The sequence below is a fragment of the Bradyrhizobium sp. SZCCHNRI3043 genome (genome assembly GCF_032377735.1).
In the GTDB taxonomy this organism is placed as follows: Bacteria; Pseudomonadota; Alphaproteobacteria; order Rhizobiales; family Xanthobacteraceae; genus Bradyrhizobium.
Genome location: NZ_JAUHID010000014.1, coordinates 1 through 115343, shown reverse-complemented (window position 1 = coordinate 115343; position 115343 = coordinate 1). Strand labels below are relative to the sequence as shown.

General features: G+C 65.4%; 103 protein-coding genes, 1 tRNA gene and 1 pseudogene (1 of these 105 running past the window's edge). 76 read left to right on the top strand and 29 right to left on the bottom strand.

What is annotated here, in order from left to right; translation table 11 throughout:
* Positions 1-33 carry the 5' portion of a metallophosphoesterase gene (locus tag QX124_RS23910; protein ID WP_315780254.1) on the bottom strand. Its footprint begins 795 nt before the window's first position, so 33 of the gene's 828 nt are visible here — the first part of the coding sequence; its start codon is at positions 31-33; its stop codon lies beyond the left edge, outside the window.
* A gap of 206 nt (positions 34-239) precedes the next feature.
* On the opposite strand from QX124_RS23910, the gene QX124_RS23905 reads away from it, so the two are divergent.
* Positions 240-842, top strand: a complete 603-nt coding sequence (locus tag QX124_RS23905) for a hypothetical protein (protein WP_315798457.1) — start codon at positions 240-242, stop codon at positions 840-842.
* Between the two features lie 64 nt (positions 843-906).
* Positions 907-1764 (top strand): class I SAM-dependent methyltransferase, encoded by an 858-nt coding sequence (locus QX124_RS23900; protein WP_315798456.1) that lies wholly within the window; start codon positions 907-909, stop codon positions 1762-1764.
* A gap of 6 nt (positions 1765-1770) precedes the next feature.
* Here the strand turns inward: QX124_RS23900 and pepT are convergent, their stop codons facing one another.
* Entirely contained in the window at positions 1771-3027 is a 1257-nt protein-coding gene (gene pepT / locus QX124_RS23895; protein WP_315780250.1) for a peptidase T, read from the bottom strand.
* 473 nt (positions 3028-3500) lie between these two features.
* Between pepT and QX124_RS23890 the strand changes: the two genes are divergently transcribed.
* Positions 3501-3577, top strand: a tRNA-Asp gene (locus QX124_RS23890).
* A 190-nt stretch (positions 3578-3767) separates the two neighbouring features.
* Here QX124_RS23890 and QX124_RS23885 read toward each other — a convergent pair.
* Complete coding sequence (locus QX124_RS23885) at positions 3768-3965, bottom strand: hypothetical protein (protein WP_315738273.1); 198 nt, start codon at positions 3963-3965, stop codon at positions 3768-3770.
* Between the two features lie 601 nt (positions 3966-4566).
* Between QX124_RS23885 and QX124_RS23880 the strand changes: the two genes are divergently transcribed.
* The 21 genes from QX124_RS23880 to mtnK all read left to right on the top strand — a co-directional run bounded on the left by QX124_RS23880 (position 4567) and on the right by mtnK (position 24911).
* Positions 4567-4932 (top strand): NADH-quinone oxidoreductase subunit A, encoded by a 366-nt coding sequence (locus tag QX124_RS23880; protein WP_008964559.1) that lies wholly within the window; start codon positions 4567-4569, stop codon positions 4930-4932.
* On the top strand, positions 4929-5513 hold the full coding sequence (locus QX124_RS23875) for a NuoB/complex I 20 kDa subunit family protein (protein ID WP_284418856.1): 585 nt from the start codon (positions 4929-4931) through the stop codon (positions 5511-5513). Before QX124_RS23880 ends, QX124_RS23875 begins: the two co-directional genes overlap by 4 nt.
* Before the next feature lie 13 nt (positions 5514-5526).
* Positions 5527-6132, top strand: coding sequence for an NADH-quinone oxidoreductase subunit C (locus tag QX124_RS23870; RefSeq protein WP_315756759.1), 606 nt, complete (start codon positions 5527-5529; stop codon positions 6130-6132).
* A gap of 14 nt (positions 6133-6146) precedes the next feature.
* Positions 6147-7343 carry an NADH-quinone oxidoreductase subunit D gene (locus QX124_RS23865; RefSeq protein WP_315798455.1) on the top strand — a complete coding sequence of 399 codons (1197 nt, stop codon included), beginning with the start codon at positions 6147-6149 and terminating at the stop codon, positions 7341-7343.
* Positions 7343-8302: an FkbM family methyltransferase gene (locus QX124_RS23860; protein ID WP_315798454.1), complete on the top strand. Its 960-nt coding sequence runs from the start codon at positions 7343-7345 to the stop codon at positions 8300-8302. Before QX124_RS23865 ends, QX124_RS23860 begins: the two co-directional genes overlap by 1 nt.
* 14 nt (positions 8303-8316) lie before the next feature.
* A complete protein-coding gene (gene nuoE, locus QX124_RS23855; protein WP_172236403.1) occupies positions 8317-8928 on the top strand; it encodes an NADH-quinone oxidoreductase subunit NuoE in 612 nt (203 codons plus the stop codon).
* The gene (locus tag QX124_RS23850) at positions 8925-9140 is read left to right on the top strand and encodes a hypothetical protein (protein ID WP_315756756.1); all 216 of its coding nucleotides are present in this window, start codon (positions 8925-8927) and stop codon (positions 9138-9140) included. Before nuoE ends, QX124_RS23850 begins: the two co-directional genes overlap by 4 nt.
* A gap of 22 nt (positions 9141-9162) precedes the next feature.
* Positions 9163-10488, top strand: a complete 1326-nt coding sequence (nuoF, locus tag QX124_RS23845) for an NADH-quinone oxidoreductase subunit NuoF (RefSeq protein WP_315738269.1) — start codon at positions 9163-9165, stop codon at positions 10486-10488.
* A gap of 103 nt (positions 10489-10591) precedes the next feature.
* On the top strand, positions 10592-12661 hold the full coding sequence (nuoG, locus tag QX124_RS23840) for an NADH-quinone oxidoreductase subunit NuoG (protein WP_315798453.1): 2070 nt from the start codon (positions 10592-10594) through the stop codon (positions 12659-12661).
* A 10-nt stretch (positions 12662-12671) separates the two neighbouring features.
* Positions 12672-13742 (top strand): NADH-quinone oxidoreductase subunit NuoH, encoded by a 1071-nt coding sequence (nuoH, locus tag QX124_RS23835; RefSeq protein ID WP_315738267.1) that lies wholly within the window; start codon positions 12672-12674, stop codon positions 13740-13742.
* A gap of 7 nt (positions 13743-13749) precedes the next feature.
* Positions 13750-14238, top strand: coding sequence for an NADH-quinone oxidoreductase subunit NuoI (nuoI, locus tag QX124_RS23830; RefSeq protein WP_006611003.1), 489 nt, complete (start codon positions 13750-13752; stop codon positions 14236-14238).
* A gap of 9 nt (positions 14239-14247) precedes the next feature.
* Positions 14248-14886, top strand: a complete 639-nt coding sequence (locus QX124_RS23825) for an NADH-quinone oxidoreductase subunit J (RefSeq protein ID WP_315738266.1) — start codon at positions 14248-14250, stop codon at positions 14884-14886.
* Positions 14883-15191, top strand: coding sequence for an NADH-quinone oxidoreductase subunit NuoK (gene nuoK / locus QX124_RS23820; RefSeq protein ID WP_284418728.1), 309 nt, complete (start codon positions 14883-14885; stop codon positions 15189-15191). The genes QX124_RS23825 and nuoK overlap by 4 nt, the downstream gene beginning before the upstream one ends.
* A 65-nt stretch (positions 15192-15256) precedes the next feature.
* Positions 15257-17329 (top strand): NADH-quinone oxidoreductase subunit L, encoded by a 2073-nt coding sequence (gene nuoL, locus QX124_RS23815; RefSeq protein ID WP_315798452.1) that lies wholly within the window; start codon positions 15257-15259, stop codon positions 17327-17329.
* Positions 17326-18834, top strand: a complete 1509-nt coding sequence (locus QX124_RS23810) for an NADH-quinone oxidoreductase subunit M (protein ID WP_315798451.1) — start codon at positions 17326-17328, stop codon at positions 18832-18834. Before nuoL ends, QX124_RS23810 begins: the two co-directional genes overlap by 4 nt.
* A 29-nt stretch (positions 18835-18863) precedes the next feature.
* Positions 18864-20291, top strand: a complete 1428-nt coding sequence (gene nuoN / locus QX124_RS23805; RefSeq protein WP_315798450.1) for an NADH-quinone oxidoreductase subunit NuoN — start codon at positions 18864-18866, stop codon at positions 20289-20291.
* Complete coding sequence (locus tag QX124_RS23800; RefSeq protein ID WP_315798449.1) at positions 20292-21095, top strand: biotin--[acetyl-CoA-carboxylase] ligase; 804 nt, start codon at positions 20292-20294, stop codon at positions 21093-21095.
* A complete protein-coding gene (locus QX124_RS23795) occupies positions 21096-22766 on the top strand; it encodes a ribonuclease J (protein WP_315738261.1) in 1671 nt (556 codons plus the stop codon).
* Between the two features lie 45 nt (positions 22767-22811).
* A complete protein-coding gene (mce, locus tag QX124_RS23790) occupies positions 22812-23216 on the top strand; it encodes a methylmalonyl-CoA epimerase (protein WP_315798448.1) in 405 nt (134 codons plus the stop codon).
* 15 nt (positions 23217-23231) lie between these two features.
* On the top strand, positions 23232-23507 hold the full coding sequence (locus QX124_RS23785) for a DUF1467 family protein (protein WP_315738259.1): 276 nt from the start codon (positions 23232-23234) through the stop codon (positions 23505-23507).
* A 102-nt stretch (positions 23508-23609) separates the two neighbouring features.
* Positions 23610-24911: an S-methyl-5-thioribose kinase gene (gene mtnK, locus QX124_RS23780; protein ID WP_315798447.1), complete on the top strand. Its 1302-nt coding sequence runs from the start codon at positions 23610-23612 to the stop codon at positions 24909-24911.
* Between the two features lie 231 nt (positions 24912-25142).
* Here the strand turns inward: mtnK and QX124_RS23775 are convergent, their stop codons facing one another.
* From QX124_RS23775 to QX124_RS23765, 3 genes are read right to left on the bottom strand one after another with little or no spacing between them, the layout of a single operon-like run.
* Entirely contained in the window at positions 25143-26180 is a 1038-nt protein-coding gene (locus tag QX124_RS23775; protein ID WP_315775060.1) for an ABC transporter permease, read from the bottom strand.
* Between the two features lie 10 nt (positions 26181-26190).
* Complete coding sequence (locus QX124_RS23770) at positions 26191-27696, bottom strand: sugar ABC transporter ATP-binding protein (RefSeq protein WP_315798446.1); 1506 nt, start codon at positions 27694-27696, stop codon at positions 26191-26193.
* Positions 27697-27707: 11 nt separating this feature from the next.
* Positions 27708-28730, bottom strand: coding sequence for a sugar ABC transporter substrate-binding protein (locus QX124_RS23765; protein ID WP_315798445.1), 1023 nt, complete (start codon positions 28728-28730; stop codon positions 27708-27710).
* A 197-nt stretch (positions 28731-28927) separates the two neighbouring features.
* On the opposite strand from QX124_RS23765, the gene QX124_RS23760 reads away from it, so the two are divergent.
* The 10 genes from QX124_RS23760 to QX124_RS23715 all read left to right on the top strand — a co-directional run bounded on the left by QX124_RS23760 (position 28928) and on the right by QX124_RS23715 (position 39678).
* The gene (locus tag QX124_RS23760) at positions 28928-29773 is read left to right on the top strand and encodes a metallophosphoesterase family protein (RefSeq protein ID WP_315798444.1); all 846 of its coding nucleotides are present in this window, start codon (positions 28928-28930) and stop codon (positions 29771-29773) included.
* 566 nt (positions 29774-30339) lie between these two features.
* Positions 30340-30672 (top strand): DUF2946 family protein, encoded by a 333-nt coding sequence (locus tag QX124_RS23755; protein ID WP_315798443.1) that lies wholly within the window; start codon positions 30340-30342, stop codon positions 30670-30672.
* 138 nt (positions 30673-30810) lie between these two features.
* Entirely contained in the window at positions 30811-31329 is a 519-nt protein-coding gene (locus tag QX124_RS23750) for a copper chaperone PCu(A)C (RefSeq protein ID WP_315738252.1), read from the top strand.
* 63 nt (positions 31330-31392) lie between these two features.
* Complete coding sequence (locus QX124_RS23745; protein ID WP_315775055.1) at positions 31393-31836, top strand: DUF2946 family protein; 444 nt, start codon at positions 31393-31395, stop codon at positions 31834-31836.
* 91 nt (positions 31837-31927) lie between these two features.
* Positions 31928-34318 (top strand): TonB-dependent receptor family protein, encoded by a 2391-nt coding sequence (locus QX124_RS23740; protein ID WP_315798442.1) that lies wholly within the window; start codon positions 31928-31930, stop codon positions 34316-34318.
* An 8-nt stretch (positions 34319-34326) separates the two neighbouring features.
* Positions 34327-35553, top strand: a complete 1227-nt coding sequence (locus QX124_RS23735; RefSeq protein WP_315738249.1) for a sialidase family protein — start codon at positions 34327-34329, stop codon at positions 35551-35553.
* Positions 35550-36047 carry a TlpA disulfide reductase family protein gene (locus QX124_RS23730; RefSeq protein WP_315798441.1) on the top strand — a complete coding sequence of 166 codons (498 nt, stop codon included), beginning with the start codon at positions 35550-35552 and terminating at the stop codon, positions 36045-36047. The genes QX124_RS23735 and QX124_RS23730 overlap by 4 nt, the downstream gene beginning before the upstream one ends.
* A 209-nt stretch (positions 36048-36256) precedes the next feature.
* Positions 36257-37591, top strand: a complete 1335-nt coding sequence (gene proS / locus QX124_RS23725) for a proline--tRNA ligase (RefSeq protein ID WP_315798440.1) — start codon at positions 36257-36259, stop codon at positions 37589-37591.
* A gap of 94 nt (positions 37592-37685) precedes the next feature.
* On the top strand, positions 37686-38969 hold the full coding sequence (locus tag QX124_RS23720) for a lipoprotein-releasing ABC transporter permease subunit (protein ID WP_315711581.1): 1284 nt from the start codon (positions 37686-37688) through the stop codon (positions 38967-38969).
* A 7-nt stretch (positions 38970-38976) separates the two neighbouring features.
* Positions 38977-39678 carry an ABC transporter ATP-binding protein gene (locus tag QX124_RS23715; RefSeq protein ID WP_315738246.1) on the top strand — a complete coding sequence of 234 codons (702 nt, stop codon included), beginning with the start codon at positions 38977-38979 and terminating at the stop codon, positions 39676-39678.
* 12 nt (positions 39679-39690) lie between these two features.
* On the opposite strand, the gene QX124_RS23710 is transcribed toward QX124_RS23715, so the two are convergent.
* Positions 39691-40770, bottom strand: a complete 1080-nt coding sequence (locus QX124_RS23710; RefSeq protein WP_315780223.1) for a zinc-binding alcohol dehydrogenase family protein — start codon at positions 40768-40770, stop codon at positions 39691-39693.
* A gap of 141 nt (positions 40771-40911) precedes the next feature.
* Here QX124_RS23710 and QX124_RS23705 point away from each other — a divergent pair, with 141 nt between their 5' ends.
* Entirely contained in the window at positions 40912-41682 is a 771-nt protein-coding gene (locus QX124_RS23705) for a helix-turn-helix transcriptional regulator (protein WP_315738244.1), read from the top strand.
* 444 nt (positions 41683-42126) lie between these two features.
* Entirely contained in the window at positions 42127-42900 is a 774-nt protein-coding gene (locus tag QX124_RS23700) for an outer membrane protein (RefSeq protein WP_315711586.1), read from the top strand.
* A gap of 107 nt (positions 42901-43007) precedes the next feature.
* Here the strand turns inward: QX124_RS23700 and QX124_RS23695 are convergent, their stop codons facing one another.
* Positions 43008-43343 (bottom strand): DUF3551 domain-containing protein, encoded by a 336-nt coding sequence (locus QX124_RS23695; RefSeq protein WP_315738242.1) that lies wholly within the window; start codon positions 43341-43343, stop codon positions 43008-43010.
* A 269-nt stretch (positions 43344-43612) separates the two neighbouring features.
* On the opposite strand from QX124_RS23695, the gene QX124_RS23690 reads away from it, so the two are divergent.
* The 20 genes from QX124_RS23690 (at position 43613) to lpxB (ending at position 68891) form a co-directional block, all read left to right on the top strand.
* Positions 43613-44326: an outer membrane protein gene (locus QX124_RS23690; RefSeq protein WP_315770845.1), complete on the top strand. Its 714-nt coding sequence runs from the start codon at positions 43613-43615 to the stop codon at positions 44324-44326.
* Positions 44327-44791: 465 nt separating this feature from the next.
* Positions 44792-48322 (top strand): DNA polymerase III subunit alpha, encoded by a 3531-nt coding sequence (gene dnaE / locus QX124_RS23685; protein ID WP_315798439.1) that lies wholly within the window; start codon positions 44792-44794, stop codon positions 48320-48322.
* Between the two features lie 170 nt (positions 48323-48492).
* The gene (locus QX124_RS23680; protein ID WP_315798438.1) at positions 48493-50802 is read left to right on the top strand and encodes a caspase domain-containing protein; all 2310 of its coding nucleotides are present in this window, start codon (positions 48493-48495) and stop codon (positions 50800-50802) included.
* Between the two features lie 180 nt (positions 50803-50982).
* Positions 50983-52275: a S1C family serine protease gene (locus QX124_RS23675; RefSeq protein ID WP_409997741.1), complete on the top strand. Its 1293-nt coding sequence runs from the start codon at positions 50983-50985 to the stop codon at positions 52273-52275.
* Positions 52272-53234 carry an FHA domain-containing protein gene (locus QX124_RS23670; RefSeq protein WP_315798436.1) on the top strand — a complete coding sequence of 321 codons (963 nt, stop codon included), beginning with the start codon at positions 52272-52274 and terminating at the stop codon, positions 53232-53234. The genes QX124_RS23675 and QX124_RS23670 overlap by 4 nt, the downstream gene beginning before the upstream one ends.
* 227 nt (positions 53235-53461) lie before the next feature.
* Positions 53462-53845: a hypothetical protein gene (locus tag QX124_RS23665; protein WP_315738236.1), complete on the top strand. Its 384-nt coding sequence runs from the start codon at positions 53462-53464 to the stop codon at positions 53843-53845.
* Between the two features lie 154 nt (positions 53846-53999).
* The gene (locus QX124_RS23660; RefSeq protein WP_315738235.1) at positions 54000-54992 is read left to right on the top strand and encodes a 30S ribosomal protein S2; all 993 of its coding nucleotides are present in this window, start codon (positions 54000-54002) and stop codon (positions 54990-54992) included.
* A 128-nt stretch (positions 54993-55120) separates the two neighbouring features.
* The gene (gene tsf / locus QX124_RS23655; protein ID WP_315711597.1) at positions 55121-56044 is read left to right on the top strand and encodes a translation elongation factor Ts; all 924 of its coding nucleotides are present in this window, start codon (positions 55121-55123) and stop codon (positions 56042-56044) included.
* Positions 56045-56116: 72 nt separating this feature from the next.
* On the top strand, positions 56117-56833 hold the full coding sequence (gene pyrH / locus QX124_RS23650) for a UMP kinase (RefSeq protein ID WP_315738234.1): 717 nt from the start codon (positions 56117-56119) through the stop codon (positions 56831-56833).
* Between the two features lie 159 nt (positions 56834-56992).
* Positions 56993-57556, top strand: coding sequence for a ribosome recycling factor (gene frr / locus QX124_RS23645; protein WP_315798435.1), 564 nt, complete (start codon positions 56993-56995; stop codon positions 57554-57556).
* 12 nt (positions 57557-57568) lie between these two features.
* A complete protein-coding gene (locus QX124_RS23640; RefSeq protein WP_315775043.1) occupies positions 57569-58327 on the top strand; it encodes an isoprenyl transferase in 759 nt (252 codons plus the stop codon).
* A complete protein-coding gene (locus QX124_RS23635; RefSeq protein ID WP_315798434.1) occupies positions 58324-59190 on the top strand; it encodes a phosphatidate cytidylyltransferase in 867 nt (288 codons plus the stop codon). Before QX124_RS23640 ends, QX124_RS23635 begins: the two co-directional genes overlap by 4 nt.
* 42 nt (positions 59191-59232) lie before the next feature.
* Complete coding sequence (gene dxr, locus QX124_RS23630) at positions 59233-60456, top strand: 1-deoxy-D-xylulose-5-phosphate reductoisomerase (RefSeq protein ID WP_315798433.1); 1224 nt, start codon at positions 59233-59235, stop codon at positions 60454-60456.
* A gap of 39 nt (positions 60457-60495) precedes the next feature.
* Positions 60496-61647, top strand: coding sequence for an RIP metalloprotease RseP (gene rseP / locus QX124_RS23625; RefSeq protein WP_315798432.1), 1152 nt, complete (start codon positions 60496-60498; stop codon positions 61645-61647).
* A gap of 174 nt (positions 61648-61821) precedes the next feature.
* Positions 61822-64362 carry an outer membrane protein assembly factor BamA gene (gene bamA, locus QX124_RS23620; protein WP_315798431.1) on the top strand — a complete coding sequence of 847 codons (2541 nt, stop codon included), beginning with the start codon at positions 61822-61824 and terminating at the stop codon, positions 64360-64362.
* A gap of 117 nt (positions 64363-64479) precedes the next feature.
* Complete coding sequence (gene lpxD / locus QX124_RS23615) at positions 64480-65547, top strand: UDP-3-O-(3-hydroxymyristoyl)glucosamine N-acyltransferase (protein WP_315798430.1); 1068 nt, start codon at positions 64480-64482, stop codon at positions 65545-65547.
* On the top strand, positions 65547-66005 hold the full coding sequence (gene fabZ, locus QX124_RS23610; protein ID WP_315775037.1) for a 3-hydroxyacyl-ACP dehydratase FabZ: 459 nt from the start codon (positions 65547-65549) through the stop codon (positions 66003-66005). Before lpxD ends, fabZ begins: the two co-directional genes overlap by 1 nt.
* A gap of 29 nt (positions 66006-66034) precedes the next feature.
* Positions 66035-66844 (top strand): acyl-ACP--UDP-N-acetylglucosamine O-acyltransferase, encoded by an 810-nt coding sequence (gene lpxA / locus QX124_RS23605; protein WP_315798429.1) that lies wholly within the window; start codon positions 66035-66037, stop codon positions 66842-66844.
* 5 nt (positions 66845-66849) lie between these two features.
* Positions 66850-67707: an LpxI family protein gene (locus QX124_RS23600; protein ID WP_315738319.1), complete on the top strand. Its 858-nt coding sequence runs from the start codon at positions 66850-66852 to the stop codon at positions 67705-67707.
* On the top strand, positions 67704-68891 hold the full coding sequence (lpxB, locus tag QX124_RS23595; RefSeq protein ID WP_315798428.1) for a lipid-A-disaccharide synthase: 1188 nt from the start codon (positions 67704-67706) through the stop codon (positions 68889-68891). The genes QX124_RS23600 and lpxB overlap by 4 nt, the downstream gene beginning before the upstream one ends.
* Here lpxB and QX124_RS23590 read toward each other — a convergent pair whose 3' ends face one another.
* Complete coding sequence (locus tag QX124_RS23590; RefSeq protein ID WP_315798427.1) at positions 68892-70130, bottom strand: GAF domain-containing sensor histidine kinase; 1239 nt, start codon at positions 70128-70130, stop codon at positions 68892-68894.
* Between the two features lie 136 nt (positions 70131-70266).
* Between QX124_RS23590 and QX124_RS23585 the strand changes: the two genes are divergently transcribed.
* Positions 70267-70632, top strand: a complete 366-nt coding sequence (locus tag QX124_RS23585) for a response regulator (RefSeq protein WP_315798426.1) — start codon at positions 70267-70269, stop codon at positions 70630-70632.
* A gap of 120 nt (positions 70633-70752) precedes the next feature.
* Here QX124_RS23585 and gltA read toward each other — a convergent pair whose 3' ends face one another.
* Positions 70753-72057, bottom strand: a complete 1305-nt coding sequence (gene gltA / locus QX124_RS23580; RefSeq protein WP_315738222.1) for a citrate synthase — start codon at positions 72055-72057, stop codon at positions 70753-70755.
* 303 nt (positions 72058-72360) lie between these two features.
* Complete coding sequence (gltX, locus tag QX124_RS23575) at positions 72361-73785, bottom strand: glutamate--tRNA ligase (protein WP_315780191.1); 1425 nt, start codon at positions 73783-73785, stop codon at positions 72361-72363.
* 136 nt (positions 73786-73921) lie between these two features.
* Here gltX and QX124_RS23570 point away from each other — a divergent pair, with 136 nt between their 5' ends.
* Entirely contained in the window at positions 73922-75610 is a 1689-nt protein-coding gene (locus tag QX124_RS23570) for a glutamine--tRNA ligase/YqeY domain fusion protein (protein ID WP_315798425.1), read from the top strand.
* Between the two features lie 21 nt (positions 75611-75631).
* Here the strand turns inward: QX124_RS23570 and QX124_RS23565 are convergent, their stop codons facing one another.
* The gene (locus QX124_RS23565; RefSeq protein WP_315738219.1) at positions 75632-75844 is read right to left on the bottom strand and encodes a hypothetical protein; all 213 of its coding nucleotides are present in this window, start codon (positions 75842-75844) and stop codon (positions 75632-75634) included.
* A 139-nt stretch (positions 75845-75983) separates the two neighbouring features.
* Here QX124_RS23565 and QX124_RS23560 point away from each other — a divergent pair, with 139 nt between their 5' ends.
* Positions 75984-78275: a ComEC/Rec2 family competence protein gene (locus QX124_RS23560; protein ID WP_315798424.1), complete on the top strand. Its 2292-nt coding sequence runs from the start codon at positions 75984-75986 to the stop codon at positions 78273-78275.
* Here the strand turns inward: QX124_RS23560 and QX124_RS23555 are convergent.
* The 5 genes from QX124_RS23555 to QX124_RS23535 all read right to left on the bottom strand — a co-directional run bounded on the left by QX124_RS23555 (position 78230) and on the right by QX124_RS23535 (position 82674).
* Positions 78230-78448, bottom strand: coding sequence for a hypothetical protein (locus QX124_RS23555; protein WP_315798482.1), 219 nt, complete (start codon positions 78446-78448; stop codon positions 78230-78232). The genes QX124_RS23560 and QX124_RS23555 overlap by 46 nt on opposite strands.
* A 223-nt stretch (positions 78449-78671) precedes the next feature.
* A complete protein-coding gene (locus QX124_RS23550) occupies positions 78672-79112 on the bottom strand; it encodes a hypothetical protein (RefSeq protein ID WP_315798423.1) in 441 nt (146 codons plus the stop codon).
* A 259-nt stretch (positions 79113-79371) separates the two neighbouring features.
* Positions 79372-80070: a transcriptional repressor LexA gene (gene lexA / locus QX124_RS23545; protein ID WP_172109545.1), complete on the bottom strand. Its 699-nt coding sequence runs from the start codon at positions 80068-80070 to the stop codon at positions 79372-79374.
* Positions 80071-80276: 206 nt separating this feature from the next.
* Entirely contained in the window at positions 80277-81488 is a 1212-nt protein-coding gene (gene glp, locus QX124_RS23540; RefSeq protein ID WP_315798422.1) for a gephyrin-like molybdotransferase Glp, read from the bottom strand.
* A 232-nt stretch (positions 81489-81720) separates the two neighbouring features.
* Positions 81721-82674: a LysR family transcriptional regulator gene (locus tag QX124_RS23535; RefSeq protein ID WP_315798421.1), complete on the bottom strand. Its 954-nt coding sequence runs from the start codon at positions 82672-82674 to the stop codon at positions 81721-81723.
* Between the two features lie 84 nt (positions 82675-82758).
* On the opposite strand from QX124_RS23535, the gene QX124_RS23530 reads away from it, so the two are divergent.
* Together QX124_RS23530 and QX124_RS23525 are read left to right on the top strand one after the other, a co-directional pair.
* Positions 82759-83691, top strand: a complete 933-nt coding sequence (locus tag QX124_RS23530) for an MBL fold metallo-hydrolase (protein WP_315798420.1) — start codon at positions 82759-82761, stop codon at positions 83689-83691.
* Positions 83692-83703: 12 nt separating this feature from the next.
* Positions 83704-84693, top strand: a complete 990-nt coding sequence (locus QX124_RS23525; RefSeq protein WP_315798419.1) for an alpha/beta hydrolase — start codon at positions 83704-83706, stop codon at positions 84691-84693.
* Between the two features lie 26 nt (positions 84694-84719).
* Here the strand turns inward: QX124_RS23525 and QX124_RS23520 are convergent, their stop codons facing one another.
* From QX124_RS23520 to QX124_RS23510, 3 genes are all read right to left on the bottom strand, one after another.
* Complete coding sequence (locus tag QX124_RS23520; RefSeq protein ID WP_315798418.1) at positions 84720-85205, bottom strand: hypothetical protein; 486 nt, start codon at positions 85203-85205, stop codon at positions 84720-84722.
* A gap of 916 nt (positions 85206-86121) precedes the next feature.
* Complete coding sequence (locus QX124_RS23515) at positions 86122-86751, bottom strand: HAD family phosphatase (protein ID WP_315780179.1); 630 nt, start codon at positions 86749-86751, stop codon at positions 86122-86124.
* Positions 86752-86796: 45 nt separating this feature from the next.
* A complete protein-coding gene (locus QX124_RS23510; protein ID WP_315798417.1) occupies positions 86797-87933 on the bottom strand; it encodes an alpha-hydroxy acid oxidase in 1137 nt (378 codons plus the stop codon).
* Positions 87934-88353: 420 nt separating this feature from the next.
* Here QX124_RS23510 and QX124_RS23505 point away from each other — a divergent pair, with 420 nt between their 5' ends.
* A complete protein-coding gene (locus tag QX124_RS23505) occupies positions 88354-89688 on the top strand; it encodes a S41 family peptidase (protein ID WP_315738209.1) in 1335 nt (444 codons plus the stop codon).
* Between the two features lie 241 nt (positions 89689-89929).
* On the opposite strand, the gene QX124_RS23500 is transcribed toward QX124_RS23505, so the two are convergent.
* The 5 genes from QX124_RS23500 to QX124_RS23480 form a co-directional block, all read right to left on the bottom strand.
* On the bottom strand, positions 89930-92641 hold the full coding sequence (locus QX124_RS23500; protein WP_315775018.1) for an EAL domain-containing protein: 2712 nt from the start codon (positions 92639-92641) through the stop codon (positions 89930-89932).
* Between the two features lie 152 nt (positions 92642-92793).
* A complete protein-coding gene (gene moaC, locus QX124_RS23495) occupies positions 92794-93288 on the bottom strand; it encodes a cyclic pyranopterin monophosphate synthase MoaC (RefSeq protein WP_315775016.1) in 495 nt (164 codons plus the stop codon).
* 2 nt (positions 93289-93290) lie between these two features.
* The gene (gene trpC / locus QX124_RS23490; RefSeq protein WP_315738206.1) at positions 93291-94109 is read right to left on the bottom strand and encodes an indole-3-glycerol phosphate synthase TrpC; all 819 of its coding nucleotides are present in this window, start codon (positions 94107-94109) and stop codon (positions 93291-93293) included.
* Positions 94110-94124: 15 nt separating this feature from the next.
* Positions 94125-95138, bottom strand: coding sequence for an anthranilate phosphoribosyltransferase (trpD, locus tag QX124_RS23485; RefSeq protein ID WP_315775015.1), 1014 nt, complete (start codon positions 95136-95138; stop codon positions 94125-94127).
* 20 nt (positions 95139-95158) lie between these two features.
* Positions 95159-97072 (bottom strand): peptidylprolyl isomerase, encoded by a 1914-nt coding sequence (locus QX124_RS23480; RefSeq protein ID WP_315775014.1) that lies wholly within the window; start codon positions 97070-97072, stop codon positions 95159-95161.
* Positions 97073-97294: 222 nt separating this feature from the next.
* On the opposite strand from QX124_RS23480, the gene tpiA reads away from it, so the two are divergent.
* Entirely contained in the window at positions 97295-98050 is a 756-nt protein-coding gene (gene tpiA, locus QX124_RS23475; protein WP_315798416.1) for a triose-phosphate isomerase, read from the top strand.
* Between the two features lie 27 nt (positions 98051-98077).
* Here tpiA and QX124_RS23470 read toward each other — a convergent pair whose 3' ends face one another.
* Both QX124_RS23470 and QX124_RS23465 read right to left on the bottom strand, forming a co-directional pair.
* The gene (locus QX124_RS23470; protein ID WP_315798415.1) at positions 98078-98605 is read right to left on the bottom strand and encodes a GNAT family N-acetyltransferase; all 528 of its coding nucleotides are present in this window, start codon (positions 98603-98605) and stop codon (positions 98078-98080) included.
* A 2-nt stretch (positions 98606-98607) separates the two neighbouring features.
* Complete coding sequence (locus tag QX124_RS23465) at positions 98608-99174, bottom strand: XRE family transcriptional regulator (RefSeq protein ID WP_315798414.1); 567 nt, start codon at positions 99172-99174, stop codon at positions 98608-98610.
* A 210-nt stretch (positions 99175-99384) separates the two neighbouring features.
* Here QX124_RS23465 and secG point away from each other — a divergent pair, with 210 nt between their 5' ends.
* The 6 genes from secG to QX124_RS23435 all read left to right on the top strand — a co-directional run bounded on the left by secG (position 99385) and on the right by QX124_RS23435 (position 105669).
* The gene (secG, locus tag QX124_RS23460; protein WP_315798413.1) at positions 99385-99768 is read left to right on the top strand and encodes a preprotein translocase subunit SecG; all 384 of its coding nucleotides are present in this window, start codon (positions 99385-99387) and stop codon (positions 99766-99768) included.
* A gap of 167 nt (positions 99769-99935) precedes the next feature.
* Positions 99936-101567 carry a CTP synthase gene (locus QX124_RS23455; protein WP_315798412.1) on the top strand — a complete coding sequence of 544 codons (1632 nt, stop codon included), beginning with the start codon at positions 99936-99938 and terminating at the stop codon, positions 101565-101567.
* Between the two features lie 195 nt (positions 101568-101762).
* The gene (locus QX124_RS23450; protein WP_315798411.1) at positions 101763-102089 is read left to right on the top strand and encodes an NIPSNAP family protein; all 327 of its coding nucleotides are present in this window, start codon (positions 101763-101765) and stop codon (positions 102087-102089) included.
* Positions 102090-102218: 129 nt separating this feature from the next.
* A complete protein-coding gene (gene kdsA, locus QX124_RS23445) occupies positions 102219-103085 on the top strand; it encodes a 3-deoxy-8-phosphooctulonate synthase (RefSeq protein WP_315798410.1) in 867 nt (288 codons plus the stop codon).
* Positions 103085-104296, top strand: coding sequence for an MFS transporter (locus QX124_RS23440; RefSeq protein ID WP_315798409.1), 1212 nt, complete (start codon positions 103085-103087; stop codon positions 104294-104296). Before kdsA ends, QX124_RS23440 begins: the two co-directional genes overlap by 1 nt.
* Positions 104297-105408: 1112 nt before the next feature.
* Complete coding sequence (locus tag QX124_RS23435; protein ID WP_315798408.1) at positions 105409-105669, top strand: hypothetical protein; 261 nt, start codon at positions 105409-105411, stop codon at positions 105667-105669.
* Positions 105670-105693: 24 nt separating this feature from the next.
* On the opposite strand, the gene QX124_RS23430 is transcribed toward QX124_RS23435, so the two are convergent.
* Positions 105694-107382: a DUF262 domain-containing protein gene (locus tag QX124_RS23430; RefSeq protein WP_315798407.1), complete on the bottom strand. Its 1689-nt coding sequence runs from the start codon at positions 107380-107382 to the stop codon at positions 105694-105696.
* Positions 107383-107779: 397 nt separating this feature from the next.
* Positions 107780-108256, bottom strand: coding sequence for a preQ(1) synthase (queF, locus tag QX124_RS23425; RefSeq protein ID WP_315711649.1), 477 nt, complete (start codon positions 108254-108256; stop codon positions 107780-107782).
* A gap of 175 nt (positions 108257-108431) precedes the next feature.
* Here queF and eno point away from each other — a divergent pair, with 175 nt between their 5' ends.
* The 7 genes and pseudogenes from eno to QX124_RS23390 form a co-directional block, all read left to right on the top strand.
* On the top strand, positions 108432-109715 hold the full coding sequence (eno, locus tag QX124_RS23420) for a phosphopyruvate hydratase (RefSeq protein WP_315798406.1): 1284 nt from the start codon (positions 108432-108434) through the stop codon (positions 109713-109715).
* 36 nt (positions 109716-109751) lie between these two features.
* Positions 109752-110891, top strand: a complete 1140-nt coding sequence (locus tag QX124_RS23415) for a zinc-binding dehydrogenase (RefSeq protein ID WP_315798405.1) — start codon at positions 109752-109754, stop codon at positions 110889-110891.
* Positions 110892-111010: 119 nt separating this feature from the next.
* Positions 111011-112018: an MBL fold metallo-hydrolase gene (locus QX124_RS23410; RefSeq protein ID WP_315798404.1), complete on the top strand. Its 1008-nt coding sequence runs from the start codon at positions 111011-111013 to the stop codon at positions 112016-112018.
* 264 nt (positions 112019-112282) lie between these two features.
* Positions 112283-113452, top strand: a complete 1170-nt coding sequence (locus QX124_RS23405; RefSeq protein ID WP_315798403.1) for a serine hydrolase — start codon at positions 112283-112285, stop codon at positions 113450-113452.
* Between the two features lie 148 nt (positions 113453-113600).
* Positions 113601-114158, top strand: coding sequence for an NADPH-dependent FMN reductase (locus tag QX124_RS23400; protein WP_315798402.1), 558 nt, complete (start codon positions 113601-113603; stop codon positions 114156-114158).
* Positions 114159-114304: 146 nt separating this feature from the next.
* Positions 114305-115096, top strand: a complete 792-nt coding sequence (locus QX124_RS23395; protein ID WP_315798401.1) for an aldolase — start codon at positions 114305-114307, stop codon at positions 115094-115096.
* Positions 115097-115161: 65 nt separating this feature from the next.
* A pseudogene (locus tag QX124_RS23390) lies at positions 115162-115343 on the top strand (septum formation initiator family protein); the annotation flags it as partial.

Below are 115343 nucleotides of genomic sequence, written 5' to 3'. Positions count from 1 at the left end.
GTAATGAAGATCGGCAACGATGAGAGTGCGCATGTGGCTCCTGACGCGCCTGATCGAAGCAAGAGCGAGACCAGAACCAGCGAGACCAGAGGCTGTCCCGCTATTGCATTGCGCTGCTGCGCTCGCCAGCAGGTCCGCGCGCATCTATCGATCCCTCGCCCGCGGCGGTATGATGGGGCCGTTTTTCAGCCGCGGCTGCCAATTGCGAGTGTCCCATGTCTCGTCGTCCGCGACCGCCCATGACTGTTTCCTTCGTCCGCACCGGCGAGCGCCGCTACGCGGTGCGCGCGATGCTCGGTGATGGACGCACCCTCGAAATGAGCCCGGCTCCTGGCTTCGATCCCTGGATGCCGCATGATCTGCAACACTTCATCGTCGAGAAGCATCTCGGGATTGACGGCGCCGTGTTCGGGCGGCTCGCGGCCGGCGGCACGGCCGGGACTTTTCATTTGGTCCCGCATGCGACCTCGTCCCGCGAGGCCGCGCGGCTGCGTCGCAGGCATGAGACCAGGGACCAGCGCCTGATGCCGGAACGCAGCGAGGACTATGCCCGCTCCGAGCGCGCCACCTATGTGTGCTGGCAGGACTGGCTGCAGCAGGCTGACGATCCGGCGCTGCGGGCGCGCGGGGCCGAGATGGCGCCGTCGGTGCGCAGCCTGCTAAATGGGATGTCAGCGGAGGAGCGCGCGGCCTACACGCCGATGCGGCGCGACGCCATCCGACAGGAGTTCGCGCGGCTGAGCCGATGTTGGAGCGCTCTCGCCGTCGGCGAAAGTCTCTCCGAACCGTGGTCAGAACCGGCCCACTTTCTTCCTCGAGCGCATCGCGGCCTCGTGCCTTGACAGGACAGGCGGCTGCATGCGCCATGCCGGCTCTTGCGATGACCTCAATCAGACAGGGCACATCATGCAATTGCCGGCAGGGGACGAGCGTAACGCCGACCAGATCGCCTATTGGAACGGGCCGGGCGGCCAGCGCTGGTCCGATCGCCAGGAGGCGCAGGACATCCTGCTCGCACCGGTGTCGCAGATCCTGATCGACCGCATCGCGGCCAAGCCGGGTGATCGTGTGCTCGATATCGGCTGCGGTTGTGGCGGCCTGTCGATCGCGCTGGCCGGGCAGGTGGCGCCTGGCGGGCATGTGCTCGGGGTCGACATTTCCGCCCCAATGCTGGAGCGGGCGCGCGCGGTGGCGCCGGCCGGGCTTCCCGCCGAGTTCGTGCTGGCCGACGCGACCGTGCATCCGTTCGCGCCGGCGAGCTTCGATCTGCTGGTGTCGCGGTTCGGCGTGATGTTCTTCGCCGATCCGGTGGCGTCGTTCGCCAACATCCGCCGCGCGCTGAAGCCGGGCGGCCGGGTCGTATTCGCCTGCTGGCGCGAGCCGAAGGCCAATCCCTGGATGATCGCGCCGCTGCAGGCGGTCTATCGCCACGTCCCGAAGCTGCCGGAGATGGCGCCCGACGATCCCGGTCCATTTGCCTTCGCATCGGAAGCGCGGGTGACGCGCATCCTGGGCGAGGCCGGCTTCAGCGACGTCGCGCTGGAGACACATGCGCTGTCGCTCGACGTCGCGATCGGCAAGGGGCTCGATGCGGCCGTACAATCGGCCTTCGAGATCGGCCCCGCCAGCCGCGCGCTGGAGGGGCATCCCCAGGAGACGCGCGATGCGGCGCGGCAGTCGGTCCGCGAGCTGCTGACGCAGTATGTACGCGGCGACAGCGTGACGCTCGCCGGCTCGATCTGGCTGGTGACGGCGCGCGCCTGACGCCGCTCAGGACTGCTCTTCCCAGATCATCGCCAGATGGACGATGGTCTGCACCGCCTTCTCCATGTCCTGGACGCTGACCCATTCGAGACGCGAGTGGAAGGCATGCTCGCCGGCGAAGATGTTGGGGCAGGGCAGGCCCATGAACGACAGCCGCGAACCATCGGTCCCGCCGCGGATCGATGTCCTGACCGGCGTCAGGCCGGCGCGGCGGATCGCCTCCTCGGCATAGGTCACGATCTCCGGATGCAGATCGATGACCTCCTTCATGTTGCGGTATTGCTGCCGAACCTCCATCCGGTAGCTCGAGCGCGGATAGTCCTTCAGGACGTCCCTGACGATGTCCTCGAGCAGCGCTTCCTTCTGCCGCAAGCCCTGCTCGCTGAAATCGCGCACGATGAAATCGAGCCGCGCCTGTTCGAGCGCGCCGGAGATCCCGACCGGATGCAGGAAGCCTTCCTTGCCCTCCGTCGTTTCCGGCGAGCAGCTATCCTTCGGGAGCCGCTCGATGATCGCAGATGCGATCTTGATGGCATGCTCCATCTTGCCCTTGGCAAAGCCGGGATGGGCGCTGACACCGTTGATGAGGATGGTGGCACCGTCGGCGGCAAAGGTCTCGTCCTCGATGTTGCCTGCGGTCTCGCCATCCATCGTGTAGCCGAAATGGGCGCCGAGCTTCTTCAGGTCGACCCGGTCGACGCCGCGGCCGATCTCCTCGTCCGGCGTGAATAGGATCTTGATGGTGCCGTGCTTGATCTGCGGATGGCTGATCAGGAACTGCGCCGCGTCCATGATCTCGGCGATGCCGGCCTTGTTGTCGGCCCCCAGCAGCGTGGTACCGTCCGTGGTGACGATGTCGTTGCCGATCTGGTCCCTCAACGCCGGATGCTCGGCCGCACGGATGATCTGGCTCGGGTCCTTAGGCAGCACGATGTCGCCGCCCTGGTAGTTGCGCACGATCTGCGGCTTCACGTCGGCTCCGGAGCAGTCGGGCGACGTGTCCATGTGCGAGCAGAAGCAGATCACCGGCACGGCCTTGTCGGTGGTGGCCGGGATGGTCGCATAGACGTAGCCGTGGTCGTCCAGATGGGCGTCCGAGAGGCCCATCGCCTGCAGCTCGGCTGCGAGCAACCGGCCGAGATTCTTCTGTTTGAGCGTCGAAGGGCAGGTCGGCGATGTCGGGTCCGACTGGGTGTCGATCACGACATAACGGAGCAGACGCTCGGTGACGGAGTGGGTGTAGCTGCGAAGCGGATCGGACATGTGCACCACAAGGACAGGAGAGGGAACAATATGTTACCGTATGCATCGGTATATTAATATATCAGTTATTGCATGCCAGATACCAGGGTTCATCAGGCTATCAGTGGTTCCCCCGATCAAAGCGCATCCGCCGGCTCCTTTGCTGCGGAATGCGACGTCGCGACCCGCTGTGATCGGTACCGCCCGCCGGCGGCTGAATTGCGCGCTCCTGCGCGCGCATGGGACCTAAAGGATACCCAGTCCGGCGATTCGAAACTCATCTTCCTTTGCGGTCGTCGCCGTTGCGGTCCTGAAGAAAGACGGATCATCGACTTGGCCCATCATCATGCGCGATTTACGGCGGATGCCCGACGTCACCCAGAGAGACCGCGATTGACCGCTCATCAAGGACTTCGCACAGCTATCGGTTCATTGTCCTTGACTTCGAAACATCGCCCCTTTAAGTCGCACTCCTCCGCGGATTTCGCGATCACGCGGGAGTAGCTCAGTTGGTTAGAGCGCCGGCCTGTCACGCCGGAGGTCGCGGGTTCGAGCCCCGTCTCTCGCGCCATGTTTTCAATGGCTTAGCTTTCGATTTGATCCTTTGGCCGCCGCAAGCCGTGCGACCGCGTGATCTCTCCCCGGCCACCACCTGACGCTTCGCCGAACTGCAGGCGCTCCGTCGCTAATCTTTCCGATCGGGCACGAAAAAGGCCACCCAGCGGGTGGCCTGCGACCGCTGTCAGCAGCGGACCGACGGCTCAGCGGACCATCGAGTCGCTGGAACTCGTCACGGTCACAGGCTTGCCGGCCTTCACGACGTGCGATGCCGTCTGGCTGTAATCCACATTGGCGCGGGTCGCGATACCGAAAGCGGTAACCGCGATGCCTGCGATCAGGGCAACGACGACGATCTTCAGGTGAGTCGATCGGTCTGCGGAATGCAGCGAGTGGTTCATGTCAGCCTCCCGGCGTCTCAGAGCGCCACTTTGTTGCCTGGACATGTACCTCCGCTTTGTTTCGATCCGGTTTCCTCGTTTCCTCAAAATGGTTTCATCGGTTGCAGTCGGCGCGCCGGCAATCGGGAGTATGCGGCCGGAGCCTGTGATCGGCACCCATGCCGGCATCGGCGGTGACCGCGGCCGCGCCGGCCGCCGCGGGTGATCTTGATCCGGCGGCCCTTCGTGACCATCTCATGTGATAACGGACGCCTATCGGGTGACGGTCCAGTCGCCTTGCTTGGATCGCGATCGAACGCTGATCCGTCTCCGACCCCGCCCAGCCTGCGCACGGCGGCGTGCGTGCTCGCGATCGCTGATCACCTCAGCATCCCGCGCCGGTCCGTGCGACACCGTAATGCTGCGGGTCTGCAATGCGGCTCCTGCACGCGTCATCCGTGGCGCCGTGGCCCGGTGTGTCCAGGTTTCCGCAATGTGGGGAGGGATGACACCGGCGAGACGGCTTGTCTTGCGCGGCTTGGTGCGCTGCGCTAAGGCTTCGACCAATTCCAATGCAACGAATCTGCGGTTTGCACCGAAACCGCAGAGGAAAGTGGCGCCGATGACCGGCATCCTCCAGAACTATCTCCCCCTTGTCGTGTTCATAGGTGTCGCAGCCATCATCGGGGTGGTTCTGCTGATCGCGCCCTTCCTGGTCGCCTACCAGCAGCCCGATCCCGAGAAGCTCTCCGCGTACGAATGCGGCTTCAATGCGTTCGACGACGCGCGCATGAAGTTCGACGTCCGCTTCTATCTGGTGGCCATCCTTTTCATCATCTTCGACCTCGAAGTCGCCTTCCTGTTCCCCTGGGCAGTGGCATTCGGCAAGCTCGGCGCGGCCGGCTTCTGGTCGATGCTGGTGTTCCTGGCCGTGCTGACGGTCGGGTTTGCCTACGAATGGAAGAAAGGCGCGCTTGAATGGGATTGAGCCCGACCACGTCCTCGACCGGTCCGGTAATCGCACCGGCCCCGAAGGGCATTCTCGATCCCGCGACCGGCAGGCCGATCGGTGCCAACGACCCGTATTTCCTCGAGGTCAGGCACGAACTGTCGGACAAGGGATTCTTCGTTGCCACCGCTGACGATCTCATCACCTGGGCCCGCACCGGCTCCCTGATGTGGATGACGTTCGGCCTGGCCTGCTGCGCCGTCGAGATGATGCAGGTCTCGATGCCGCGCTACGACGTCGAGCGCTTCGGCTTCGCGCCGCGCGCCTCGCCGCGCCAGTCGGACGTGATGATCGTCGCCGGCACCCTGACCAACAAGATGGCGCCGGCGCTGCGCAAGGTCTACGACCAGATGCCGGAGCCGCGTTACGTCATCTCGATGGGGTCGTGCGCCAATGGCGGCGGCTACTATCACTATTCCTATTCGGTGGTCCGCGGCTGCGACCGCATCGTTCCCATTGATATCTATGTGCCCGGCTGTCCGCCGACCGCGGAAGCGCTGCTGTACGGTGTTCTGCTGCTGCAGAAGAAGATCCGGCGCACCGGCACCATCGAACGCTGAAGGTTTTTTCGTTATGGACGACGGCAGGCTCGACGCCCTTGGGCAGACGATCGTGAGCGCGCTTCCGGGCGCGGCGATCGGCCATTCGGTCGCTTTCAATCAGCTCACGGTGAGCGTGGAGCCGGGTCGGATCGTCGAGGTTGTGAAGTATCTGCGTGATGATCCGGCTCTCCGGTTCGTCAACATCACCGACATCACCGCGGTGGACTACCCGGAGCGCGCCAAGCGCTTCGACGTCGTCTACCACTTCCTGTCTCCGACCCTGAACGCACGCATCCGGCTCAAGGCCGAGGCCGACGAGACGACGCAGGTGCCGTCGCTGATCGACGTCTTCCCGGGCGCGGATTGGTTCGAGCGCGAGGCCTACGATCTCTACGGCGTGATCTTCGTCGGTCACCCGGACATGCGCCGCCTGCTGACGGATTACGGCTTCGACGGCCACCCGCTGCGCAAGGATTTCCCCACCACCGGCTTCGTCGAGGTGCGCTACGACGACCAGGAGAAGCGGGTGATCTACGAGCCTGTCAGGCTCAACCAGGAATTCCGCAAGTTCGATTTCCTGTCGCCCTGGGAAGGCGCGGACTATCCGCTGCCCGGCGACGAGAAAGCGACGAAGTGAGTGGGAGCGCGAGCATGAACGAGCAGAGCCCGGCACTCCGCAACTTCACGATCAACTTTGGCCCGCAGCATCCGGCGGCACACGGCGTGCTGCGCCTTGTGCTGGAGCTGGACGGTGAGGTGGTCGAGCGCGTCGATCCGCATATCGGCCTTCTGCATCGCGGCACCGAGAAGCTGATCGAGACCAAGACCTACATGCAGGCGATGCCCTATTTCGATCGGCTCGATTACGTCGCGCCGATGAACCAGGAGCATGCCTTCTGCCTCGCCGCCGAGCGCCTGCTCGGTATCGAGGTGCCGCGCCGCGGCCAGCTGATCCGCGTGCTTTATTCCGAGATCGGCCGGCTGTTGTCGCATCTGCTGAACGTCACCACGCAGGCGATGGACGTCGGAGCGCTGACCCCACCGCTGTGGGGCTTCGAGGAGCGCGAGAAGCTGATGGTGTTCTATGAGCGCGCCTCCGGCTCGCGCATGCACGCCAACTACTTCCGCATCGGTGGCGTCCACCAGGACCTGCCACCGAAGCTGATCGACGACATCGACGCGTTCTGCGACCCGTTCCTGAAGGTGGTCGACGATCTCGACCGGCTCCTTACCGGCAACCGCATCTTCAAGCAGCGCAACGTCGACATCGGCGTCGTGACCCTGAAGCAGGCCTGGGAGTGGGGCTTCTCCGGCGTGATGGTGCGCGGCTCTGGCGCGGCCTGGGACCTGCGCAAGTCGCAGCCCTATGACGTCTATGCCGAGATGGAGTTCGACGTTCCCATCGGCAAGAACGGCGACTGCTACGACCGCTATCTGATCCGCATGGAAGAGATGCGCCAGTCGGTGCGTATCATGAAGCAGTGCATCCAGAAGCTGCGTGCACCGGACGGGAAGGGCCCGGTGATGATCACCGACAACAAGATCGCGCCGCCGCGCCGCGGTGAGATGAAGCGCTCGATGGAAGCGTTGATCCACCACTTCAAGCTCTATACCGAGGGCGTGCACGTCCCCGCGGGTGAGATCTATGCGGCGGTCGAGGCGCCGAAGGGCGAGTTCGGCGTCTATCTGGTGGCCGATGGCACCAACAAGCCCTACAAGTGCAAGATCCGCGCGCCGGGCTTCGCGCATCTGCAGGCGATGGACTTCATCTGCCGCGGCCATCTGCTCGCCGACGTCTCGGCCATTCTCGGCTCGCTCGACATCGTGTTCGGAGAGGTGGACCGCTGATGGGCCATGCGCCGATCCAGTTCGATCGTGCCTCCGGAGCGCTCGAAGGAGCGAACCTCTGGGAGCGCACGGCTGCATTGGCGCTGTCGACCGGCTCGAAGATCTCGTCGCATTTCTCGCATCGCGGTTACAATCGCTGCGCCAACCTGCTGCGCTTGGCGCTGCCCGAGCGGGACATCGCGGTGAAGCTCAACCCGGACGCCGTGTTCGAGTTCCCCTATGGCGACGGCTACTGGAGCAAGCTGCTCAACCGCGCCTATCACTATGAGGACGAGCTCGAGCTGCTGTTCCTCGGCACGGTCGATGTCGACTACACCTTCATCGATGGCGGGGCCAATTACGGCTACTGGTCGGTGCTGGTGTCGAGCACGCCCTACGGCTCGCACAAGGCGATCGCGATCGAGCCGTCCTCGGCGAACTTCGCCAAGCTTGCGAACAATGCGCAGATCAACGGCGGCCGCTTCGAAGTGATGAAGTGCGCCATCGGCGAACGCCGCGGCGTCGCGCATCTCACCGGTACCAAGCACGAGGCCTTCAGTATCGCTGGCGACAGCGCTGGCGGTGAGCAGGTGCCAGTGATGGCGCTCGACGATCTCATCGACGACGGCAACGTCGCCGCTTCCGGCAAGTACCTGATCAAGCTCGACGTCGAGGGCGTCGAGATCGAGGCGATCAAGGGTGGGGCGCGGCTGCTTGCGACCGACAGCATGGTCCTGTGCGAGGAGCACGGCCAGGATCGCAATCATACGGTGTCGCGCTACATCCTCGATGAAACGCCGATGCAACTGATGGTCTACGACCCCGCGAGCGGCCGCTTCGAGATCGTGACCGAGCTGTCGATCCTCGACCGCATCAAGGCGTCCGCTCACGTCGGCTATAACGTGTTCGGAACTGCAAGTGCCTTCTGGCAGAATCGCGTCGCAGCGCTCAATGCAAGTGCCGCGCGCCGCATGCAATGAAAGACTGAAGATCCATGTCCGTCCGCCGTCTTGCCCCGAAGGAAGTCCAGCCCGCGAGCTTTGCGTTCACGGAGGAAAACCTCGCCTTCGCCAAGGCTCAGATCGCGAAATACCCGGAAGGCCGGCAGGCCTCGGCGGTGATCGCGATCCTGTGGCGCGCCCAGGAGCAGAACGAGGGCTGGGTGTCCGAAGCTGCGATCCGCGTCGTCGCCGACATGCTCGGCATGCCCTATATCCGCGTGCTCGAGGTCGCGACTTTCTACACCATGTTCCAGCTGCAGCCGGTCGGCAAGAAGGCCCACGTCCAGGTCTGCGGCACGACGCCATGCCGGCTGCGCGGCGCCGAGGAGCTGATCGAGGTCTGCAAGCACCGTATTCATCACGACCCCTTCCATCTGTCGAAGGATGGCGACTTCAGCTGGGAAGAGGTCGAGTGCCTGGGCGCCTGCGTGAATGCGCCGATGGTGCAGGTCTGGAAGGACACGTATGAGGACCTGACGCCGGAGAGCTTCGGCAAGGTGCTCGACGGCTTCGCGACCGGCAACCTGCCGACGCCTGGTCCGCAGAACGGTCGCCAGTTCTCGGCGCCCGCCGGCGGTCCGACCACGTTGAAGGAAAAGACATGAGCCGCAAGCGCACCCGCGTTGCGGCCCTGAGCCAAGAGGGCGCCGCGATGAAGAACTGGCGCTACGTGGCGCTGCATACACTCGCGGCCGCCGCTTTCATTTTCGTGCTGCAGCGGTTCGCGCTCAACGCGACGCTGGAGTCCAGTCTGCTGTGGGCGCTGGTGTTCGGCGGCTGCGCCGCCTTCATCGCCACCATGCAGTCGAACCGCTGACATCCGAGGAAGCCGTCTGATCATGCTCGACGACAAGGACCGCATCTTCACCAACCTCTATGGCCTGCACGATTGGGGCCTTGAAGGCGCACGCCGGCGCGGCAGCTGGGACGGCACCAAGGCGCTGATCGAGAAGGGCCGCGACTGGATCATCAACGAGATGAAGGCGTCGGGCCTGCGCGGCCGCGGCGGCGCCGGCTTCCCGACCGGCCTGAAATGGTCGTTCATGCCGAAGGAATCGACCGACGGCCGGCCGAGCTATCTCGTGGTCAACGCCGACGAGTCCGAGCCCGGCACCTGCAAGGATCGCGAGATCATGCGGCATGATCCGCATCATCTCGTCGAGGGCTGTCTGCTCGCCAGCTTCGCGATGAATGCGCATGCCTGCTACATCTATGTGCGCGGCGAGTTCATCCGCGAGCGCGAGCGGCTGCAGGCGGCGATCGATCAGGCCTATGAGGCCAACCTGATCGGCAAGAACAACATCCATGGCTGGCCGTTCGATGTCTACGTCGCCCACGGCGCCGGCGCCTATATCTGCGGCGAGGAGACCGCGCTGCTGGAGAGCCTCGAGGGCAAGAAGGGCCAGCCGCGGCTGAAGCCGCCATTCCCGGCCAATGTCGGCCTCTATGGCTGCCCGACCACGGTCAACAACGTCGAGTCGATCGCGGTGGCGCCGACCATCCTGCGCCGCGGTGCGGCGTGGTTTGCCGGCATCGGCCGTCCGAACAATGTCGGCACAAAACTGTTCTGCATCTCCGGTCACGTCGAGCGGCCCTGCAACGTCGAAGAGGCGATGGGCATCCCGTTCCGCGAGCTGATCGAGAAGCATTGCGGCGGCATCCGTGGCGGCTGGGACAATCTGAAGGCGGTGATTCCGGGCGGCTCGTCGGTGCGCATGGTGCCGGCCGATCAGATCATCGACACGCCGATGGATTTCGACAGCCTGTCGAAGCTGCGCTCCGGCCTCGGCACCGCGGCCGTGATCGTGATGGACAAATCGACCGACCTGATCCGGGCGATCGCGCGCATCTCCTATTTCTACAAGCATGAGAGCTGCGGCCAGTGCACGCCGTGCCGCGAGGGCACCGGCTGGATGTGGCGCGTGCTGACCCGCATGGCCGAGGGCCGGGCGCACAAGCGCGAGATCGACATGCTGCTCGAGGTCACCAAGCAGATCGAAGGGCATACGATCTGCGCGCTCGGTGACGCCGCGGCGTGGCCGATCCAGGGCCTGATCACGCATTTCCGTCACGAGATCGAAGCGCGGATCGACCAGTATTCGCACAAGGCCGATGTCGACGACGTCGGCGTGCGCGATCCCGCGCACATGGTGGCGGCGGAGTAGGCGATGGCAGGCCAACCTGCCAGCAAGGTTTTCCTTCGCGCCTGTCGCGCCTTTCCGGTGCGCGACGGCGCGGTGGCTCGTGGTTTGAGAGAGATGTGAGGCAATGACCAAGATCATCATCGATGGCAAAGAGATCGATGTGCCGCCGGAGTACACGCTGCTGCAGGCGTGCGAGGCGGCCGGCGCCGAGATCCCGCGCTTCTGCTATCATGAGCGGCTGTCGATCGCCGGCAACTGCCGGATGTGCCTCGTCGAGGTGAAGGGCGGACCGAAACCGGTCGCGAGCTGCGCCTGGGGCGTGCGCGATTGCCGGCCGGGCCCGAAGGGCGAGCCGCCGGAAATTTCGACCCGGTCGCCGATGGTCAAGAAGGCACGCGAAGGCGTGATGGAATTCCTTCTGATCAACCATCCACTCGACTGCCCGATCTGCGACCAGGGCGGCGAGTGCGACCTGCAAGACCAGGCGATGGGCTATGGTGTCGACACCAGCCGCTTCGCCGAGAACAAGCGTGCGGTCGAGGACAAATATCTCGGCGCGCTGGTCAAGACCTCGATGAACCGCTGCATCCAGTGCACGCGCTGCGTCCGCTTCTCGGCGGAGGTCTGCGGCGTGCCGGAGATGGGCGCGATCGGCCGTGGCGAGGACATGGAGATTACGACCTATCTCGAGCAGGCGCTGAGCTCGGAGCTGCAGGGCAATCTGGTCGATATCTGCCCGGTCGGTGCGCTGACCTCGAAGCCCTACGCCTTCGCCGCACGCCCTTGGGAGCTCGGCAAGACGCAGTCGATCGACGTCATGGATGGGCTCGGCTCGGCGATCCGGGTCGACACCCGCGGCCGCGAGGTGATGCGCATCCTGCCGCGCATCAACGATGCCGTGAACGAGGAGTGGATCTCCGACAAGACCCGTTACGTCGTCGACGGCCTGCGCACGCAGCGGCTCGATCGTCCTTATGTCCGCGAGGATGGCAAGCTGCGCCCGGCCTCCTGGCCCGAGGCGTTCAAGACGATCGCGACCAAGCTGTCGCGCATCGATGGCAAGCGCGTCGGCGCCATCGCCGGCGATCTCGCCGCAGTCGAGGAGATGTACGCGCTCAAGGATCTGCTCGCAAAGCTCGGCTCGACCAACGTCGCGGTGCAGGGCGGTGACAGCTTCGATGCCAAGCTCGGCCGTGCGTCCTACCTGTTCAATCCGACCATCGCCGGCATCGAGCAGGCCGACGCGATCCTGATCGTCGGTGCCAATCCGCGCAAGGAAGCGGCTGTGCTCAACGCCCGCATCCGCAAGCGTTGGCGCTCCGGTCAGCTCAAGGTCGGCGTCGTCGGTCCCAAGGCCGATCTGACCTATGCGTACGAGCACATCGGCGCTGGCACCGACTCCCTGAGCGACGTCGCTGCCGGCAAGCATTCGTTCGCGACCACCTTCCGTAACGCCAAGAACCCCATCGTGCTGGTCGGCGCCGGCGCCGCAGCGCGCCACGACGGTGCGGCGATCCTGTCGCTGGCCGCCAAGATCGCGATGGACGTCAACGCCGTGCGCGACGACTGGAACGGTTTTGCCGTGCTGCACAATACGGCGTCGCGGGTCGGCGCCCTCGACATCGGCTTCAATGGCACCGGCCTCACGGCCGCGCAGATGACGACGTTCGGCACCATGGACGTGATGGTCCTGCTCGGCGCCGACGAGGTCGAGGTGCCCGAGGGCGTGTTCGTCGTCTACATCGGCACCCATGGCGACCGCGGCGCGCATCGCGCCGACGTCATCCTGCCGGGGGCGGCCTATACCGAGAAGTCGGGCCTCTACGTCAACACCGAGGGCCGAGTGCAGATGGCCGGCCGGGCGTCGTTCCCGCCGGGCGAGGCACGCGAGGACTGGGCGATCATCCGCGCGCTGTCCGACGTGCTCGGCAAGAAGCTTGGCTACGACTCGCTGGCCGCTCTGCGCGCTGCGATCATCAAGGCCGTGCCGCATCTCGGCCGCATCGACCAGATCGAGGCGGGCAAGATCGCCGACATCAAGACCCTGGCGGGCAAGGGCGGCAACCTCGAGAAGGCGCCGTTCAAGCCGCTGATCGACGACTTCTATCTCACCAACCCGATCGCGCGCGCATCGGCGGTCATGGCGGAATGCTCCCGCCTGGCTTCCGGGCAGATGCTGACGGCAGCGGAGTGAGCGTGACCTGATGGCTGATTTCTTTGCAAGCTCGTTCTGGACCGGCTTCCTCTGGCCGCTGATCGTCATGGTCGCGCAGAGCGTCCTGCTCCTCGTCGTCCTGCTGGTCGCGATTGCCTACATCCTGCTGGCCGACCGCAAGATCTGGGCGGCGGTGCAGATCCGCCGGGGTCCCAACGTGGTCGGGCCCTGGGGCCTGTTTCAGTCGTTCGCTGACCTGCTGAAGTTCGTGCTCAAGGAGCCGATCATTCCGGCCGGCGCCAACAAGGGCGTGTTCCTGCTGGCGCCGCTGGTCTCCTGCGTGCTGGCGCTGGCGGCCTGGGCGGTGATCCCGACCAATCTCGGCTGGGCGATCGCCGACATCAATGTCGGCATCCTCTTCATCTTCGCGATCTCGTCGCTGTCGATCTACGGCATCATCATGGCCGGCTGGTCGTCGAACTCGAAGTACCCGTTCCTGGCGGCGCTGCGCTCGGCGGCGCAGATGGTGTCCTACGAGGTCTCGATCGGCTTCGTGATCATCACGGTGCTGCTGTGCGCCGGCACCCTGAACCTCTCGGCGGTGGTCGAGGCGCAGCATGCCCGCGGGCTTGCGAGCCTGATCGGCCTGCCGCAGCTGACGATCCTGAACTGGTACGTCTGGCCGCTGTTCCCGATGTTCGTGGTGTTCTACGTCTCGGCGCTGGCCGAGACCAACCGTCCGCCGTTCGATCTGGTGGAGGCGGAATCGGAGCTCGTCGCCGGCTTCATGGTGGAATACGGCTCGACGCCGTACCTGCTGTTCATGCTCGGCGAGTATGTCGCGATCACCACGATGTGTGCGCTGGCGACGATCCTGTTTTTGGGCGGCTGGCTGCCGCCGATCGACCTGCCGCCGTTCAACTGGGTGCCGGGCGTCATCTGGTTCTCGCTCAAGCTGTTCTTCATGTTCTTCCTGATCGCGATGGCGAAAGCGATCGTGCCGCGTTACCGCTACGACCAGTTGATGCGTCTGGGCTGGAAAGTCTTCCTGCCGCTGTCGCTGGCCATGGTGGTGATCGTCGCGGGCGTGCTGCACTTCGCCGGCATCGCGCCGAAATGAGGCTGTCATGAACATTTCCGCCACCGCACGGTCGCTGCTGCTGCAGGAGTTCGTCTCCGCGTTCTTCCTCGCGATGCGTTACTTCTTTCAGCCCAAGCCGACCCTGAACTATCCGTTCGAGAAGGGCCCGATCTCGCCGCGCTTCCGCGGCGAGCACGCGCTGCGCCGCTATCCCAACGGCGAGGAGCGCTGCATTGCCTGCAAGCTCTGCGAGGCCGTCTGCCCTGCGCAGGCGATTACCATCGAGGCCGGCCCGCGCCGCAACGACGGCACCCGCCGCACGGTGCGCTACGACATCGATATGGTGAAGTGCATCTATTGCGGCCTGTGCCAGGAGGCCTGCCCGGTCGACGCCATCGTCGAGGGACCAAACTTCGAGTTCGCGACCGAGACCCGCGAGGAGCTGTACTATGACAAGGCCAAGCTGCTCGCGAACGGCGACCGCTGGGAGCGCGAGATCTCCAAAGCCATCGCGCTCGACGCGCCGTACCGCTGAGGCCGTCCGATGATCCTTCCTGCGCTCTTCTTCTATCTCTTCGCGGCGGTCTGCGTGGCCTCGGCCGTGATGGTGATCGTCTCGAAGAACCCCGTTCATTCGGTGCTCTACCTGATCCTCGCCTTCGTCAACGCCTCCGGCCTGTTCGTGCTGATGGGAGCCGAATTCCTGGCGATGATCCTGGTTGTCGTCTATGTCGGCGCGGTCGCGGTGCTGTTTCTGTTCGTGATCATGATGCTCGACGTCGACTTCACGGAGCTCCGCGAGGGCTTCCTGCAGTACATGCCGATTGGCCTCGTCATCGGCGGCATCTTCCTGTTCGAGCTGCTGCTGACGGTGTCGTATTGGGTCATCAACCCGACGGCGCCGAAGGCGATCACCGCGGCGATCCCGACCAACGTCACCAATACCGAGGCGCTCGGCCTCGTGCTCTATACGAAATACATCCATTACTTCCAGCTGTCGGGCATGATCCTGCTGGTGGCGATGATCGGCGCGATCGTGCTGACCCTGCGCCACAAGGCGAGCGTCAAGCGCCAGGACATCAACGTCCAGAACGCGCGCACGCCCGAGATGGCGATGGCCGTCCGCAAGGTTGCGGTCGGGCAGGGGCTGCAGGATACGGACGCCGCGGAGTGGGTGAAATGACCATCGGACTGGGACATTACCTCGCCGTCGCCGCGATGCTGTTCACGCTCGGCATCCTCGGCATCTTCCTGAACCGCAAGAACATCATCGTCATCCTGATGTCGATCGAGCTGATCCTGCTCGCGGTGAACATCAACCTGGTGGCGTTCTCCACCTTCCTCGGCGACATCGTAGGGCAGGTGTTCGCGCTGCTGGTTCTGACCGTTGCGGCGGCGGAAGCCGCGATCGGCCTCGCCGTGCTGGTGGTCTACTTCCGCAACCGCGGCTCGATTGCGGTTGAAGACGTCAATCTGATGAAGGGCTAAGGGCGCATGATCCGCACAGATGGGGGCCGGCTTGCCGGCAAGGTCATGCGTAAGGGGACGGGCGAATGATCCAGGCCATTGTCTTTCTGCCGCTGCTCGGCGCGATCCTGGCCGGCCTGATCGCGCTGCTGGGGGCGCATGGACGCCATCCGAGCGGCGATGTGGTTGAGCATCATCACGACGACGGCCATCACCACGGCGCCGCCGACGCGCAGGCACATGACGATCACGGTCATGGGCACGATGACCATCATGTCGCCGAGCCGCCCGCGGCCGGCACCTGGGCCGCGCAGGTGATCACGACGGCGCTGTTGTTCGTGTCGGCCGGCCTATCCTGGGCGATGCTGATCAGCGTCGGCTTCATGCATCATGAGGCCGGGGTCAAGGAGCTGCTGCCCTGGATCAATTCCGGCGAGCTGCAGGTCTCCTGGGCGCTGCGCGTCGATACGCTGACGGCGGTGATGCTCGTCGTCGTGACCAGCGTGTCCTCGCTCGTGCATCTCTATTCGATCGGCTACATGGATGAGGATCCGAACCGTCCGCGCTTCTTCGCCTATCTCAGCCTGTTCACCTTCGCGATGCTAATGCTGGTGACGGCGAACAACCTCGTGCAGCTGTTCTTCGGCTGGGAGGGCGTCGGTCTCGCCAGCTACCTGCTGATCGGCTTCTGGTTCCAGAAGCCGTCGGCCAACGCTGCCGCCATCAAGGCCTTCGTCGTCAACCGCGTCGGCGATTTCGGCTTCGCGCTCGGCATCTTCGCCGTGTTCCTGCTGGCGAAGTCGACCGATTTCGAGACCATCTTCGCCGCCGCGCCGAGTTTTGCCGGCAAGACCATCAACTTCCTCGGCTGGAATGCCGACGCGCTGACCCTGACCTGCCTGCTGCTGTTCATGGGCGCGATGGGCAAGTCGGCCCAGTTCCTGCTGCACACCTGGTTGCCGGACGCGATGGAAGGTCCGACCCCGGTCTCGGCGCTGATCCACGCCGCGACCATGGTCACCGCCGGCGTGTTCATGGTGGCGCGCCTGTCGCCGCTGTTCGAGCTCGCGCCCAATGCGCAGGCCGTGGTGATGTTCTTCGGCGCCACCACCGCGTTCTTCGCCGCGACCGTCGGCCTGGTGCAGAACGACATCAAGCGCATCGTCGCGTACTCGACCTGCTCACAGCTCGGCTACATGTTCGTGGCGATGGGAGCAGGGGCCTACTCGGTCGGCATGTTCCACCTGTTCACGCACGCCTTCTTCAAGGCGCTGCTGTTCTTAGGCTCTGGCTCGGTGATCTACGCGATGCATCACGAGCAGGACATCCGCAACATGGGCGGCCTGTGGCGCAAGATCCCATACACCTTCGCGGTGATGACGGTCGGCACCCTGGCGTTGACCGGCTTCCCCGGCTTCGCAGGCTTCTTCTCCAAGGATGCGATCATCGAGGCCGCGTATGCCGCGCACAATCCGTTCGCGACCTACGCGTATTTCCTCACCATTGTCGCCGCCGGCCTGACCTCGTTCTATTCCTGGCGCCTGGTGTTCAAGACCTTCTTCGGCACGCCGCACGACCAGCACCACTACGATGCCGCACATGAGAGCCCGATCTGGATGCTGATCCCGATCGGCGTGCTCGCGGCAGGCTCGATCCTGGCCGGCCTCCCGTTCAAGGGCGTGTTCACCGATCCCCATGGTGTCGAGCACTTCTTCGGCGAGTCGCTGAAGATGAACCCGCACATCCTGGAGGACATGGAGCATATGCCGTTCTGGCTCGCTCAACTGCCGTTCATCATGATGGTGCTGGGCTTTGCGGTCTCCTACTTCTTCTACATTAGTCGTCCGGACATCCCGGAGGAGCTGGCCGCCCAGCAGCCGCTGCTCTACAAGTTCCTGCTCAACAAGTGGTACTTCGACGAGCTGTATGACGTGATCTTCGTCCGTCCTGCGAAGTGGCTCGGCCGCTTCCTCTGGAAGAAGGGCGACGGCTTCGTCATCGACGGGTTCGGTCCGGATGGTGTCTCGGCGCGGGTGCTCGACATCACGCGCAACGTCGTCAAGATCCAGACCGGATATCTCTATCACTATGCCTTTGCCATGCTGATCGGCGTCGCCGGCCTGATCACCTGGTTCATGTTCATGGGGGGCCAGCAATGACCACCTGGCCAATTCTCTCTGTCGTCACCTTCCTGCCCATCGTCGGCGCGCTGCTGATCTATCTGGTGCGCGGCGACGACGAGGCGGCCCGGCGCAACGCGCGCTGGATCGCGCTGTGGACCACGCTGATCACCTTCGCGGTGTCGGTGATCCTGGTGCTGCGCTTCGATCCGGCACAGACCGACTTCCAATTCGTCGAGAAGTCGAACTGGCTGGCGGCCGGCATCAGCTATCACATGGGCGTCGACGGCATCTCGCTGCCGTTCGTGATCCTGACCACCGCTTTGATGCCGTTCTGCATCATCGCGAGCTGGAAGTCGGTCACCAACCGCCTGCGCGAATACATGATGGCGTTCCTGATCCTGGAAACGCTGATGGTTGGCACGTTCGCCGCGCTCGACCTCGTTCTGTTCTATCTGTTCTTCGAGGGCGGCCTGATTCCGATGTTCCTGATCATCGGGGTCTGGGGCGGTCCGCGCCGGGTCTACGCCTCGTTCAAGTTCTTTCTCTACACGCTGCTTGGCTCGGTGCTGATGCTGCTCGCCATCATGGCGCTGTACTGGAACGCCGGCACCACCGACATCCCGACCCTGATGCATACGGCGGTGCCGCGCTCCTTGCAGACCTGGGCATGGCTTGCCTTCTTCGCCTCCTTCGCGGTGAAGATGCCGATGTGGCCGGTTCACACCTGGCTGCCCGATGCGCACGTCGAGGCGCCCACCGCGGGCTCGGTGATTCTCGCCGCGATCCTGCTGAAGATGGGCGGCTACGGCTTCCTGCGCTTCTCGCTGCCGATGTTTCCGCTGGCGTCGCACGACTTCGCGCCGCTGGTCTTTACGCTCTCGGCGATCGCGATCATCTACACCTCGCTGGTCGCGCTGATGCAGGAGGACATCAAGAAGCTCATTGCCTATTCGTCGGTGGCGCATATGGGCTTCGTCACGATGGGCATCTTCGCCGGCACCATGCAGGGCGTGGCCGGGGGCGTGTTCCAGATGATCTCCCACGGCATCGTCTCGGGCGCGCTGTTCCTCTGCGTCGGTATCGTCTACGACCGGATGCACACCCGCGAGATCGCAGCCTATGGCGGCCTCGTTAACCGGATGCCGGTCTACGCTGTCGTGTTCATGGTGTTCACCATGGCCAATGTCGGCCTGCCCGGCACCTCCGGCTTCGTCGGCGAGTTCATGACCCTGCTCGGCACTTTCAAGGTGTCGATCCCGACCGCGTTCTTCGCGACCTTCGGCGTCATCCTCTCGGCGGCCTACGCGCTGTGGCTCTACCGCAAGGTGGTGTTCGGTGCGCTGACCAAGCCGTCGCTGGCCAGCATCAAGGATCTCACCCTGCGTGAGGGCGTGATCCTGTTTCCGCTGGTGGCGCTGACCATCCTGTTCGGCGTTTATCCGAAGCCGATCCTCGATATGTCGGCGGCGTCGGTGCAGCAGCTCGTCAACAACTACAATACCGCCGTGACGGCCGTGAAGGCCGCCGCGCTGCTCCAATGATGAGACCTTGAGGGGTCGGGACACAGACGATGATCGAGAATCTTGGGCCTCAGCTTTGGGTGGTGTTGCCGGAGCTGCTGTTGGCCGTGGGGGCCATGGCGCTGTTGATGCTGGGCGCGTTTCGCGGACAGGGGACGACGGGGCTCGTCACCTGGCTGGCGGTCGCTCTGCTGATCGTGGTCGGCATCCTGGTGCTCGGGCAGCCGGGCGGCCAGGCGTTCGGCGGCAGCTTCATCGCTGACAGCTACGCGCGCTTCCTGAAGATCCTGGCGCTGATCGGCTCGATCGCGACGCTGATCATGTCGGTCGAATTCCTGTCGGCGCCGGACCGCCGCATCTTCGAATATGCGATCCTGGTGCTGCTCTCGACCTTGGGCATGCTGGTGCTGATCTCTGCCGGCGACCTGATCACGCTCTACCTCGGTCTCGAGCTGATGTCGCTCGCGCTCTACGTTGTCGCGGCCAGCCATCGTGACAACGTCAAGTCGACAGAGGCCGGCCTGAAGTACTTCGTGCTGGGCGCGCTGTCCTCCGGCATGCTGCTCTACGGCGCCTCGCTGATCTACGGCTTCACCGGCACGGTGAGCTTTGCCGGGATCGCAGCGGCGACGAAGACCGGCAGCGTCGGCATCATTTTCGGCCTCGTCTTCCTGTTCGCCGGCATGTGCTTCAAGGTCTCGGCGGTGCCGTTCCACATGTGGACGCCGGACGTCTATGAAGGCGCGCCGACGCCGGTGACGGCGTTCTTCGCCTCCGCGCCCAAGGTGGCGGCGATGGCCGTGTTCGCGCGCGTCGCGCTGACCGCATTCCCCGCCATCACCTTCCAATGGCAGCAGATCATCGTGTTCGTCTCGATCGCCTCGATGGCGCTCGGCTCGTTCGCCGCGATCGGCCAGACCAACATCAAGCGCCTGATGGCCTATTCGTCGATCGGCCACATGGGCTTCGCGCTGGTCGGTCTCGCCGCCGGTACGGTCGAGGGCGCGCAGGGCGTGCTGACCTACATCGCGATCTACGTCGCGATGACGCTCGGCTCCTTCGCCGTGATCATGGCGATCAAGCGCAACGGCCAGTCGTTCGAGAAGATCAGCGATTTTTCGGGACTTTCGCGCACCAATCCGCTGCTCGCCTTCTTCTTCGCGATGCTGCTGTTCTCGCTGGCCGGCGTTCCTCCGCTCGCGGGCTTCTTCGCCAAATGGTACGTGTTCGTCGCCGCGATCAAGGGCGGGCTGTTCACACTGTCGGTGATCGGCGTCCTTACCAGCGTGGTCGGCGCCTACTATTATCTGCTGATCGTCAAGACGATGTATTTCGACGAGCCGCTGCCGACGCTCGATCCCGTCAGGATCGAGCTGCGCACCGTGCTCGCGATCTCCGGCATCTTCAACATCCTGTTCTTCGCCTATCCCGGCCCGCTCGTCAGCGCGGCCGCGGCCGCGGCGAAATCGCTGTTCTAGATGACGTTTGCGCTAGGGTCCCAGGCCGCCAAGGCTGGCTACGGACTCGTCACGTTCGACCAGACCGGCTCGACCAATGTCGAGGCGCTGAAGTCAGCCCGAGAGGGCGGCAGGGCGCCATGCTGGTTCGTCACATCGGAGCAGATGGCCGGGCGCGGCCGGCGCCAGCGTCCGTGGATCGCCCCGCGTGGCAATCTGGCCTCGAGCGTGCTGGAAGTGCTGAACGTGGCTCCTGCGATCGCAGCCACACTCGGCTTTGCCGCAGGCCTCTCCATCGAGAGCGCGTTGCGCCAGGTGAGCATCGAGGCTGCGCTGCGGTCCGGAGCACAGGCGTCATTTGCGCTGAAATGGCCGAACGACGTTCTCGCTGACGGCCGCAAGATCGTCGGCATGCTGCTCGAGGCGGAGCAGGTGGCTGGCGGATTGGCGGTGGTCGCCGGCATTGGAACCAACGTGGTGGCGGCGCCGCTGGATACCCCGACACCGGCGGTATCGTTGGCGGACCTCGGAATCCAGGTGACCGCCGAGGATCTGTTCTCGGCGCTGTCGGATGCCTGGGTCGAATATTTCGGCATCTGGAACGAGGGGCGGGGCTTCGGTGATATCCGCAGGCTCTGGCTGGAGCGGGCGGCAGGCCTCGGCCAGCCGGTCGCCATCAGGTCCGGACATGCTATCATCGAGGGGATTTTCGACACGATCGACGAACAGGGTTGTATGCTGGTGCGGACCGCGGAGGGACGATTGGAGCCGATCACGGCCGGTGATGTTCATTTCGGCTCGGTCGCATCCAAAGGAGCGGTCTAGATGGCACGTCCCGACGAACTGACATTTGCGCCGCTCGGAGGTGTCGGCGAGATCGGCATGAACCTGTCGATCTACGGGCTCGGCAATCGCCACCAGCGCTCGTGGCTCGCGATCGATCTTGGCGTCTCCTTCGGCGATGAGGAGCATTTGCCGGGCATCGACCTGATCATGCCCGACGTCGCCTTCCTGGAGAAGGAGCGCAACAACCTGGTCGGCCTCGTGCTGACCCACGCGCATGAGGACCATTTCGGCGCCATCATCGATCTGTGGCCGCGGCTGAAATGCCCGATCTACGCGACCAAGTTCAGCGCCGCGCTGTTCGAGGCCAAGTGCGAGGCTGAGCGCCTCCCGGCCAAGATCCCGGTCAAGGTGATCCCCTCCGGCGGCCGCGTCGACATCGGTCCTTTCAACGTCGAGTTCATTCCGGTCGCGCATTCGATCCCTGAATCGCACGCGCTGGCGATCCACACCGAGGTCGGCACCGTCCTGCACACCGGTGACTGGAAGATCGATCCGACGCCGGTGTTGGGCGCGCCGACGGATGAGAAGCGGCTGCGCGAGCTCGGCGACGCCGGACTTCTCGCCTTGATCGGGGATTCCACCAACGCGGTGCGCGAGGGACGCTCGCCGTCGGAGGCCGAGGTTGCCAAGACGATTACGACCCTGGTCAAGGAGGCGCGCGGCCGCGTGGCCGTGACCACCTTCGCCTCCAACGTCGCGCGTATCCGCGCCGTCGCCGAAGCGGCGCGCGCGGCCGAGCGCGAGGTCGTCATCGTCGGCCGCGCCATGGAGCGCGTGGTCCAGGTCGCGCGCGAGACCGGCTATCTCGATGGCGTGCAGAACTTCCGCGGCATGGACCTCTACGGCCACTTTCCGGCCGACAAGGTGCTGGCGCTGTGCACGGGCAGCCAGGGCGAGCCGCGCGCCGCGCTCTCGCGCATCGCCAATGACGATCATCCGCTGGTCACCTTGAACAAGGGCGACACTGTCATCTTCTCGTCGCGCACCATTCCCGGCAACGAGAAGGCGGTCGGCGCCGTCATCAACGGGCTGGTGCAGCAGGGTATCGAGATCATCACCGACCGCAATCATCTGGTTCATGTCTCCGGCCATCCGCGCCGCGACGAGCTGCGCGACATGATCGCGTGGACGCGGCCGCAGCTCTTGATTCCTGTCCATGGCGAGGCGCTGCATCTCCACGAGCACGCGAGGCTGGCGCGCGCCTGCGGCGTGCCCAAGGTGATCACCTGTCGCAACGGCGATCTCGTCAAGCTTGGTCCCGGCGATCCCGGAATCATCGACCAGCTGCCGGCAGGGCGCCTCTACAAGGACGGCAGCATCGTCGAGGATTCGAAGTCGCGCGCCGTGGTCGAGCGTCGCAAGATGGCCTTTGCCGGCTGCATCTTCGTGGCGCTCGCCATCACCGAGAAGGGCGAGCTGGCCGACGATCCGGAAGTCGACATGGTCGGCATCCCCGAGAAGAATGCGGCGGGCGAGGAGATGGACGACATCGTCTTCGATGCTGTCGTCTCGACCTTCGAAGGTCTGCCGCGGGCGCGCCGGCGCGATCCGGACGCGGCGGCAGAATCCGTCCGGCGGGCGGTGCGTTCGGCGGTCAATGAGCAATGGGGCAAGAAGCCGATCTGTCTGGTTCACGTCCTGGAAGTCTGACGCAGGCCGATCAAACGGCGGTTCAAAAGAAAAGTGGAGGATGTCATGCTGGGCCGGCTCAACCACGTCGCCATCGCGGTCAAGGACGCGGAAAAGGCCGCCAAGATCTACGGCGCGGCATTCGGCGCCGAGATATCCCCAGCTGTCCTGTTGCCTGAGCACGGCGTGATCACCGTGTTCGTGACCCTGCCCAATACCAAGATCGAGTTCATTCAGCCGCTGGGCGAAGCGTCGCCGATCGCGAAGTTTCTCGAGCGCAATGCGGATGGCGGCATCCATCACGTCTGCTACGAGGTGGCCGACATCATCGCCTCGCGCGACACGCTGATCAAGGAGGGCGCCCGCGTGCTCGGCGACGGCCAGCCGAAGATCGGCGCCCATGGCAAGCCGGTGCTGTTCCTGCATCCGAAGGATTTTTCCGGCGCGCTCGTCGAGATCGAGCAGGCCTGAGGCAGCGGGGCGATCATGGCCTATACGATCTCTACCTGGCTCGCGATCTACTTCGTGCTGTGGTGGGTCATGCTGTTCGTGACCCTGCCGTTCGGCGTGCGCAGCCAGCACGAGACGGGCGGCGGCTCGCCCGGCACCGATCCCGGGGCGCCGACCATCAGCCTGATGGGACGCCGCCTGATCTGGACGACGCTGCTGTCGGCGGTCGTGTTCGGCCTGGCACTCGTGGCCTATCAGGCCGGGTATCTCAGCATCGAGCGACTGTCGCGGCTGATGGGGATTCCGTTCTAGCTGCCGCTCGCATCGCACAACGTTCTCTCGAAGCCGATGCGCGGACGCGCGTCGGCTTTTTTGCTATAAGAGGTCAAAACAAGTTCGACAGGGAGGTTGCGCGTGACGACATCGGCCGAGGCCCGGAACGGGACGCCATCGGGCTATCGCATTCTGAACGAGACTGATCTTCGAAACTATCTCGCGGGGATCCCTTCAGTTGCAGGGCAACTCGGCGGACCGGCCGAGCGCTGGTCGATCACCGAGGTCGGCGATGGCAACCTCAATCTAGTCTTCATCGTCAAGGGGTCGTCCGGCGGACTCGCGGTGAAGCAGGCGCTGCCTTACGTGCGGCTGGTCGGCGAGAGCTGGCCGCTGCCGCTGTCACGCGCCCACTATGAGCATCTGGCGCTGACGCATCAGAACCGCCTTGCCCCGGGCCTCGTGCCGGCCATCGTTCATCATGATCCGGCGCTGGCGCTGACGGCGATGGAGCTGCTCGAGCCCCACATCATTATGCGCAAGGGCATGGTCGCGGGCACGATCTATCCCGCCTTCGTCGATCACATCACGACCTTCATGGCGCGGACGCTGTTCTTCTCGTCCGACCTGGCGCTCTCTGCCGCCGCGAAGAAGGAGGCGATCGCGAGCTTCGCCGGCAATCACGCGCTGTGCAAGATCACGGAGGACCTGATCTTCACCGATCCCTATCGGATCGCTGAGCAGAACCGCTGGACCTCACCATGGCTCGACGCGACCGCGGCCGACATTCGTGCCGATCTCGATCTTCATGTCGCGGTCTCCCGGCTGAAGCTGAAGTTCTTGTCGAGCGCCGAGGCGCTGATCCATGGCGACCTGCACACCGGATCGATCATGGTCACGGACACCGAGACCCGGATGATCGATCCCGAATTCGCCTTCTACGGCCCGATGGGCTTCGACGTCGGCGCCGTCCTGGCCAACTTGTTGATGGCCTATTTTGCGTCGGCCGGACACGAGCGCGCGCCCGGCGACAGGGCGGCATTCGAGGGCTGGGTGCTGATCACCGTGGACCAGGTGTGGAGCGCGTTCGCGGGCAAGTTCCTGGCGCTGTGGCGCAGCGAGGCCACCGGCGATGCCTATCCGCTCTCGCTGTTTCCCGGTGAAGCAGGAACTGCGCGGCTTGAGGCCGAACGTCAGGCCTTCATGGCGCGCCTGTTCCAGGATGCCGTCGGATTTGCAGCCGCGAAGATCATCCGCCGCATTCTCGGCCTGGCGCACAACATCGATTTCGAGCTGATCGAGGATGAGAAGCGGCGCGCGACCTGCGAGGCGCGGGCATTGCGCTTGGCCCGCACGCTGATGGTGGAGACGGCATCGTTCGCGTCGATCGAGGCCGTGACACGCGCCGCGCGCGAGCGGCGTCACTGGCAGCCTGGTTTTTGATTCACGGGGTCAACGTCATTGCGAGGAGCAAAGCGACGAAGCAATCCAGAATCTTCGCAAGCCTCTGGAGCGCTTCGCTTCGCTCGCAATGACGGAAACAGATGCGTAGGGTGGGCAAAGGCGCGCGGCGACGGTCTGTCGTCATTTGCACTATCAGATCGCGCCGTGCCCACCATGTCTCACGTGCCACGTAGCTCGATGGTGGGCACGCGACCGCCCTACGACACACGCTCAATCCGCCGCCTTGGCGCGCAGCCGCTGCGCGTAGACGTTGATCACCAGCGCGGCGAGCAGGATCAGGCCGCGGATCAGAATCTTCAGGAAGCTGTCGATGTTGACGTGGTCGAGGCCGTTGTTGAGCACGCCGAGCACGAACAGGCCGACGATGGTGTTGCCGATGCCGCCGCGGCCGCCGAACAGGCTGGTGCCGCCGACCACGACGGCGGCGATCGAATCCAGCAGGTAGGTGTCGAACTCGTTCTGCTGCGCGCTGCCGAAATGTGCCACGCCGAGCATGCCGCCAATTCCCGAGCACACCGCCGAGATCACCATGACGCTGCCGAGGATCAGCTTGACGTTCAGGCCGGAATACTCCGCTGCCTCGCGGTTGCCACCGACCATGTAGACGTAGCGGCCGAACCGCGTGTAGGTCAGCACGAGGTGCCCCAGCAGCAGCATGAGGGCGGCCACGATCACGATCCAGGGCACCCCCGCCAAGGAGCCGGAGCCGAGCGTCGTGATGATGGGCGGCACCTTGTAGGCGATCTGGCCACGCACCAGCATGGCCGAAATGCCTGCGGCGATCTGCATCATCGCGAGCGTCATAATGAACGAGGGAATGCCGATCACGGTCAGGCCGAAGGCGTTGACCACGCCAAGCAGCGCGCACAGCGCCAGCGCGAGCAGGATGGCGGCAAAGCCGGGCATCGGCAAATTGGCGATGTTGACGTAGGACTCCTGCAAGGTGAAATAGGCCACCGCGATGCCGGTCACGTTGGCGATGGCAGCGATCGACAGGTCGATCTCGGCGCACAGGATCACGAAGGTCAGTCCGACCGCGATGATGCCGGTCACCGACACCTGGGTCAGGATGTTGCCGACATTGTCGAGCGTGGCGAAGGATGGACTCGCGATTGCGAAGAACGCGGTGAGGAAGATCAGCGTCAGGAACGGCGCGATGTTGCGCATCTGCGAGCGCAGCAGCGCTGCGACCCCGCCGGCGCGTCGCGGTTGCGCCTCCGGCATCGGAACGGTCTCGCCATGCGCCATGACAATCTCCCTACGCCGCCTCGAGCAGACGGTCTTTGCTGATGGTCTCGCCGGCGAATTCGCGCACGACCTCGCCGCGCTTGAGCACGATGACGCGATCGGCCAGTGACAGGACGGTCTCCGGCTCGGTCGAGAGCACGATCACCGCAATGCCCTGGTCGCGCAGTTTCCGCACGATCTGGATCACGTCGCTCTTGGCGCCAACATCCATGCCGCGGGTCGGCTCGCACAGCACCAGGAGCCGGGGCGGGTGGCTGAGCCATTTGGCCAGCGCGACCTTCTGCTGGTTGCCGCCCGAGAGCAGGCCGAGGTCGATCTCGACGTCGGCGGGACGGATCTGCAACTGCTCGACCTGGCGCTTCGCGAGCGCGCGCTCGCGCGCCGGCTTCAGCAGTACCGCGTTGATCCGGTCGAGGATGCTGATCGAGACGTTCTTGTAGACGGGCTCCTGCAGGAACAGCATGTCGCGGCGGCTCTCGGGCACGAAGGCGATGCCGGCGCGGCGCGCATCCGCCGTGCTCTTGAAACGGTTGCGCTCGCCCGAGACGCGCAGCTCGCCGGCGTCGGGCGCGAGCTTGCCGAACAGGATCCGCGCCAGCTCGAGCTGGCCGCAACCCATGAAGCCGTAGATGCCGAGCACCTCTCCGGCATGCACCGAAAGTGAGACGCGCTTCAAGTTGCGCGCCAGCGACAAGCCCGCGGCCTCGACCACCACCGGCTTGTCGGCCGGCGGCGCGGGCAGGGTGATGTCGTGGGTGTAGCTGTCCTCCAGCGCATCGCGGCCCTTGCCGATCATGGCCTCGATCAGCGCCGCCTTGCTGGTATCGGCCGCACGTGTCTCCATGATCTTGCGACCGTTGCGGAAGACGGTCACCTCATCGGAGATGAGCAGAATGTCTTCGATGAAGTGCGAGATGAAGATGATTCCGGTGCCCTGCTCGCGTAGCGCGCGCAAGGTCGCGAACAGCCGTTCGACCTCGGGCGGTGACAGCGCCGAGGTCGGCTCGTCCAGGATGATGATGCGCGCGCCGGAGAACAGCACACGCGCGATCTCGATCAGTTGCTGCAGTCCGATCGGGAGATCGCCGAGCCGGCTCATCGGATCGGCGTCGATCCCGAGCTTCTTGAGCTGTTCGGCGGCCTCGCGCGCCATCCGGCGCCACTGCACGATACCGAGGGCATTAGTCGGCTGGTTGCCGAGAAACACGTTCTCGGCAACCGTGAGATCAGGTGCGACGCTGAGCTCCTGATGCACCATGGCGATGCCGGCCGCACGGGCGTCCCGCACGGAGTTGAAATGAACCTCGCGGCCGTCGAGCAGGAAACGGCCGGAGAAGCCGGTGTGCACGCCGGCGATGATCTTCATCAGCGTGCTCTTGCCGGCGCCGTTCTCCCCGACGAGACCATGGATCTCGCCGGGGCGGAGCGTGAAGTCGACGCCGCGCAACGCGGTGACGCCGCCGAACGACTTGGTGATGTCCTGCAATTCCAGAAGAGGCGGGCGACTGTTCGACATGGGGAGGGACTTCAGATCAGGAAGTGATCCTCCATCCATTGCATGCCGGCGGCATTGGCCTTGGTCACGACGGGCCCGTCGGTGATGACGTGCTTGGGAATGCCCTGGCCGCTCTTTTCGCCGGCGGTGACCGCGGCGACGCCTGCGACGATCGCGCCGCCATGAATACGGCAGGACGGATTGCGGACGGTCGCGAACATGCGGCCCTCGCTGACCGCCTGGATCGCCGGCGGCATGGCGTCGACGCCGCCGATCAGGATGTTGGTGCGGTTGCGCGCCTTCATGATGTTGTAGGCGGCGAGCGCCATGTCGTCATTGTGGAAGAACGCTGCGTCGATCTGCGGATATTTCGTGAGATAGGTCTCCCACAGCCGTGCCGTCTTCGACACGTCCCAGTCGGCCGGCTGCGTGTCCAGCACCTCGATGTTCGGGAACTGCTTGATCACCGAATTGAAGCCCTTGGCGCGGCCCTGCGCGCCGGTGTGGCCGAGCGCGCCCTGCGTCATGATGATCTTGCCCTTACCGCCCATCGCAGTCGCCAGAGCCTGCGTGACCGATGCGCCCATGAATTCGTTGTCGGGGGCCAGGAACGAATGGACGTTGATCTGATCCAGCGGCGCGATCAGCGTGTCCATGTCGATCACGGGAATGCCGGCATCGATCATCTTCTGCACCGGCTGCGTCAGCGTTCCGATGCCGAACGCCTGGATGGCGACGAAATCCCACTTCTGCGACGCCATGTTGTCGATCGCGGCGCGCTGCTTCACCGCATCGAGCTGACCGTCGAACCAGGTGACCTCGACATTGAGCAGCTTGCCCCACCATTCCGCAGCCTGCTTGCCCTGGGCGCACCAGGTCGCCTGCAGGCCGGCATTGGAGAAGGCCGCCTTGAGGGGCTTTTCGGAGCGGCCCATCTCGGCGGCCATCGCCGGATTGATGCCGAAGCCGGCGAGAAGGGCCGCCGCAGAGCCCGCGGCCGTCGCCGCCTGGAGAAGATCGCGCCTCGTCGTGGACGTTTTTTTAGTGCCGGACATCCCGTGCTCCCTGTCCCATCGTTGTCCGGCGGCGTCATTGATCGCGCCGCCGAGAGCAGCAGTGTTTCACAACCCCATTGATCACGCCACAGCCGGATGTTGTGCGTTGCACCGAGCGACTGTCGCGCTGCACGCGCGATGTCAGAAAACCGTGATGTGCTCGTGGTACGCGGCAGCGCAGCTTTGGGAGAGAGCCTTTGGCCACGACACGCATTGCCGTGATCGCCGACATCCATCACGGCCGGGATACACCAACGAAGCGGGGATCGGCGGCGCTGCAATTGCTCGAGCGCTTCGTCACGGAGGTGAACGCCGAAAACATCGATGCGGTCATCGATCTCGGCGACCGGATTTCTGACGAAGATCCCGAGCGCGATCGTCTGCTGCAAAGCGATGTCGCGATGTGTTTTGCAAAGCTCGCGCCGACGCATCATCACGTCAGCGGCAATCATGATGTCGCATTGCTCAGTCTCGCCGACAATGAAGCGATCATGGATCGTCCGAGCGGGTCGCGCGCCCTGATCATCGGCGATGTCAGATGCGTGTTCTGGCAACCCGACGTGACTCTCACGCCGACGCGCGGCCTTCGCCTCTCCGCGGGCGATCTCGACGCGCTGGTCCAACTGCTCGCGCAGGATGATCGTCCAACCTTGCTCGTCAGCCACGTGCCATTGTCAGGGCATGCTCAGATCGGCAACTACTACTTCGAAGCCAATCCGGGACACGCGGCCTATGCCGAGACCGACGAAATCCGCGCGGCCATCGCGGACGCGCCGTGCCCGATCGTCGCGCTCGCCGGGCATGTTCATTGGAATACCCTGACGACGGTGGATGGCACACCGCATCTGACCTTGCAGTCGCTGACCGAGACGTTCATCTCGGGCGATCCGGCCGAGGCGGCGGGCATTCTCGCGATGGATGATGGTGTGCTGCGCTGGACCGTGACCGGCCGCGAGCCGCTGTCGGTGACGCTGCCCTGGCCAGCGGCCAAGACGCGGTGGCGTGCGCCATTGGCGCGCTTTGCGACGGCTGCGGTGGCCTGATGTGATTGCGTGTTCAGGCGGCGTTCATCCGGCCCGCGATACCGTTAACGGGAAATATTGTGGCGCGCTGCGACGACTGCAAAAAAATAGAGCAGGGCAGCGGGCCCTGCTCGGAAATTGTGTCGACCCTTTAGATATCCCGCAAGTTCAGATTTGATCTTGTTAAGCGGGGTGACGCTGCTTGTTGCGCGCCAGGGCTCCTCCCGAGACTTGGACCACCAGACTTCCGCAAGCGTTAGCCTGAGGCCCAAATTCGTAGACGATCTTTTTGCGTTTGTCATCCTTTTCGGCAACGATTGTTCAAAATTCACGCACTCTCTGAAATGATCGATAAGTGCTTGCAATTGACGAGTTTTATTTTCGTGTTTTCTCGTGATGGGTGCTGAATTACCGTGAAAGCGGTCGGCCCATCGGTTGCGACGCGATTGTTCTTAATCAACGACCGCTGGCGAAATGTGCCGACTGTGCCTTGCGCGACCTCGACTCCTGGCGTTCGCTCGGGCACAAGAATTCAGTTCATTTGGCAGGCTTTCATGCGGCAGCGGCTGCAGGCGTTTCTCCCGATCATGCTGATCGCACTGATGGTGCAGATCCTGGCGCCGATCGGTGCTGCCTGGGCGGCGGCTTCAGCCGCGGCTGATCCGCTGCGCGGCCTCGAAATCTGCCACAGCCAGTCTGGTTCCCAGTCGTTGGACGATGAGTCGCCGGCGAAGCCCGCGCTCCACGGCTGTTCGCTGTGCTGCCTGGCGCAGCCGGTCACGCTGGATGGGCCGGAGCTGTCCGCCATCGCCACGCCGCAACGGGAATCGGGCGAGGTCGTGTGGCGCGCCGGTGATCCGGCCGGCCGGATCACCAAGGCCTTCTCGAACGCGCAGGCAAGGGCTCCGCCCGCAGCGTGACGCGCTGGCTGCTGTGCGGCCCTTATCTCCCAAATCGCATAACCACCGTGCGTTGTCTGCTCGGCCGTGACTGGCGCGCGGACACGTGCCAATCGATCGAGCTGCCGGCGCATTGCCGCCAAGAAAAGGATAACCGACATGACCTTCCTCGGACGCTCTCTGCTTGCATTCGCTCTCCTGTTGGGCGGATCTTCTGCCGCCTTCGCCGCGGACGTGAAGGCCGGTGACCTCGTCATCACCCAGCCATGGAGCCGCGCCACGCCGGGCGGCGCCAAGACGGGCGCCGGCTATCTGACCATCGAGAACAAGGGCAGCGCGCCGGACCGCCTCGTCGCAGTGACGGGCGACGTCGCCGGGCGAGTCGAGATTCACGAGATGGCTGTCACCAACGGCGTCATGACCATGCGTCCGCTGGATAAGGGACTCACGATCGAGCCGGGCAAGACCGTCGCGCTGGCGCCGGGCGGCTATCACCTGATGCTGATGGATCTGAAGAGCCCGCTGAAGCAGGGCGACAAGCTGCCGGTCACGCTGGAGTTCGAGAAGGCCGGCAAGGTCGCCGTGACGCTCGAGGTGCAGGCGGTCGGCGCCAAGGGGCCGGGCGGCGAGGGCGGCAGCATGATGAAGCAGCACGATCATTCCGGCATGAAGATGTAGGCCGGGCGCACTGCGACTCCGACGGAGAGGCCGGCCTCGATGCAACGGGTGGTGAACGCTGCCATGACAGCCGGTTCGCTCGCGAGCCGGCTGGTGGCGGTCGGCCGTGCTCGGGGGCCTGCCGCCCGCTTCCGTCGAAAGCTCGGCCGATATCTGCCGGTCGCTCTGCTAGCAATGCTGTTGCAGGTGCTGGCGCCAGTGGCGGCGTCCGCCATGACGGCTGTGACGATCGCGACGGCCGATCCGTTCGGCGGGGTGGTGATCTGTCATGCCGAGACGGATGCGGCGCCATCGAATGGCGATACCGACCGCACCGCCTGCGGCCTCGACTGCGTCATGTGCTGCGTGCTGCACGCCGCCGCGGCGCTCGACGCGCCGCCCGCGCCATTCGATGCGGCTCCGCTGCGTCTGACGGCATCCATTGTCTGGACTGCGCGCGAGCTCCGCCTCGTTCATTTGCTCGCCCGGGCACAGGCGCAACCAAGAGGACCTCCCTTCCTTTCCTGAGCACAGAAATCGTCATCGGCGCCGCAGCAGCGCGCCAATCCGTTCTGAACCAGGAAGACCGGCCGTGCAGCCGGCATCGGGGAAGTCAAACATGTTCCGTCGTCATGCCCTTGGTGGTGTGAGCGTGCTCGCCCTGCAGCTCATGCTGCTGCAATCGGCCACGATCGCGAGCGCCGAGACCGAGAAGGAATTGCCGTCCGTCACCGTCGACGCGCCGCGCGCCGCGCCACAACGGGCCGTGCGCAAGCCGATCGCGCAGGCAACATCCGTCCGCACTCACGTGCCGAAGCCGCCTGCCGCATCCGTGGCCAGCAGCTCCGGGCAGGGAGGAGCGGTGTCCGACCCAGCCTCGGGTGCCGGCGCCGCTCGCAGCCAGCTCAGCCAGTCGCCGTCCGGCCAGACCGCGACCACGATCGACCGCAGCCGCTACGATGACCGGCCTGCGTTTTCCGTCGGCGACATCCTGCGCGAAAGCCCCGGCGTCTCGCTCAAGCAGGGCAACGGACCGCGCGATCTCGGCATCTCGATCCGCGGCTCCAATGCCCGCAACGGCTTCGGCATCCGCAACATCGCGCTGTTCGAGGATGGCTTTCCCGTCACGCAGCCGGACGGGCTGTCGCGCAGCGACCTGATCGATCCCCACGCCTACGGTGCGGTCGACGTGATCCGCGGGCCGTCCTCGGCGCTCTACGGCAACTATGCGACCGGAGGCGCGATCAATTTCCGCACCCGTCCGGGCGGCAGCATCGACGGCGCGGAGATCGGCAGCGAAGGCGGCAGCTTCGGCTATCTCAGCAACTACATGACGTTCGGCAAGAAGGTCGGCAATTTCGAGGGCTCGCTGTTCACCAGCGACGTCCGCGGCGACGGCTATCTCGGCAACAGCTGGTTCAACACCCAGACCGTCAACTTTCTAGGCACCTACAAGGCGACGCCGGACGACCGCTTCACGGTCAAGATCATCAACAACGACCTGGTCACGCGGCTGCCAATCCGATACACGCTGAGCCAATACTATCAAAACCCGTATCAGCAGGGCTGCACCACCTGGGCCTCCAGGGCAGCCGGCTGCGCGGCTGTTGGGCTCAACAAGAACGGCCTCAATACGCTCGGCGGGGTGGACCAGGAGACCGCGCTGCAAGCCGGGCTCGGCCGCAACGACCGCCGCACCATCGTCGGGGGCCGCTGGGAGCACGACTTCGACAACGACACGAGCTGGCGCAACCAGTTCGTGTTCGACGACCGCAACATCAGCCAGCCGACAGGATCGACCAGCGCGATCGGCGACTATCCGTCCTACAACTACATGAGCGACATCACCAAAAGGGGAGAGATCTTCGGGCTGGAATCGACCGCCTTCTTCGGCGCATTCTACAACACGCTGACCGCATCCGGAGATACGCGCTTCGTCGTGCCCGGCGGCAACGCGGCGCTCGGCGGCCTCTCGGCCAACACCTGGAGCGAGACCACCAACTACGGCCTGCGGGCGCGCGAGGAGCTCAAGCTGACAGCGGCACTGACGGCGGTGGCCGGTCTCGGCTGGGAGCGTACCCATCTGCGCGGCGTGAACACCGCCTATACCTACGGCGCGACGACAACGACGACGATCACGACGGCGGACCGGCAGTTCGACAATCTCGCTCCCGAGCTGGCGCTGCTCTACCGCGTGAACAGCGACTGGCTGCTGCGCGCCCGCGTTGCCACCGGCTATGGCACGCCGCAGGTCTCGAACCTGTTCGTGTTGCCAACCGGCGATTTCGGCAACAACACCCAACTGAAGTCGCAGACCAATCTGGGCTACGACGTCGGTTTCGACTGGACGCCGAACCGGTCTCTGACCCTCAGCGCGACGGGCTTCTACGAGTTCTTCCGCAACGAGATCGTCACCCAGGCCGTCACGGGGACGCAGAACACCTCCTACACCTTCAACGCACCGCGCTCGGAGCATCGCGGCGTCGAATTGGCGGCCGATTGGCGGTTCCTGCCGGGCTGGCGGTTCACCACTGCCTACACCTACCTCGACCAAGTCTACACTGAATATACCGAGAACCTTGCGGGCGGCTCGAAGCTGTTCAGCTTCAACCGCGTTGGCAACAAGATTCCCGGCATCTCGCCGAACGAGCTGACCGCACGGATCGGATACGATCACCATAGCGGGAGGCTCGCGGGGCTTGGTGCCTTCGTCGAGGTCCAGTGGAAGGATTCCTTCTATATGGACAACGCCAATCTGCTGAAGGCACCGGGCTATGAGCTCGTCAATCTGAACGTCCACTACAAGACCGAGCTTGCCTCGGATACGTTCAAGTCGATGAACGTCTTCTTCGAGGTCCGCAATGTGTTCGACCGCACCTACGTCGCCTCCGCAAACAACCTGCAGAATACGGTGACGGGCGCCGGCGTGCAGGGACTGGCGGGCACCGGGACGATCTACGCCGGCTCACCGCGCGCCTTTTTGGCCGGCATGAAGGTGGCATTCCGATGAGGACCGAAATGACAAGGATCGCACAGCTTCGGAGCGGGCTCGTCGGGCTGGCGATCGCCATGCTTTGTCCGCTCACCGTCCAAGCCCAGATGGCGCACCAGCATGGGGCGGAGGCAGCATGCGAGGGCACTGAGCTCCGATGCGCAACCAAGGTGACGCCGTTCTTCGCTGGCGACGGCAAGCTCTGGCTCGTTTGGATGGCCGGAGGACGGATCTCGGTGGCGAGCTCGTCCGACGGCGGGAAAACGTATTCCGCCACCGTGCCGGTCACCGAGCAGCAGCTCAACCTTGACTGGGGGCCCGATGCTCGGCCGAAGCTGGTGGTCGATGGCAAGGGCGCGGTTGCGGTCGCGTTCTCGATTTTCCGCGACCAAGCCTTCAACGGGCAGGTGCTGTACTCCAGGTCGGAGGACGGCGGCAAAAGCTTCGCGGCACTCCGTCCCATCACGTCGAACAACGAAAGCCAACGCTTCGAGGCGCTGGCGCTGGACCAGGACGGCACCGTCTTCGTGGCGTGGCTCGACAAGCGCAACCGGGCGCCGGCGAAGGCCGCCGGGCGTTCCTATGAGGGCGCAGGGCTGTTCTTCTCGTCGTCGCGCGATGGCGGTGCCACCTACGCCGAAGCGACGCTCGCCCAGGACAACACCTGCGAATGTTGCCGGCTCGGGCTTGCGTTCGCGGGGCCGGGTCGTCCGGTCGTGATGTTCCGCAACATTTTCGATGGCAGCGTGCGCGACCATGCCGTGATCACGTTCAGTGATCTCGGCACGCCCGGCGAGGTCTACCGGGTCAGCACCGACGATTGGCAGATCAAGGCCTGCCCGCATCAAGGGCCGAGCCTGGCCGTGGCGCCGACCGGCACCTATCACGTCGCCTGGTTCACCAACGGCAAGGCTCGCAAGGGGCTGTTCTATGCGTATTCGCGCGACGGTGGCCGAACGTTCTCGGAGCCCATGGCCGTCGGTCGGGCCGATCGCAATCCCACGCGGCCCTACGTGCTCGCGACCCAAGACGCCACGACGCTGGTGTGGAAGGAGTTCGACGGCGAGCGGACCACGGTGATGGGAATGCAATCGCGGGACGATGGCGAGACGTGGTCGAAGCCGCGCGCCCTTGCCAGCACGGACAATGCGTCGGATCATCCGCTGCTGGTCGCCCGTGGCAAGCAGATCTTCCTGTCCTGGATGACCAAGTCGGACGGCTATCGGTTGCAGCCGATCGGAGATGAGTCATGAAACGCGCATTCGCTGCCCTTGCGATCTTTGGCCTCGTCGCCTTGACGGCGTCGAGCACCGCAGCGCCGCCATCGCTCAAGCCGTTCGAGCGCGGCACCTGGCGCGAGGTGCTGCGGGCCCATGCGGGTCGTCCGACCCTGATCCATTTCTGGGGCGTCACCTGCGGCCCCTGCAAGATCGAGCTGCCGCAGCTCGGCAAGTTCATGCTCGATCATCCCGAGATCGACGTGGTCACGGTCAGCGCCGACCTCGTGCCCAATCTGAATGCCGCGACCCAGGCCATGCTGGACAAGGCCGGTCTCTCCACGGCGGAGAACTTCATTTTCGCCGACGGCTATGTGGAGCGCCTCCGGTTCGAGATCGATCCGTCCTGGCAGGGCGACATTCCGCGCACGATGCTCGTGACCCGCGAGGGCGTCGTCTCGACCATCGAAGGCAGCGCCGAGATCAGCGATCTCGACAAATGGTCCTCGGAGCAGGGACGGTCGCGCTAGGACGGTCCGGGCGAGGGGATCAAGGCTGGCCGCGCCGCGACCAGCCTTGAGATGGCGCCGCGGCGGGGTTCATCCTCCACTTCAGGGAAACCGGTAAATTGACTGGGAATCCGGCGGCTTAGCCGCTTTTTCTCAAACCCAGCCTTGTGTTTTGCCGCCTGATCCGGTTTGACTGCGCCAGCCCGAACCGAATCTCGAAGGCCTCGCCCATGCGTCTGTCGCGGTTTTTCCTGCCCATTCTGAAAGAAAATCCGAAGGAAGCCGAGATCGTCTCGCACCGGTTGATGCTGCGCGCCGGCATGCTGCGGCAGGAGGCGGCCGGCATCTATGCCTGGCTGCCGCTGGGCTTCAAGGTGCTGAAGAAGATCGAGCAGATCGTGCGCGAGGAGCAGAACCGCGCCGGCGCGCTGGAACTGCTGATGCCGACATTGCAACTCGCCGATCTCTGGCGCGAGAGTGGCCGCTACGATGCCTACGGTCCGGAGATGCTGCGCATCAGCGACCGCCACAAGCGTGAGTTGTTGTACGGGCCGACCAACGAGGAAATGATCACGGAGATCTTCCGTGCCTATGTGAAGTCCTACCGTAACCTGCCGCTCAATCTCTATCATATCCAATGGAAATTCCGCGACGAGCAGCGTCCGCGCTTCGGCGTGATGCGCGGCCGCGAATTCCTGATGAAGGACGCCTATTCGTTCGATCTCGACGAAGCCGGCGCGCGGCGCGCCTACAACAAGATGTTCGTCGCCTATCTGCGCACCTTTGCGCGGATGGGCCTGAAGGGCATCCCGATGCGCGCCGAGACCGGTCCGATCGGCGGCGATCTCAGCCATGAATTCATCGTCCTGGCAGAGACTGGTGAGTCCGGCGTCTACTGCGACCGTGACGTGCTCGACCTGCCGATCCCGCCGGCCTCCGTCGACTATGACGGCGACCTGACCCCGATCATCAAGCAATGGACCTCGCTCTATGCGGCGACCGAGGACGTCCACGACGCCGCCCGGTTCGAAGCCGAGGTGCCCGCTGAGCGGCGGGTCCATACCCGCGGCATCGAGGTCGGCCAGATCTTCTATTTCGGCACCAAATATTCCGAGCCGATGAAGGCGCTGGTCGCGGGCCCCGATGGGGCGGAGGTGGCCATCCACGGCGGCTCCTATGGCGTCGGCGTGTCACGGCTGGCTGGTGCGATCATCGAGGCCTGCCACGACGACGCCGGCATCAGATGGCCGGAGGAGGTCGCCCCGTTCCGCGCCGTGATCCTCAACCTGAAGCAGGGCGGCTCCGACACCGATGCTGCCTGCGAGCAGCTCTATCGCGATCTCCTCGCCAAGGGGGTCGACGTGCTCTACGACGACACCGAGCAGCGCGCCGGCGGCAAGTTTGCCACGGCCGACCTCATCGGCATCCCCTGGCAGATCATGGTTGGCCCCAAGGGCCTTGCCGAGGGCAAGGTCGAGGTGAAGACCCGCAGCGACGGAGCCCGCCAGATGATGTCCCCCGCGGACGTCGTGGCACGGCTCGGCGGCGGGCCATTGGCTGGCTGAGACGCGCGTTCGATCATCGGATTATCCACCGGGGCTGCCCGTCCCTTCAGGCCAATCCGGCCACATTCGGCCCGAATCATGGGATGATCGCACAATGGATGACGCCATGACCGAACCGGTGCAGACCACCACCCCCTTCGCTCCCTTCGAGTGGATGCTGTCGGGGCGCTATTTGCGTGCGCGCCGCCGGGAGGGGTTCATCTCCGTCATCGCCGGGTTCTCCTTCCTCGGCATCATGCTCGGCGTTGCCACCCTGATCATCGTGATGGCGGTGATGAACGGCTTCCGCAAGGAGCTGCTCGACAAGATCCTCGGTCTGAACGGGCATCTGCTGGTGCAGCCGCTGGAGTCGCCGCTCACCGACTGGAAGGACGTCTCCGAGCGGATTGCGCAGGTGCAGGGCATCCGCCTTGCCGCGCCGGTGGTTGACGGACAGGGTCTGGGCTCGTCGCCATTCAATGCGTCAGGCGTGTTCATCCGCGGCATTCGCGCGCAGGACCTCACGAACCTGACGTCGATCGCCAAGAACATCAAGCAGGGCTCGCTGGAAGGTTTCGACGAGGGGCAGGGCGTGGCGATCGGGCGCCGGCTCGCGGACCAGCTGTCGCTGCATGCCGGCGACAGCATCACCCTGGTCGCCCCGAAGGGCGCCGTGACGCCGATGGGCACCACGCCGCGCATCAAGCCCTACAAGATCGCGGCGGTGTTCGAGATCGGGATGTCGGAATACGACGCCAGCTTCGTCTTCATGCCGCTGGCCGAAGCGCAGGCCTATTTCAATCGCAACAACGACGTCACCGCGATCGAGATCTTCACCAGCAATCCCGACAAGGTGGAGGAGTTTCGCAAGACGGTGACCGAGGCGGCCGGCCGACCCATCTTTCTCGTCGACTGGCGCCAGCGCAACTCGACCTTCTTCAATGCGCTGCAGGTCGAGCGTAACGTGATGTTCCTGATCCTGACCTTGATCGTCCTGGTCGCGGCGCTCAACATCGTTTCGGGACTGATCATGCTGGTCAAGGACAAGGGCCAGGACATCGCCGTGCTGCGCACCATGGGGGCTTCGCAGGGGGCGATCATGCGGATATTCCTGATCACCGGCGCCTCGATCGGGGTGGTCGGCACGCTCACCGGATTCGTCGTCGGCCTCCTGATCTCGATGAATATCGATTCGATCAGGAAGTTTCTGTCCTGGCTGACGAGCACCGATCTGTTTCCCAATGAGCTCTATTTCCTGTCGAAGCTGCCGGCTGAGATCGATGCCGGCGAGACCGCGGCCGTTCTGATCATGGCCTTGACCCTGTCTTTCCTGGCTACGCTCTATCCATCATGGCGCGCGGCCCGATTAGACCCGGTCGAAGCGCTTCGCTACGAGTGAGGCGCTGATGGAAGAGCAGGGGGCAGAGGATGTGCCGGTCGTTTATCTCCACGAGATCAAGCGGCGATACATGCAGGGCGAGCAGCAGCTGACCATCCTGGACGGCGCCAAGCTGGCGTTGTGGGCTGGGCAGTCGGTGGCGCTGGTGGCGCCCTCGGGCTCGGGCAAGTCGACATTGCTGCACATCGCGGGCCTCCTCGAGAGCCCCGACGAGGGCGAGGTCTATGTCGGCGGCGTGCCGACGTCGCAGCTCACCGACATCGAGCGCACCCAGATGCGCAGGACCGATATCGGTTTCGTCTACCAGTCGCACCGGCTGCTGCCGGAGTTCACGGCGCTGGAGAACGTGATGCTGCCGCAGATGATCCGCGGCCTCAAGCGGTCGGAGACCGTGAAGCGGGCGACCGAGATCCTGGCCTATCTCGGGCTCGGCGAGCGCATCAAGCATCGTCCGGCCGAGCTCTCCGGCGGCGAGCAGCAACGCGTGGCGATCGCGCGCGCGGTCGCCAACGCGCCGCGTGCGCTGCTGGCGGACGAGCCGACCGGCAATCTTGATCCTGGCACCGCCGATCACGTCTTTCACGCGCTGATGCAACTCGTGAAGGCAACGCGGGTCGCGATGCTGATCGCGACCCACAACATGGAGCTGGCGGGCCGCATGGACCGGCGCGTCTCCATCGTCGGCGGCAAGGTCGTCGAGCTCGACTGAGTCCGGCCGCAGTCAGGGCCTGATCACCGTCATCTTGAACGGCTCGCGATGGGCGGCGGCATGGGCGACCGCGTCGTTGGCATGATCGAGGTCGAAACAGGTCGGCTCGAACTGCGCAAGGTCGAGCAGCCCGGCCCTGATCAGCTCCACCATCCTGACCGTCGCGCTTGGCGGGTACATCCAGACGCCGTGGATCGTGACGCACTCGCGCATGATCCAGGGATAGGGCAGCTCGAGCCCGGCTCCGCCCAGCATCCCGACGCCGCCCATCAGCACCACGCGCCCATAGGGACGCACGGTCATCACGGCCGACCGCACGACCTGGGCGGTGACCGACGGCGGCATGATGTCGAGCACGCAGTCGATCGGGCGCGGCGCCGCGCGCTTCATGCGTGCGATGTCCTCGCCCTCGTCGCCCGAGAGCCTGACCGGATGGACGCGGGATCCGAACCGGCGCTTCAGCTCCGCCAGCATGACCTCGTTGCGGCCGGGCGCCACGACCGCAGCGGCGCCCATGGCAAGCGCCACCGCGACCGCGGCGCTGCCGAACCTGCCGGTGGCGCCGCTGACCAGGACGGTCTCGCCCGCGTGCAGATTGGCGGCAATAAAGCCGCCATAGGGCACGAGCAGGGTGCCGAGCGCGCACCAGCGCGCAGCGTCATCAGTGTCGATGGCCCCGATCGGCTTGGCGTTCTCCGTCGGCACGCGCATCCGTTCGGCAAACGAGCCGTGCCGGAAATATTGTTGCAGCCTCAGCCCGCCCGGTCCGCGCGCGCTCAAGCCCTGCAGGGTGATGTCGGGGGCGAAGGCTGCGTCACGCGAGCGCACGGTTGGATCGCAGAACACCCAGTCGCCGATGGCGAGATGCGTCGCGTCGGGGCCGAGGGCGCTGACCCGGCCGACCCCTCCGGTGCCGGGGATCACCGGCAGGTCCAGCAGGTACTTCCGTTCGCCGCTGAACACTTCGTTCGCATAGGACAGCACGCCGGCTGCGGCGATGTCGACGATGATTTCGCCGGTGCCGAGCACGGGGTCTTCGACATGCTCGATCTCGAGCGGCGATCCAAATCGTTTGAGCACGGCGGCCTTCATGGTCCTTCTCCATTTTCGCGGTGGCGAGGCTCCAGCCTGCCGGTCTATGCTCCGCGCAGGAAGGCCTGGTATTATCCTGGGATTAGGCAAGCCCACGCTGGCCACACCTCCCGCGGGAGCGAACCATGAGGGATCCAGCACATGAGTGATCCGCGACATGCCGAGCTCGGCAACTTCCTGCGCTCGCGGCGCGAGAAGCTGACGCCGCAAGCGGTCGGACTCGCGGCCGGGCGGCGGCGACGCACCGCAGGGCTGCGACGGGAGGAAGTGGCCGAGCTCGCTGGCATCGGCGTCGACTGGTACATCCGAATCGAGCAGGGCCGGGCCGTGAAGCCGTCCTCCTCGACCATCGATGCGCTGGCGCGCGCCCTGCGCCTGAGCCGAACCGAGCATGCTCATCTCAAGGCGCTGGTGCGCGATCCTGCGCGCAAGCCGTTCGTGCGCGAGCAGGTGCCGGTCCGGCTGCGCGAGCTCGTGCAGAGTCTGAACCAGCCGGCCTACATCTCAGGACGGCGATGGGATGTGCTGGCCTGGAATGCCGCGGCGGACGAGATCTTCGGCTTCTCTCAACTCGCCGACGATGAGCGCAACACGTTGGTGCTGATGCTGTGCAAGCCCGGCGTGCGCCGGCTGTTCGGCGCGCAATGGAAGGAGCTGGCGCAACGCATGGTCGCGCAGTTTCGCGCGACCTACGATCTGTGGGCGGGTGATCCCGCCTTCGTCGATCTGATCGCGCGGCTGCGGCGCGGCAGCCGTGAGTTCGACGGCTTGTGGGCGGCGCACGACGTCAATGCGCTTGCTGCTGGCGAGAAGCTGCTCGAGCATCCGAAGAAGGGCCGCGTGAGGCTGCGATACGCGACGTTCCAGTCCAATGACGATCCCGCGCTGAAATTGGCGATCTACTACACGTGATGACAATGCCGCTCCGGACGAGCGTGCGTTCAGCATGGGCCGGGAAGCACCACACATTCGTCCGCTTTGCGCATGATGATGCTACGCATTCGCAAGACTCGTCGTGCTGCCCTGAAGAATTCACGACTGAGACGTGACAGGGTTCGTTCCGTGACCGGGAGTTTCCCGATCACGATTTTGCCGTCGCGCGTATTGTGGCCATGGATGGACGCCGGCCACGACTCCTCCTTACATCTTATTAGTTGTTTGTTCATGTTGCGGGCAAAGCCTTGGAAAACAGGCCTTTGCGCCCAATCCCATAAAAGCCGGAAAGAATGGTTCTGATCTGCACATCGGTTGATGTCGGCGGAGCGAATGCGGGTGCAGGATCGCTTCGTCGCGCTGCATGTTTTTCGCACGAAACCAGAGGGCCTGGGGACTTTGGGACAGAAGCTACGGAGTTCGATGATGAAGACGCTTTTCGGCGCAACGGTGGGGCTCGGCGCAATCGCCGCGGCGACGTCTGCATTCGCAGCTGATCTTCCAATGAAGAAGGGGCCGTACACCAAGGCGCCGCCCGCCGTCGTGGCGACGGTGTATGACTGGAGCGGCTTCTATGTCGGCTTCAACGCCGGCGGAGGTTCCAGTCGGGATTGCTGGAATCTGGTTTCGAACGCCGGTGTGGCGGTGAACCCGGCAGCCAACCGCGAAGGCTGCTCCGGCGGCGGCGGCGCGGCCGTCGGCGGCCAGGTCGGCTACCGCTATCAGATGGCCAATTGGGTGTTCGGCGTCGAGGCGCAGGGCGACTGGGCGAATTTCAAAGGCACGAATCGCAACCTGATTCTTCCCAATGTCAGCGACCGTTCACGCACCAACGGCTTCGGCCTGTTCACCGGCCAGGTCGGCTATGCCTTCGACAACATTCTCGGCTATATCAAGGGCGGTGCCGCGGTCGTCGGCGATCGCTACGACACCTTCACCACGGGCACCAACGTGATGCTCGATCGCGCCAACACCACGCGTTGGGGTGGCACGATCGGTGCCGGCCTCGAATATGGCTTCGCGCCGAACTGGTCGGTCGGCGTCGAGTACGACCACATCTTCCTGGGTAACAAGAACCTGAACTTCGTCGCCGCGGCCGGCGCGCCCGCGATGACTCATCGCATCAAGCAGGATGTCGACATCGGGCTCGTGAAGCTGAACTACAAGTTCGGTCCGGGTTTCGGGATGATGCGCTGACGCAACGACATCATCGATTGCTTCGGTTCGTCGGAGCCACGGCTTCGACGAACCTTCGATGGTATGGCCTGAAACGATAGCTCGCTGCGTCGAAGGTGGGGGACGGGTCAGTCCTCTTCGAACACGAATGGGTTGGGGAACGGCGCGTAGGGATTTGGCGCCGGCGGACGCGGCTTGATCCGTTGCCTGTGCGGATACGGATAGGGCGTCGCGCGCGGGTCATTGCTGACGCCGGCGAAATAGGGATTCGCGATGCAGTTCAGCAGGCGTCCCGACGCCGTCGCCTGGCATTGCGCGTAAGTGTCGAAGGTACAGTGGCTCAAGCCCGGAAACTCATCACCCTGCAGACAGAACGCATGCCTGACACCGACGGCGTGAGCCGGCGCATGGGTTGCGACCACGAGGCCGGCTGCAGCCAGGGCCGCAAATAAAACCTCACGCATCAACGATCTCCCTTCATTCCTTGATGACCAGAACGCGCGTGCTTCATGGCGAAGCACCGGCGCGACGGCCCTCACGCGTGTGTAGTCGGTCGGCCCTCGATTGCAAGCTGGAAAGTTCCATCAACACACTGTGATTAAAGATTAATTTCCCAACATGTCTCGTGGCCTTTCAGCAGCGAGCTGTGACCGAGCGGCTACAGCAATTGTGGCGCAGATCGTTAAGAGATGCGGCTGGCCTGGGGGCCAAATGAGACGAGACTGGACCTGTGATGAAGAAACTTCTGTTGACGACGACGGCGCTCGTGGTGCTGGCCTCGCCGGCGCTTGCCGCGGATCTCGCTGCGCGTCCCTACACGAAGGCACCGCCGCCGGTGATGGCTGCGATCTATGACTGGAGCGGCTTCTACATCGGCGTGAACGGTGGCGGCGGCTGGAGCGAGAACACCTGGGATCTGGTCGGCGGCGGCCGCGAGGGTTCGCATGATGCATCCGGCGGCACCGTCGGTGGCCAGGTCGGCTATCGCTGGCAGATGGGCCAGATCGTGTTCGGCGTCGAGGCGCAGGGCAATTGGGCCGACCTCACCGGCGACAATCAGAGCGCGCTGTTCGGAACGCGTAACCGCACCAAGACCGATGCGTTCGGCCTGTTCACCGGCCAGGTCGGCTATGCCATCAACAACGTGCTGCTCTACGCCAAGGGCGGCGCGGCCGTGACCAGCAACAAGTACACGATCACCAACGCGGCGACCGGCGCGTTCCTCGCCTCCAACGACGACACGCGCTGGGGCGGCGTGGTCGGTGCCGGACTCGAATACGGCTTCGCGCCGAACTGGTCGCTGGGCGTCGAGTACGACCATCTGTTCATGGATCGCCAGACCGTCAGCTTCGGCGCGCTCGGCTCCGACAGCATCAAGCAGGACGTCGATCTGTTCACCGCCCGCCTGAACTACCGCTTCGGCGGCCCGGTCGCGACGCGGTACTGAGTCGCTCCGCGCACGATCGGCGGATTGCAAAGCCCCGGCGTTCGCGCCGGGGCTTCTTGTTTGTGGGCCGGATTAACCATCTGCGGCGCGGGCGCGGCAACGGGTCGATCAGCGCGCTTGACCTGAGAACAGAAAAGGAACATTGTTCTTCATATGTTCTGACTCAGGGAGGTCCCGATGCTGAAGGTTTTCGTTCAAGAAGCCGCCGCGCTGGCGTCGATCACGCTGTTCGTCGGCATGATCGCGCTCTGGGCGCAAATCATTCCACAGCTTTAGTTTTCCGAGCGCAGCGGCTGGGGACAAGGCAGGCGAGGGCGCCGGACTCGCCGGAGGGCGTCCGATATGATGCGGAGCGAGTCGGTCGGGAGATAGGGCATGGCGCCGGGTCGTGACCCGAGCAAGCCCGGAAGCCGGCCCGACACCGTGATCGATCTCGGAAAAGCCCCAGGAAGTTGCAAAGCGAGCATGTCCAGCGCCGGATTTGTCCATCTCCACGTTCACTCCGCCTATTCGCTGCTGAAGGGCTCGATCAAGATCGGCAAGCTCGGCGAACTCGCCAAGGCCGATCGCCAGCCCGCGCTGGCGCTGACCGACACCGACAACATGTTCGGTGCGCTCGAATTCTCCGACAAGATGGCGAGCTATGGCATCCAGCCGATCGCCGGCTGCGAGCTCGCCATCGATTTCGGCGACATGGACCCGAATGCCCGCAATGCCGGTGCGGTCGCGCAGCCCTCGCGAATCGTCCTGCTCGCCGCACGCGAGGAGGGCTACCGCCACCTGATGCGGCTGAACTCGCGCGCCTTCCTGGACACGCCGACGCATCAGGCGCCGCACATCAAGTTCGAGTGGCTGAACGAGGGTGTCGATGGTCTGATTGCGCTCACCGGCGGGCCCGATGGGCCGATCTCGCTCGCGATCCAGCACGACATGGCGGCACTTGCGACGCAGCGCTGCGAGCGGCTGGCAAGCCTGTTCGGCGACCGCCTCTACATCGAGCTGCAGCGCCACGGGGTCGACCGCGAGCGCCGCGTCGAAGGCGGCCTGATCGATATCGCCTATGGCAAGGGCCTGCCGCTGGTCGCGACCAACGAGCCGTATTTCGCGACCGCCGACGACTACGAGGCGCATGATGCGCTGCTGTGCATCGCCGGCGGCCATCTGGTCGCCGACACCGAGCGCGTGCAGCTGACGCCGGATCACCGCTTCAAGACCCGTGCCGAGATGGCGGTGCTGTTCGCCGACCTTCCGGAGGCCTTGGCCTCGACGGTCGAGATCGCCGAGCGCTGTTCGTACCGGCCGCGGACGCGCAAGCCGATCCTGCCGTTTTTCACGGTCGGCGCCGGCACCGGCAGCGATGCCGTGGACGCCGCGAGCGCCGAGGCCGCCGAGCTGAAGCGACAGGCGGAGGAGGGGTTGGAGCGGCGCCTCAAGGTGCACGGCATGGCGCCGGGCATGACCGAGGAGGACTATCAGAAGCGGCTCGCCTTCGAGCTCGACGTCATCATGCGCATGAAGTACGCGGGCTACTTCCTGATCGTGTCGGACTTCATCAAATGGGCCAAGGCGCACGGCATTCCGGTCGGGCCGGGTCGCGGCTCCGGCGCAGGCTCGCTGGTCGCCTGGGTGCTGACCATCACCGATCTCGACCCGATGCGGTTCGCGCTGCTGTTCGAGCGCTTCCTCAATCCCGAGCGCGTGTCGATGCCGGACTTCGACATCGACTTCTGCCAGGACCGCCGCGGCGAGGTGATCTCCTACGTGCAGCAGCGCTACGGCCGCGACCAGGTGGCGCAGATCATCACCTTCGGCACCCTGCAGGCGCGCGGCGTGCTGCGCGACGTCGGCCGTGTGCTGCAGATGCCCTACGGCCAGGTCGACAAGCTGACCAAGCTGGTGCCGCAGAATCCGGCCGCGCCGGTGACGCTCGCCGCCGCGATCGAGGGCGAGCCGAAGCTGCAGGCGTTCCGCGACGAGGATCCGGTGGTGGCCCGCGCCTTCGATATCGCGATGCGCCTCGAAGGCCTGACGCGGCACGCCTCGACCCACGCTGCCGGCATCGTCATCGGCGACCGGCCGCTGAGCGAGCTGGTGCCGATGTATCGCGATCCGAAATCGGACATGCCGGTCACCCAGTTCAACATGAAGTGGGTCGAGCCCGCCGGCCTCGTCAAGTTCGACTTCCTCGGCCTGAAGACGCTGACCGTGCTCGACGTCGCCGTGAAGCTTCTGAAGCAGCGCGACGTCCACGTCGATCTCGCGACTCTGCCGATCGACGACGCGCCGAGCTATCAGATGCTGGCGCGGGGCGACGTGGTCGGCGTGTTCCAGGTTGAAAGCCAGGGCATGCGGCGGGCGCTGATCGACATGCGCCCGGACCGCTTCGAGGACATCATCGCGCTGGTGGCGCTGTATCGTCCCGGTCCGATGGCCAACATCCCGACCTACTGCGCCCGCAAGCACGGCGAGGAGGAGCCGGAATATCTGCACCCGATCCTGGAGCCGATCCTGAAGGAGACCTTCGGCGTCATCATCTACCAGGAGCAGGTGATGCAGGTCGCGCAGCAGATGTCCGGCTATTCGCTCGGCGAAGCCGACCTCCTGCGCCGCGCCATGGGCAAGAAGATCCGCGCCGAGATGGACAAGCAGCGTGTCCGCTTCGTCGAGGGCGCCACCCAGAACGGCGTGCCGAAGGACCAGGCCGACACGATCTTCGACCTGCTCGCCAAGTTCGCCGACTACGGCTTCAACAAGTCGCACGCGGCCGCCTACGCGTTGGTGTCCTACCACACCGCCTACATGAAGGCGCATTATCCGGTGGAGTTCATCGCAGCGTCGATGACGCTCGATCTCAACAACACCGACAAGCTCTCGGAATTTCGTACCGAGGCGCAGCGCCTGGGCATCAAGGTCGAGCCGCCGTCGATCAATCGCTCGGGCCCGACCTTCGAGGTCAGCGGCAACACCATCTTCTACGCGCTGGCGGCATTGAAAGGCGTCGGGCCGCAGGCGATCGAGATGATCGTGGAGGCCCGCAACAAGGGCGGGCCGTTCACCTCGCTCGCCGACTTCGCCTCCCGCGTCAATCCGCGCGCGATCAACAAGCGCATCATCGAGACGCTGGCTGCGGCCGGTGCGTTCGACGTGCTCGACAAGAACCGCGCGCGCGTGTTCGCCGGCGCCGACGCCATCGTCGCCGCCTGCCAGCGCGCGCACGAGGCCGCGACCTCGGGCCAGAACGACATGTTCGGCAACGCCGCCGACGCGCCCGCGATCATCCTGCCCAACATCGAGAACTGGCTGCCGGCCGAGCGTCTGCGGCGCGAATATGATGCGATCGGCTTCTTCCTGTCGGGCCATCCGCTCGACGACTACGCCGCGGCGCTGAAGCGCCTGCGCGTCCAGAGCTGGGCCGAGTTCTCGCGCGCGGTGAAGACCGGCGCGACCGCGGGCAAGGTCGCCGCCACCGTGGTGTCGCGCATGGAGCGGCGCACCAAGACCGGCAACAAGATGGGCATCATGGGCCTGTCGGATCCGACAGGCCATTTCGAGGCGGTGCTGTTCTCCGAAGGCCTCGCACAATATCGCGACGTGCTCGAGCCGGGCGCGGCGGTGCTGCTGCAGCTCGGCGCCGAGCTGCAGGGCGAGGATGTGCGCGCGCGCGTGCTGCATGCCGAGCCGCTCGATGATGCCGCCGCCAAGACACAGCGCGGCCTGCGCATCTTCCTGCGCGACACCAAGCCACTCGACTCCATCGTCAAGCGCCTGCAGGGGCCGGAAGGTGTCGCGGCCAATGGCAACGGGGCGATCGCCAAGAGCGCCGCGCCGCCGTTGGTGCCCCGCACCGCCGCAGGCGAAGGCGAGGTGTCGCTGGTCATGATGCTGGACCTCGAAACCGAGGTGGAGATGAAGCTGCCGGGGCGCTTCAAGGTTTCGCCACAAATCGCAGGTGCCATCAAGGCGGTGACCGGCGTGGTCGACGTGCAGCAGCTGTAATCGAGGCGATCGTTCCGCTGGAGCGGCTGCGTTCGGCGATCTTGCTGGTCGAACAGGGGGACGAGGAACAAAAAAGCTGCGCGTGGGCTGTACGGACATGCCTCCGTTCAACCGCGGTTCAGCCATTCTCCCGCTGAATCCGCGGCGGGTGCCTCGAAGGGGCTTGAACCATGCGCTTGACCAAGATCACCGCGAAGATCGTCCTGAGTGTCTCGCTCTGCCTGCTCGCCTTGGCGGCCTTGCCGCGGCATGCCGCAGCGCAGCAGCCCGGCGCCGAAAAGCGCATCGCCTTGGTGATCGGCAACGGGGCCTATGCCAAGGGTCCGCTGGCCACGGCGGCCAACGATGCCGGCCTGATTGCGCAGACGCTGCAGGCGGCGGGCTTCGACGTGGTGGGCGCGCGCGACCTCGATGCCGACACGCTGCGCAAGAGCTTTCGCGATTTCATTCACAAGGCCCAGTCAGCCGACACCAACACCGTCGCGATGGTCTATCTCGCCGGCTACGGCATGCAGCTCGCCGGCGAGAACTATTTTCTTCCCGTCGACGCCAACATCGGCAGCGACGTCGACATTCCGACCGAGGGCCTGCGCCTCAGCGACTACATCCGCCAGCTTGCGGCGACGCCGGTGAAGGCCAGCGTCGTGGTGCTCGATGCCGCGCGTCAGCAGCCCTTCATCGCTAGCGGTCCGGCGATCGCCGGCGGCCTGGCGCTGGTCGAGCCCGATGCCAACATGCTGATCGCCTTCAATGCGGCGCCGGGCACGATCGCGCCGAACGAGACCGGCGCCTATGGCATCTACGCGCGCTCGCTCGCCGAGATGATCCGCACCGGCGGCCTGTCGCTGCCGGAGGTGTTCGATAGGCTGCGGCTGCGCGTCAACGAGGAGACCAAGGGCGCGCAGGTGCCGTGGGATGCGCAGAAGATCCAGGCCGCCTTCACCTTCTTCGAGCGGGCGCCGGACGCGCCGGCCACGCCGGATTCGCCCGAGCAGACCGCGGCGCTGCGCTCGCGCCCGATCCGCGAACTGCCGGTGCAGGAGGCCTATGCCGCCGCGCTGGAGCGCGACACGCTGCAGGGCTATGAGGATTTCATCGCCGCCTATCCGAGCGATCCGCTGGCGCGGCGCGTGCGCGCCCTGGTCGCCGCTCGCCGCGAGGCGCTGACCTGGCGGCGGACGTTTCGCACCGACAGCCCGGAGGCCTATTGGTCCTACCTGAAGCGCTATCCCTATGGCGCGCATGCCGAGGACGCCCGGCGGCGGCTGGCGATGTTGTCGGCAGCGTCGGCGCCGCCGCCGACCTTCGCGATGATCGAATATGACGTGCCGCCGCCGCCGCTCGACGAGGTGATCTATGTCGAACGTCCGGTGCTGCTGTTCTCGGATCCCGAATTCGATTTCGTGCCGCCGCCCCCGCCGCCGGTCTACATCCTGCCGCCGCCTCTGCCGGAGTTCGTGGAGCTGCCGCCGCCGTTCGCTCCGGTCGGCCTGTTCATCCTGCCGCGGCCGGTGTTCGTGCCGATCCCGGTCTATGTCCGGCCGCCGGCTTTCGTTGCGCCGCCGCCGAACAACATCATCTACCAGAACATCCACAACACCGCGGTCATCAACACCGTGATCAATCGTCCCGCACCTGCCGGTCCGATGTCCACCGGTCCCGCTGCGGCAACCCAGCCGGCCGTGGCGACGGCGCCGGCATTGCCGCCCGCGGTGATGCAGCGCGCGACCCTGATCCAGCAGGGCAAGGTGCCGCCGCCCGCACCGGTCGCCAATCCTGCCGCGCGACCCGCCGGACCGGGCGGACCGTTGCCTGCTGGCGTTCCGCAGGCTGCGCTTCCAAATCAGGCCGGCCGGCCGGGGCAGGGCCCGCCAAACGCGAATGCGCTTCCGGTGCCGGGCCAACGTGGCGCGCCGGGGCTTCCCGCTGCGGTGCAGACGCCTGCGATCCGGCCGGACATGCGGGCGAACCGCACGCCGCCCGGCGTACCCGCCGCACCTCCCGCGGCCGTGGCTCCTCGCCCGGTTGCGCCGGCGGCCATTCCACACGCACCGGACGCGCGACCGCGGCTGCAGCCGGCCGTGCCCGACCAGATCCAGCATCGCGCAGCGCCGCCGACGGCTGCGCGGCCGAGTCCGCCGCCGCCACGGCCGCCGGCTGCGCCCGTGCTTCGAGCGGCGCCGGCGCGGCCCGCGCCGCCGCCTGTGATGCGCCCAGCTCCTCCGCCACAAATGGCCCGGCCGGCGCCGCCCCCGATGGCCCGGCCCGCTCCGCCGCCGATGATGCGGCCGGCTCCGCCGCCGCCAATGGCGCGTCCGAGCCCGCCGCCGCAGATGGCACGTCCGAGCCCGCCGCCGGTGGCCGCGATGGCGCGGCCCGCCGCACCGCCGCCGATGGCGAGACCGGCTGCACCACCGCCGCGACCTGCTCCGCCGCAGGCCCCGGGCAAGCGGTGTCCGCCGAACGTGCCGCATTGCTGAGCCGGCCGGCGCAGCCGCGGCGCGCCGGTTGCATCGCAGGCCCGTTTTCGATATTGGCCGGACCGCCGGATTGATCGATCGTGGGCGCGCGACGTCGGCAGTCGACGACGTGTTGCGGGGGCACCATTGATATCAGCGTTTGTTGGCACCGTGCGCGCGCTGCTGTGGCGAGGCGCGATCATGGCAGCTCTTGGCAGTGCTGGGGTCGCGGGCGTCCCGTCCTATGCCAATGCGCAGGCGCTGCCGGGCGCCGAAGCCGTCTATGCCTCGGCGCCGCCGCGACTGCTTCAGATCCGCACGCTCGTGGCCGATGCCGGTCGCCAGACCTCGACCGGTTCCGGCTTTCTGGTCTCCGCCGACGGGCTCGCGGTCACGAACTATCACGTCGTGTCGGACGCCGCGCTCGAGCCGAAGACCTACCGGCTCGAATATACGGGAGCCGATGGCACACAAGGCGGCGTGACGCTGCTCGCCGTCGACCTGCCCAACGATCTCGCGCTCGTTCGCGTCGACAAGCAGAACGCGCCGTTCTTCTCCTTCGACAAGGCCGCGCTCGACGGCAGCCTGCCGAAAGGCGAGCGGCTGTATTCGCTCGGCAACCCGCTCGATCTCGGCTTCACCATCATCGAGGGCACCTACAACGGTCTCGTCGAGCACAGCTACAACGATCACATCCACTTCACCGGCGCGCTCAATCCCGGCATGAGCGGCGGGCCGGCGGTCAATGCGCAAGGCCAGGTGGTGGGCATCAACGTCGCCACCCGCCGCGGCGGCCAGCTCATCAGCTTCCTGGTGCCGGCGCGCTTCGCCGCCGCGCTGCTGGCGCGCGGTCAGGATGCCAGGCCGGCGGCGGCCGATCTGCGCAAGGACGTGGTCGTGCAGCTCACCAGCTGGCGCGGAGCGCTCTACAAATCCTTGGGCGAGGAGGGCTTCCGCGACCGCGTATTTGGGTCCTATCAGGCGCCGGAGACGCGCGCGGGCTGGTTCGAATGCTGGGCGAGCACGAATGCCAGCGCGTCGCCGAAGCCGCGCGCCAGCATCAATTCGACCAGTTGCAAGGCCGAGGCGAGCGTGTATGTCGCCTCCGACCTCAACACCGGTGTGGTCGAGGTCAGCCACTCCTACGCGAAATCGATCGACCTCAATCAATTCCAGTTCGCGACCGTGCTGACGCAACTGGCGCAGCCGCGGCTGACCATGGGTGGCTCGTTCCGCAAATGGTACACGCCGCAGCATTGCCATGCGGATTTCGTCGGCGTCGCGCCGGCGGCCGCTCATCCGCCGCTGCGCGTATTGTGGTGCGTGCAAGGCTATCGCGAGTTCGACGGCCTCTACGACGTCGTGCTGGTCGCGGTCACGCAGGACCACGCCGACGAGGCGCTGGTGTCGCGGCTGAACCTGCAAGCGATCGCCTACGACGACGCCTTGCGCCTCGGCAAGAGCTTCCTCGAACGCCTGCAGGTCGCACGATGATCTGGATCGAGATCCTCTCCAAGCATCGCGACGTCGCCGGCCGCTTCCGCGTCGATGCCACCGAGATCAGCATCGGCCGTGGCTATGACAATCACGTCATCCTTGACGATCCCTATGTCGCCGCGCGCCATGTGCGGATTTTCCGTGACGGCGAGGGGCGCCTCGTCGCCGAGGATCTCGGCAGCGCCAACGGTCTCTTTCTCGATCGCGGCAAGAGCCGGAAGCCGCAGCTCGTCCTCGATGGCATCAAGCCGATCCGGATCGGCCAGACACTGCTCCGGATCCGCGACGCCGGCCATGCCGTCGAGCCGGAGCGGCTCGCGGGCTCCGAACGCGGGGCGTTGCCGATCATCGCGGCGATCGCGCTCGGCGTCGTCCTGCTCGCGATCAATGCGCTGATGACCTGGTTTGCGCAGACCACCGAGGCGCATCTGTCCGATTATCTCGTGCCGACCCTCACCGTGATCGGGGTCGTCGTTGCCTGGGTCGGCGTCTGGGCGCTGCTGGCGCGGCTGTTTTCCGGTCGCTCGCATTTTCTGCGCCACCTCCTGATCGCGCAGGCGGGTCTGATCGCATTCTGGATCTACAGCGAGTTCGCCCAGATTGCCTCGTTCGCCCTGACCTGGACGGCCGTCTTCACCTACGGCTATGTCGTGTCGTGGATCGTTCTGGCGGCGACATGCTTCCTGCATCTGCGCGAGGTCGGGCGCACCCACATGCTCGCCAAGGGCATGGTAGTCGGGCTGCTGCTCGTGGTCGCGATCGCGGTTCAGACCGTGCAGCGGTCGGAGGCGCTGGCGAATTCCGGCCGTCCCAATGTCAGCCACGTGCTGATGCCGCCGTCCTTGCGCCTGGTTCCAGTACAGGACGAGCAGGTCTTCTTCGACGACGCTGCGCGGCTGAGGGCAAAGCTCGACGCCGATCGGGCCTCGCTGACGCCGGCCGGTGTGGAGCGCTGAGCACAGTTCCACCGTCTTTGCTCCAGCAGATTGAAAGTTCCCCGGTTCCCATCATAGCCTCTATCCGGGTTTTTACGGGGGAGGGGGCAATGAACAGGCGGGCGCTGCTGGGATTGGGGGCGGCATTTCTGGTATCAGGGTGCCTAACAGGCAAAGAAGGCACCGAGTATGCGGTGGTGTCACAGAAGATCGGGGCGCCGCGTTCCGGACACTCCCGCATCGTCATCATGAGTTTGAAGGATGCCTGGCTCGACAGGACCACCTGCGACGCCAAGGTCGATGGCGTCGCGCTGAGCCGCCTGATCCCCGGTACCTACGTCTACCTCGACCGGCCGGCCGGTCCGCACCACCTCGTCGCCACCCAGACCCTGTTCCCGGGCGACTCGGTGCTCGATTTCAATACCGAACCGGGGCGGACCTATTTCTTCTCGATCAGGCCCAGCGATCGGTCCAGGGCCATGCAGGGCGGCGGCATGGCATTTGGCCTGCTGGGCATGGGCGTAATGGCGGCGGCCTCGTCGGGCGCCGACAACAAGGGCCCGGTCGACTTCGTTCCGCTCCAGGAAGGGCAGGCGAGGGCGGCGCTGGCGGAGCTTCTGCAGGCCGAATAGGCCCATTTTCCTTGCGTTGCGCCAAAATCCGGCTATATAGCGCGCCATCTCACACGGAAACTTGGCTCTCCTAGAGGGCGTCCGGTGGCAAGCCGGGCCTTAACGGTCTGTCTTTGCTCACGCGTTTCCGGAGGAATCAACCGGAGAATATCCAATGGCGCTACCTGAATTCACGATGCGCCAGCTGCTCGAAGCTGGCGTGCACTTTGGTCACCAGTCTCACCGCTGGAATCCGAAAATGGCCGATTTCATTTTCGGAGCCCGCAACAACATCCACATCATCGATCTCGCCCAGACCGTGCCGCTGCTGCACACGGCGCTGCAGGCTGTCAGCGACACCGTCGCCAAGGGCGGCCGCATCCTGTTCGTCGGCACCAAGCGCCAGGCGCAGGACAACGTGGCCGATGCGGCCAAGCGTTGCGCGCAGTATTTCGTCAATTCGCGCTGGCTCGGCGGTACGCTGACCAACTGGAAGACGATCTCGGCCTCGATCAAGCGCCTGCGTCATCTCGACGAGGTGCTGTCCTCTGGCGAAGCCAACTCCTACACCAAGAAGGAGCGGCTGACCCTGCAGCGCGAGCGCGATAAGCTCGATCGCTCGCTCGGCGGCATCAAGGACATGGGCGGTCTGCCCGACATGATCTTCGTGATCGACACCAACAAGGAAGACATCGCGATCCAGGAGGCCCAGCGCCTCAAGATCCCGGTTGCCGCGATCGTCGATACCAATTGCGACCCGAAGGGCATCACCTATGTCGTGCCGGGCAATGACGATGCGGGCCGTGCGATCTCGCTGTATTGCGACCTGATCGCGCGTGCCGCGATCGACGGCATCTCGCGGGCGCAGGGCGAGCTCGGGATCGACGTCGGGGCTTCCGCCGCCCCGCTGGAGGAAGAGCTTCCGGCAGCGTCGGTCGCCTCGAAGTTCCAGGGGCTGCCCGGTCCGCGTGGCACCGCCGACGATCTCAAGAAGCTCACCGGCGTTTCGGGGGCCGTCGAGAAGAAGCTGAACGACCTCGGCATCTTCCACTACTGGCAGCTCGCCGAGCTCGATCACGACACGGCACACCAGATCGGCGAAGAAGTGGGTCTGCCGAGCCGGGCCGATGCCTGGGTTGCCCAGGCCAAGTCGCTCGCCGACGCCTAAGACGACGCAAGAGAATCTGGCCGGCGTCTCACGCCGGCCATCGCGACTGAGATAGGTTTTTCCTGGCAGCGGGCGGCGACCAGCCATCCGCTGCGTCGCGCTTTGGACAGGCAAAAGGACGTTCAACAATGGCTAACATCACCGCAGCGATGGTGAAGGACCTGCGCGAGTCGACCGGCGCGGGCATGATGGACTGCAAGGCCGCGCTCACCGAGAACGGCGGCGACATGCAGGCCGCGCAGGATTGGCTGCGCAAGAAGGGCCTGTCGAAGGCCGCCAAGAAGGCCGGTCGCGTTGCGGCCGAGGGCCTGATCGGCGCGCTGACCTCGGGCAAGAAGGGCGTGGTCGTCGAGGTCAACTCCGAGACCGACTTCGTCGCCCGCAACGAGCACTTCCAGGGCCTGGTCAAGATGATCGCCCAGGTCGCGCTCGACGTCGGTGCCGACGTGGAGAAGATCAAGGCCGCCAAGGTGGGCAGCATCACGGTCGAGGCCGCGATTGCCGATTCGATCGCCACCATCGGTGAGAACCAGACGCTGCGGCGTGCGGCTTCGCTCGAAGTGAGCCAGGGCGTCGTGTCGAGCTACGTCCATGGCGCCGTCATCGAGGGTGCCGGCAAGCTCGGCGTGATCGTGGCGCTGGAGTCGCCCGGCAAGACCGACGAGCTCGCCGTGCTCGGCCGCCAGCTCGCGATGCATGTCGCCGCGGCCAATCCGCAGGCGATCGATGCGGCCGGTCTCGATCCGGAACTCGTCAAGCGCGAGAAGGACGTGCTCGCCGACAAATATCGTCAGCAGGGCAAGCCGGAAAACGTGATCGAGAAGATCGTCGAGTCCGGTCTGAAGACCTACTACAAGGAAGTCACCCTGCTCGAGCAGGCCTTCATCCACGACAGCGGCAAGTCCGTCGCGCAGGCGCTGAAGGAAGCCGAAGGCAAGGTCGGTGGTCCGATCAAGGTCGCCGGTTTCGTCCGCTATGCCCTCGGCGAGGGCATCGAGAAGGAAGAGACCGACTTCGCTGCCGAAGTCGCCGCCGCCAGCGGCAAGAAGTAACGACTGAACCTGGTTCGATCCGGCGCATGCGTGCGCCGGATCCCAACGCGCGAGACAGGGAAGCATTGGCACATGGCTGAGCCGGTCTATCGTCGCGTCGTGGTCAAGCTGTCCGGCGAATATCTCGCGGGCCCTCATTCCTTCGGCATCGACCAGCCGACCATCGACCGCATCGCCGACGACCTCATTGCGGCTCAGAAGTTGGGCGTCGAGATTGCCGTCGTCGTCGGCGGCGGCAACATGGTGCGCGGGGTCGAGGTCTCGTCGCAGGGCGTATCGCGCCCGACCGGCGACACGATGGGCATGCTCGCGACCGTCATGAACTGCCTGGCGCTCGAAGCCGCGATTCAGCGCAAGGGTACCCCGGCGCAGGCGCTCTCGGCCTTCGTGATGCCGGAGGTTTGCGAGCTGTTCACGCGCGCTGCAGCGCACAAGTCGCTGGCCGAAGGGCGCATCGTGGTGCTCGGGGGCGGCACCGGCAATCCCTATTTCACCACCGATACCACCGCCGTGTTGCGGGCGGCCGAGATCGGCGCGCAGGCCGTGCTGAAGGCCACCAATGTCGACGGCGTCTATAGTGCCGATCCCAAGAAGGATCCGGCTGCCAAGCGCTTCGACCGTCTGACCCATTCGCAGGCCATCGAGGGCGGCTACAAGGTCATGGACGCGACTGCATTCGCGCTTGCCCGGGAAACATCGCTGCCTATCATTGTCTTCTCCATTGCCGAACCCGGCTCGATCGGTGCGATGCTGCGGGGCGAAGGGCGCGGCACCATCGTCGCGGGGTGATCCCGGCACCGTCGGCAGCCGGTGTTGGACCGATCCCCAGCCTGCGGTAGAAGCGTAAGCGAAACAGGAATTCGTCCGGGAGTTGCGCGAGTCCGGCCGCTGGCCCTCCAAGGCCCGGCAGAACGGCCGCAGCGACCGGGTTGCAGAAAGGAAAGCGTGATGTCCACGGGCAATTTCGATCTCAACGAACTGAAGCGCCGCATGCAGGGCGCGACCCAGGCGCTGAAGCACGAGCTCGGCGGCCTGCGCACCGGCCGCGCCTCGGCGTCGATGGTGGAGCCGGTCCAGGTCGAAGCCTATGGCTCGCACATGCCGCTCAACCAGCTCGCCACCGTCTCCGTGCCCGAACCGCGTCTGCTGTCGGTGCAGGTCTGGGACAAGTCGATGGTGAAGGCGGTCGAGAAGGCGATCGTGGATTCCAATCTCGGCCTGTCGCCGGCGACCGAAGGTCAGGTGATCCGGCTTCGCATTCCCGAGCTCAACCAGGAGCGCCGCAAGGAGCTGGTGAAGGTCGCGCACAAATATGCCGAGGCCGCGCGCGTCGCTGTCCGCCATGTCCGCCGCGACGGTCTCGATACCCTCAAGAAGCTCGAGAAGAATCACGAGATGTCCGAGGACGATCAGGAGCGCCTCGCTGCCGACGTGCAGAAGGCGACCGACAGCGTGGTCTCGGAGATCGACCAGCTGCTGGCGGCGAAGGAAAAGGAAATCCTCACCGTCTGAAGGATGTTTTTGATGTCCAATGCCGCGGCCCCCGTGACGGAGGCGCCGGAACGCTCCGACGGCCCGGCCCACGTTGCCATCATCATGGATGGCAACGGTCGCTGGGCTGCGGCGCGCGGGCTGCCGCGAGCGGAAGGGCATCGCCGCGGCGTCGAGGCGCTGCGCCGCGTGGTGCGCGCCGCGCCTGAGCTCGGCATTCGCTATCTCACCATCTTCTCGTTTTCGTCCGAGAACTGGTCACGCCCGGCGAGCGAGATCGGCGATCTGTTCGGCCTGCTGCGCCGCTTCATCCGCAACGATCTCGCAACCCTGCATCGCGACGGTGTGCGCGTCAGGGTGATCGGTGAGCGCGACGGGCTCGAGCCCGACATCTGCGCGCTCCTGAGCGAGGCCGAGGAGCTGACCCGGGGCAACACCAAGCTGACGCTGGTGGTCGCCTTCAACTACGGCTCGCGCCAGGAGATCGCGCGCGCGGCCCAGCTTCTGGCGCGCGAGGTCGCCGAGGGCCGGCGCGATCCGTCCTCGATCGATGCCGACGCGATCGGTGCCCATCTCGATGCGCCCGATGTTCCCGATCCCGATCTCATCATCCGCACCAGCGGCGAGCAGCGGCTGTCGAACTTCCTGATGTGGCAGGCGGCCTATAGCGAGCTGGTGTTCGTGCCGATCCATTGGCCCGATTTCGACAAGGCCGCGCTGGAGGGCGCGATCGCCGAGTTCGGCCGGCGTGAACGCCGCTTCGGCGGTCTCGTGGCGAAAACCGCCTCGTGACCAAACCGGATACCGCAGCCGTGGGAGACGCCGGCGGGCAGCCGAAGCAGGCTGCGCCCAGCAATCTGGTGATGCGGGTTGCGGCGGCGCTCGTGCTGGTGCCGCTGGCGCTCGGCGCTGCCTATGGCGGCGGCGTGTTCTGGACCGCACTGGTCACGATCGTCGCGGTCGGCCTGTATCTCGAATGGCTGATGGTGGTGGGCGAGGTCCGCAAGGCCAGCGTCGGCACGGCCGGAGCCCTGGCCATTGGCGTTGCCGGCATTTGCTGCGCATTCGGCCTGATCGACTTCGCCGTCGTCGTGCTCGCCCTTGGCCTCGTCGTGGTCACGGCGCTGGCTGATGCGGGACGCCGCGCCTGGGTGGCCGCCGGCTTCGCCTACGCCGCCGCTGCCGAGCTCGGCTCGGTGCTGGTGCGCTTCGATGCCGCCGAGGGATGGCATGCGCTGGTGCTGGTGTTTCTGGTCGTGTGGGCCAGCGACATCGGCGGCTACGTTGCGGGCCGCAGCATCGGCGGGCCGAAGCTCGCGCCGCGGATCAGCCCGAACAAGACCTGGGCCGGCGCGATCGGCGGCTTCGCGGCCAGCCTTGCTGCCGCGGCCGGCTGGTCGTTGGCGGGCGCCGGCGGACTGGTGACGATTCTCGTGCTGGCAGCAGTGCTGTCGGTGGTCTCGCAGCTCGGCGACCTGCTCGAATCTGCGGTGAAGCGGCACTTCGGGGTCAAGGACTCCAGTCACATCATTCCCGGCCATGGCGGCCTAATGGATCGCCTGGACGGCTATGTCGCGGCAATCGTTGTCGCCGCGGTCCTCGGTTTGCTGCGCGGCGGCCTCGATGGCGTCGGCCGCGGTCTTCTGGTTTGGTGATCGGCAGCGCGGCTGACCGGTCGATAATGTTTTGGTGAGAACATGAGCGCAGTGCCATTGCGGAACAACAAGGCCGGTATCGCGGAGGTGCGCAGCGTCACCGTGCTCGGCGCCACCGGCTCGATCGGCGATTCGACCATGGATCTCGTGCGCGGCGCGCCGGAGCGCTACCGGGTCGAGGCGCTGACCGGCAACAGCAACGTCCAGGGCCTGGTGAAGCTGGCCCGGGAGTTCAGCCCGCGCTTCGTCGCGGTGGCCGATCCGGCGGGGCTCGATGAGCTGCGTGACGCACTGGCGGGCACCGGGATCGAATGCGGGGCAGGGGAGAGCGCCATCATCGAGGCGGCAGCCCGTCCCGCCGACTGGGTCATGGCGGCCGTCTCCGGCGCCGCCGGCCTCAAGCCGGCGCTCGCCGCGGTCGACCGCGGCGCGACCGTGGCGCTCGCCAACAAGGAATGCTTGGTCTGTGCCGGCGACTTCTTCATGGAGCGGGCCGCCCGGGCCGGCGCCTGCATCCTGCCGGCCGATTCGGAACACAACGCGCTGTTCCAGGCGCTGTCCTCGGGCAATCGCGAGGAGCTGGTGCGGGTGATCATCACCGCCTCCGGCGGTCCGTTCCGCACCTGGGCGGCTGGCGACATCGAGCAGGCGACCTTGGCGCAGGCGCTGAAGCATCCGAACTGGAGCATGGGCCAGAAGATCACGATCGATTCGGCCTCGATGATGAACAAGGGCCTCGAGGTGATCGAGGCGTCCTACCTGTTCGCGCTGTCGCCCGACGAGATCGACGTCCTGGTCCACCCGCAGTCCATCGTCCACGGCATGGTCGAGTTCTCGGATCGCTCGGTGGTGGCGCAGCTCGGCGCGCCCGACATGCGCATTCCGATCGCCCACTGCCTTGGCTGGCCGGAGCGTATCAAGGGCCCGTCGGCCCGGCTCGATCTCGCCAAGATCGGCACCCTGACTTTCGAGGCGCCGGACTTCGAGCGGTTCCCCGGTCTGCGGCTGGCCTACGATTCGCTGCGCACCGGGCGCGGCGCGACGACGGTGTTCAATGCGGCCAACGAAGTCGCCGTCGCGGCCTTCATCGCTGGTCATATCCGGTTCGGTGCTATTGCCCGACTGGTCGAGGCAACCCTCGAAGCATGGGCCCGATCAGGTAATCTGGCACCGTTGACCTCGGCGGACGACGCCATCGCCATTGACCATGACGCGCGAAAAAGGGCCTCCGGCCTCTTGCCTCAAATCGCCGCAAAAGCATCTTAAAGGGTTGGACGGGCCTCTGGCCCATCGGGAAGGTCATCGATGTCGGAATTTTTCCACCATATCTTCAATACGTTGAGCCATGGCCTTCTCGGCTACATCGTCCCGTTCCTGTTCGTGCTGACGATCGTGGTGTTCTTCCATGAGCTCGGCCATTTCCTGATCGCGCGCTGGGCCGGCGTGAAGGTGTTGACGTTTTCGCTCGGATTTGGCCCAGAACTGATCGGTTTCAACGACCGCCACAACACCCGCTGGAAGATCTCGGCGATCCCGCTCGGTGGCTACGTGAAGTTCTTCGGCGACGAATCCGAGGCCTCGACGCCGTCGGCCGAGGCGCTCGCCAAGATGACGGCCGAGGAGCGCGCCGACAGCTTCCACCACAAGACCGTCGGCCAGCGCGCTGCGATCGTCGCGGCCGGCCCGATCGCCAACTTCATCCTGGCGGTCATCATCTTCGCTGGCATGGCGCTGTATTTCGGCAAGCCGAACACGACCCCGCGGGTCGATGCGGTGCAGTCGGACAGCGTCGCGGCCGCCGCCGGCTTCAAGGACGGTGACGTCATCGCCGCCATCGATGGCCGGGCGATCGAGACCTTCGCCGACATGCAGCGGGTCGTCTCGGTCAACGCCGGCACGGAATTGTCCTTCCTGATCAAGCGTGACGGCACGGAACTCACCCTGAAGGCGACGCCGGCGCTGAAGGAGGTCAAGGACCTGTTCGGCAACAGCCACCGGATCGGCGTGCTCGGCATCCAGTACAACGCCAAGCCGGACGAATCGCGGTCGATCCCGGTCGGGTTCCTCGAATCGATCAAGATCGGCTTCGAGCAGGTCTGGTTCATCATCTCCACGACCTTCAAGTTCATCGCCTCGCTGTTCGCGGGCGCCGGGAGTGCCGGCGACGTCGGCGGACCGATCCGAATCGCACAACTCTCGGGGCAGGCGGCCAGCCTCGGCTTCCAGTTCGTTGTGCAACTGTGCGCGACGCTTTCGGTCTCGATCGGGCTCCTGAACCTGTTCCCGGTTCCGCTGCTCGATGGCGGGCACCTGTTGTTCTATGGGGTCGAGGCCGTCCGCGGCCGGCCGCTGTCCGAGCGGGCGCAGGAGATGGGGTTCCGAATCGGCCTCGGGCTGGTCCTCATGCTCATGGTCTTTGCAACCTATAACGATATCCTTCACCTCGCCGGGTCCTGAGCGCGGCTTTTTTACGACGTGGCCGTTGGGCAACGTTTTGAAACGAATTTGAAAATTCAGAGAGATCCGGCGTTTGCCGTCGGGTCCAAATTGGCTACAAGCGAACGACAAATGGGAATCTGTCGGGTTCGTAGGGGTACGGAACCGGCAACGGAATATAAGGGCGCGTAGCGCATGAAGTTCGGATTGCGGGTGCGGGGGGGCTTGGCGGCCGCCTTTATCATGTTCGCCGGACCGGTGGCTTTGCCGCTGGCGAGCGTGGTTCTTTCGTCGCCAGCTGCGGCTCAGACGGTCAACTCGATCGAAGTGGTCGGTAACCGCCGCGTCGAGCTGGAGACCATCCGCTCGTACTTCAAGCCGGGCCCCGGCGGGACGCTCGACGCCGGCCGGGTCGACGACGGCCTCAAGGCGCTGATCGAGACCGGCCTGTTCTCCGACGTGAAGATCAATCGCCAGGGGGGGCGCCTGATCGTCACGGTCGTCGAGAACCCGGTGATCGGCCGCGTCGCTTTCGAGGGCAACAAGAAGGTCAAGGACGAGCAGCTCCAGGCGGAAGTGCAGTCGAAGCCGCGCGGCACGCTGTCGCGTCCGATGGTGCAGTCCGACGCCCAGCGCATCGCGGAGATCTACCGCCGCTCGGGCCGTTACGACGTGCGCGTCACGCCGGAAATGATCGAGCAGCCGAACAACCGCGTCGACCTGATCTTCACGGTCGAGGAAGGTGCCAAGACCGGCGTGAAGTCGATCGAGTTCGTCGGCAACAACGCCTTCTCGTCCTATCGCCTCAAGGACGTCATCAAGACCCGCGAGACCAACCTCCTGAGCTTCCTCGGCTCGGGCGACGTCTACGATCCGGACCGTGTCGAGGCCGACCGCGACCTCATTCGCCGCTTCTACCTGAAGAATGGCTATGCCGACGTACAGGTTGTGGCTGCGCTCAGCGAGTACGATCCGGAGCGCAAGGGCTTCCTCGTGACCTTCAAGATCGAGGAAGGCCAGCAGTACCGGGTCGGTTCGGTCGACTTCCAGTCGTCGATCGCAACGCTCGACGCCACCACGCTGCGCGGCTATTCGCGCGTCAGCGTCGGCTCGCTCTACAACGTCGAGAACATCGAGAAGTCGGTCGAGGAAATGCAGATCGAGGCCTCGCGGCGCGGCTACGCGTTCGCGGTGGTCCGTCCGCGCGGCGATCGCAACTTCGAGGCCCACACCGTGTCGGTCGTCTTCGCCGTCGACGAGGGCCCGCGCACCTATATCGAGCGCATCAACATTCGCGGCAACACCCGCACCCGTGACTACGTCATTCGCCGCGAGTTCGACATCTCCGAGGGCGACGCCTACAACCGCGCCCTGGTGGATCGTGCCGAGCGCCGCCTGAAGAACCTCGACTTCTTCAAGGACGTGAAGATCGTCACCGAGCCGGGCTCTTCGAGCGACCGCGTGGTCCTGAACGTCAACCTGGAAGAGAAGTCGACCGGCGACTTCTCGATCTCCGGCGGTTATTCGACCACGGACGGTGCGCTCGCCGAGGTCTCGATCTCCGAGCGCAACTTCCTCGGCCGCGGCCTGTTCGCCAAGGCGTCGGTGACCTACGGCCAGTTCGCCCGCGGCTACTCGCTGTCGTTCGTCGAGCCCTATCTGCTCGACTACCGGGTCGCGCTGGGCCTCGACCTCTACCAGCGCCAGCAGCTCGCCAACAACTTCATCTCCTACGGCACCAAGACGCTCGGCTTCAGCCCGCGCCTCGGCTTCCAGTTGCGGGAAGACCTGTCGCTGCAGCTGCGCTACTCGATCTATCGCCAGGAGATCTCGCTGCCGGCGACGCTGTCGGACTGTAACAACGTCGCGGCCGGCACCCTGATCGGCAACCGCTTCGTGCCGTTCAATCCGACGCCGGCGTTCATCAATGCCAATGGTCTCGCCGATCCGAACGGCGGTCTCGGCTGCTTTGCCAACGGCGAGGCCTCGCTGCCGGTGCGCCAGGAGCTGGCGAACGGCGCGACGCTGACCTCGGCACTCGGCTACACGCTGAACTACAACACGCTCGACAACAACAAGAACCCGACCGACGGCCTGCTGGTCGACTTCAAGCAGGACTTCGCTGGTGTCGGCGGCGACGTGTCGTACCTGAAGACCGCGTTCGATGCGAAGTACTTCACCCCGCTGGTGTCGGACATCGTCAGCATCGTCCACCTCCAGGGCGGCATCCTGAACAAGATCGGCAATACGCAGCTGCGCATGCTCGATCACTTCCAGATGGGTCCAAACCTGGTTCGCGGCTTCGCTCCGAACGGCATTGGTCCGCGCGATATCAATCCGTTCGGCACGCAGGACGCGCTGGGCGGCACCAAGTACTGGGGCGCTTCGCTCGAACTGCAGATGCCGTTCTGGTTCCTGCCCAAGGAGACGGGCCTGAAGGGGGCCGTCTACGCCGACGCTGGCGGCCTGTGGGGCTATCAGGGTCCGACGTCCTGGGCTGCGACGGGCGAGGTTAATACCCCCGGCTGTATCAAGCCGACGCGCAACCCGAACAACGCCGGCACCTGCCTTGGTCTGCAGTTCGATGACCAGAACAAGGTCCGGACCTCGGTCGGCGTGGGTCTGGTGTGGGCGTCGCCGTTCGGTCCGCTGCGCTTCGACTACGCGATCCCGCTCACCAAGGGGCAGTTCGACCGGACGCAGGAATTCCGGTTCGGCGGCGGTACCTCGTTCTGAGCCTGGGCCGATCGAATCCGGGTTGGCATCGACCAACCTCGCCGGTGTAAGAAATGGGAGCTCGGTTCCGGGACACCGGAGCCGGGCTCTGACTTTTTGTCTTGAGAGTACGACGGAATGGCCCAGCCGACCTTCTTCCAATCGCCGCCGCCCACGACCCTGGCGGCGATCGCCGCCGCCGCCAAGGCCACCCTGGTCGACCCATCCCGCGGCGAGCAGGTCGTCAAGGGACTGGCGTCGCTCGACGAGGCCGGTCCGATGCATCTGGCATTCTTCGACAACCTCAAATACGCCGACCAGCTCGCCGGGACCAAAGCGGGCGCCTGCCTGGTCAGTCCGCGATTCGAGGCGCGCGTGCCGTCCCATGTCGCAGTGCTTCGCGCCAATCAGCCGTTCCGCGCCTTCGTGCAGCTCGCGCGTGAGTTCCATGCCGACGCACTGCGGCCGCAGCCTTGGTTCGGCGACGACGGAATCTCGCCCCAAGCCATCATCGATCCCACCGCGCGCCTGGAGGACGGCGTCATCGTCGAGCCGCTGGCGGTGATCGGCGCCCATGTCGAGATCGGCTCGGGGACGATCGTTGGCGCGGGTGCCGTGATCGGCCCCCACGTCAAGATCGGTCGCGACTGCAATGTCGGCGCCCGCACCGTCATCCAGTGCGCGCTGATCGGCAATGACGTTCTGATCCATCCCGGCTGCAGCATCGGCCAGGACGGCTACGGCTTCATCTTCTTCGGCGCGGACGGGCACACCAAGGTGCCGCAGACCGGGCGGGTTCTGATCCAGAACCATGTCGAGGTCGGCGCCGGCACGACGATCGACCGGGGCAGCCTGCGCGACACGGTCATCGGCGAAGGCACCAAGATCGACAACCAGGTGCAGATTGGCCACAATGTCACAATCGGGCGGCATTGCCTGCTGGCGGCCCAGATCGGGCTGGCAGGAAGTCTCACGATCGGCGACAACGTTGCGCTCGGGGCGAAGGTTGGCATCAACAATCACCTGACGATCGGCGATGGTGCGCAGGTGACCGCGATGAGCGGCGTCAAGGACGACATTCCGCCGAACGGCCGGTGGGGCGGTTTCTTCGCCAAGCCGACCAAGCAGTGGTTCCGCGAGATCGTTGCGGTGGAACGGCTGGTGCGGGATTCGACCGCGACGAACAGGGACGAGGGACGGGAGTGATGGAGGAGTCACCCATCAAGTTTGCGGACGTCGACATCAACGAGATTCTCAAGACGCTACCGCACCGTTATCCATTTCTCCTGATCGACCGCGTGAAGAACATCCGGGCCGACTACAGCGGCATCGGCGTGAAGAACGTGTCGATCGGCGAGCCCTGCTTCCAGGGGCACTTTCCGGAGCGGCCGGTCTATCCGGGCGTGCTGATGATCGAGGGCATGGCCCAGACCGCCGGCGTGATCGGCATCAAGTCGGTCGAGGGCACGGAAAAGCCGCGCGCGGTGTATTTCCTCACCATCGACAAGTGCAAGTTCCGCAAGCCGGTGCTGCCCGGCCAGACCATCGAGTACCACATGCGCTCGATCGGCCGGCGCAAGACGATGTGGTGGTTCCACGGCGATGCCAAGGTCGACGGCGTCGTCGTCGCCGAGGCCGATGTCGGCGCGATGCTGACCGACTGACGGGCTGGTAGAAAGTTGATTGCGTCGACATGAGCAAGATTGATCCCACCGCACGCGTCGAGGATGGCGCCGTCATCGGTGAGGGGACCGTGATCGGTCCTTACTGCATCGTCGGCCCCAACGTCGTGATCGGGGCCAACTGCAGACTGATCAGCCACGTCCAGATCATGGGCCACACCACGCTCGGCGACGACAACGTGATCTCGCCCTTCGTCGTGCTCGGCGGCGCGCCGCAGGATCTCAGCTATCGCGGCGAGCCGCATCGGCTTGAGATCGGCTCCGGCTGCACCTTCCGCGAAGGCGTGACGATGAACATCGGCACCACCAAGGGCGGCGGCCTGACCAGGGTCGGCAATGCCGGGTTCTTCATGAACAATGCCCATGTCGCCCACGATTGCGTCGTCGGCGACAACGTGATCTTCGCGACCTCGGCCACACTCGGCGGCCATGTCGAGGTCGGCGATTCCGTCTACATCGGCGGTCTCTCGGCGGTGCATCAGTTCACCCGCATCGGCCATGGCGTGATGGTCGGCGGCGTCTGCGGCGTGCGCGGCGATATCATTCCGTATGGCCTGGTCAACGGCCAGTATGCCGCGCTCGAAGGTCTCAACGTCATCGGCATGAAGCGCCGCAAGTTCACCCGCGAGCGCCTCGCCACGGTGCGTGCCTTCTACCAGAAGCTGTTCCACGGTCCCGGCGTGCTCGCCGACCGCCTCGCGGCGGTGCGGCCGCTCGCCGGCGAGGATCCCGCCATTGCCGAGATCCTCGCCTTCATCGACGGCGGCCGACATCGCGCCTTGTGCCTGCCCGAGATCGGCAGGCCGACGATCGAGCCTTGAGCGCGATGGGGACGCCGGCTGCCGAGACCACGCCGCCGATCGGCATGATCGCCGCGGGCGGGGTGCTGCCCTTTGCGGTCGCCGACGAGATCGTCGCGCGCGGCCGGACGCCGGTGCTGTTCGCCCTGAAGGGCATCTGCGATCCGAAGCCGCTGGCGCGTTTCCGGCATCACTGGATCGGCCTCGGCCAGCTCGGCAATGCCCTGAAGCTGCTCAAGGCCGAGGGTGTCCGTGACCTGATGTTCATCGGCAACCTCGTTCGTCCGGCGGTGTCGGAGATCCGTTTCGACTGGGGCACGCTGCGCGAGCTGCCCTACATCTGGTCGGCCTTTCGCGGCGGCGACGATCATCTGCTGTCCGGCGTTGGCCGCATCTTCGAGCGCCACGGCTTTCACATGATCGGCGTCAAGGACGTCGCCCCCAATCTGCTCGTGCCCGAAGGGCGGCTGACGCGGAGCGGGCCCAACGATCTGGTGACCGGTGACATCGCCAAGGGGCTCGCCGTGCTGCGCGCGATGGCGCCGTTCGATGTCGGGCAGGCGGTGGTCGTGATCGACGGCCACGTCGTTGCGCTCGAGGACATCGAGGGCACCGACGGGCTGCTGGCCCGCGTGGCGCGGCTGCGTGCCGATCGCCGCATTCGTGCTGCGGCCGGGCGCGGCGTGCTGGTGAAGGCGCCCAAGGCCGGCCAGGATCTTCGCTACGACCTGCCGACCATCGGCCCGCGCACCGTCGAGGGGCTTTCAGCCGCGGGTCTCGCCGGAGTCGCCGTCGCGGCCGCCTATACGCTGCTCGCCGATCCCCAGGAGACAGTGGCTGCCGCCGATCGGGCAGGCGTGTTCATCACGGGCGTCACTGCGTGACGGCGCGGCCTCTGGCAGGCGCGGCCATGCGCAGGATCTGCCTGGTCGCGACCGAAGAGTCCGGGGATCGCCTCGGCGCCAGCCTGATGAAGGTGCTGCGCCAGCGGCTCGGCGACGGCGTCGAATTCTCCGGCGTCGGCGGCCGCGGCATGACACGCGAGGGGCTCGTCTCGCTGTTTCCGATCGAGGAGCTCTCGATCGTCGGCTTCGCGGCGGTGCTGAAGCAACTGCCCAAGATCCTCCGCCTGATCCGCGGCACGGTTGACGCGATCGTTGCGGCCCAGCCCGACGTGCTCGTCATCATCGACAGTCCCGACTTCACCCAGCGCGTGGCGAAGCGGGTTCACGCGCGCGATCCCGAGATTCCGATCGTGAACTACGTCGCACCGACCGTATGGGCGTGGCGCCCGGGCCGGGCGGGCGCGATGCGCGGCTACGTCGATCACGTGCTGGGCTTGCTGCCGTTCGAGCCGGAGGCGTTCCGAAGGCTCAATGGTCCGCCCTGCACCTATGTCGGCCATCCCCTGATCGAGCAGCTCGCCAGCCTGCGCCCCAATGCGGCAGAGCAGGCGCGCCGAGATGCCGACCCTCCCGTTCTGCTGGTGCTTCCTGGCAGCCGGCGCAGCGAGGTCGCTCGCCACATCGCCGTGTTCGGCGAGACATTGGCGCGGCTGCGCGCCCAAAACCTGGCCTTCGAAGCCGTGCTGCCCACCATCCCGCATCTCGAAGCCGCGGTGCGGGCCGGAGTCGCAAACTGGCCGCTCGTTCCGGAGATCGTCACGGGCGAGTCCGAGAAGCGGGCAGCCTTCAGGCGCGCGCGCGCCGCGCTCGCCAAGTCCGGCACGGTAACCCTGGAGCTCGCGCTGTCCGGCGTGCCGATGGTGACCGCGTATCGCGTCGGCGAGATCGAGGCGTTCATTCTCCGGCGAGTCGTCAACGTGCAATCGGTCATTCTCGCCAATCTCGTGATCGGCGAGAACGTCATTCCGGAGTTCCTTCAGGAAGCCTGCACGGCCGACAATCTCGCGCCCGTTCTCGCCGATCTCCTGGGCGACGGTCCGATACGAGCGCGCCAGGTCGAGGCATTCGATCGCCTCGACGCGATCATGTCCACGGGCGCGGCCTCGCCGAGCGTGCGCGCGGCCGACATCGTGCTGGCGACGATGCGCAGCGGGCGGCGCTGATCAGGCCTGAAGCGGCATCTTGAATTCGAAGGTCGTTCTGTCCTCGGTCGAGGTGGCCTGCAGCGTGCCGTCATGCGCTCGCGCAATCTCGGAAGCGATGTAGAGTCCAAGCCCGAGACCATGCTGGCTTGGACGCTCGCCGCGCATATAGGGCTTGAACAGATTCTGCATCGCCTTGTCCGAGATCGGCGGCCCGTGATTGGTGACATCCAGCACGAAACAGCCCTCGCTCGTCGTTGCGGAGACCTGGATCGGCTTGTCCTTGTCGCCGTAGGAGATGGCATTGCCGAGCAGGTTCGAGAACAATTGTCCGATCTTGCTGCGGTCGCATTTGACCGGCTCCGCGATGTCGATGTGGGTCTCGATCTCGTGATCGGGCCAAGCCAGCCGGATCTCGGAGACGACCTGCTCGATCACCGGCGCCAACGGTTGCCGCGCGTCGGGCTTGATCGTCAGGCCGCCGCCGAGGCGCCCCCGGGCGAAATCCATGATGTTGTCGACCAGTCCGGCCATGCGCATGACTGATTTCTGAATCATCGAAATGATCTCGGGCGCTCTGGCGCTGTCCTGGTTGCGCAGCAGCACGCGCATTCCGGCGTCGATCGAGGCCAGCGGATTGCGGAGGTCATGGCCGAGAACGCCGATGAATTGCTCTCTCAGCTCGGCGGTCCGGCGCTCGTCGAGCAGATTGGCCTCGGTGATCTTGAGCCGTTGCTCGATCGAAAACCTGCTCTTCTCGCTGAGGCCGAGGCTGGCCTGACTGAGCGCGAAGCGCTGATGAAGCTCCAGCTGGGCCGCGATCAACTCCCCGAACAGCTGAAACGTGCTGAGGATTTCGGGCCGGTCCAGCTCGCGCGGCGCTGGATCGATCGCGCACAGGGTGCCCCAGATGGTCCCGTCGGACAGGGTGATCGGAGCGGAGATGTAGCTGCGAAAGCCGTAGAGCTTTGGCGTCGGGTGATCGCGAAACATGCGATCTGTCTCGACGTCGCCGATGACGACAGCTTCGCCGCGCTCCCGGACCTCGCTGCAGATCGTCGTCTTGACGCGCAGCTCGCCGCCCTCTTTCAGGCCGAAATTGATGTCGTCGCGGACCGCACAACAGACCCATCGACCCGAGGTCACGCGCGCGACCGCAACGAATCCCATCCCGGTGATCCTGCTCACCGAGTCCAGAATTTTGGGAACGGCGTCGAGCTGCTGGACAGCATGGACGTCCGGGTTGGGATTGGTCGTCATCGTATGCTCGAGCTGGTCCCCGATCCAGGATGCAAGTCGTGTCTTCAATTTGCACCGTTCAACGCATTGAGCCCCGGAACGTTCGCCGGAACAAAATGATCGTCGTGCGATTGAATGACATTGGACAGGAGACAGAGTGTCCCGCGGTCGGCTCACAAGAAAAACAGTTCTGGTCGTTGAGGACGAGGGGCTGATCCGCGCCAACGCTGTCGACATGATCAGAGACCTCGGTTTCGACGTCATCGAGGCCGTTGACGCCGATCAGGCCATTTCGCTTCTCGAGCGATGTGACCGTGTATCGGTCGTTTTCACGGATATCCAAATGCCCGGTTCGATGGACGGCCTTCGGTTGGTCGCCGTCATCAGGGACCGCTGGCCCCCGGTTGCGCTCCTAGTGACGTCAGGTCAGGTGACCCCTTCGGAATTGCCGTCGGGCGCGCGCTTCCTTGCCAAGCCATATGGGGCCGAGCAGCTCAGGTCTCATCTCGAGGCGCTGGCCTGATGCACTCCCGACTGGTGCCGCGAGTTAGAAAGGTGCTCAGAAAGGTGCGACCTCACAAACGAAACGGCGCCGTCGGGATCGACGGCGCCGTTCGAGAGCGGAATTGCGCTGCGGTGCGGCTCAGCCGCGCTTGTCCATGTCGACATAGTTGCGCGTCGTGACGCCGGTGTAGAGCTGGCGCGGACGGCCGATCTTCTGTTGCGGATCCTCGATCATCTCGCTCCACTGGCTGATCCAGCCGACGGTGCGGGCGACGGCGAACAGCACCGTGAACATCGACACCGGGAAGCCCATCGCCTTCAGGGTGATGCCCGAGTAGAAGTCGACGTTCGGATAGAGCTTGCGCTCGATGAAGTACTGATCGCTGAGCGCGATCTTTTCGAGCTCCATCGCGACCTTGAGCATCTGATCGTCGGCGTGGCCCGTCTCCTTGAGCACCGCGTGACACATCTTCTGCATGATCTTGGCGCGCGGGTCGTAGTTCTTGTAGACGCGATGGCCGAAGCCCATCAGGCGCACGTCGCTGTTCTTGTCCTTCACCTTGGCGATGAAGTCCGGAATCTTGTCGACGGTGCCGATCTCGGCCAGCATGTTCAGCGCGGCCTCGTTGGCGCCGCCGTGTGCCGGACCCCACAGGCAGGCGATGCCGGCGGCGATGCAGGCAAACGGGTTGGCGCCCGAGGAGCCGGCGATGCGCACCGTCGAGGTCGAGGCGTTCTGCTCGTGATCGGCGTGCAGGATGAAGATCTTGTCGAGCGCGTCGGCGAGAACCGGGTTCGGCTTGTACTCCTCGCACGGCACCGCGAAGCACATGTTCAGGAAGTTCTCGGCGAAGGAGAGCGAGTTCTTCGGATAAACGAAGGGCTGGCCGATGGTGTATTTGTAGGCCATCGCCGCCAGGGTCGGGATCTTCGCGATCATCCGCATCGACGCGATCATGCGCTGCTTCGGATCGTTGATGTCGGTGGAGTCGTGGTAGAACGCGGCGAGCGCGCCGACCGAAGCGACCATGACCGCCATCGGATGCGCGTCACGGCGGAAGCCGTGGAAGAAGCGCGACATCTGCTCGTGCACCATCGTGTGATGGGTCACGCGATAGTCGAAATCCTGCTTCTGGGCCTTGGTCGGAAGCTCCCCGTACAGCAGCAGATAGCAGGTTTCCAGGAAGTCGCCCTTCTCGGCGAGCTGCTCGATCGGGTAGCCGCGGTATTCCAGGACGCCGGCGTCGCCGTCGATATAGGTGATCTTGGACTGGCAGCTGCCGGTCGAGGTGAAGCCCGGGTCATAGGTGAACATCCCGGTCTGGGCGTAGAGCTTGCCGATGTCGATGACGTCGGGACCCACGGTGCCGCTCAGGATCGGAAGATCGAAATTCTTGTTGCCGACGGTGAGGGTCGCGGTCTTGCTTGCGGATTTTGCGTCCATCGTTTGTCCCCGATGAGATCGTTAGGCTTGGCCCTTGTTCTTTTTGAGAGATGGCAGGGCAGGTGGACTTTATCTAGTGCGGTGGCTTTGACATTCGCGTCACTGTCGCTGCCAACAGCTTAAGCGAGGGTCAAATCCGAAACCGTACTGGAATCTTATACTTACTAGTGTCCTTCGGCCCTAACATCCGTCAACGAGCCCGCCGCAACGTATGAAGAATGTCCGAGCCGGGAAAACCAGTGGGTGCCGCGCAAATGCGTATCGTATTGCCCTGTGCGCTGCAAGATGGGGAGCAATGCGACCTTATGAGGTGGTCTGGTCCTCCAGACGGCCCAAGGATTCATCACGCCCCAGGATCGCCAGAACGTCGAAAATACCGGGTGAGGTGGTTCGGCCGGTGAGCGCCGCGCGCAGCGGCTGCGCCACCGCGCCCAGCTTGAGATTGTTGGCTTCAGCAAACGCACGCAGCGCGGCTTCCGTGGCCGGTCCGCTCCAGGACTCGACAGCGGCCAGCGCCTCATGCAGCCGGCCGATCAAGGCACGGCTGTCCGGCGTCAGCAGGGCGGCGGCCTTGGCGTCGATCGGAAGCGGCCGGTCGGCAAAGATGAAGGCGGCGCCGTCGATCAGCTCCAAGAGCGTCTTGGCGCGCTCCTTGAGGCTGGGCATCGCCTGGGTGAGCTGCGCGCGCGTGGCGTCGTTGAGCTTGGCCTTGAGAGCCGCGCCGTTCGGCACGTAATTCAGCACGTCCTCGAACTGGCGCACCAGCGCCGCATCGTCGCTGTGGCGGATATAGTGGCCGTTGAGGTTCTCGAGCTTGGCGAAGTCGAACCGCGCCGCCGAGCGGCCGATCGCCGGCAGGTCGAACGCCTTGATCATCTCCTCGGTCGAAAAGATCTCCTGGTCGCCATGGCTCCAGCCGAGCCGCACCAGGTAATTGCGCAGTGCCGACGGCAGATATCCCATCGCACGGTAGGCGTCGACGCCGAGCGCACCGTGGCGCTTCGACAGCTTCGAGCCGTCCGGCCCGTGAATCAGCGGGATGTGCGACATCGACGGCACCGTCCAGCCGAGCGCATCGTAGATCTGCTTCTGGCGCGCGGCGTTGATCAGATGGTCGTCGCCGCGGATGACGTGGGTGACGCCCATGTCGTGGTCGTCCACGACCACCGCCAGCATGTAGGTCGGATTGCCATCGCCTCGCAGCAGCACGAGGTCGTCGAGGTTCTCGTTCTGCCAGACCACGCGGCCCTGGACCTGATCCTCGATCACGGTCTCGCCGGTCAGCGGCGCGCGCAGCCGGATCGTCGGCTTGACGCCTTCGGGCGCCTCCTTTGGATCGCGGTCGCGCCACATGCCGTCGTAGAGCCGGGTGCGGCCTTCCGCGCGCGCCTTTTCGCGCATCGCGGCCAGCTCCTCGGCGGTGGCATAGCAGCGATACGCCATGCCGCTGGCGAGCAGTTGTTCGGCGACCTCGCGATGGCGCGCGGCGCGGCTATATTGGTAGATGACCTCGCCGTCCCAATCGAGCTCGAGCCATTTCAGGCCGTCCAGGATGGCGTCGATGGCCGCCGTGGTCGAGCGCTCACGGTCGGTGTCCTCGATCCGCAGCAGCATCTTGCCGCCGCGGCCCCGCGCATACAGCCAGTTGAACAGGGCCGTCCGGGCGCCTCCGATGTGGAGAAAGCCGGTCGGGGAGGGGGCAAAGCGCGTGACGATCGGGGAGGTCATGGGCGGCAGCACGAAATCCAGGCAGGGGCTATGAAGGGCGGGGGGTGTATAGCAGGCCTATCGCATAACTAAAGCCTTCCTTGGGGGAAGCGGATTTGGCAGATAGGCTGCCAAATTCCGGAGCAGGATATTCTTGATGACCACGACGACAGACACGGCGACGACGGCAGAGGCAGGGCGCGACTTCATCCGCGACATCGTCCAGGCCGATCTCGACAGCGGCAGGCACAAGACGATCGTCACCCGGTTCCCGCCGGAGCCGAACGGCTACCTGCATATCGGCCATGCCAAGTCGATCGGTCTCAACTTCGGCATTGCCCAGGAGTTCGGCGGCCGCTGCAATCTGCGCTTCGATGACACCAATCCGACCAAGGAAGAGCAGGAATATATCGATTCCATCCAGGCCGACGTGCGCTGGCTCGGCTATGACTGGGGCGACAACCTGTTCTTCGCTTCGGATTATTTCGAGCGGCTCTACGATTGGGCGGAAGGGCTGATCAAGGCCGGGCTCGCCTATGTCGACGACCAGTCGCAGGAGGAGATCCGCCTGTCGCGCGGCACGCTCACCGAGCCCGGCAAGAACAGCCCGTTCCGCGACCGCACGGTCGAGGAGAATCTCGACCTGTTCCGGCGCATGAAGGCCGGCGAATTCCCGAACGGCGCGCGCGTGCTGCGCGCCAAGATCGACATGGCCGCCGGCAACATCAACCTGCGCGACCCCGTGCTGTACCGGATCATGCACGCCCATCACCCGCGCACCGGCGACGCCTGGAAGATCTATCCGAGCTACGACTACGCCCACGGGCAGTCGGACGCGATCGAGGGCGTGACGCACTCGATCTGCACGCTCGAGTTCGAGGACCACCGGCCGCTCTACGATTGGTTCCTGGACAAGCTGCCGGTGCCGTCGCATCCGCACCAGTACGAGTTCGCGCGGCTCAACCTGACCTACACGCTGCTGTCGAAGCGCGTGCTGACGCGGCTGGTGCAGGACGGCCATGTCTCAGGCTGGAACGATCCACGCATGCCGACCATCGCCGGCCTGAAGCGGCGCGGCGTGCCGCCGGCTGCGGTGCGCGAGTTCATCAAGCGCATCGGCATCGCCAAGGCCAACAGCATCGTCGACGTCGGCATGCTCGAATTCTGCATTCGTGAGGAGCTGAACCGCACGGCGCTGCGTCGGATGGCCGTGCTGCGGCCGCTGAAGGTAGTGATCGAGAATTATCCGGAAGGCCAGGTCGAGGAGCTCGATGCGATCAACCACCCCGACGATCCCGCAGCCGGCACGCGCAGGATCGCCTTCGGCCGCGAGCTCTATATCGAGCAGGACGACTTCATGGAGAACCCGCCGAAGAAGTTCTTCCGGCTGTCGCCGGGCAACGAGGTGCGGCTGCGCTACGCCTATTTCATCAAGTGCCGCGACGTCATCAAGAACGACGCCGGCGAGATCGTCGAGCTGCGTTGCACCTATGATCCCGCGACCAAGGGCGGCAACGCGCCGGATGGACGCAAGGTCAAGGCGACGATGCACTGGCTGCCCGCTGCGCAGTCGCTGACCGCCGAGATCCGCCTCTACAACCAGCTGTTCGCCAATCCGAGCCCCAATGCGGCCGACTTCACCGCCGATCTCAATCCCAACTCGCTCGAGGTCCTGACCGACGCGCGCATCGAGCCGGCGATCGCCGAGAGCAATTCGGACGCGCCGATGCAATTCGAGCGCCAGGGCTACTTCGTCCGCGATCCGGATTCGACGCCCGACAAGCTCGTGTTCAACCGCACCATCGGCCTGCGCGACACCTTTGCGAAGGAGGTCGCGAAGGGATGAGATGGGGACCGCAGCCGCAGCTCAATTGATCGCTGCGAGGCCGGCCTCGGTCAGCGTTGGCACGCCATCGCTGACCTCCACCAGGCCGCGCTCCGCGAGGAGCGAGAGATCATCGTCGGCGACGGGGGAGAGCGTGAGCCGGTGGGCCTTGATGTCCCGCAACGTCCAGCGCAGGTGGATCGCCGTGTCGAGCGCGAGGTCGGCAAAGGGATCGTCATTGTCATGGTGGTCCATACCCGCATAAGCCCGTGCGGTGCCGAAAGTTCCAATGACGTTCCCGGCACCGGGATTGGATTCTCGTTCCGTTCCGCTAGTCGGATTCCCCGTGGTTTCGCTAGCCTCCATGCCCGTGAAGTAACGGGTGGTGTGGGCAATGGCGGAGCCGGTCAGGCCGCCGGGAGGGCGTCGCGGGATCGCGGGCGCGATGGCCGATGTCTGGCCGCCGCGCGGCGCGCTGGCCGGCGGCTGGCCCGCGATCGGGTCCGGCGCGTCGTCGGCATTCGCCGCCCGCCTGAAGAGCTGGGCGGTCGAGGAGGCCGGGGCGGGCCGGCTGCTGCCCTGGGTGCCGGTGGCGTTCGGGGCCGGCATCGCGCTGTACTTCACCGCCGATCACGAGCCGGTGCTCTGGATCGCCGCCACCACCGCGGCGCTGCTCTGCATCGTCGCCATCATGATGCGGCGGCATCGGATGTTTCCGGTTGCCGTGATGATCGCAGCTGCAGCGTGCGGCTTTGCCGCGGCGACCATCAAGACCGCGCGTGTCGCACATCCGGTGCTGGCGCGGCCGTTGTATTCGGTGGCGCTGTCCGGCTTCGTCGAGGCGCGCGACATCCGCGAACGCAGCGATCGGATCGTGCTGCGCGTCGCCGCGATGGAGAGCCAGCGCAGCAGCATCAGCCTCGCGCGCGTGCGGCTCGCGGTGCGTAAGGGCACGGCGCCCGAGGTCGGCAGCTTCGTGCAGCTCAAGGCGCGGCTGCTGCCGCCGATGGCCCCGGTGCGGCCGGGATCCTACGACTTCGCGCGCGACATGTTCTTCCAGGGCATCGGCGCCTCCGGCTTCGTGATGGGCGCGATCACGACGGCGACGCCGCCGCAGGCCGCCGGCTTCGGCCTGGGCTATGCGGCGGCCATGCAGGGCCTGCGCGATGCGATCGACGCACGCATCCGCGCCCGTCTGACGGACGATGAGCGCGCCATCGCCACCGCGCTGCTGACCGGCCGGCGCGACGCCATCACGCCCGATGTCAACGATGCGATGTTCGTCTCCGGCCTCGGCCACGTGCTGTCGATCTCAGGCTATCACATGGCCGTCGTCGCCGGCGTCGTGTTCTTCGCCGTGCGCGCGCTGCTGGCGCTGATCCCAGGTCTGACCGTGAGCCATCCGATCAAGAAATGGGCGGCCGCGGCGGCGCTGGTCGCGGCGGCGTTCTACCTGCTGCTGTCGGGCGCGGAGGTCGCGACGCAGAGATCGTTCTTCATGACGGCCGTGGTGCTGATCGCGGTCATGGTCGATCGCCGCGCCGTCACCTTCCGCACGCTCGCGGTCGCGGCGATGATCGTGCTGATCGCGGCACCCGAAGCGCTGGTGCATCCGAGCTTCCAGATGTCGTTCGCGGCGACGCTCGGCCTGGTCGCGCTGGTGCAGTTCGGCCTGCCCAAACTGTTTGCGACGCCGGACAGCTCCACGACGCAGCGCATCGCGCTGTGGGGCGGCCGCGAGCTCGCGATGCTGCTGCTGGCCTCGCTGATCGCGGGGCTTGCGACCACGCCCTATGCCGCGTTCCACTTCCATCGCGTCACGCCCTATGGCGTGCTCGCCAATCTCGCGGCGATGCCGGTGGTTTCGGTGCTGGTGATGCCCGCCGGACTGCTCGGCCTGCTGGCGGCGCCGTTCGGGCTCGACGGTCCCTGGTGGACGCTGATGGGCCTCGGCATCGACTGGATGATCGCGGTGACGCGCTGGGTGGCGGCGCTGCCTGGCGCGGTCGGGCGCATCCCGGGCTTCGGCATCGGTCCGCTGATCCTGGCCAGCCTCGGCGTCATCCTGATCGGCCTGCTGCGCACACCGCTGCGCTGGTCGGGTGCCGTCGGGCTCGTGGTGGCCACCGCGTGGGCCGCCACGACGCCGCTGCCCGATGTCCTGATCGCCGGCGATGGGCGTGCGGTGGCGGTGCGCGGTCGTGACGGACGCCTGCATGTGATGCGCACCGGCAAGGACGTGTTCGCCACCAAGGAGTGGCTCGCGGCCGACGCCGATGCCCGGCTGCCGGCGGATTCATCGCTCGCCGATGGCGTCTCCTGCGACGAGGCGGGCTGCGTGGTCGCGATGGTCGACGGCCGATTCGCCGCCTTGACCCTGCGCGCCGAGGCGCTCGACGATGATTGCGCCCGTGCCGCGCTGATCGTCACCGCGCGCGCCGCGCCGTCATCCTGCGCGGCGGCCGTCATCGATCGCCAGCGCCTGCAGCAGCAGGGCGCCTTGATGCTGGTGCAGCGGGGCACCGGCTTCTCCGTCACGCCGGTGCGCGCCGGCGGCACCGACCGCCCGTGGTGGCCGGCGCCCGCCGAGGCCGGCGAGTTCGACACGACGCTGACGCCGCGTGCGCCGGTGTCGCGGCTTCAGGACGCGACGCCGCCGGAGACGGAGCAGGGCGAGCAGGATTGAGCGCCGGACAGCTCGAACGTGCTGAGATGATACAACGTGCTGAGATGATACTCGGTGTCGTCGGGTCCATCGAACAGCGAGGGACCTTCGACCAGCGTGAACGCAGCGCCCGGATATCGTTGCCAGACGGCGATGTCATCAACCGTGACCGTTAGCCATCCGAACGCAAGCATGTAGCGGCCGGGCTCGGTGATCCGGTCGGCCTTGTTCCAATCGATCTTGTTGACCGCGGCGGCAAGCTCCCCCGGCACACAATGCCGGCCGAGGGATGTCGTTCCTATTCGATGCGATGCCGGAGCGTGAGGTTCGCCCGAAAGGACCTTGCGCTTGCAGAAACCAAATCTCCCCCGGCCGAAAGCTCGCTCATGACCGAGAGAAATGCGGACGCGCAGGCGCTCAGGTGATGCTGATGCGGCGAATCGGTGTGGCCTGCGAAGCCGGAACGTCCTCCGCCATGCCCGGGCGGCGCTCGGCCGGCTGCTTGCTGACCGGCAATTGTAGCACGGTGACGCGCTGGCCCTCGCAGAGCTGGGTCACCAGCACGTGGCGGCCGTCGGCGAATTCGATCGCGTCGTGATGGCGATCGGGGATGTGCGTCTCGATGCTGTTGAACTTCGCGACGCGCTCGCGGATCGTCCGGGTCCAGAGCCAGCGGCTGTCGTAGCGGACGTCCTCGACAAATGCCAACTCGGTGCCGGGCAGCATGCAGACGGCGACGGTCGGCTCGCTCTCGAGGGCGAAGCCGCGGGTGGCGGTGCCGCGGAAGGTCATCGAGATCAACGTCTCGCCGACCTTGGCGGGACGGGACGCAACCGCATGGAGGCTGTAGTCACACATCGGATCGCTCCTCGTTGAGAGATAGCCGACCCACGCTCCCCCCGGACAGGCGCAGGCCTCTATCAGAGTGGACATCGATGGTGATGTTAGCGCGCGCTTCACGGCAATTCTGCGCTGATCTGCACCGCGTGCGCCCGCGGGCGATCACAAGCGTTTGAGCATGCCGCGCTGCACATCCTGAGGTGCATTCGCGTGTGACCAATTTCGATCGGCGGCGAAGCGCGTGCGCCCGTCGCCGATCGACCGATCGCGTCCGCGATCAGTACTTGCGATACAGCCCGACCAGCTTGCCTTGGATCTTCACCCGGTTCGGCGGCAGGATGCGGACCTCGTAGGCGGTGTTGGCCGGCTCCAGCGCGATCGATGCGCCGCGGCGGCGGAAGCGCTTCAACGTCGCTTCCTCATCGTCGATCAGCGCTACCACGATGTCGCCGGTGTCGGCGGTCTCGTTGCGCTGGATCAGCGCCATGTCGCCGTCGAGGATGCCGGCATCGACCATGGAGTCGCCGCGCACCTCGAGCGCATAGTGATCGCCGTTGCCGAGCATGTCGGCGGGCACGCTGATGGTGTGGCTGCGCGTCTGTAGCGCCTCGATCGGGGTACCGGCGGCGATGCGGCCCATCACCGGCACCGCAACGGGGCGCTCGCCATCGTCCAGCGCGGGAGTGCTGGTGCGCACCTTGCCGAGATTGCCCTCGATCACCGATGGGGTGAAGCCGCGGCGGTTGTTGGCGGCCTGTGACAGCTCGGGCAGCTTGATCACCTCGATCGCGCGGGCGCGGTTGGGCAGCCGGCGGATGAAGCCGCGCTCCTCGAGCGCCGTGATCAGGCGATGAATGCCGGACTTCGAGCGCAGATCGAGCGCATCCTTCATCTCGTCGAAGGACGGCGGCACGCCGGCTTCCTTGAGCCGCTCGTTGATGAACCGCAGAAGTTCGTACTGTTTGCGCGTCAGCATCTCGACCTGGTCCCCAGTTTGTTGTCGTCCGAGTCCAGGAGCTGCGCCTTGAGCACAAACCGGCTGAGAGCGCCTTGGAGTCGGACCATCATCGCGTCGCCCGCAACATACTAAAAACAAATCATGAACGGACACTATATGTTCGATGTGTGTTCCGCAATCCTTAAATTGTAGTGAACGGGCCGGGCTTTGCCGGGGGAAACGGCCTAGCTCGGCAGGCGCAGGATCTCGCACGGGCTGCCGGCGGCGGCCTTCGGCGCAAACGCCCGCCGGATCACCAGCGCCTGCGAGAGCGCGAGATTGCCGAGCAGCGACGAATCCTGCTGGGTCACCGGCGTTGCGATCAGGGTGCCGTCGGCGCGCTCCTCGAGCCGCGCCCGAAGATAGTCCTCGCGCGAATCGTTGGCCCCCAGCTCGCGGCCGAGCAGGGCGGTCTCGCGTGGCATGCGAGCTTCGTCGCGGCCGAGCAGCCGCCGAATCAGCGGCACCAGGAACAGGATGGCGCAGACATAGGACGACACCGGATTGCCGGGCAGTCCGATCACCCTCATGTCGCCGAGCCGTCCGTGCATCATCGGCTTGCCCGGCCGCATCGCGATCTTCCAGAACGCCATCTCGACGCCCTCGGCTTCGAGCGCCTTCTTGACCAGGTCGTGATCGCCGACCGAGGCGCCGCCGGTCGTGATCAGGATGTCGGCCTTGGCCTCGCGCGCCCGCCGGATCCCGGCGATCGTGGCCTCCATCGTATCCGCGGCGGTGCCGAGATCGATCGGTGTCGCGCCCTCGCTGCGCACCAGCGCCCGCAGGGCGTAGCCGTTGGAATAGACGATCTGGCCCGGGCCGGGCGTCGAGCCCGGCATCACCAGCTCGTCGCCGGTGGCGAGCAGCGCCACCTTCGGCCGGCGCCGCACCGGCAGTGCCGGATGATTCATGCTGGCCGCCAGCGACAGGTCGCGGTCGCTGAGCCGGCGGCCCGCCTTCAGCAGCACCATGCCCTGGTGGAAGTCGACGCCCGCGGGCCGAATGTGCCGGCCCTTGATGGCCGCCTCGTTGATCACGACATGGCCATCTTCGGCGATCGTGTCCTCCTGGATCACCACCGCGTCGGCGCCCTCAGGGACAACGCCACCAGTGAAGATGCGCGCCGCCTCGCCGGGTCCGACCACGCGATCGAACGGCCGCCCCGCCGCGACCTCGCCGATCACCCTCAGCCGCACCTTGGCCTGGGCTGCGTCCGCCGCGCGCACGGCGTAGCCGTCCATCGCCGACATCGCCTCGGGCGGCTGCGTCCGCAGCGCCGCGAGGTCCCGCGCCAGGATGCGGTGAAACGCCTCGTCCAGCGTCACCAGCTCCTCGGCCAGCGGCTCGGCGCCGGCGAGCACGGCGGACAACGCATCGGACACCGGCATCAGGGCCATGAGAGTTCCTTCGGACGGAGACGGCAGATCGAATGAGTCGCCTTCTAACCGAACGCGCACGGCTCGGCCAAGGGCTCAGGCCGCTTCCTGCCTTCTGATCGTCTGATGTGGGCCGCGTCCGGGCCGCTGCCTCACGATCGCGCGAGAAACCTTGCAATCAGTGCGCAGAAGGTCGACCGCGGTGCCAAGGCGTTGGCCGATGCGCCGTTCCGATTAGCTCCCGCCCCGCGTTCTATCCCGCAGCCGCGCGACAGGCTGCTCGCTCGGTCGTGTGCAGGATGTCCGCCACCATGTTCCGCAGCCAGACCGATGCTGCATCACGATCGAGCTGCAGCGGCCAGACCATCGAGACGGCCGGCAGCCGCAGCTTCAACGGCGCGGGACAGAGCGCCAGCCCAAACCGCGGCCCGTAGAGCCTTGCCATCCTGGTCGGTATCGTCGTGATTACCGGTGATGCGGCGACCGTCGCCAGCACGCTGAGGAATTCCGAGGAGGCCGAGACCACGTTGAGCTCGGTCCCGATCTCATCCAGCGCCGCCTCCAGACAGCCCTGCAGGCTGTTGGTCAGCGTCACCAGCGCGTGCGGAAGCGACAGATAGTCGGCGAGGCTGATCGGCGTTTTCATCGCGATGCGCTTTGGATTGTAGACGCAGCTCAGAGCCTGCTCGAACAGGAATTGCGATCTGTGCCGCTGCGCCACGGCCTCGAAGCAGCCGACCGCGACATCCAAGGCGCCATCGTCGAGCAGGCGATGCACTTCGTTACGCTCGGTCGGCCGGCTGAGAAGCCGCACGCCGGGCGCCGTTCGACGGAGCACCGCGGTGAGCTCGGGGATCAGCAGCAGCTCGACCTCACTTGAAAATCCCAGGCGGATGGTGCGCTGCTCGGTCGCCGGGTCGAACTCCGGTGCGGCATGCAGCGCTGCCTGCATCTGCCCCAGCGCCGCCCGAACCGGCCCGGCGAGCACCGCAGCCTTTGGCGTCGGCTGCATGACGGCGCCGACGCGGACGAACAGCTCGTCCTGCAGCAGCACGCGAAGCGTCGACAGCGTATGGCTCATCGCAGGCTGACCCACCTTGAGGCGTGCGGCCGCGCGCGTCACGCTGCGCTCCTGCATGAGCGCGTCGAACGCGACCAGCAGATTGAGGTCGAAGGAGCGAAGATCGAAGTGATCGATGGACTGCATGAGCTGGATCGATTTGAGGAATGTATGACCTAGTCCTAGATCTCGGCCCAGACAAGACCACCGTTCGGATCGAGGCCGCCAGACATGCAGGACATCACGACCTATCGCGTCGGAGACGCCACCATCACCAGGATCTTCGAGATCGGCCTCGATGCGGTCGAGGGCGAGTTTTTGTTTCCGGGCGTAGAAGCAGACAGCATCGTTCGGGAACGAGGCCAGGTGGGGCCGGGATCGGTCGATCCGCACACGGGATCGTTGCGCCTGAGCATCCATAGCTGGCTGGTGCGGACGCCGGAGCGGGTGGTCCTGATCGACACGGCCACCGGCAATGACAAGGAGCGGCCCGGCGCAGCAGTTCTGCATCGCTTGAACGAGCCGTTTCTCGACCGGCTGCGGGCGGCCGGCGTCGCCCCTGGCGATGTCGATCTCGTCTTGATGACGCATCTGCACGCGGATCATGTGGGGTGGAATACGCAGCTTGCCGATGGCCGTTGGACGCCGGTGTTTCCGAACGCCCGGTACGTTTTCTCAGGCCGCGAGCGCGCCTATCTGGCGGCACTGTCGGCCGCTGACGGCTCGGATGCCGCGATCAGGGATGCGGCCGGTCTCGGTCGCATGCTGCATCCGCCGCTGCCAGGGGTCTACGAAGACAGCGTGCTGCCGATCGTCGAGGCCGGCCTCGCGCGTGAGATCACGGTCGATGGCAGCGAGGTCGTGGATGGCTTCCGCTATCTGCCGAGCCCTGGTCACAGCATCGATCACGCCTGCATCAGCCTCACCTCGCGTGGCGAGCGCGCGCTGTTCTGGGGCGATGTGATGCATCATCCGCTGCAGGTCGCGCGTCCGGATTGGAACTCGGTGTACTGCGAATTTCCGGACGCGGCGCGGAGCTCGCGCCAATGGGCGATGAACCATGCCGCCGAGACTGGCTCCATCGTGTTCACGACCCACTTCGCCGAGTCCTCGGCCGGGCGGATCAGCCGCGACGGCGACCGGTTCGCGTGGCAGTTCGCCTGATCCGAGGTGACCATGACCGAGAACGCAACGTCCTCCTCGCGCATCGTTTCCGAGCGCCGCCTGATCGAAGGCCCGGTGTCCGATGTACAGCTTCAGCTCATCAACAAGCGCCGGCATGACGTGCAACGGTTCTCGGCCGAGCGCACGCTGGTGATGATGCACGGCGCCACCTTTTCATCCGCCAGCCTGTTCGACGTCGCGGTTGGTGGCGCCTCCTTCATGGATGTCCTGGCGCAGGCCGGCTACGATGTCTGGGCCGTCGATGCGCGCGGCTATGGCGGCTCCAGCCGGCCGCCGGAGATGTCGCGGGCGGCCGAGGAGGGATCTCCATTGGTCAATGCGCGGACCGCCGTGGACGATTTCGGCGCGGCGGTGGACTTCATCTGCCGGCATCGCGACGTCCCGCGCGCCAACGTGCTCGGCATGTCCTGGGGCGCCACCGTCGCGGGCATGTTCGCGAGCGCGGCGAGCGCGAAGCTCGAGAAGCTGATCCTGGTGACGCCGCTCTGGCTGTCCAGCGAGCCGCTGCGCATCGACGCCGGCGGACCGCTCGGCGCGTATCGGATCGTCAGCCCGCGCGCGTTCGAGGCTGCGTGGCGCGGCGCCGCTCCGGAGCAGGCGCGGGACAAGCTGATTCCGGACGGCTGGTTCGAGTCCTGGGCGGAGGCGACGCTCGCGACCGATCCGGACTCGCCGTACCCCGGCGCGATCCGTGCGCCTTCGGGCGCGGTGCAGGACGTGCGCGAGCATTGGACCGTGGACCAGCCGATCTACGATCCCAGCACGATCAACTGCCCTGTTCTCGTGCTCTCGGCGGAATGGGATGTGGACGTTCGCTTCGACGTGGCGCACGACCTGTTCGTTCGTCTCGTGAGCGCGCCGTACAAGCGCCTGGTCGAGATCGGGCAGGGCACGCACATGATCCTGATGGAGCGGAATCGACGGCAGGCGTTCGACGCGGTGATCGGATTTCTGGACGAGCGCGTCGTGCCGGCGCGTTGATCGTCGCGCGGACGGCCTGCACCGCGTTAGAGCGGATGCCGAATCCAGACATTCGGCTCGACATAGGCGGCATGGTCGTGCTCGACCGACGCGAGCACGGGCACGAGAGCAGCGGGGACCTCGATCTCACCCGAGCGATCGAAGGTCACGCCGGTCCATTGCGACCACTCGGCGAGCGTGCCGACGATGGTCATCGAGCACGGCGCGATCTTGACGATCTCGCCACCGATGCCGAGGTGCGTGCGCAGCCAGGAATCGACCAATCGGCCGTCTTCGCGCCGCTGATCGAGATAGGCGCGCATCGGCGTCCGCGGCGCCAGATGTTTCTGGTTCGGTCGCACCGGCGCATACAGCTCGGCAAAACCTTTGGCGCGTGCGCAGCCTTTCAGAGCCGCGAGCATCGCGCGCGAGCTGCCCGGCACCCGCGCCTTCGGCAGCAGCGCGATCTCCAGCGCGCTCATCGTCGTCGTCGGCCGCCCCAGCAGGCGGTCCTCGTGACCCCAGCGGATCACCTCGTCCCAGCCCGCATCCGGCAGCGTGCGGCGGCCCTCGATGCCGAAGGTGAAGGGGACGGCGAAGCGCGCCCGACCACCTCGTCACCGGCGAGCGCCGCGTAGGCGCAGTCCGCATAATGGTCGAACACGGGCGAGTCGAAGTACAACATCGCCGTCCGGTCTTGACGCATGAACTCGAGCTAAAGACCATCGAGCCCGGGCGAGAACACGCGCGGGATCAGGTCGGCCGATCACGCAAACAAATGATGTCGAGGGGCATTCGGTTCTTCCGGGCGGCGGGGCGTGCAGGAGCGGACAGCTTAGGCGGTCGGGCCGTCTGCGACCAGCGGATGCGGCGGGAGACGGGCCGGATGGCGCGGTTGCCGGCGGTCGAATTTAGGATTCGCTTTTTCGGAAAAATCTGCTATGCTGATTTGGTCCCGTGCTCGACAGGAGGGGCGCTTCGCGATCGTCACGGACGTGGAGCGCGGGATGCGGTGGCCGCGACGTGTCGCAGCGTGCCCTGATGGCGCGCGGACGAACGGCATGGCGCGGACGTGAAGTCGCGTGGTCCTGGCATCCCGAAGCTGATGCCAAGCCGGCGGGTGATGATGATCCCGACGGCGACGGTGGCCAACAAGCCGGGCACCGGGGAGATCGCGTATAAACGTGAAGACCATCGCGCAGGGAATGCCGGATGTCGGCTGGACCTGTGGTGACTGCCGCCTGCTTTTTTTCTGCAGGCGGGCCATGGGTTGCGGCCAGCAGCCCGGCATTCCCTGCGCCCTCCGATTGGAGGAGGGTGAGATGAGAGCAGCAAAGCTCGGGCACATCGTGTCGCGAGAACAATCTTGCATGAGTGGGCACCGTCATTGCGAGCGCAGCCTTTCAGAACGTCACGCCGCTGGCCATGACGCACCCTTGCGCGATGCGATCAGATCCCGAGCGCCTCCAGCGCCGCGGCGATGTCGTCCGTCGAGCGCACCAGCACCGCCTGCAGCCCGCTGGCCCGCGCGCCGTCGATGTTTTCAGCGAGATCGTCGAAGAATACGATGCGCTCGGCGGGCACGCCGATCGCATCGACCACATGCGCGTAGGCCTCGGCATCCGGCTTTCGCAGGCCGATCGACGACGACAGGAAGATCTCGCGAAAGTGACCAAGCAGGTCGGCGTAGCGCGGCGAGAAGTGATCGATGTGCGGCTGGTTGGTGTTGGAGAAGGCATAGAGCGGCAGTTTCTCCGCCGCGCGTGCGAGCAGCGGGGCGATGCCGGGCATCGGACCGACGAAGATCGCGTTCCAGCCCTCGAGAAACTGCGCGTCGGTGATGTCGATGCCGAGCTGCCGGCGCAGGTTGGCGAAGAAGTCGGCGTCGGAGACCGTGCCGCGCTCATGCCCGTGGTAGATCTCGTCGCGCACGAAGCGCGCGGCGAGATGCTCCGGCGCGCAGCCGGCATGCGCGGCCCAGCGCGAGACGACCTGGACGAAATCGATGTCGATGACGACGCGGCCGAGATCGAACAGCAGCGCGTCGGCGTCGCCGGGGCGGAGAGCGGAGGAGGGCATGGAGGGGGGCGTCGATGGCTGGCGTTGAACGGAAGGGCCTCCGCCTCAATAACGGTAGGGCTCGATGTCGACCAGCGGAAACGCGCTGACGACGCTCGGCTGGTTGGTGGCGGTTGCCGGATGCAGGTAGGAGCCGTTGAGCTCGGCGAACGAGGTGACGCCGAGCAGGCCGAGCGCGCGGATGACCTCGTCCTCCAGCAGCTCGAGCATGCGCAGGATGCCGTCCTCGCCGGCCGCGGCGAGCGCCCAGCATTGCAGCCGGCCGATGCCGACGAGGTCGGCGCCGGAGGCGATCGCCTTGACGATGTCGGTGCCGCGGCAGAAGCCGCCGTCGACCATGATCTTTGCCCGGCTCTTCACGGCGGCGACGATCTCCGGCAGCACATGCATGGCTCCGCGGCCATGGTCGAGCTGGCGGCCGCCATGGTTGGAGACGTAGATCCAGTCGACGCCGTGATCGACCGCAATCTGCGCGTCCTCGGCGGTCGCGATGCCCTTGATGATCAGCGGCAGCTTGAACTTGTCCTTGATCAGCTTGACGGTGTGCCAGCTCAGCGCCTTCTGGTGGTCGCCGCCGGTCGCGCGCAGCCGGCTTTCGCGGACGTAGCGCTTGGCGATGTCGCGCTCGCGCCGGCTGTAATGGGCGGTGTCGACGGTCAGGCAGAACGCGGTGTAGCTGTTGGCGACCGCCCGGCTCACATAGTCCTCGACGAAGGCGTCGTCGCCGCGGACATAGAGCTGGAATATTCGCAGCGCGTCGGGCGCGGCCTCGGCGGTCTTCTCCAGCCCGGGTTCCGACACCGAGCTCAGCATGTGCGCCGCTCCGAATCGGCCCGCCCCACGGGCCACGCTGGCCGCCCCTGCCGGATCGAAGATTTCGAGCGCACCGACCGGGGCCATGACCACCGGCAGGCGCAGCTTGCGTCCGAAAGTTTCGACCGAGGCATCGACCCTGGACACGTCGCGCAGCACGCGCGGACGGAACGCGATCTCGTCGAGCGCCATCCGGTTCCGACGCAGCGTGGTCTCGGTTTCGGCCCCGCCGATGATGTAGTCCCAGGCGTTCTGGTTGAGCTGGGCGCGCGCCTTGCGGATGAGCTCGTGCAGGTTCTGGAACTTCTCGTCGCTCGAGCCGAGTTCGACGTTCCGCCACCCGGCCTCGATCGGGGTCCGTTGGTTCATGTTTGCCTCCCAGCGACTGTCATGCTTGCGGTTTTGCCGCGGAGCATTGCCCATCGAGCGGGCCGGGAGCAAGCCATTCCGAACTCGAGCTTCCCGGGCGCGCGCAGGGAGCGGCGCCCCGCAGGCCCAGGCCATCAAATCGCGGCGTGGTACACGGCTCGTCGAATTGTGATCATGGGTGTCCGTGAAAGACGGGGTATGTTCAGCCGGGCCCAGCGCCGGCGCAGCCTTGAGCTTGATTTCAGCCTGTGAACGTCCATTTCGGATGCGAGCGCCGGCGGTCGGGCCCCGGTACGGCGGCGCAATATCGGCCTTGAAGAAACCGGAAATGTGGTGTGTGTTCGCAACACAAATCGCGCCGGCGATGCGTGCGGACCATTTGATCGGCCGGCCATCCAACAAACGCTCGGGAAGCAAACAATGCGGAAAAACTGGCTGTTCTTGGCGGGCACGATGACCGGCGTCGGGCTGACCCTGATGGTCACGGGTCCCGACGGCGCGCAACTCGTTGCCAAGGCCAAGGCCGCGGCCGGCATGGCCGACACCTATTCGCAGCTCAATCTGTTCGGCGCGGTGTTCGAGCGTGTTCGCGCCGACTATGTCGAGAAGCCGAGCGATCCCGCGCTGATCGAAGGCGCCATCAACGGCATGGTGTCCTCGCTCGATCCGCATTCGCGCTACATGAACGACAAGTCCTGGCGCGACATGCAGGAGACCACGTCCGGCGAGTTCGGCGGACTCGGTCTCGAGGTCACCATGGAGGAGGGCCTGGTCAAGGTCGTCGCGCCGATCGATGACACGCCCGCGTCCAAGGCCGGCGTTCTCTCGGGCGATCTCATCGCCAAGATCGACGGCGAGGCGGTGCAGGGGCTGACGCTCGAGCAGGCCGTCGCCAAGATGAAGGGCGGCGTCAACACCAAGACCAAGCTCACCATCATGCGCAAGGGCAAGGACGCACCGCTCGACGTTACGCTGACGCGCGAGATCATCAAGGTGCGCCCGGTGCGCTATCACACCGAAGGCGGCGACATCGGTTATATCCGCATCACATCCTTCAACGAGCAGACCACCGAGAGCCTGCGCAAGGCCGTCGCCAGCATCTCCAAGGACATTCCGCAGGAGAAGCTCGCCGGCTATGTGGTCGACCTGCGCAACAATCCGGGCGGCCTGCTCGATCAGGCGGTGTCGGTCTCCAGCACGTTCCTCTCGCGAGGCGAGGTGGTTTCGACCCGCGGCCGCAATCCTGAGGAGACGCAGCGCTTCACCGCACGCGGCGGCGATCTCACCAAGGGCAAGCCGCTCGTGGTGCTGATCAATGGCGGCTCGGCCTCGGCGTCGGAGATCGTGGCGGGCGCGCTGCACGATCACAAGCGTGCAACCCTGGTCGGCACGCGCTCGTTCGGCAAGGGTTCCGTGCAGACCATCATTCCGCTCGGCGCCGGCAATGGCGCGCTGGCGCTGACTACGGCGCGCTACTACACGCCCTCCGGCCGCTCGATCCAGGCGCAGGGCATCGCGCCGGACATCGAGGTCAAGCAGGACGTGCCGGACGAGCTGAAGGATCGCGGCGATCTCAAGGGTGAGGCCGGCATGCGCGGCCATCTCTCGGCGCCCGACGGCACCGAGCAGACCGGCTCGCAGTCCTACGTTCCGCCGGACGAGAAGGACGACAAGGCGCTGCACGCCGCCTTCAACGTGCTGCGCGGCGTCACCGTGAATGCCGACGTCCGTGCCAAGGCGGCGGTGCCGAACTGATCTTCAGGGTGGCGCCTTGCGGCGTCCGATGCTCACACCCGAGGGGGCGGCCCTGAGGCCGTCCCGCCGTGGTTTTCGACCAGCGTGTACAAGCGGACACGGAGTATGTCCGTCTGTGTCCCGTAGATCATGGCGGAGCCGTGGACTTCAAGCGGCGAACGGGACGACTGGTTGTTAGGGTTTGAGTTTGGCTTGTGGAAAAGCCTCAAATTGCAACGGTATTTATCGGTTCGGAACTGGCTTACGCGGCGTTGGGGCGCGAATGGCGGCCGGTTGAGGGATTGGCGCGCTGCGCGGCGAACAATTGCCCCACGTCGGCTGCGGGCTTCGGAGGGCTGAACAGATAGCCCTGCATCTCCGAGCAGCCGAGCCGCTTCAGCACCTGGCGCTGCGCCTCGGTCTCGACGCCCTCGGCGGTCGTCGACATCTTGCGGATGGCGGCGATGTTGACCACGGCCTGGACGATCGCCGCGGAGCCCTCACTCTCGGTGATGTCCTGGACGAAGCAGCGGTCGATCTTGATCTTGTCGAACGGAATGCGCTGGAGGTAGCTGAGGCTCGAATAGCCGGTGCCGAAATCGTCGAGCGCGATACGGACGCCGAGCGCGCGCAACTGATGCAGGGTGTCGAGCGCGTCGTCGTCGCGGATCAGCACCGCTTCCGTGATCTCGAGCTCCAGCCGATGCGGCGGCAGGCCGGAGGTCGCAAGCGCATTCGCGACCTTGAGCGCCAGGGTGCCGCTCTTGAACTGCACCGGCGAGACGTTGACGGCGAGCCGGATGTCGTCCGGCCAGCTCACAGCCTCGGTACAGGCGACCTGAAGGACGCGTTCGCCGAGCAGGTTGATGAGGCCCGTGTCCTCGGCGATCGGAATGAACTCGGCTGGCGAGACGGTGCCGCGGGTCGGATGCTTCCAGCGCACCAGCGCCTCGCAGCCGACGATGCGGTCGTCCTGCAGGCTCAGACAAGGCTGGTAGTAGACCTCGAGCCGATCGTCGGCGATGGCCTGGCGCAGGTCGACCTCGAGCTGGTGGCGCGCCTTGACCTGGGCGTCCATCTCGGGCTCGAAGAAGCGCCAGGTGCGCCGTCCCGCGGCCTTGGCGGCGTACATCGCCAGATCGGCATTTTTCATGATCTGGTCGAGATCGGTGCCGTGCTCGGGGATCAGCGCCACGCCGATCGAGGCGTCGGCGGTGAGCTGATGGCCGAGGCAGTAGCGCGGGGCGCGGATCGCGCTGAGAATATCCTCGATCAGCTGTTCGACGTCCTCGCGGTTGCGGATGGCCGTCTGAACCACGGCGAACTCGTCGCCGCCGAGGCGGGCGACGAATCCCGTGGTGCCGACACAGGCGCTCAGGCTCGCCGCGACGGATTTCAACAGCTCGTCGCCGACGAGGTGGCCGAGCGAATCGTTGACGCCCTTGAACTCGTCGATGTCGATGTAGTGCAGCGCGAGGCGCCGGCCTTGGAGGACGCCGGTCAGCTCCTCCTTGAGGCGCTCGTGAAACAGGGTGCGGTTCGGCAGATCCGTCAGGGCATCATAGTGCGCCAGATGCGTGATCTGCTCCTCGGACCGTTTGCGCTCGGTAATGTCCTCGTGGGTGGCGAGCCAGCCGCCGCCCGCGATCGGCTCGTTGACGATCTGGATCCAGCGACCGTCCGTGGTCTCGATGATCTGCGAGGTCTTGCGGCCGATGTCGCGCAGCACCGCATCGGCATATTCGCCGTCGTCGCCCGCGAGCGAGCCGGTCGCCTTGCGGTGCGCGATCAACTCGCGGAACGTGCAGCCTGGTTTCACGACGTCGGCAGACAGGCCGTACATGTCGACGTAGCGCTGGTTGCTGATGACCAGGCGCTCCGATGCGTCGAACAGCAGGAGGCCCTGGGTCATGTTGTTGACGGCCTTGTCGAGCCGTTCCTTCTCCAGCGTCAAGCGGCGGCTGGAGGCGTCGTGGTCGCTGATCAACCGGCGCACCACGACGTAGAGCATGCCGGCGATCAGCAGCACCGAGGTCACGCCGACGGCGATCAGGAAGCGCATCTGCTCGCGCCAGTCGGCGAGCGCCGCCGAGACCGTCGTCGTCGCGGTCACGATCAAGGGATAGCTCGTCAGCCGGTGCGATGCGCCGATGCGGTGCTCGCCGTCGACGGGGCTGCTGAAAATGCCCGTGGTGTTGCCATCGCCGGCCAGGATCTGGCGGAAGATCGGCGCGCTCTTGTAGTTCTGGTTCTGCATGCCCTCGTGGCGTGGATGGCGGGCCAGAAGGGTTCCGTCGCGATGCATCATCGAGATCGCCGCGTCGGGCCCGAGCGCGACGGAGGCGAAGAACCGCTCGACATTGATGGGTTCGAGGCTGCGGCCGATGATGCCCAGGAACTCGCCGTTGGGACTGGTCAGCTTCAGGGCGATGACCGCGACATATGTGCCGGTGATCCGGCCCACGACCGGTTCGATCAGCAATTGCGGCGCGGTCGGATCGGCTTTCAGCCGCTTGAAAAAGGTGCGATCGGCAATATTGACGGGCGGCACCGGCCAGGCCGCTCCGGAGTTGATCAGGTTGCCGTCGGAGTCGAAGATGTTCAGACCGCCGACATAGGTCACCGCGCTCAGCTTGTCCTTCAGCATGGCATTGACGGCGGCGCTTCCCATCTGCTCCTTGAAGCGGGCGCCGGTGTCGATATGGTTCTGTCGGACGTAGTTGGCGAGATCGCGCTGGATCGCGCCGAGATCCTCCATCTGCTGATCGAAATGACGCGCCAGTAGAAGGACGGTGTTCTCCAGCTCGCGCGTCGCGCTGTTCAGCGCGCGTTCCCGGAAACTGTCGGCCATGATGGTCGTGCCGATCGCGATGGCTGCAATCAGCACGAGGCCTCCGCCGACCAGCCAGCGGATCGGTCCACCGCGGTCGGTCGAAGCTCTGAGGGCATTCCGTGGACTAGCGTTGGTCGTCATCGGTCCTGAATACGCTTGCGATAGGCGCTTCGGGATGGAACCGCTACGATGTCCCTCCCACAACCATTGCTATAGGCCCGCTATGGAAGTGAGGTTAGGAAGTTGAGTTAGCGAACAATTAATTCGAAGTTGTATTTGGTTTTCCAATACCTTCAGGCGCGATAACGCCCGGACTTGCCGCCGATCTTCTCGGTCAAACGGATACCTTCGATGCGCACGCCGCGCTCGGCGGCCTTGATCATGTCGTAGATCGTCAGGCAGGTGACGGACACGGCCGTTAGGGCTTCCATCTCGACGCCGGTCGGCCCGGTGACCTTGACGGTTGCACTGACGATGCAGCCGGGCAGCGCAGCGTCGGGGGTGATGTCGACGGTGACCTTGGAGAGCGCCAGCGGGTGGCACAGCGGGATGAGCTCGGATGTGCGCTTGGCGGCCATGATGCCGGCAATGCGAGCCGTGCCGAGTACGTCGCCCTTCTTGGCGTTGCCGGAGATGATGAGCTCGAGCGTCGCGGGACTCATCACCACGCGGCCTTCGGCTGTTGCCGTGCGCTCCGTTGCAGCCTTGTCCGACACGTCGACCATGCGGGCTTCGCCACGAGCATCGATGTGGGTGAGGGCGGGAGCGCCGGGTGACTTGTCGGACATTGTCACTCAGCCGCGCTGGCGGAGGCGGCATCGCGCGCGAGCAACGCGCGGGTCGCCGCCGTGACGTCCGCCTGCCGCATCAGGCTCTCGCCGACCAGGAAGGTCTGGATGCCGACGCGCGCCAGGCGCGCGAGATCGGCCGGCGTGAAGATGCCGCTCTCGCCGACCAGCAGACGCTCCTTCGGGACCAGCGGCGCCAGCGTCTCGGAGGTCGCCAGCGTGGTCTCGAAGGTGCGCAGGTTGCGGTTGTTGATGCCGATCATCGGCGAGCGCAGCTTCAGCGCGCGATCGAGCTCGGCGCGATCATGGATCTCGATCAGCACATCCATGCCGTGGGCGAGCGCGGCGGCCTCGATCTCCGCAGCCGCGGCGTCATCGAGCGCGGCCATGATGATCAGGATGCAGTCGGCGCCATGAGCGCGAGCCTCGACCACCTGATAGGTGTCGAACATGAAGTCCTTGCGCAGCACGGGCAGGGCGGTCGCGGCGCGTGCGGCGACCATGAAGTCCAGATGGCCCTGGAACGACGGCGTGTCGGTCAGCACCGAGAGGCAGGCCGCGCCGCCGGCCTCATAGGCCCTGGCGAGAACAGGCGGATCGAAATCGGCGCGGATCAACCCCTTCGACGGCGAAGCCTTCTTCACCTCCGCGATCAGCGCGTAGTCGCGGTTCGCATGCTTGGCTCGGATCGCCGCGACGAAGCCGCGCGGCGCTGAGGCATCACGCGCTCGCGCCTCGAGATCCGACAGCGGGCACGCCCGCTTGGCGGCCGCGATCTCCTCGCGCTTATAGGCTTCGATCTTGGCCAGGATATCCGACATGGCGCGCTCCGCAGATCAGTCGTTCGAGACGTCGATCAGCTGCTTCAGCCGCGCTGCTGCGGCGCCGCTGTCGAGCGAATCCCGGCCGATTGCGACGCCTTCCTTCAGCGTCTTGGCGCGGCCGGAGACAACCAGCGCCGCCGCGGCGTTCAGCAGGGCCACATCGCGATAGGGACTCGGCAGGCCATCGAGCACACTCTGCAGCGCCACGGCGTTGGCCGCCGCGTCACCGCCCTTCAGACCATCGCTGCCGCACAGGCCAAGCCCGGCCTCCTCGGGCGAGACCTCGAAGGTACGGATATGGCCGTTCTCCAGGGCGGCGACGAAGGTCGGGCCGGTCAAGGTGATCTCGTCGAGCCCGTCGGAGCCGTGCACGACCCAGGCGGCTTCCGAGCCAAGATTCTTCAGCACCTGTGCCAACGGCTCCACCCATTGCCGCGAAAACACGCCGACCATCTGGCGCCTGACGCCGGCCGGATTGGACAGGGGACCGAGCAGATTGAAGATCGTGCGAGTGGCGAGCTCGACCCGGGTCGGACCGACGTTCTTCATCGCCGGATGATGCGCGGGCGCGAACATGAAGCCGATGCCGGCCTCACGCACGCAGCGTCCGACCTGGTCGGGCTTCAGATCGATCTTGACGCCGAGCGCGGCGAGCACGTCGGCTGCGCCCGAGCGCGACGACAGCGCGCGGTTGCCGTGCTTGGCGACCGGCACGCCGGCGCCGGCCACGATGAAGGAGGCGCAGGTCGAGACGTTGACCGAGCCAGAGCCGTCACCGCCGGTGCCGACGATGTCGACCGCGCTCGCCGGCGCGTCGACGCGCAGCATCTTCGCCCGCATCACGCTGACGGCGCCGGTGATCTCCTCGACCGTCTCGCCGCGCACACGCAGCGCCATCAGCAGCGCGCCCATCTGCGACGGCGTCGCCTCGCCCGACATCATGCTGTCGAAGGCGGACGCCGCCTCCTCGCGGGACAGCGGCGCGCCGGTCGCCAACTTGCCAATGATCGACTTGAGATCGTCCATCGCGTGCCCCTAGCGATCCGTCATTGGTTGCTGCTGCCGCCGCCGACCACCTGGGCCACGGCAGCCTCGTTGATCGTCGTCCCGATGTCCTTCTCGAGCTTCATGACATAGGCCGTGCCTTGCTCGTCGGCGAGCGCGCGCTGCAACTGGTCCTTCAGCTTCTTGGTGTCTTCGGACGCGAGGTCGACCTTCGGCTCGATGATGTCGGTGACACGGAACACAATCCACTGCCGGCCGCCATCAGCCTCGGTCTGGCCGACGCCGTCCTTCGCCGTGCGGAATGCGGCGGTGATCGCTCCGGTGGGGACGCCGGGAACCGAGGCGTCGCGCTTGAACGCGCTGGCCGTCTCGACCTTCACGCCGAGCGATGCCGCCTCGTCGGCGAGCTTGCCGCCCTCGTTGAGCTTCTTGACCAGCTCGGTGGCCTTCGCGCGCAGCTTGGCTGCGACCTCGTCGTCGCGCCAGCGCGCGGCGACCTGATCCTTGACCTCGTCGAGGGGGCGATCGCGCGGCGGGGTGATGCCGAGAACCTCGAACCAGACATAGCCGCCGCGGAACGAGATCGGCTCGTTGTCGACACCGACGTCGCTGTTGAAGGCCTGCGCAACGACATCCAGGCCAAGCGGGATGTTCGAAACGGGCTGGCCGTTGGGTTGCTTGCCGGACCTGTCGACCGCTTCGAGCGTGACGGCATTGAGACCGAGCTTCTTGGCGGCCTCTGACACGCTGGCGCCACCGCCGCGCTCGTCTTCCATCTTGTCGCGAAGATTGGCGACTTGCGACTTGGCGCGGTCGGCTGCGATCTCTTTCTTGATGTCGGCAGCGACGCTCTCATATTCCGGCTGTTGGCCCGGCTGAATCGCGCTGACCTTGACCAGCGCCACGTTGAACGCGCCCTTGACCGGCTGGCTGACCTCGCCGGTCGGCAGCGAGAAGGCGGTATCGGCAACGACAGGGTCGAGAATCGCCGATTTCGTCACCAGACCGAGATCGAGATCGGCTGGGTTGAGGTTGCGCTCCTTGGCGAGCTCGTCGAACGTGACTTCACCCGCGGCGATCCGGGCGCGCGCCGCTTGTGCCTCCTCCATGGTGGGGAAGGTCATCTGCTGGGCCTGGCGCTTTTCCGGCGTGCCCATCAGCGCCTTGCGCTGGTCGAACAGCTTCCTGGCGTCCTCGTCAGATACGTCGGTCCACTTGCCGATCTCTTCGGGCGTCACCACGACGAAGGAGATCTTGCGATATTCCGGCGCCTTGAACTGGGCTTTGTGCTCTTCGAAATAGGACGCGAGAACCTCGGGCGAGGGCGCATCGATGGTGCCGGCCTGCGCCGCGTCGAGCTTGATGTAATCGATCGAGCGCTGCTCGTTCTGGAAGCGGCCGAGCGCCTCGAGCATCGTGTTGGACGGCTCCAGCCCGGCCGCGATCGTGCCGGTGATCTGCCGCCGCAGCGACTGTCGGCGCTGGTCAGCCAGATAGCGCTGCTCGGTGAAGCCGAAATTGCGGATGATGGCCTGGAAACGCTGCGGGTCGAACGCCCCGTTCGGGCCCTTGAAGTTGGGATCGCTGAGGATCACCCGCATGGTCTCCGCATCGGACTGGGCGAGACCGAGACGGCGGGCCTGCTCGTCGAGGGCGGCTTCCGCAATCGTCTGCTGCAGAACGGAGCGGTCGAGCCCGAACATGCGGGCCTGCTCGGTGGTCAGCGGACGGCCGAGCTGGCGGCCGATCTGCTGCAGCCGGTCGGTATAGATCTGCCGGAACTCGTTGACCGAGATCTCCGTGCGTCCCACGGTTGCAGCCGTCGACTGCCCGAAGCCGCGGAAGATGTCGGCGATGCCCCAGATGCCGAAACTGACGATCAAAACGCCCATGACCACCGCCATGATGGTCTTGCCGAGCCAGTTTGATGAGGCCTTGCGTAATCCTCGAAGCATGGGTCCAGTCTGTCTGCAGGAAAAAGGATGAAGAGGCCGCGCCTTAAAGCAGATTCCGCAAAAGGCCGTCACCGAGTTGAAACGGCTTATAAAGAGGCCGCCGCCCGGTCGCAACCTCGGCCCTGAGGCCGATTGAAGCGGTGGGAAGACGGCTCCCGCTCTGGTGCTCGTCGAAGGGCTCTGCTAGCCGATGTCCGTCACAACATTTGCTGGAATCCCGCCATGACCGACCGCATCCGGCCGCTGATCGCCGGCAACTGGAAAATGAACGGCCTGAAGGCCTCGACCGCCGAGTTCGACGCCATGCTGGCCGGAGCCGCCGAGGTCACCGGCAAGGCCGATCTGCTGGTCTGTCCGCCCGCCACTCTGGTGGCAGGCTTTGCCGAGAGGGCACGCGGCACCCACGCGATCGCGGTCGGGGCCCAGGATTGCCACCCCAAGGCGTCGGGAGCCCATACCGGGGACATCTCGGCGGAGATGCTGGCCGATGCCGGCGCCAGCGCCATCATCGTCGGCCATTCCGAGCGGCGCGCCGATCATGGCGAAACCGATGTTGTGGTGCACCAGAAGACTGAGGCGGTGTGGCGTGCCGGGCTGGTCGCGATCGCTTGCGTCGGCGAAACCCAGCAGCAGCGCGATGCCGGGCAGACGCTCGACATCCTGCGCGGCCAGCTCAATCTCAGTCTGCCGCAGGGCTCACGGGCCGACAACCTGGTCGTGGCCTATGAGCCGGTCTGGGCGATCGGCACCGGCCTGACCCCGACCGCCAAGGATGTCGAGCAGATCCATGCCTTTATCAGAGAGCTGCTGATCGATCGCTTCAAGCAGGAGGGAGCGCGGACGCGCATCCTCTATGGCGGCTCGGTGAAGCCCTCCAATGCGGCCGAGCTGATGGCGGTCGCGAATGTCAACGGCGCGCTGGTCGGCGGCGCCAGCCTGAAAGCCTCAGACTTTCTCGCCATTGCGAAGGGCTGTTGAGAAGCGACGTGAGCGAAAGCGCGCGCCTCAGTCCGCCTGTTCGATTCGCTTCCAATAGATCTTCGTGCCGGTGAGGCCGCCATGCGGCTTCAAGGCATAGTCCGGAATGGTTCCGCTCAGCTGGAAGCCGACGCTTTCATAGAGCTGTGAGGCGCCCCCATCCTCGGCGGTATCGAGGACCAGCATCGTCCGCCCATGCGTGCGGGCGAGGTTTTCGGCCGCGGTCAGCAGCGCGGTCGCGATTCCGCGTTTGCGGTGGCTGATGCGCGTCATCATCTTTGCGATCTCGGCGCGGTGCGGCTGGTTTGGCGGCAGCTTCAGCTGCAGCGTCACGGTCGCGATCACATCCTCTCCATCGAAGGCGCCGAGAACGGCTCGTTCGCCGCGCGCCGCGGCCGAAAGCGATTCCCGCCAGAACGCGTCGGCATCCTCCTCGCGAAGCGGGTGCATGAAGCTGACCGAGCCACCATGGGCGACCGTTTCGATCAGCATTGCGCGAAGCGCAGCCCGGATTGCCGGCGTATCTGACAGGGCCGCGATTCGGGGCGGGGACATTCTCAACTCCTGGCAAGGGCGACGACGTAGACGCAGGGCGCGTCGGTCTCATTGGCAAAGGTGGTGTCGATCGGTGGGCCGAAGCCGAGGCAGTCGCCCGGCCCGAGCACGTGACGTTCCGCGCCTTCCGTGATGGTGAGGTGCCCGTTCTGAACCCAGAGGAGCTGGCGGATGTGGATGTAGGAGGAGGCCGGCAAGGTCACGCTGCGGTGCGCCGGCATCTCGACGGTCACCAATTCGATCGGATGATCCGGCCTGAGAAAGACCTGGCGCCTGACGTAGCCCGTGTCCGGGTCGCGCCAGACCGGCTGCTCGGCGGCCTTGGACAGGCGCTCCGACTGGGCTTCGGCGCGGAGCATCAGGCCGGCCAGCGTGAGATCGAAAGCGCTTGCGAGCTTAACCAGGATCACCGCGGTCGGGCTGACTTCGGCACGCTCGATCTTGCTGATGGTTGCCTTCGACACGCCAGAGCGTTCGGCGAGGTCGGCCAGCGACCACCCACGGCCGTCCCGTTCCAGCAGCAGGCGACGGGCGAGCCTCTGGCTGAAGTCGTCTACTATTTGATCCATTCGTCTCTAATAGTGGATATTGAGGCGGCCGGCAAGTGTCGACCCGGAGGGCGACGTCGGCGCTTGTGCGAAGCGCGGTTGGGATTATCTGCGGGGTGGCGTTGCTCGACATGATCGTGTAACACCGCGCAAATTTCCGAATAGCCCGCGAAGCTCTCGCGATCCCGGCCCCCGGTCGGGGCCTGCGAGGGCTTGTGACGGAAGGTCACCATGCAGACTGTCTTGATCGTCATCCACCTCATGATTGTCGCCGTCCTGATCGGTACGGTGCTGTTGCAGAAATCCGAGGGCGGTGGCCTTGGCATGGGCGGCGGCGCCGGTTTCATGTCGAGCCGCGGCACGGCCAACCTGCTAACGCGCACGACCGCGATCCTGGCACTCCTCTTCTTCCTCACCAGCCTGGCGCTGACTTGGCTCGCGGGTCTGGATCGCAAGCCGACCTCGATTCTCAACAACCTGCCGGGGCAGACCCAGTCAGGCGGAGCGACCCCAGCGGCGCCGACCGCGGGCGGCGTGCTCGACCAGCTCAAGAAGGCCGACGAGCAGCAGGCACCCGCGGCTCCGGCTGCGCCGCAGGCCCCGCAGTCGCAATAACGCGGGCAAGCCATGCAGGAACGCAATTGGCGTCCTGCGTCATGAGGCGGTCTCAAGTACCTGAGACCATTAATATTTTGAAGTAACCCACAGGCCCGCGACAGCGTTGCGGGCTGCAAGCGATTCGTTTTGGCGAATCGAGCGCGCGGCATTAAAGGTAGGGTCCCATGGCGCGGTACATCTTCATCACCGGCGGCGTGGTTTCCTCGCTCGGAAAGGGTCTGGCTTCAGCCGCGTTAGGCGCGCTGCTGCAGGCCCGCGGCTACAAGGTCCGGCTTCGCAAGCTCGACCCCTATCTCAACCTCGATCCCGGCACGATGTCGCCGTATCAGCACGGCGAAGTGTTCGTGACCGATGACGGTGCCGAGACCGATCTCGATCTCGGTCATTACGAACGCTTTACCGGCCGGCCGGCGACCAAGGCCGACAACATCACCACGGGCCGGATCTATCAGGACATCCTGACCAAGGAGCGGCGCGGCGACTATCTCGGCGCGACCATCCAGGTCGTCCCGCACGTGACGAATGCGATCAAGGATTTCGTCCTGTCCGGGAATGACGAGTACGATTTCGTGCTGGTCGAGATCGGCGGCACCGTCGGCGACATCGAGGGCCTGCCGTTCTTCGAGGCGATCCGGCAGCTCGGCAACGAGCTGCCGCGCCATCACGCGATCTATATCCATCTCACGCTGCTGCCTTACATTCCGAGCGCCGGCGAGTTGAAGACCAAGCCGACGCAGCATTCGGTCAAGGAGCTGCGCTCGATCGGCATCCAGCCGGACATCCTGCTGTGCCGCACCGACCGCCCGATCCCGAAGGAGGAACGGCGCAAGCTCGGCCTGTTCTGCAACGTGCGTGAAAGCGCCGTGATCGAGGCGCGCGACGTCGACAACATCTATGCCGTGCCGGAGGCCTATCATGCCGCCGGGCTCGACGACGAGGTGCTGGCCGCGTTCGGCATCGAGCCGCGGATGCCGCCGGCGCTCACGAGCTGGCATACGATCAACGAGCGCGTCCGCAATCCGGAAGGCGACGTGACGATCGCGATCGTCGGCAAGTACACGGGCATGAAGGACGCCTACAAGTCGCTGATCGAGGCGCTGTCGCATGGCGGCATCGCCAACAAGGTGCGCGTCAAGCTCGACTGGATCGAGAGCGAGGTGTTCGAGAACGAGGACCCCGCGCCGTTCCTCGAGCACGTCAACGGCATCCTGGTGCCCGGCGGCTTCGGCCAGCGCGGCGCCGAGGGCAAGATCCGCGCGGCGCGGTTCGCGCGGGAGCGCGACGTGCCGTATTTCGGCATCTGCTTCGGCATGCAGATGGCGGTGATCGAGGCGGCGCGCAATCTCGTCGGCATCACCGAGGCCAACTCGACCGAGTTCGGTCCGACGCCGGAGCCGCTCGTCGGCCTGATGACGGAATGGCTGCGCGGCAACGAGCTGGAGAAGCGCTCCAAGAGCGGCGATCTCGGCGGCACGATGCGGCTCGGCGCCTATCCTGCGGCGCTCAAGCGCGGCAGCCGCGTCTCCGAGGTCTATGGCGGTGCCACCGAGATCTCCGAGCGCCATCGCCACCGCTACGAGGTCAACACCGCCTACAAGGACCGGCTCGAGCAGCACGGTCTGAAGTTCTCCGGCCTGTCGCCGGACGGCGTGCTGCCGGAGATCGTGGAATATGAGGACCATCCCTGGTTCATCGGCGTCCAGTTCCACCCCGAGCTGAAATCGCGGCCATTCGAGCCGCATCCGCTGTTTGCGTCCTTCATCCAGGCGGCGATGGTGCAGAGCCGGCTTGTGTAGCAGGCCTTTGTCGCCAAGTGCCGTCATTGCGAGCGGAGCGAAGCAATCCAGAGTCGCGGGCGGGACTCTGGATTGCTTCGTCGCTGACGCTCCTCGCAATGACGGTCGAGGCGTGCAACGCGGCCTTTGACGGCCGCGGCGATTGTTGCGACAACCCTCTCTGAATTTCGATAACGTTCTCAGGGAGGATATCCAATGATCTACGAGAGCCGCATCTATCGCTGCATTCCAGGCCGGCTGCCGGCGCTGCTGAAGCGCTTCGAGGCCACGACGCTGAAGCTGTGGGAGAAGCACGGCATCCGGCCGGTCGGCTTCTTCACGACCCTGATCGGCGAATCCAACCAGGACCTGACCTATTTCCTGGCCTGGGCATCGCTCGCCGATCGCGAGACCAAGTGGACCAAGTTCATGACCGATCCCGACTGGATCGCGGCGCGCGCCAAGAGCGAGGAGGACGGCCAGATCGTCGCCAACATCACCAGCCAGTTCCTGGTGCCGACGGCGTTCTCGGCGTTGAAATAGGGCCCTTGCACGGGAGCCGGGATGCGCGGATGGCCTCATCCCCGCAACCCTGCTATTCGCGGGCACGCGCCGGGTTGATCCGGCAGCCAGCGCTGGGCCATGGTCGCGCGCCCACAAGAGGATGATGTCGTGAACGCTTCGATCTCTGCCGCTCCGGTCGTCAGCCTCGGCTCCGTCAAGTTTGGCAATCAGCTGCCGCTCGCGGTGATCGCCGGTCCGTGCCAGCTCGAGAGCCGGGCGCACGCGCTCGAGGTCGCCTCGGCGCTGAAGGAGATCGCGACGCGGCTGAACATCGGCCTCGTCTACAAGACCTCGTTCGACAAGGCCAACCGCACCTCGGCTTCCGCCGCGCGCGGGCTCGGCCTGGCGCAGTCGCTGCCGATCTTCGCCGAGATCCGCTCTTCGCTCGGCCTGCCGGTGCTGACCGACGTGCACGACGCCGGCCAGTGTGCCGAGGTGGCGCAGGCCGTCGACGTGCTGCAGATTCCGGCGTTCCTGTGCCGGCAGACCGATCTGCTGCTCGCGGCCGCCGCGACCGGCCGCGTCGTGAACGTCAAGAAGGGCCAGTTCCTGGCGCCCTGGGACATGGCCAATGTCGTCGCCAAGATCACGGGCTCCGGCAATCGCAACGTGCTGGTCACCGAGCGCGGAGTCTCGTTCGGCTACAACACGCTGGTCTCGGACATGCGCGCGCTGCCGATCATGGCGCGCACGACCGGCGCGCCTGTCATCTTCGATGCTACGCATTCGGTGCAGCAGCCGGGCGGGAAGGGCACCTCGTCGGGCGGCGAGCGCGAATTCGTGCCGGTGCTGGCGCGGGCGGCGGTGGCGGTCGGCGTGGCCGGCGTCTTCATCGAGACGCATCCGGATCCCGATCATGCGCCCTCCGACGGGCCGAACATGGTCCCGCTCGCGCAGTTCGAGGGTCTGCTGCGAACGCTGATGGCGTTCGACCAGCTCGCAAAGGGGCAGGCGACGACCGGCCTCGCGCGCTGATGCACCAGCCCGTGGCCCGGCCCTCCGAGCAGCGCTTTCCTCCCGCCGTCAACATCATCGCGCTGGCGGGCTTCTCGGCGGCGCTGTCGACGCGGGCGCTCGACCCGGTGCTGCCGCATGTCGCCGAGGATTTCGCAATCAGCATCACCACCGCGGCCGGAATCGCCGCGGGCTATGCCTTGATCTACGCCCTGATCCAGCCGGCGATCGGCGCGGCCGCCGACCTGTTCGGCAAGGCGCGGCTGATGACGCTGTGTCTGGCGCTGCTCGGCGTCGCCAGCATCCTCGGTGCGCTCGCCACCTCGTTTCCGCTGCTGTTCGCCTCGCGCATTCTTGCCGGCATCGCCTCCGGCGGCGTGTTTCCGGTGGCGCTCGGGCTGACCAGCGATCTCGTCGCGCCCGACAAGCGGCAGGTTGCGATCGGCCGCACGCTCGCGGGTTCGATGGCCGGCAACCTGCTCGGCGCCACGGCATCGGGCATCATCGGCGATTTCATCGGCTGGCGCGGCGTGCTCGCAATCCTCGGCGCGCTCGGGCTGATCGCCTCCTTCGCGGTGGCGGCAGGCTTTCGCGGTGCCAAGGTCACGCATGCGCCGACCACCGATCTCGCCGCGCTGAGGAAGGGCTACCGCACCATCTTCACCAACCCCAATTCGCGCTTCTGCTTCTCGGCGGTGTTCGTCGAAGGCTGCTGCGTGTTCGGGCTGTTTCCGTTCATCGCCTCGTTCCTGTTCGATCTCGGCGAGACCTCGCTGTCGATTGCGGGCATCGTCATCGCAGGCTTCGCGGTCGGCGGCCTGTTCTACACGTTTACAGTGTCGAACTTCCTGCCGCGGCTCGGCGTCAAGGGCATGATGATCGTCGGCGCGAGCCTGGTCGCCCTGCAACTCGCCGCGCTCGCCTTCGGCCCGGGCTGGAAGCTGCAATTCGGCTGCATGCTGCTGATGGGCTGGGGCTTCTACATGATCCACGGCTGCCTGCAGGTGTTCGCCAGCGAGCTGTCGATCGGGGCGCGGGCGACCGCGATGTCGCTGCACTCGTTCTTCTTCTTCATGGGACAGACGGTGGGGCCGATCGCCTATGGCTTCGGCCTGGTCCATGGCGGCAAGCAGCCGACGCTGCTGATCGCCGTGGCGCTGATGGTCGCCCTCGGCTTCGCCTGCGCCACGCTGTTGCGGCAGCGGCCACCGGCGGATGCGGCAAAGCCCTGATGGCCATATCCGGCGCGAGCGCAGGGCTATTGCATTCGAAGACATGGGGACATCGCTGCAGGAATGCCTGCTGATTTGTTGCTCCGTCATGCCCGGGCTTGTCCCGGGCATCCACGTCCTTCTCAGCGTGCTGAACGACGTGGATGGCCGGGACAAGCCCGGCCATGACGACGTGGAGACACCCGAGCGCAAAATGCCTATCGTCAAATGCGATAGCCCTGGGCAAGAGCGGGGAAGCCCTTTCTTACTCTCGATGCTGAACCTGCGCGGCTGAGACATGTAGGTTTGGCACGTTTTCGTGGGACGCACCGCAGCTGCCTCGCGGCGCAGTTGCGTCCGAGCTTTGCCATTTGAACATGCCCTCTTCGAGGAGAGGGCACGGGGAATGCCGGGAGCTGGCCGCCCCCATGGCCCGCCTGCGGAAAAGAATGCAGGCGGCAGGAACCACAGGTTCAGCCGAGTCATCCCGGCATTCCCCGCGCGATGGTTGGGCGGCTTATACGTACTCTCCCCGGGGACCGGGCTGTCTTGCCCCCGTGACCGACGGATCATCACCGCCAGCGTGACCTCAGCGTCGGGAGGCCAGGACCATACGACTTCGCCGGCGCATCAGCATCGTTCGTCCGCATGAGTGATCACGCTGCGACCCGACACGCCCACCGCATCCCGCCTCAACGTCCGTGACGACCGCGAAGCGCCCCTCTGATCGAGACGGGACGGCGACAGTCAACCATGAATTCCGATAAAGCGAAAGTGGATTTTTTTCGCGGAAGGACTGGACAGGGGTGATCAGCTTGAACACGCTAACGAAATCAGCTTCTGCGCGCGTGCGTTAAACAGTCGAACAAGACGGGGAAAGCCAACCGTTTGGAGGACGTGCGCCCGACGGGCGACTCTGCAGTCTGTCAGTGTCGTGTTCGTTGCGGTTATTTTGCCCCGTGCTGTCATCGTCCGCGAAGGCGGACGATCCAGTACGCCATGACGTTTTGGCTCTCCATCATCTGCCGCGGCGTACTGGATGCTCCGCCTTCGCGGAGCATGACAACGCTGGAGAGGGTGAGAGCTCAACCCACGATCGCTTGCTCCGCTACTTCGTGAAAGTGACAATCAGGATGATGAAGCTGATCGCCAACCAAGCCGCCAAGAGGCTCCTGTCATTCTCGGCAGGAAAGAAGGGGCGCTTTTCTGGTTCTGCTCTACGAGAGAATGATGCCCGAGCTGCGTTCCTTTTGCCTCACCGAGAGCAGAGACTTTTCTATTTTTCGCCAAGCGGTTCAGACCAAAGTGGCGGCAGCCTCTTTATAGAGGAAGTCGCGCAGCCAAGCGTGGCCTCCGTCGCCGTGATTGCGCGAAAATCCTCGACAATTGATTAGATTGGAATCCGCCGCCGCCAGGTCTCATATCTTCCAGATCTTTTCGTATCCAACCTTAGCAAGATGCATTCCTCGCTTAGCAATCATGTCAGCATCCCAATCGCTGGCCCCTTGCAGAACTTCATCGAGATAAACGTTATTCGCACTTGTATAGAACCGCTTTTTTTCCTTGAAGCTCTTATCGTCCAACTTCCCGTTCAACTTCTCCACCATAAAGGTCAAATTGCCTATCGCTCCGACGTCCTTATGGTCGCCCGACTCGTCTCCTTTTGATTGAGGGAGTATGTGCTCGATAGTCATCAGCGAAGCATCGAGCTCGTCTGGCATTCCGTAATGACGTGCGATCTTTGAAAGTACATATCGCACCAAATTTCTTTCGCGAGTGTAGTTAGAACGAAACGTTATTCGCGAGAATGGAACAGCGAACTGATCTTCGTCGGGAACGCGTTCTACGAACTTTTCGCGCATCTCTGATACCACACTTGCAAATGCCTGCGCGGTATCGCTTTGCATCGTCCGCTGCGCCAATTTCGCATACATATTCGACACCCCACCGCCGCCGCGCGATTGCGTCAAGGCATTAAACTGGAAAGTAAATTTCTCTATGAGCAGGAAGGCACCCTTTGTGGATTTGAGGGAAATGATGTTCCCTTCATATCGATTCATGATGGCAAGCATCAGGGGGGCCGCCTGGGCCACGCCGAAGATGCGTATCGCATTCATCGACGCTTGGAGCGGTTTTTCTTCTTTGCTGAACTTTGCTTCCATGGGTGCCATACATCTTACGTAAGTCGATGCTGACTCATGGATGTGTTCGAGCGATCGCCGAGCGTTCGCCTTCTTCACGTGCTTCTTGTATTCGATGAAGAGGTTTGCCTTCGACACTGAAAATTGAGTCGAGAGCCAATAGTGTAAAAGAAAGGAATCCGGATCAATTGAGACCGTGACGCTGTTGAGCTTCTCCATCGTTTCCGCCCATAAAGTTTTGGCGGTGTCGAACCCCTTCGTTCGCGCCGGTAGAAGTCGCATGAAATGGTTTTTCAGCAGGTCTGACGCTCGGAGATCTTTGCCTCTCGTGTTCAACGTCTCGAAAATGAGATATGCGTCATCTTCATTGTCGAGCTCGATTGAAATGAAGTGCATCTGCAAGAGACAGTCTCGCAAATGCTTCAAATACTCGACTACCTTCGGCTTTCTGTCAGCCAAATCTTCGGCCAAATGTTTGTCGAGAACTGAGCTCAGATAACGATACGCGGCGGAGAGATTCTCTTGTTGCGTCCCCTCTGGCTTGACCTTTCGATCGACAGGACGTGTTTGTATTGCCTGCTGCATAAACCGGTCGGCAGGATCATGCTCCAATACAAAGCGGCTCTTATTGTCGAGATCGCGGGTCTCAATCAAATCGTGGATAGCCGCAGCAGGTCCGTTTTCACCGTATTTCTCTAGCGCGTCCCTAATGATCGAGAGCATGATGGTCACGGTCGTAATCCGCTGTTGCCCATCAACAAGGGATAGGAGATTTTTCTCTTTTTGATCGCCAAAGACAACGAGCGAACCCATGAAATACTCCGGTTCGCTTCGATCCTTAAGGTCCATCCAAAACTCTGTGAGGTTGTCGCGATCCCAATCGTAAGGGCGCTGAAAGCGAGGAATGCGCAGAAAATTGCCCCGCAAGACGTCAGCAAGTGTTTTTGAGACCGGCGTAACCTTCATTCGAGCCCCCATCTTAGACAAATCCTATCATAGGTTGTTTGCTCTCTCGGCTCAATTATCCGATGTGCGCACATAGGTCCCGCTACTGGCCGAGCTTCCATAAGCTATGACAGTCACGGTTACCCGGTCGATGAATGATGCGGGATGGCACTAGGTCTCTCGCCAGCGAGCGAGACGAGGTTTTCCTGAAATCGACGGTCGGTGGTGGGGCGAACTCTCACCGTCCGCAATGCTGTCATGCTCCGCGAAGGCAGAGCAGCCAGCGTTCCGCGGCAGTAGATGTCGAACCCGAACGTCACGGCATACTGGATCGTCCGCCTTCGCGGACGATGACAGCGGTGGCCTACCGGTTCACGTCAACAAGGACCAAGACTTTGTCGGAGCTTTCGCCCCGTTGTTATCCCCGCCCGCGATACGGCGCCACGCCCTGGTCGGGCACCCACAGCCCCTTCGGGAGCTTGCCGGTCTGCCAGAACACGTCGATCGGGATGCCGCCGCGGGGGTACCAGTAGCCGCCGATGCGCAGCCATTTCGGCTTGATCTCGGCGGCCAGGCGCTTGCCGATGGCGACCGTGCAGTCCTCGTGGAAGGCGCCGTGGTTGCGGAAGCTCGCGAGGTAGAGCTTGAGCGACTTGGATTCGACCAGCCACGGGCCGGGGGCATAGTCGATCACGAGATGGGCGAAGTCGGGTTGGCCCGTCACCGGGCATAGCGACGTGAATTCCGGCACCGTGAAGCGGGCCAGATAATCGGTGTCCTTCTGCGGGTTGGGAACGCGGTCGAGCGTCGCTGCATCCGGGCTGTCCGGCGCCGCCACCTCTCGGCCCAGCTGAAGGCCGGCCGATGTCGGGGATGTGTTGGGTCTTTTCGCCATGTGTCGTGTCACCTGCCGCAGTGGCGCCCGTTTAGCCAATCGGGGCGCCCCCGTCACCCGCTTCGTGATTTGGTCGTGACTTGATTTCAACGCCACTTGGCCTTTTCGCGCTCGCGGGCTTGCGGTAGAAGCAGCGCAACAACGCCCACCCAGAAACGCCCGCGAGAGGACCCCCATGACCGCCATCGTCGACATCATCGGCCGCGAAATCCTGGACAGCCGCGGCAACCCCACGGTCGAGGTCGACGTCGTGCTGGAGGACGGCTCGGTCGGCCGCGCCGCCGTGCCGTCGGGCGCCTCCACGGGCGCCCATGAGGCGGTCGAGCTGCGCGACGGCGACAAGCGGCGCTATCTCGGCAAGGGCGTGCTGAAGGCCGTCGAGGCCATCAACGACGAGGTCTACGAGGCCTTGAGCGACATGTCGGTGCAGGACCAGGTCCAGATCGACCAGATCCTGATCGAGCTCGACGGCACCGAGAACAAGAGCCGGATCGGCGCCAATGCCATTCTCGGCGTCTCGCTCGCCTGCGCCAAGGCGGCGGCGATCTCCTACGACATGCCGCTGTATCGCTATGTCGGCGGCACCTCGGCCCGCACTTTGCCGGTGCCGATGATGAACATCGTCAATGGCGGCGTCCACGCCGACAACCCGATCGATTTCCAGGAATTCATGATCATGCCGGTGGGTGCGCCGAGCTTCGCGGAGGCGCTGCGCTGCGGCTCGGAGATCTTCCACACGCTGAAGGCGGAGCTGAAGAAGGCCGGTCACAACACCAATGTCGGCGACGAGGGCGGCTTCGCGCCGAACCTGCCGTCGGCGGACGCCGCGCTCGACTTCGTCATGAGCGCGATCGGCAAGGCCGGCTACACCGCCGGCGAGGACGTGATGCTGGCGCTCGACTGCGCCGCGACCGAGTTCTTCAAGGACGGCAAGTACGTCTACGAGGGCGAGAACAAGTCGCGCTCGCGCTCCGAGCAGGCCAAGTATCTTGCAGACCTGGTCGCCCGCTATCCGATCGCCTCGATCGAGGACGGCATGTCCGAGGACGACATGGACGGCTGGAAGGAGCTGACCGACCTGATCGGCCACAAGTGTCAGCTCGTCGGCGACGACCTGTTCGTCACCAACGTCAACCGCCTTGCCGACGGCATCCGCAACGGCCGCGCCAATTCGATCCTGATCAAGGTCAACCAGATCGGCACGCTCACCGAGACGCTGGCCGCGGTCGAGATGGCCTACAAGGCCGGCTACACCGCCGTGATGTCGCACCGCTCGGGCGAGACCGAGGATTCCACGATTGCCGATCTCGCGGTCGCCACCAATTGCGGGCAGATCAAGACCGGCTCGCTGGCGCGAGCCGACCGCACCGCCAAGTACAACCAGCTGCTGCGCATCGAGCAGGAGCTGGATGCGCAGGCCAAATATGCGGGCAGGGCGGCGCTGAAGGCCTTGGCCTGAGCCTGCGCTGAAGAAGAACCAACAGGGGAGGCGCGCATGGGTGTCGAGGCAGGCCTGCAACTGCGGACGCTGATCAAGCGCAGCGGCGAGCTCGAGCTCTCGCTGGTCGACGTGCCGACCCCCGAGCCGGGGCCGGACGAGGTCGTGGTGCGCATCGAGGCGGCGCCGATCAACCCGTCCGATCTGGGCCTCCTCGTCGGCGCGGCCGATCTGTCGACCCTGCAGGCGTCCGGCACGAAGGACCGCCCCGTGATCACCGCCAAGGTGCCGGAGGCGGGGATGCGGGCGATGGCCGGCCGGCTCGACGAGTCCTTGGCCGTCGGCAATGAGGGCGCTGGCGTCGTGGTCAAGACCGGCTCGTCGGACGCCGCCAAGGCGCTGATGGGCCGCACCGTCGCCGCCATCGGCGGCGCGATGTACAGCCAGTATCGCTGCCTGAAGGTCTCCGAATGCCTGCCGCTGCCGGCCGGCACCACGCCGGCCGAGGGCGCCTCCTGCTTCGTCAATCCGCTGACCTCGCTCGGCATGACCGAGACGATGCGGCGCGAGGGCCATACCGCGCTGGTGCACACCGCGGCGGCCTCCAATCTCGGGCAGATGCTCAACAAGATCTGCCTCAAGGACGGCATTGCGCTCGTCAATATCGTACGCAGTGCAGCACAGGCCGAGCTGCTGCGCGGCATCGGCGCAAAATATATCGTGGATTCGACGGCGCCGACCTTCATGGATGACCTGATCGCGGCGCTGGTCGAGACCGGCGCCACCATCGCCTTCGATGCGATCGGCGGCGGCAAGCTCGCCGGCCAGATCCTCAATGCGATGGAGGCCGCGATCAACAAGTCCGGCAAGCATCCCTACAGCCGCTATGGCTCGAACGTGCACAAGCAGGTCTACATCTACGGCAGCCTGGACACGCGCCCGACCGAGATCACGCGCGGCTTCGGCATGACCTGGAGCGTCGGCGGCTGGCTGCTGTTTCCGTTCCTGATGAAGATCGGCAAGGCGGATACCGAGCGGTTGCGGCAGCGCGTCGTCGACGAGCTGAAGACGACCTTCGCGAGCCACTACACCAAGGTCGTATCACTCCCCGAAGCGCTCGATCCGGCCAATCTCGCCGTGTACGCCAAACGGGCCACCGGCGAAAAATTCCTCATCGACCCCAGCAAAGAGAAGTGACCTAACGTCGCTCCCCGGACGTTGCTGACGGGCTTGCGTTTGGCCCGCACGCGGAGACAATCCGCCCCGTTTGTCTGGGGGCGGTGTCAGCCGCATGAAGCACTGAGGAGAGATTTGTCATGACCCTATTGGATCGCCGTCTGGATCGCCGTCGATTTCTGGCCGGTGCGGCCCTCGCCGGAGCTGCGACCGCTCTGCCGCCGCTGGCCGCGCCGGCACGCGCGGCGGTTGCGCCCGCCGGCGCCCAGGCGCCCGGCTTCTACCGCTACAAGGTCGGCGACTACGAATGCACCTCCGTCAATGACGGCGCGCGCACCTTTCCGATGCCCGACAAGTTCGTCGTCAACACGGCGAAGGACGACGCGCTCGCCGCTGCCGAAAGCGCCTACATGCCGAAGGGTATGATCACGATCCCCTTCAATCCGCAGTTGATCAACACCGGCTCCAAGCTGGTCCTGATCGACACCGGCAACGGCGCTGGCGCCTTCGAGGCCAGCAAGGGCGCGGTCGGACGCTCTCTGATGAACCTCGCCGCGGCCGGCGTCGATCCGAAGTCCATCGACGTCGTCGTGCTCTCCCACATGCACGGCGACCACATCAACGGCCTCAAGCTCGCCGACGGCTCGCTGGCGTTTCCGAACGCCGAGCTGAAGGTGCCGGCCAAGGAGTGGGCGTTCTGGAATAGCGACGAGAATGCCGCCAAGGCGCAGACCGACTTGATGAAGGGCAACTTCGCCAACTTCAAGAAGGTGTTCGGCGGGCTCGAGAGCAAGGTCACTCAGTACGAGTGGGACAAGGAGGTCGCGCCCGGCATCACCGCGCTCGGCACGCCCGGTCACACGCCGGGCCACACCTCGTTCGCGGTCGCGTCGGGCAATGCCAGGGTCCTGATCCAGGCCGACGTCACCAACGTTCCCGAGCTGTTCCTGCGCAACCCCGACTGGCACGTGATGTTCGACACCGATGCCGAGATGGCGCAGGCCACGCGGCACAGGTTCTACGACATGGCCGCCGCCGAGAAGGCCCGAGTGATCGGCTTCCACTTCTCGTTCCCCTCGGTGGGCTATGTCGAGAAGGACGGCGCCAAGTACCGGCTGATTCCGGCGCCGTGGAATCCGGTGATCTGAGCGGGGACCGCGAATTCGTCGCCGTCATTGCGAGCCAACGGGTCCGCGCGAACGCGCTGCCCGATGACAGGCTCCGCGAAGCAATCCAGGGCTCGGTTGGGACTCTGGATTGCTTCGTCGCTTCGCTCCTCGCAATGACGGAGGAGAGAGAAGGGGGGCCGCCTTCGGGCGGCCTGCTCGTTTTTGCATATGCGAAATGTCGGGCTTTCCGCGGCTCGCGCGAGCGCCTATGTCGAACCTCCCGGGATGTCCGCAGGGCCTTGCATGTCGACCGATCTCTCAACCTCCAGCGCCGATCTTTCCAACTGGCGCTCCGCGCCGTTCAGCCGCTGGGCCTTCCACAACATCCGGTCGATCCTGCCGGTCGCCGACATCGAGAGCGCGCCCGGCAGCGCGTGGCCGCTGCCGGCAAGTCCGATCTCCTTCGATCAGTTCAGCCTGCGGCTGCCGAAGGGCGGCACGCTCGACCTCGACGGCTTCCTGAAAGCGACGGCGACGGACGGGCTCCTGATCCTCCACGACGGCCGCATCGTGTTCGAGCACTATGACGGCGGCACCGACCGCGACACGCCGCACATCCTGATGTCCGCGACCAAATCGATCACCGGGCTGATGGCCGGCATCCTGGCCGGCCGCGGCGAGCTCGACGTCGACGCCGAGGTCACGCGCTATGTGCCGGAAGTGGCAGCCACGGCCTATCGCGGCGCCACGATCCGCCAGCTCCTCGACATGCGGGCCGGCATCATCTTCGACGCCGCCGGCCTGCAGGCCTATGCCGACGCCGCGGGCTGGGAGCCGGTCGCACCTCGCACGACGCCGAACCTGCATGAATTCTATGAGACGATGCGCGCGCAGGCGATTCCGCATGGCGGCACCTTCAGCTACGTCTCCGCCAACACCGATCTGCTCGGCTGGGCGATCGAGCGGGCCACCGGCCGCAGCTTCGCGAGCCTAGTCAGCACCCTGTTGTGGAAGCCGATGGGCGCCAGCGGCGAGGCCTTCATCACGCTCGACCGCAAGGGCGCGCCGCGCTGCACCGGCGGGTTCTGCGCCACCTTGCGCGACGTCGCCCGGCTCGGCCAGCTCGTGCTGTCAGGCGGCCGGCGCGGCTCGCACACCATCATCCCGCCGTCCTGGCTCGACGACATCAGGCACAATGGCGACGCCCAGGCGTGGCGCGACGGGCAGTGGCGCGACAGCTTTGCCGCCATCAGCCGCAACATGCATTATCGCAGCGGCTGGTACGTCATCAACGATCAGCCGCAGCTCATGTTCGCGATGGGCATTCACGGCCAGAACCTGTTCGTCGATACGTCCAACGGCATCGTGATCGCCAAGGTCTCGTCATGGGCGCAGCCGGTCGATGGCCAGGCGATCTGGCTGACGCATCAGGCGGTGGCGGAATTCACCCGTCACCTCAACGAGACGGGTTGAGCCCGAGGGAAGCGGCAGGCGGGCGGGGTCATCGAGCGCCTCTTGCGATGAAGCGCAGTGTTTCGCGGGATCCGGTTTCATGCACTTGCATGTTCCTGCCGGAGCGCTTTAAGTGCCCCTCACATGCCGCTCCTCAAAGGATCTCCCCATGCCTGCACCCTATTCGATCGTCGCCCTCGTCGGCAGTCTCCGCAAGGAGAGCTTCACGCTCAAGATCGCCAATGCCCTGGTCAAGCTGGCGCCGGTCAGCCTGAAGATCGACGTCACCACGCTCAACGGCCTGTCGTTCTTCAACCAGGATCTCGAAGCCAATCCGCCGGCCGACTGGCTCGCCCTGCGCGACAAGCTGAAGGCCTCGAACGGCGTGCTCATCTTGACGCCCGAATACAACCGCTCGATTCCCGGCGTGCTGAAGAATGCGATCGACATCGCCTCGCGCCCCTATGGGCAGAGCTCGTTCCTGGGCAAGCCGGTCGGCCTCATCGCCAACTCGCCGGGTGCGCTCGGCGGCGTCGCGGCGGCCAAGCACCTGCAGAACATCATGCCGGGCATCTCGGGTCCGGTCATGGGGCAGCCGGAAATCTACCTGAATGGGGTCGGCGACGCCTTCGACGCCCAGGGCGAGTTGGTCAAGGACTCGCTCAAGACGGTGCTGCAGCAATATCTGGAGGCGTTCGCCGCCTTCGTGGCCAAGCAGAACGGCTGACCAGGGTCGTCGCCGTGCCTCCGCCCGTGCGGCGGTCGCCAACTGCATGACGGGTATGATCCGGGCAGGGCGTTGACGCGCCTTGCCCGATCCGTTTCAAGGCAATGCCGGACCTGCGCAAGGATGCGCATTGCCAAGGAAGCACGATGGCCCATTCGTTCACACCCGCGTCGTCGTCGAGGCCCGGCCCGAACCAGCCGGATCTCGACTCGGAGGCCGTCCGGCAGGCGCGGATCGACCTTGCGGCCTGTTTCCGGATGGCGGCGCGGCACGGGCTCGAGGAGGGCATCTGCAACCACTTCTCGGCGCTGGTGCCCGGCTATGACGACCTCTTCATCGTCAATCCCTACGGCTATGCCTTTCGTGAGCTGACGGCCTCGAAGCTGTTGGTTTGCGATTTCGACGGCAACGTCATTGCCGGCGACGGCCGCCCGGAGGCGACCGCGTTCTACATCCACGCCCGCATCCACAAGGCGCTGCCGCGCGCCAAGGTCGCGTTCCATACGCATATGCCGTATGCCACCGCGCTCTCGATGACCGAAGGCGATCCGCTGATCTTCGCCGGGCAGACGGCGCTGAAATTCTATGGACGAACCGCCGTCGACGCGAACTACAACGGGCTGGCGCTCGACGCGCGCGAGGGGGACCGCATCGCCGGGGCTGTCGGTGATGCCGACATCGTCTTCATGAAGCATCACGGCGTCATGGTCCTGGCGCCGACCATCGCCGAAGCCTGGGACGATCTCTATTATCTCGAGCGCGCCTGCCAGGTTCAGTGCCTGGCGCTGTCGACCGGGCGCAAGGTGGTGCCGGTGGCGCCCGACATCGCCGAGGCCGCCTATCGCCAGATGCGGGAGGGGGATGCGGAATCGGCGCGGCTGCATCTCGAAGCGATCAAGCGGACGCTCGACGCCGAGGAGCCCGCCTATCGGGCTTGAGCGCGTAGCGGCACGGCGGGCTCAGGGTTAGCGTTTCCTTAACCGGGGCGCCGCATTCTCGGGCCATGGTCTCCCGCGCGCGCCTCAAATCCTTCCTGACCGGGCTAGCCCTCTACACGATGGCGGCGGCCATCATCGGCTATTTCGGCATCAACGCCTATACCGGGCGGTACGGCCTGACCGCGCGCCAGGAGCTCGACCAGGAGATCATTGCGCTCACCTCCGAACTCGCCCGGTTGAAGCAGGA

What these genes read in the sequence shown, in the direction of transcription:
- QX124_RS23905 (WP_315798457.1), top strand. Translation starts at nt 240, where the DNA reads ATGACTGTTTCCTTCGTCCGCACCGGCGAGCGCCGCTACGCGGTGCGC.
- QX124_RS23900 (WP_315798456.1), top strand. Translation starts at nt 907, where the DNA reads ATGCAATTGCCGGCAGGGGACGAGCGTAACGCCGACCAGATCGCCTAT.
- pepT (WP_315780250.1), bottom strand. Translation starts at nt 3,027, where the DNA reads ATGTCCGATCCGCTTCGCAGCTACACCCACTCCGTCACCGAGCGTCTG.
- QX124_RS23885 (WP_315738273.1), bottom strand. Translation starts at nt 3,965, where the DNA reads ATGAACCACTCGCTGCATTCCGCAGACCGATCGACTCACCTGAAGATC.
- QX124_RS23880 (WP_008964559.1), top strand. Translation starts at nt 4,567, where the DNA reads ATGACCGGCATCCTCCAGAACTATCTCCCCCTTGTCGTGTTCATAGGT.
- QX124_RS23870 (WP_315756759.1), top strand. Translation starts at nt 5,527, where the DNA reads ATGGACGACGGCAGGCTCGACGCCCTTGGGCAGACGATCGTGAGCGCG.
- QX124_RS23865 (WP_315798455.1), top strand. Translation starts at nt 6,147, where the DNA reads ATGAACGAGCAGAGCCCGGCACTCCGCAACTTCACGATCAACTTTGGC.
- QX124_RS23860 (WP_315798454.1), top strand. Translation starts at nt 7,343, where the DNA reads ATGGGCCATGCGCCGATCCAGTTCGATCGTGCCTCCGGAGCGCTCGAA.
- nuoE (WP_172236403.1), top strand. Translation starts at nt 8,317, where the DNA reads ATGTCCGTCCGCCGTCTTGCCCCGAAGGAAGTCCAGCCCGCGAGCTTT.
- QX124_RS23850 (WP_315756756.1), top strand. Translation starts at nt 8,925, where the DNA reads ATGAGCCGCAAGCGCACCCGCGTTGCGGCCCTGAGCCAAGAGGGCGCC.
- nuoF (WP_315738269.1), top strand. Translation starts at nt 9,163, where the DNA reads ATGCTCGACGACAAGGACCGCATCTTCACCAACCTCTATGGCCTGCAC.
- nuoG (WP_315798453.1), top strand. Translation starts at nt 10,592, where the DNA reads ATGACCAAGATCATCATCGATGGCAAAGAGATCGATGTGCCGCCGGAG.
- nuoH (WP_315738267.1), top strand. Translation starts at nt 12,672, where the DNA reads ATGGCTGATTTCTTTGCAAGCTCGTTCTGGACCGGCTTCCTCTGGCCG.
- nuoI (WP_006611003.1), top strand. Translation starts at nt 13,750, where the DNA reads ATGAACATTTCCGCCACCGCACGGTCGCTGCTGCTGCAGGAGTTCGTC.
- QX124_RS23825 (WP_315738266.1), top strand. Translation starts at nt 14,248, where the DNA reads ATGATCCTTCCTGCGCTCTTCTTCTATCTCTTCGCGGCGGTCTGCGTG.
- nuoK (WP_284418728.1), top strand. Translation starts at nt 14,883, where the DNA reads ATGACCATCGGACTGGGACATTACCTCGCCGTCGCCGCGATGCTGTTC.
- nuoL (WP_315798452.1), top strand. Translation starts at nt 15,257, where the DNA reads ATGATCCAGGCCATTGTCTTTCTGCCGCTGCTCGGCGCGATCCTGGCC.
- QX124_RS23810 (WP_315798451.1), top strand. Translation starts at nt 17,326, where the DNA reads ATGACCACCTGGCCAATTCTCTCTGTCGTCACCTTCCTGCCCATCGTC.
- nuoN (WP_315798450.1), top strand. Translation starts at nt 18,864, where the DNA reads ATGATCGAGAATCTTGGGCCTCAGCTTTGGGTGGTGTTGCCGGAGCTG.
- QX124_RS23800 (WP_315798449.1), top strand. Translation starts at nt 20,292, where the DNA reads ATGACGTTTGCGCTAGGGTCCCAGGCCGCCAAGGCTGGCTACGGACTC.
- QX124_RS23795 (WP_315738261.1), top strand. Translation starts at nt 21,096, where the DNA reads ATGGCACGTCCCGACGAACTGACATTTGCGCCGCTCGGAGGTGTCGGC.
- mce (WP_315798448.1), top strand. Translation starts at nt 22,812, where the DNA reads ATGCTGGGCCGGCTCAACCACGTCGCCATCGCGGTCAAGGACGCGGAA.
- QX124_RS23785 (WP_315738259.1), top strand. Translation starts at nt 23,232, where the DNA reads ATGGCCTATACGATCTCTACCTGGCTCGCGATCTACTTCGTGCTGTGG.
- QX124_RS23775 (WP_315775060.1), bottom strand. Translation starts at nt 26,180, where the DNA reads ATGGCGCATGGCGAGACCGTTCCGATGCCGGAGGCGCAACCGCGACGC.
- QX124_RS23770 (WP_315798446.1), bottom strand. Translation starts at nt 27,696, where the DNA reads ATGTCGAACAGTCGCCCGCCTCTTCTGGAATTGCAGGACATCACCAAG.
- QX124_RS23765 (WP_315798445.1), bottom strand. Translation starts at nt 28,730, where the DNA reads ATGTCCGGCACTAAAAAAACGTCCACGACGAGGCGCGATCTTCTCCAG.
- QX124_RS23755 (WP_315798443.1), top strand. Translation starts at nt 30,340, where the DNA reads ATGCTGATCGCACTGATGGTGCAGATCCTGGCGCCGATCGGTGCTGCC.
- QX124_RS23750 (WP_315738252.1), top strand. Translation starts at nt 30,811, where the DNA reads ATGACCTTCCTCGGACGCTCTCTGCTTGCATTCGCTCTCCTGTTGGGC.
- QX124_RS23745 (WP_315775055.1), top strand. Translation starts at nt 31,393, where the DNA reads ATGACAGCCGGTTCGCTCGCGAGCCGGCTGGTGGCGGTCGGCCGTGCT.
- QX124_RS23740 (WP_315798442.1), top strand. Translation starts at nt 31,928, where the DNA reads ATGTTCCGTCGTCATGCCCTTGGTGGTGTGAGCGTGCTCGCCCTGCAG.
- QX124_RS23735 (WP_315738249.1), top strand. Translation starts at nt 34,327, where the DNA reads ATGACAAGGATCGCACAGCTTCGGAGCGGGCTCGTCGGGCTGGCGATC.
- QX124_RS23730 (WP_315798441.1), top strand. Translation starts at nt 35,550, where the DNA reads ATGAAACGCGCATTCGCTGCCCTTGCGATCTTTGGCCTCGTCGCCTTG.
- proS (WP_315798440.1), top strand. Translation starts at nt 36,257, where the DNA reads ATGCGTCTGTCGCGGTTTTTCCTGCCCATTCTGAAAGAAAATCCGAAG.
- QX124_RS23720 (WP_315711581.1), top strand. Translation starts at nt 37,686, where the DNA reads ATGGATGACGCCATGACCGAACCGGTGCAGACCACCACCCCCTTCGCT.
- QX124_RS23715 (WP_315738246.1), top strand. Translation starts at nt 38,977, where the DNA reads ATGGAAGAGCAGGGGGCAGAGGATGTGCCGGTCGTTTATCTCCACGAG.
- QX124_RS23710 (WP_315780223.1), bottom strand. Translation starts at nt 40,770, where the DNA reads ATGAAGGCCGCCGTGCTCAAACGATTTGGATCGCCGCTCGAGATCGAG.
- QX124_RS23705 (WP_315738244.1), top strand. Translation starts at nt 40,912, where the DNA reads ATGAGTGATCCGCGACATGCCGAGCTCGGCAACTTCCTGCGCTCGCGG.
- QX124_RS23700 (WP_315711586.1), top strand. Translation starts at nt 42,127, where the DNA reads ATGATGAAGACGCTTTTCGGCGCAACGGTGGGGCTCGGCGCAATCGCC.
- QX124_RS23695 (WP_315738242.1), bottom strand. Translation starts at nt 43,343, where the DNA reads ATGCGTGAGGTTTTATTTGCGGCCCTGGCTGCAGCCGGCCTCGTGGTC.
- QX124_RS23690 (WP_315770845.1), top strand. Translation starts at nt 43,613, where the DNA reads ATGAAGAAACTTCTGTTGACGACGACGGCGCTCGTGGTGCTGGCCTCG.
- dnaE (WP_315798439.1), top strand. Translation starts at nt 44,792, where the DNA reads ATGTCCAGCGCCGGATTTGTCCATCTCCACGTTCACTCCGCCTATTCG.
- QX124_RS23680 (WP_315798438.1), top strand. Translation starts at nt 48,493, where the DNA reads ATGCGCTTGACCAAGATCACCGCGAAGATCGTCCTGAGTGTCTCGCTC.
- QX124_RS23675 (WP_409997741.1), top strand. Translation starts at nt 50,983, where the DNA reads ATGGCAGCTCTTGGCAGTGCTGGGGTCGCGGGCGTCCCGTCCTATGCC.
- QX124_RS23670 (WP_315798436.1), top strand. Translation starts at nt 52,272, where the DNA reads ATGATCTGGATCGAGATCCTCTCCAAGCATCGCGACGTCGCCGGCCGC.
- QX124_RS23665 (WP_315738236.1), top strand. Translation starts at nt 53,462, where the DNA reads ATGAGTTTGAAGGATGCCTGGCTCGACAGGACCACCTGCGACGCCAAG.
- QX124_RS23660 (WP_315738235.1), top strand. Translation starts at nt 54,000, where the DNA reads ATGGCGCTACCTGAATTCACGATGCGCCAGCTGCTCGAAGCTGGCGTG.
- tsf (WP_315711597.1), top strand. Translation starts at nt 55,121, where the DNA reads ATGGCTAACATCACCGCAGCGATGGTGAAGGACCTGCGCGAGTCGACC.
- pyrH (WP_315738234.1), top strand. Translation starts at nt 56,117, where the DNA reads ATGGCTGAGCCGGTCTATCGTCGCGTCGTGGTCAAGCTGTCCGGCGAA.
- frr (WP_315798435.1), top strand. Translation starts at nt 56,993, where the DNA reads ATGTCCACGGGCAATTTCGATCTCAACGAACTGAAGCGCCGCATGCAG.
- QX124_RS23640 (WP_315775043.1), top strand. Translation starts at nt 57,569, where the DNA reads ATGTCCAATGCCGCGGCCCCCGTGACGGAGGCGCCGGAACGCTCCGAC.
- dxr (WP_315798433.1), top strand. Translation starts at nt 59,233, where the DNA reads ATGAGCGCAGTGCCATTGCGGAACAACAAGGCCGGTATCGCGGAGGTG.
- rseP (WP_315798432.1), top strand. Translation starts at nt 60,496, where the DNA reads ATGTCGGAATTTTTCCACCATATCTTCAATACGTTGAGCCATGGCCTT.
- bamA (WP_315798431.1), top strand. Translation starts at nt 61,822, where the DNA reads ATGAAGTTCGGATTGCGGGTGCGGGGGGGCTTGGCGGCCGCCTTTATC.
- lpxD (WP_315798430.1), top strand. Translation starts at nt 64,480, where the DNA reads ATGGCCCAGCCGACCTTCTTCCAATCGCCGCCGCCCACGACCCTGGCG.
- fabZ (WP_315775037.1), top strand. Translation starts at nt 65,547, where the DNA reads ATGGAGGAGTCACCCATCAAGTTTGCGGACGTCGACATCAACGAGATT.
- lpxA (WP_315798429.1), top strand. Translation starts at nt 66,035, where the DNA reads ATGAGCAAGATTGATCCCACCGCACGCGTCGAGGATGGCGCCGTCATC.
- QX124_RS23600 (WP_315738319.1), top strand. Translation starts at nt 66,850, where the DNA reads ATGGGGACGCCGGCTGCCGAGACCACGCCGCCGATCGGCATGATCGCC.
- QX124_RS23590 (WP_315798427.1), bottom strand. Translation starts at nt 70,130, where the DNA reads ATGACGACCAATCCCAACCCGGACGTCCATGCTGTCCAGCAGCTCGAC.
- gltA (WP_315738222.1), bottom strand. Translation starts at nt 72,057, where the DNA reads ATGGACGCAAAATCCGCAAGCAAGACCGCGACCCTCACCGTCGGCAAC.
- gltX (WP_315780191.1), bottom strand. Translation starts at nt 73,785, where the DNA reads ATGACCTCCCCGATCGTCACGCGCTTTGCCCCCTCCCCGACCGGCTTT.
- QX124_RS23570 (WP_315798425.1), top strand. Translation starts at nt 73,922, where the DNA reads ATGACCACGACGACAGACACGGCGACGACGGCAGAGGCAGGGCGCGAC.
- QX124_RS23565 (WP_315738219.1), bottom strand. Translation starts at nt 75,844, where the DNA reads ATGGACCACCATGACAATGACGATCCCTTTGCCGACCTCGCGCTCGAC.
- QX124_RS23560 (WP_315798424.1), top strand. Translation starts at nt 75,984, where the DNA reads ATGGCGGAGCCGGTCAGGCCGCCGGGAGGGCGTCGCGGGATCGCGGGC.
- QX124_RS23555 (WP_315798482.1), bottom strand. Translation starts at nt 78,448, where the DNA reads ATGCTTGCGTTCGGATGGCTAACGGTCACGGTTGATGACATCGCCGTC.
- QX124_RS23550 (WP_315798423.1), bottom strand. Translation starts at nt 79,112, where the DNA reads ATGTGTGACTACAGCCTCCATGCGGTTGCGTCCCGTCCCGCCAAGGTC.
- lexA (WP_172109545.1), bottom strand. Translation starts at nt 80,070, where the DNA reads ATGCTGACGCGCAAACAGTACGAACTTCTGCGGTTCATCAACGAGCGG.
- glp (WP_315798422.1), bottom strand. Translation starts at nt 81,488, where the DNA reads ATGGCCCTGATGCCGGTGTCCGATGCGTTGTCCGCCGTGCTCGCCGGC.
- QX124_RS23535 (WP_315798421.1), bottom strand. Translation starts at nt 82,674, where the DNA reads ATGCAGTCCATCGATCACTTCGATCTTCGCTCCTTCGACCTCAATCTG.
- QX124_RS23530 (WP_315798420.1), top strand. Translation starts at nt 82,759, where the DNA reads ATGCAGGACATCACGACCTATCGCGTCGGAGACGCCACCATCACCAGG.
- QX124_RS23525 (WP_315798419.1), top strand. Translation starts at nt 83,704, where the DNA reads ATGACCGAGAACGCAACGTCCTCCTCGCGCATCGTTTCCGAGCGCCGC.
- QX124_RS23515 (WP_315780179.1), bottom strand. Translation starts at nt 86,751, where the DNA reads ATGCCCTCCTCCGCTCTCCGCCCCGGCGACGCCGACGCGCTGCTGTTC.
- QX124_RS23510 (WP_315798417.1), bottom strand. Translation starts at nt 87,933, where the DNA reads ATGAACCAACGGACCCCGATCGAGGCCGGGTGGCGGAACGTCGAACTC.
- QX124_RS23505 (WP_315738209.1), top strand. Translation starts at nt 88,354, where the DNA reads ATGCGGAAAAACTGGCTGTTCTTGGCGGGCACGATGACCGGCGTCGGG.
- QX124_RS23500 (WP_315775018.1), bottom strand. Translation starts at nt 92,641, where the DNA reads ATGACGACCAACGCTAGTCCACGGAATGCCCTCAGAGCTTCGACCGAC.
- moaC (WP_315775016.1), bottom strand. Translation starts at nt 93,288, where the DNA reads ATGTCCGACAAGTCACCCGGCGCTCCCGCCCTCACCCACATCGATGCT.
- trpC (WP_315738206.1), bottom strand. Translation starts at nt 94,109, where the DNA reads ATGTCGGATATCCTGGCCAAGATCGAAGCCTATAAGCGCGAGGAGATC.
- trpD (WP_315775015.1), bottom strand. Translation starts at nt 95,138, where the DNA reads ATGGACGATCTCAAGTCGATCATTGGCAAGTTGGCGACCGGCGCGCCG.
- QX124_RS23480 (WP_315775014.1), bottom strand. Translation starts at nt 97,072, where the DNA reads ATGCTTCGAGGATTACGCAAGGCCTCATCAAACTGGCTCGGCAAGACC.
- tpiA (WP_315798416.1), top strand. Translation starts at nt 97,295, where the DNA reads ATGACCGACCGCATCCGGCCGCTGATCGCCGGCAACTGGAAAATGAAC.
- QX124_RS23470 (WP_315798415.1), bottom strand. Translation starts at nt 98,605, where the DNA reads ATGTCCCCGCCCCGAATCGCGGCCCTGTCAGATACGCCGGCAATCCGG.
- QX124_RS23465 (WP_315798414.1), bottom strand. Translation starts at nt 99,174, where the DNA reads ATGGATCAAATAGTAGACGACTTCAGCCAGAGGCTCGCCCGTCGCCTG.
- secG (WP_315798413.1), top strand. Translation starts at nt 99,385, where the DNA reads ATGCAGACTGTCTTGATCGTCATCCACCTCATGATTGTCGCCGTCCTG.
- QX124_RS23455 (WP_315798412.1), top strand. Translation starts at nt 99,936, where the DNA reads ATGGCGCGGTACATCTTCATCACCGGCGGCGTGGTTTCCTCGCTCGGA.
- QX124_RS23450 (WP_315798411.1), top strand. Translation starts at nt 101,763, where the DNA reads ATGATCTACGAGAGCCGCATCTATCGCTGCATTCCAGGCCGGCTGCCG.
- QX124_RS23440 (WP_315798409.1), top strand. Translation starts at nt 103,085, where the DNA reads ATGCACCAGCCCGTGGCCCGGCCCTCCGAGCAGCGCTTTCCTCCCGCC.
- QX124_RS23435 (WP_315798408.1), top strand. Translation starts at nt 105,409, where the DNA reads ATGATGAAGCTGATCGCCAACCAAGCCGCCAAGAGGCTCCTGTCATTC.
- QX124_RS23430 (WP_315798407.1), bottom strand. Translation starts at nt 107,382, where the DNA reads ATGAAGGTTACGCCGGTCTCAAAAACACTTGCTGACGTCTTGCGGGGC.
- queF (WP_315711649.1), bottom strand. Translation starts at nt 108,256, where the DNA reads ATGGCGAAAAGACCCAACACATCCCCGACATCGGCCGGCCTTCAGCTG.
- eno (WP_315798406.1), top strand. Translation starts at nt 108,432, where the DNA reads ATGACCGCCATCGTCGACATCATCGGCCGCGAAATCCTGGACAGCCGC.
- QX124_RS23415 (WP_315798405.1), top strand. Translation starts at nt 109,752, where the DNA reads ATGGGTGTCGAGGCAGGCCTGCAACTGCGGACGCTGATCAAGCGCAGC.
- QX124_RS23410 (WP_315798404.1), top strand. Translation starts at nt 111,011, where the DNA reads ATGACCCTATTGGATCGCCGTCTGGATCGCCGTCGATTTCTGGCCGGT.
- QX124_RS23405 (WP_315798403.1), top strand. Translation starts at nt 112,283, where the DNA reads ATGTCGACCGATCTCTCAACCTCCAGCGCCGATCTTTCCAACTGGCGC.
- QX124_RS23400 (WP_315798402.1), top strand. Translation starts at nt 113,601, where the DNA reads ATGCCTGCACCCTATTCGATCGTCGCCCTCGTCGGCAGTCTCCGCAAG.
- QX124_RS23395 (WP_315798401.1), top strand. Translation starts at nt 114,305, where the DNA reads ATGGCCCATTCGTTCACACCCGCGTCGTCGTCGAGGCCCGGCCCGAAC.